This window comes from Mucilaginibacter aquatilis (genome assembly GCF_009755275.1).
Lineage (GTDB): Bacteria > Bacteroidota > Bacteroidia > Sphingobacteriales > Sphingobacteriaceae > Mucilaginibacter > Mucilaginibacter aquatilis.
In genome coordinates this window covers 230,686-346,028 of sequence record NZ_WQLA01000007.1, presented here as the reverse complement: position 1 = coordinate 346,028, position 115,343 = coordinate 230,686, and the positions used below count along the sequence as shown (strand labels likewise).

The window sequence follows — 115,343 nt, the reverse complement described above, 5'->3', positions numbered from 1 at the left end:
TAATGAGTTTATTAAAGCTTGAGGAAACAGAAGCTAATTCGGCCATTTTAAATATGATGGAACAAGCTGTGCAGGAGCTCGACTTTACCGTGCGTAATATTGTAAAAGCTACCGAAACCCGTACAGATTTTGACCCATTACCCCAAAATTTAAGTTTTTAGTATTGCCATAAGTTCTTCGCCTGTTTGGTATGTTTAACGGCACAATCAAAATGATGGATAATAACAACCAGCACAGGCAGTCACTTTCGGTAATTCAGCGCTTAAAATCAATTATAGGCGGCTCACTCGGTAATTTGGTTGAGTGGTACGACTGGTATGTGTATTCCGCATTTTCATTATACTTTTCATCTTCGTTTTTTCCTGAGAGTGATGATACTGCGCAGTTGCTTAATACTGCCGGTATATTTGCTATAGGATTCTTAATGCGCCCGGTTGGTGGCTGGTTAATGGGCACCTATGCCGACAGGCACGGCAGGAAGAAAGCTTTAACCGCATCCATTTTGTTGATGAGCCTTGGCTCGTTGATAATTACGTTTGTACCTGGCTACAAGCAAATTGGTATTGCTGCCCCAATATTGCTAGTGCTAGCCCGTATAATACAAGGGTTAAGCGTTGGCGGCGAATATGGTACCAGTGCAACTTATTTGAGCGAAATGGCTGCTAAACATAATCGTGGCTTTTATTCAAGTTTTCAGTATGTAACGCTAATAATGGGTCAGTTAATTGCCTTGGGGGTACTGGTACTATTACAGCAATATTTTTTAACCGATGCACAGCTGCACAGCTGGGGCTGGCGTATACCGTTTGGCATAGGGGCAGTTTTAGCAATAACGGTAATGTACCTGCGCAAAAGTTTGCATGAGTCAACCTCGTTTAGTGATAATGATACCGCAAAACAACGCGGTACCATCAGCGCGTTAATGCAACACCCCAGGGCGGTTGCTACGGTTGTTGGGCTTACATTGGGTGGTACGGTTGCATTTTATACGTTTACAACCTACATGCAAAAATTTCTGGTTAACACTGCCGGATTTTCAAAAACACAGGCAACCGGTATTTCAACCTGCACCTTGCTTGCTTTTATGTTACTGCAACCTGCGTTTGGAGCACTGTCAGATAAAATTGGCCGTAAGCCATTGCTTATTGCTTTTGGTATATTAGGTACATTATGCACGCTGCCGGTTTTAAGCAGCTTAAGCACTACGAATAATGCTGTCTCAGCCTTTGTTCTCATCATGGTTGCATTAATTATTGTGAGCGGATACACATCCATAAATGCCGTGGTAAAGGCTGAATTGTTTCCGGCAGAGGTAAGGGCTTTGGGCGTAGGCTTTCCTTATGCAATAGCTGTTTCTATTTTTGGCGGTACTGCCGAGTACATTGCCTTATGGTTTAAGCAAGCCGGGCATGCAACATGGTTTTACTGGTACGTTACGGCTTGTATTGGCATTTCACTGCTTATATACCTGTTTATGAAAGATACGCATAAACACTCAAAAATTGAGGAGCATCATGCTTAGCATTCTTGCTTTTACCTCTACATAAAAATATACATCTTTGCAGCATGAGTAAGCTGTGGCAAAAAACTATCAATGTTAATGAGCTGGTTGAGAACTTTACAGTTGGGCGCGACCGTGAGTTTGACCGCCAAATGGCTGCATTTGATGTGTTAGGCTCTTTAGCCCATACAAAAATGCTGCAAACCATTGGCCTAATGGGCGAAGATGATTTAGCATTGGTACAAGCCGAGCTCAAAAGCATTTACCGTGAAATACAGGACGACGACTTTGAAATTGAGCAAGGCGTAGAAGACGTACATTCACAGGTGGAATTATTGCTTACCCGCCGTATTGGCGAGGCCGGCAAAAAAATTCATAGTGGCCGCTCACGTAACGACCAGGTTTTGGTTGATTTAAAATTGTTTTTCAGGAGCGAATTACAGCAGGTGGTGGAAGAGGTTGAGCAGCTTTTTAACTTGCTTATTAGCCTGAGCAATAAACACAAAGATGTTTTGTTACCAGGCTATACGCACTTGCAGGTAGCTATGCCATCATCATTTGGACTATGGTTTGGTGCTTATGCTGAGAGCCTGGCTGATGATTTAGAGCTTGTTTTAGCTGCTTACAAAATTACCAACAAAAATCCATTAGGTTCAGCAGCCGGTTACGGTTCTTCGTTTCCGCTTAACCGCACTTTAACAACACAGTTATTAGGGTTTGATGCCTTGAACTATAATGTAGTTTATGCGCAAATGGGTAGAGGCAAAACCGAGCGTATAATAGCACAAGCACTATCAGCAGTGGCGGCAACCTTGGCGCGTATGGCAATGGACCAAACTTTGTACCTGAGCCAGAATTTTGCATTTGTAAGCTATCCTGAAAATTTAACAACGGGAAGCAGCATCATGCCACACAAGAAAAACCCCGACGTTTGGGAAATTATGCGTGGAAAATGTAACCGCTTGCAAGCCTTGCCAAATGACGTTGCTATGATGACTACCAACCTGCCATCAGGCTATCACCGCGAAATGCAGTTGCTTAAAGAGCTGTTATTCCCAGCCTTTGCCGAGCTAAAGAGCTGTTTACATATGGCCAACTTTATGTTGCAGCATATAGAGGTAAAATCAAATATATTGGATGATGCCCGCTATGCGTACCTCTTTAGTGTTGAAGAGGTTAACCGCCAGGTTTTAAATGGGGTGCCTTTCCGTGATGCTTACAAACAGGTTGGCTTGGCTATTGAACAAGGAAACTTTAACCCCGATAAAGCGATAAGCCATACTCACGAAGGTAGTATTGGTAACTTAGGTAATCCGCAAATTGAAGCCGCTATGCAGGCAGTGCTGGCTCAATTTAAGTTTGAAAGGACAGCAAATGCGGTTGAGCAACTGGTTAAATAGAAATTAAGACTTAAACTTCGTTAAACGTTGCAATCTTTTGCCTGGCAATGCTCGCCATCAAACTCAGGCTCAAAGGTACTGTGTTGGATATCGAGATGAGCCAGGCGGTGACGTAAGTCGTTTTTGATTTGATTGAAGTTTGCGGCTTCTTCGGCTTTAATCACTATGTGGGCAGTTAGTGCATTTTCTGTAGTGCTTAATGCCCACACGTGCATGTGGTGAATTTCCTTAACGCCATTGGCTTTTAACAGCTCATCTTTAATTGCGCTCAGTTCCATTTGTTTAGGTACACCGTCAATTTCTAAACGTAAGCTATCAACCAGTAGTCCCCACGTACCAGCAAGTATAACCACTACTATAATAATGCTTACCACGCTGTCAATCCAATACCAGCCGGTAAAGTAAATGGCTAAGCCCGATATTACTACGCCTAATGATACCAGTGCGTCAACAGCCATGTGCATGTAGGCACCCTTAACATTAAGGTCTTTCTCCTTGTCTTTCATAAAAAGCCAGGCAGTTACACCGTTTACAGCAATACCCGCAAAGGCTACCCAGGCTACTGTAATACCAGGTATTGGTTGTGGGTGCCCAATTCTAAGTATTGCCTCGTAAGCTATAACACCAACTGCAGCAACCAACAAAACGGCATTAAGTAATGATACCAATATGGTAGACCGCTTGTAGCCGTAAGTGTAAACGTTATTGGCGCGAATTTTTGACAGCTTAAAGGCAAGCAACGCAAGTATTAAACTAGCTACATCACTTAAATTGTGGCCGGCATCAGTAAGCAGCGATAGGGAGCCTTTGGCAAAGCCCACGCCAGCTTCAATAACTACAAATGCAGAATTGAGAATAATGCCTATGATAAAGGCCTTGTTTAAATGATCGAGCTTTGGAGCGTGATCATGATGGTGATGATGTGAATGATCGTGACCCATAAGCAAACTTACCCGTAGTGTTTTCGGCGTTATAACAAATGCCTGAAAAATAAGGCATACAATATAGCGGCAAACAGAATGTACTTAACTACATAATACAAACGCTCATTATAAGCTTTCAGGCGTTTGCCAACCAGCCTTATAGAGTATACATACTTAAAGGCTTTGTTAATATTTCCTGTTTTATCATCGCCCATATTAGGAGATGATGCTGATGCCATAACAAACCAACCAAAGAAGTTGTTCCAGGCACGGCCAAAAATGGTTTTCACCGGGCGCTCAACATCACAAAATAAAATCAAACGGTCAATATTGGTTTGGTTCTCAGCATGATGAATATAAGTTTCATCAAACAGCACATCGTCGCCGTCTTTCCAGGCGTAACTTTGTCCATCTACAACAATGTGGCACTGTTCTGAGTTCGGAGTAATTAATCCTAAATGATACCTTAATGAGCCTGCATATGGGTCGCGGTGTTGCATAAGCTGGCTGCCGGCAGGCAACACCGCAAACATTGCGGCTTTAATGTTGGGGGTATTTTTAAGTAATTCGACAGTTTTAGGGCAGTATTTTTTTGCTGATGGGTGGAAATCTCCGTACCATTTCAGGTAAAAGCGTTTCCAGCCTCGCCTGAAGAACGAATTAAACCCGGCATCATTAAAAGTATCCGATCCCTTAATAAGTTCTTCTCTTTCTAAAAGTATGGCCTCATCACGTATGGTTTGCCAGTTCTCTTTTAAAACAGATAGTTGAGGAAAGTGCGCCGTGCTGATGTAAGGCCGGTTTTCAACTTTAGAAAGGGCGTACATAGGCACATTTATAGGCGCCATAAAGGTTGAATGATCAGCAAATTGCCTGAAAAATTTGTACCTGACGCGGCCGCGGTAATGCACAATTACCGTTGCAATAATAAACGAGAAAAGTATGAAAAACTTAAATGTGAAAAGTTCAGTAACGATTGAATCCATAAGGAGAGATTGATAATACGTCAAAAGTATTTTATAGTATCATTCAATACAATAAATCTGGACTTAACCTGCGAAAAATTACATAGTAATTAACATTGTTCAACATCATCAATCTCTTTCATACACTTACCTTCAATACAGTTTAAAGGCTTAAAAAGCCATATAAACTATTGATGATGATAGGGCTCGCCTTTGATAATGCTGAACGCCCGGTATAGTTGCTCAACAAAAAAAAGCCTTACCATTTGATGGGAAAACGTCATTCGTGAAAGCGCTAACTGCGCATTTGCCCGCTGGTAAACGGTAGCATCAAAACCGTAAGGCCCGCCAATTATAAACACTAATGATTGTGTTGAACCAATAGCTTTTTTGTCAATATAATCGGCAAATTGCACCGAACTGAATTCCATGCCTTTTTCATCAAGCAAAACCACGTGGTCGGTTGTTGATAGCTTTTTTAAAATAAGTTCGGCTTCTTTTGTTTTTTGCTGCTCTTGAGTAAGTGCTTTGGTGTTTTTGAGTTCGGGCAGGTCAACAATTTCCAGTTTAGTATAGTGTTTTAGGCGTTTAACAAACTTTTCAATTCCATCCTTAATGTAGGCGTCCTCGGTTTTGCCAACGGTAAGCAGCACAATTTTCATTTTGCAAATAAACAGCTTAAAAAGCTCAGCTACCAAAAAATGGTTTACTTTGCCAAAAGTACATTCCAATATGAGTTCAACTATACAAGATAATTACAAGCACAATACTCAGCATGCCACGGCCCAAATACAATACTTTAAAAATAAAGTAAATGTGTTTTCTGTAATGCGGTTAATTGTATTTGCCTTGTTACTATTATTGGTTTACTGGAGCGTTAAGCTTGATAGTTTTGCAGTGTTTGCTGCTGGCGCTATAGTGGCAGGAATTGCTTTTAATTGGTTAGTTGCAAAGCAAGCGTACTTTGAAAAGTGCCGCTTGTATTTTGAAAACTTTAAGGCGGTAAATCAAAATGAGTTGGAGAGTATAGATAGCTATGGTAACATATATCCTAACGGCAGCAAGTTTAATGACGATAAGCACTATTACACCAGTGATCTTGATGTTTTTGGAGCGGCATCACTCTACCAGCTTATTAACCGTGCAGCAACCGTAGCTGGGCAAGAAAAGTTAGCTGGTTGGCTTAAAGCACCGGCTGTTAAAACTGTTATTTTAAGCAGGCAGCAGGCGGTACAGGAAATAAGTACTAAAAACCATTGGAAGCTTAAAGTTCAATCACAGTTGTTATTTGCCCTCAAGCATAACAGTAATGAACTGCAGCAGCTTTTTAAGTATTTACACAAACCTTTAAATATACCTGGAGAAGGATGGTTAAAAACCTATGTAAAAGTTGTTGCTTGGATAATGTTGGCCGCAATAGCAGCTTCATATTTTTATCCCGAAGCTAAGTATGTTGCCATCGTTCTCGGTTTGTTTAATTTCTTTTTAACCGGTATTAATAACAAGCATACCGAACAAACGGACCTTATTGCGGGTAAAATTGGAAGTACGCTTAATAGTTACTCTGATGTATTTGATAGTATTGAAAAGGAGGAGTGGAGTACAGCGTATAACAAGAATCTGGCAGACAATGTTAAGCGCAATAACAACAAGAGTATATCAGTAGTTACGCGCCAGCTCTCCAACCTAATCAACAGTCTTAATAACCGCAATAATTTGCTTGTTGGCTTTTTTTTAAATGTGTTAGCCCTTTGGAACATTAGGTACGTTATAGCAATAGAGGATTGGAAACGTAATAACCACGAGAACATTGAAAGCGCATTTGATGTAATTGCCGAGTTTGAAGCGCTCATAAGCCTTTCATCATTACAAATCAATTATCCCGAGTGGTGTATGCCTGCCATTGCCAATGGGGATGAGTTTACCCTGGTTGCAAAGAACGTTTCGCATCCGCATATAAAAGATGGCGTAAGAGTATCTAATAGCTACGAACTGATTAACACCCGGAAGGTAGATATTATTACCGGCTCTAATATGGCCGGAAAAAGCACCTTTTTGCGTACGCTTGGCATTAATACCGTACTGGCGTTATCAGGTGCACCGGTTTGTGCTGATGTTATGGAGGTGTCGGTTGTACAGTTGTTTAGCTATATGCGTATCAAAGACTCGCTTAACGAAAGCACATCAACCTTCAAGGCCGAGCTAGACCGTTTGCAAATGTTGCTGGAGGCAGTAAAGCAACAACCAAACATCCTGTTTTTAATAGATGAAATGTTGCGCGGTACTAATTCTGTTGATAAGTACCTCGGCTCAAAAGCGGTAATTGAAAAACTCATCAGCAGCAATGGGGTAGGCCTGGTTGCTACGCATGACTTGCAGTTAGCCCAACTTGAACAAGCCTATCCAACCTATGTACGTAACTTTTATTTCGATATACAAGTAATTAATGGCGAAATGCTGTTTGACTACAAACTTAAACCCGGCGAGTGTAAAACCTTCAATGCCTCGTTGCTGCTGGAGAGGATTGGGATATTCAGTTAGTAGAGACAAGAGCCGAGAAACAAGAACCAAAAAACTTATAAAAAGAAACCCCCGGTCAATCTGACCGGGGGTTTTATTGAGTGAGCTTTCGTCTTAACTCTTGGCTCTTGTCTCTAAAACGGATTATCTCGGACCGCCGCCTTGGCCGCCGCCGCCGCCCATGCCGCCTTGGTCTCCACCTTGCATTAAGTCGTCGTTTTTAACGCCTTTTTTCTTCTGTTGGCCATAGGTTAACTTACCAAAGTTGTAAGTGAACGATATGCCAAACGATTGTAGGGGATAACGAATTTTAGTAGTTTGATTTATTGTAGGTGAATTTACTTTAGAATCAAGTTTTAAATAAGTTTGGAACGGAGATAAGGCGTTCAAACCTAAAGTGAATTTTTTAGCAATCAATTCTTTTTTCACACCAAAACCGAATAAGTTGAAGGCTGGGTTTTGACCTTGAATGGTACGGCGTGGTGAATTAAATACACCAAAGAACTCTGCAGTCCAGGTTTTAGTAATGGTAGCAGAAGCACTCAGGAATGCATTGTAGTTGAAGTAGGTTTTAATTTCACCCTGGTTTGCCGATTGATTTTGGTTAACGGTTGGCCTGTATGTAAAGGCATTAACACTACCACGAATAGTTAACGGTTTCCATGGAGTTATTGAGCCAAAGAAACTTGCACCAAATGATTTGTTGGTACCAATATTTTGGAAAGTAGTACGGCTGGTTAATCCTCTTGGATTGTTATCACCTGCCAGCTCCGGATCTTCAACAGTTGCGTTGATGCCCTCAATAAGGTTGTTAGTGTATTTGTAGTAGGTAGATAGGTTAATAACCGATGAACCTATAAAGGTATTATAACCTAACTCGACGGTTTGAGTAATCTCGGGAGATAAGGTAGGGTTACCTTCGGTTTGGCTTTGGTTATTTGCCTTATTTATAAAAGGGTTCAGGTATTGTAAGCTAGGGCGTTGTATACGTTTGTTGTAGCTCAATTTGTAAGTTTGAGTACCTTTTACTGTTTTAGATAAAATAAAGCTTGGTACGAAGGTAGTGTAGTTTTGTGTAAACGGCTGCAAGTTAGTTTGCGTAGAGTTGCTTGGCACACCCTCAATTAACGTGTTTTCTACACGTGCACCGGCTTGTAATGAGTAGTTTTTAGGCAGTGTAAAGGTCAACACAGTGTAACCGGCGTAAACATTTTGACTGTAATCATACTTGTTTGATGCGCGATTGCTCAATGTAAACGGACCGGCGTTAGTTACATTTCCGTTTGCATCAAATTGCTGATACACATCATAATTACTACTAATATCCCTGAAGATAGATTTACCACCAGCTTCCAGTTTGAATGATTTGGTTACCGGTAAAGCGTAATCAACCTGTGCTGTATACTCATCATTTACACCGTCATTGTTACCAATTTGGTTAGGGAAATCATTAGGGTCAACATTAAAGTAATAAGCGTTATAGTCAGACCCAAGTTTACTGTGGCTCCATTGGCCTGCTACAGTTAACTCTTCACCCTCTTTTTTAAACTTACGGGTGTAATCGGCATTCCAGTCAAAACCACTGAATTTTACTTTGTTATAGTTAGTACTGGTATACTTTCTTAAATCAAAAGCATTGTCGCCCGAGCCATCAGTTTGAAAACCTCCGCCATTAACACGGAATGTAGTGCTAAGGCTGTTGTAATTATTTACATCATAGCCTGCAGTTACAGAGCCTATAGTACCGTAACGTTTAGTTTCAGCGCGTGAGCTTTGTACAACGGTATTAGTGCGGCCATTCAAGTCGCGAACGCTGTTTAAATCAAATAAAGATGTTTGTGGCCATGCAAAGTTGCTGCCTATATTGCCAGTTAAGCTAAAGCGGTTTTGCTTGTAATTTAGGTTGGCGTTACCGTTGTTTTGACGGGTACCTATACCGCCGCTTACTGAACCGCTTAAGCCCGATACATCTTTAGTTTTAGTAATAATGTTGATGATACCACCAGAACCTTCAGCATCATATTTAGCCGATGGAGAGGTGATAACCTCAATGCTTTTAATTTGATCGGCAGGAATGGTGCGCAGCACATCAGCCAAACTGGTTGATAATGCACCTGATGGTTTACCATTAATCAAAACACGTACGTTTTGGTCGCCGCGTAATGATGGTTTGCCATCTAAGTCAACTGATACCAATGGCACTTTGCGCAACACATCGGTAGCGTTGCCACCAGCCGAAGTGATGTCTTTTTCGGCATTGTAAACAATCTTATCAATTTTGTTTTCAATAACCGGAGCCTGACCGGTTACGGTAACAGCGCCCAGCGTTTTTGCGCCCGGCGAAACAATAATGTTACCCATGTTGATATCAGGTTTTCCAGGGGTGGTTTCAACCGGATCAATAAACTTAGTTGGGTAGCCAATAAAGGTTACGGCCACTTTGTATTTGCCCGGAGCAATGTTGTTAAGTTTAAATGTTCCTTTATCATCGGTTAATGTACCATTTAATACCGCTTTGCCGCCGCTGCGGTAAAGGCTGATGGTAGCATAATCTAAAGGTTTTTTAGAGAGTGAGTCAATCACAGTACCTGATATACGGCCGGTTATACCCGAACCTCCTGCACCAGGAATTTGTGCTTTAGCACACACAAAGGAGGTCAGTAATGCAATGAGTGTAAAAAAACGTTTCATTTATAATGATTTTGGTATTAAGAGTTGATTAGAATTGATTTGTTACAGCAGCAATCTGTCTTTTTTTTAAATAGATAAGCTGTGTGGCTTTTGTATCACCAATGTTGCAAATGCAGCGGTGTTATGCTGGAATTAAGACAAAATAAAACGATATAATACATATGTTCATCGTCACCCACAACAAAAAACAGGGAAGCTTTATTAAGCCTCCCTGTAAATATGTTAAGTTGCTAACTAGGCTTATATTACAATGTTCACAATGCGGCCTTTAACTACAATTACTTTTTTAGGTGTTTTTCCGTCAAGGTATTTTTGCACATCGGGGTTGGCCAATACTAATGCTTCAACTTCTTTAGGCTCCAGTGTTAGCGCCATATTGATGTTAAGGCGTGTTTTGCCGTTTACCGATATAGGGTAGGCAAATTCATCTTCAACTAAGTATGAAGGGTTGAATACCGGGTAAGCAGCATATGAAAGAGTACCAGCATCATTACCTAATAAAGTCCATAACTCCTCACAAATGTGAGGGGCGTAAGGTGAAAGGATAATTACCAACTCCTGCAAAACAGCACGCTTATTACACTTCAAATCGGTAAGCTCATTTACAGCAATCATAAAGCTCGATACTGATGTATTAAATGAGAAACGCTCAATGTCTTCCTCAACCTTGCGTATAATTTTATGCAGCGATTTTAACTCGGCTTTGCTTGGCGCATCATTTGATACCGTAAACTCCCATTGATCATTATGAAACAAACGCCAAAATTTACGCAGGAATTTAAACACGCCCTCAATACCATTGGTATTCCAAGGCTTGCTTTGCTCAAGCGGGCCCAGGAACATTTCGTACATACGCAAAGTGTCTGACCCATAACGTTCAATCAAATCATCGGGATTAACCACGTTGAACTTTGATTTTGACATCTTTTCAATCTCAACATCGCATATATACTTGCTTTCACTTTGTGCATCGTCTGCCGGATAAATTACCGAGCCGTCTTCCAGCACAAAGATAGCCTTATCGTTATCCGGTCTCCAGGTACGGAACGCTGCGATATCCAATGCATCATTGCTTACAATGTTTACATCAACGTGCAACTTGCTAAAGTCCATTTCGCCAATTTCGGCACCTTCAGGTAATAAGTCTTTATAAAATAGGGCTATTTGCTCAATAGTATCAAAGTCACCTTCTTTGTATAGTTCGTAAATGCCTTTTGATACATAAACCTCGGGCTTAACAAAGTTGTCGTCAATACCTAACAACAAAGGATTCAGGCGGTAAGTGAAACTTGAACGGCCTTGTATCATACCCTGGTTAATAAGCTTTTTAAATGGCTCTTCCTCAACGGCTAAACCAATATCTTTTAAAAACTTATTCCAAAAACGGCTGTACAATAAGTGCCCGGTAGCATGTTCTGATCCACCTATGTAAAGGTCAACATCTTTCCAGTATTCTACTGCCTCGTTAGATGCGAAATCAGTTCCGTTTTGTGCATCCATATAACGGTACCAGTACCAGCTGCTGCCCGCCCAACCAGGCATGGTGCTTAGTTCATACTCGTACTCGTTTTGATATTTCCAGTCTTCGGCGCGGCCTAGTGGCGGCTCACCGCTTTCGGTGGGCAGGTATTTGTCAATTTCGGGCAGTATAAGCGGAAGTTCGCTTTCGTTGATTAAATACGGCAAGCCATTTTTGAAATAAACAGGTACCGGCTCTCCCCAGTAACGCTGACGACCGAAGATGGCATCGCGCATTCTGAAATTAACCTTAGCCTTGCCTGCTCCCATTTCTTCCAGTTTGGCAACAATGGCGGCGGTTGCCTCTTTATATTCTAAACCGTTTATAAAGTCGGAGTTAATGTATTTACCTTCTTTGGTTGCATCGGCCTTTTTTTCTGTATTCTGCGTATCTAAAATTGGAATGATAGGCAAATTGAAGTGTTTGGCAAACAGGTAATCACGCTGATCTCCTGACGGTACGGCCATTACAGCACCTGTACCGTAACCTGCCAAAACGTAGTCGGCAATCCACAGCTGAATGCGCTCACCGTTCAATGGGTTAAGTACATAGCTGCCAGTAAACGCACCTGACACGCTTTTGGTGTCGGCCATACGGTCCAGCTCCGATTTCTTTTTGGTTTGAGCAATGTAAGCTTCAACGGCTTCTTTCTGATCAGGTGTGGTTAATGATGCCACCAACTCATGCTCAGGAGCTAACACCACGAACGTAACACCAAAAATAGTGTCAACGCGGGTGGTAAAAACTTCAATACTTTGTTGAGTATTACCTTCAATAGGGAACTTTACACTTGCACCAACGCTTTTACCAATCCAATTACGCTGCATTTCTTTAAGCGGGTCGGGCCAGTCAATGTTATCAAGCCCTTGTAACAGGCGCTCGGCATAGGCAGTAATGCGCATGCTCCATTGCATCATTTTCTTCTGTTCAACCGGGTAACCACCACGCTCGCTTACGCCGTCTTTTACTTCGTCGTTTGCCAGTACCGTGCCTAAGGCAGGGCACCAGTTTACAGTGCTTTCGCGCAGGTAGGTTAAGCGATATTTTAAAAGTTCGGTTTGCTGAGCTTCCTCGCTCATGGCGTTCCATTCAGCAGCTGTAAAGGTTAATATCTCGTCGTCGGCAACGGCGGTAATACCTGCCGATCCATTGGCTGCAAAGTGTTCAACTAATTTTTCAATAGATTCAGCCTTTTCATCAGCCTTATTGTACCATGAGTTAAACAACTGCATGAAAATCCACTGCGTCCACTTGTAATAGTCGGGCGAGCTGGTGCGCACTTCACGGCTCCAGTCAAACGAAAATCCAAGTTGATCTAACTGGCGGCGGTAGGTGGCAATGTTGGCTTCGGTAGTAATGGCCGGATGCTGACCGGTTTGTATAGCATATTGTTCGGCCGGTAAACCAAACGAATCGTACCCCATAGGGTGCAGCACGTTAAAGCCACGCAGGCGTTTGTACCTCGAAAAAATGTCAGAAGCGATGTAACCCAGTGGGTGGCCTACGTGCAAACCCGCACCCGATGGATAGGGGAACATATCGAGCACATAGTACTTGGGTTTAGCCGATTGATTTTCGGCTTTGAAGGTTTGGTTGGCAGCCCAAAATTGTTGCCACTTTTTTTCAATGTCTTTAAACTGATAATCCATTTTTTCGCAGTTTCGCAAGTATAGGCGCGAAACTACGAAAAAAGTTTAAAAGCCGTTACCGGTGAAGCGCGTGTTCAATAACCGAATAAGGCTGTCCGGCAACACGTGTATCAATATCCTGAGTGAATCTTAATTGACTGGCATTCAGGTTTCTTAAATTACATTCGGCGGTAACACCTTGTTGAGTAACTGTGAATTTGGTTAGCGATGTAACTTTATATGTGCCTGTTGAAGTTACATTCTCAAACTTTTTGGGTTCAACCTCTTGCCTTACAACTGCAGTATAAGTACCGTCGCCTTTAAAATCAATGTAGTTTACGTTTACCAGTACCGGTAGTGATGTAGTTTTGATCAGTTTACCGTTTTGGTCGTAGTCTTTTTGAGAGATAGAGTCGTAATACCATTTATCCGCTAATTCTTCTTTTAGCGTTGTAGTATTTTTTTCTTCCTTTTTACAAGAGAAGGCAGAGACAGCTAATAAAATTATAAACAGGTAGCGTAGATTTTTAATCATAATATTAATTTGACAAAATATGCGTAAAAATAGCAAAATAATTGTATTTGATATTTTTATTGGCATTTTTGTAAGAGGCAGATAGTTGTTGCATGCGGCGCGTTATATCTGTTTTTTAGCTACTACACAAACCTAACACCTGTTGTTTTTTATGAGCAGTAATGACGAGAACGGAGCTTCAAACAAAAGTGCCGCTAAAAGAACTTATCCTATATGCCCGGCATGTGGGCGCAGGTTCAAATACAGGTTAAAGCGTAGCTGGGTTATGCGCACTTTGGTGTTTTGGAAACCGCTTAAGCGTTACTACTGTGCCTATTGTAAGTGTAACCGTTATATATCAAAGCCCAATTATATCATAAGCGGTATAACGCTATTGTTCTTATTCAATTATTACCAATCTGTTAACCTTTATTTATAAATCTCATGTGCTGCTTCCGGCAGCGTAATTTACTATGAAACGTATTTTATCTAATCTTACTGTACAGGTGCTTATTGCTATTGCGCTGGGGGTACTGGTAGGTATTTATTTTCCAACTTTTGGTCCGGTTGCACAACGTATAAGTAAAATGTTTATAAGCCTTATCAGTATGCTGATAGCGCCTATCATATTTTTTACCATTGTGCTGGGCATTGCAGGCATGAATGATATGAAAAAGGTTGGCAGGGTAGGAGGTAAAGCACTTTTATACTTTGAAGTAGTAACCACATTTGCCTTGGTTATTGGCGTTGCCGTAGCAAATTTGGTAAAGCCTGGCGTGGGTTTAAATATTCAGCAAAACACTGATGCGGGTAAGGTTGAACAGTACCAAAAGCAAGCCAGTGAAATGAACCTAGGCGATTTCTTAAGCCATATCATCCCCGGTAACTTTGTGGAAGCCTTTGCCAAAGGTGACATACTGCAGGTTTTAGTAATAGCCGTGTTGTTTGGTTACGGACTTAGCCGTATGGGTGGCGCAGCACAATCGTTAATCACAAGCTTCGAAAAAATATCAAAGGTGTTTTTTAACATGCTGCATATGGTAATGAAGCTGGCTCCGTTAGGTGCTTTTGGCGGTATTGCATACACGGTGAGCACACAGGGCATTAAAACCCTTAAGCCGCTAGTTATGCTTATGGGGTCGGTTTATGTAACTATGGCACTATTTATATTTATAGTGTTGAACTTGATTTGTTACCTGTGCAAGGTAAGTCTTTGGAAATACCTTAAATTCATTCGTCAGGAGCTTTTAATTGTTTTTGGTACATCATCTTCAGAGTCGGCCTTACCGGGTATGATGAATAAGCTTGAAAAGCTTGGCTGCGACCGCTCGGTAGTTGGTTTGGTGATACCTACAGGCTATTCATTCAATCTTGATGGTACAACCATTTACCTTTCAATGGCAACCATATTTTTGGCGCAGGTGTTTAAGGTGCCGTTATCACTGGGGCAGGAGCTTACCATTATAGCAATACTTATGCTTACTTCAAAAGGCGCAGCAGGGGTAACCGGCAGCGGCTTTATTGTGCTTACGTCAACACTGGCGGCTATCAAAATAATCCCGGTGGAGGGTGTTGCATTGTTATTAGGTGTTGACAGGTTTATGTCTGAAGCACGTGCTATAACCAACGTTATTGGAAATGGCGTTGCCACAATAGCAATAGCCATTAGCGAAAAGGCCTTTAACCGTAACACTTATGAGGTAGCCGTAAGCCAGCCAATAGATAACCCAGCTGCGTAAACTGAGCATTTAAAATCAAACGTATAAACATTGCATACGGTGAGTGGTTGTAATAGTTAAGTATTACACCATGAAAAACAATCTGCTAAAATCAGGAATTGCAATAGTTTTGATGCTTTTATTGACAAACGTACACAGCGCGCTTGCACAACAATATGTTTCGCCAACAGCGCCTGCAAAAACCGGACGTTCGCCCGGCGTAAAAGTTAAGTTACTTAGCCAAAACGGACCTGTAAAAACTTATGTGCTGGTGTTTGCAAAAAACGATGAAATTATATCGGGCTTAACTGAGTTTGCTCAAGAATATAAGGTTACCTCAGCCCATTTTAAAGGCTTGGGTGATGCCATGCATGCTAAAGTAGGCTGGTATGAAAAAAGTAACAAGATGTTTAAGGTGATCAGCTTGGATGAGCCTGCTGAAATTACCTCGCTTATAGGCAATATCACCATGAACCAGGGAAAACCGGTTGTTCATGCTCATATTAACCTGGCCGATAGTAATGGAATGGTACACGGTGGGCACCTGCTGGAAGGCTTTATTTTTCCGACGCTTGAAGTATTTGTAACTGTTGAACCAAATACCATGTTTAAAAAGATGTATGAAGAGGCTGGCGCGTTTGTAATAGATGCCGACAAATAATTTGTGGTCGGTTGAATTTTCCTGTATCAGATGACAAGGTTCTTCAAAAATTAACGGTGATTTATATAAAGCTTTGTTTTTAGCCAAAAAAAACCATTTCTTAATGCGCATTTCTTGGCTCTTATTTCTTTTTTTATAGCTTTGCCGTACAAAAACTAAAACCATGAGTGTTCTCGTAAATAAAGATTCCAAAGTAATTGTTCAGGGTTTTACCGGCAACGAAGGTACCTATCATGCATCACAAATGATTGAGTACGGAACCCAGGTAGTTGGTGGTGTTACGCCGGGTAAAGGCGGTCAGCAGCATCTTGATCGCCCGGTGTTCAATACTGTTAAAGATGCAGTAGAAAAAACCGGTGCCGATGTATCTATCATATTTGTACCTCCGGCTTTTGCGGCTGATGCAATTATGGAAGCTGCTGAGGGTGGTATCAAAGTAATTGTTTGTATTACTGAAGGTATCCCAACCAAAGACATGATTCAGGTAAAAGAGTATCTTAAAGATAAAGATGCCCGCCTGATTGGTCCAAACTGTCCTGGTGTTATTACTGCCGATGAGGCTAAAATTGGTATCATGCCTGGCTTTATCTTCAAAAAAGGTAACGTTGGTGTTGTATCAAAATCAGGAACTTTAACTTACGAAGCTGTTGACCAAGTGGTTAAAGCCGGTTTAGGTATCACTACTGCTATTGGTATTGGTGGCGACCCAATTATTGGTACTCCAACCAAAGAAGCAGTTGAGTTATTAATGAACGATCCTGACACTCACGGCATCATCATGATTGGTGAGATTGGCGGTGGTATGGAAGCTGAAGCAGCCCGTTGGATTAAAGAAAATGGTACTAAGCCTGTAGTTGGCTTTATTGCCGGCCAAACTGCGCCTCCGGGTCGTCGTATGGGTCACGCTGGTGCCATTGTTGGTGGTGCTGATGATACTGCCGCTGCAAAAATGAAAATTATGGCAGAGTGTGGTATCCGTGTAGTAGAATCGCCTGCTGAAATTGGTGCTGCTATGGCAGAGGAACTTGCTAAATTAGCATAAGTTTAACCTAAATAAATTTAAAGCTTGAGCATAAACTCATGCTTTACCATATAATAAAATCCCGGTCAGTTTGGCCGGGATTTTTTGTTTTATTGGGTAATTATATAATTAATTTATAATTCGATTAGCTGGTTTTTTAATAGCGTATAATACTAATCCTACGCGGCTTTTAATTTGCGCTAATCGTTGTAACCGTCAACGGTGTGCGCACACACGCACACACATACATACACACATTTGATCGGCTATTTACTTGTATGTCATTTCGGTGGATGCAAGGTCTCAAAAAATCAATACTATTATCTTAATATCAGAGATTTCATCTTAAGCCATTTTGCCATATCTACACCATTCATTGCTGCATGATGTTAACGTAAAGTAATATATTATGCGGCCTGGTTTTAGATAAGTTTACGGCAATGCGTTTCAACACTCAGAAATATGATTTTAGCTTTATAAAGAGTGTTACCAGCACCTGTCGAAGGTACGCTTTATCTGAGTAATGGATGTAATTAACTAGTAACAAAAAAGGCTCTCCGCCAGGGAGAGCCTTTAGCTTTGGAAAACTCGAAATTATTTTTTGTTCATTATTTTTATAATATCGTTACCGAAAACAAATACCATAAGAGTAATCAAAATTACAAATCCTACAATTTGAGCACGTTCTAAAAACTTATCGCTCAATGGTTTGCCTTTAATCATTTCAATGATGAGGAATAGTGCGTGTCCGCCATCAAGGGCCGGAATTGGTAAGAGATTCATCAATGCTAACGCCATTGATAATAAACCTACTAAGCTCCAAAAGCGTAACCAGTCAACATGGCTGCCAAATAGGCGGGCAATACCAATGGGACTTGATAACGCTTTATTAGCTTTTACCTGCCCAGTAAACACTTTACCTAAGCCTTTGGCATTATCACTGAAAGTGCCCCAGGCTTTTGAAGCTCCAACAGGTAAAGAACCAAAGAAGCCAAAATTAAGCGTTTTCTCTTGTGGCAGGTCGCGTTTTACTTGTATGCCGTAACGGCCGTCAGCAAAGCCCAAAGTACCATCCTTATTTATTAGGGCTGTTACCGGTACAACTTCATTATTACGTTTGAGAGTTAAGTCTACATTTTTGTTCTTAAACTGTTGAAGCTCTGAAGTAAGCTGGTCGAAAAATTTAATAGGCTTACCATTAACGGCTATAACGCTGTCGCCGTTTTGTATACCGGCTTTTTGCGCATTGCTGCCTGCAATTACCGTATCTATTTTAAAGGTAGTCCGCGGAATGCGGCTTATGAATTCTTCGGTACCCAGGTCAGATACTTCGTTTAATATACTGCCCGGCACTTTTACGCTTAAGCTTTCTGTGCCCCGTAAAACGCTAAGCGTTGAATTACCCATAAGCACTTTTGAGCTAACAACGTCTTCAAAACGCTCAAGTTTCTGGCCGTTTACCGCTAAAATTTTGTCGCCTGGCTTTAACCCTATTTCTTTACCAATTTTGCCCGGAACTATGCCATATTTTGCCTGATCATTTGGAATATAGGTTTCACCGTACTTTATGGTAAGTACCCAAAAAATAAGTATACCTAAAATGATGTTAACAATAATACCACCAAGCATAACAATGAGTCTTTGCCAGGCTGGTTTTGAGCGGAACTCCCAGGGTTGTGGCGGACCGGCCATTTGATCAGTATCCATCGACTCATCAATCATACCGGCAATTTTTACGTAGCCCCCCAACGGAAGCCAGCCAATGCCGTACTCAACGCCTTTGTAATTAAATTTAACCAGGCTTACGTTCCAGGCATCAAAAAACAGGTAAAACTTCTCTACCTTAATACCAAAGGCCCGTGCGGCAATAAAATGCCCTAATTCGTGTAATATTACCAGTATCGATAGGCCTAGTATAAGCTGGCCCACCATAATCACTATATCCATTCTGTGTTTTTACGTTCTAAACAGTCAATGCCTTTAACGGCATTTGCTCAATTAAATTTTGCGCTAAGATGCGTGTTTCTTTATCAGTATTCAAATAATCATCCAAAGTGGGATGTGTGATGGAAGGTATTTTATGCATGCATTGCTCAATCACATCGCTCATGGCTAAAAAGCCAACTTTATCATGTAAGAAACCGGCAACAGCAATTTCGTTTGCAGCATTTACAATGCACGGCATATTGCCCCCGGTTTTTAAGGCATCAAACGCATAAGCTAAATTACGGAATGTACCCATGTCTGGTTTTTCGAAAGTAAGGGTAGGGTAGGCCGTAAAGTCAAAACGTTTGTAATCGTTTTTGATGCGCTCAGGATAGCCTAAGGCATATTGTATAGGCAGCTTCATATCAGGCAAGCCCATTTGAGCTTTCATTGATCCATCCTCAAACTGTACCAGCGAATGTACAATTGACTGCGGATGTACAATTACCTCAATTTGTTCAAGACTAAGGTCAAAAAGCCATTTAGCTTCAATAACCTCCAGGCCTTTATTCATGAGCGATGCTGAATCGATAGTTATTTTTGCGCCCATTACCCAGTTAGGGTGCTTTAATGCCTGATGACGGGTAACGGTAGCTAAAAAATCACTGTCCTTACCCCTGAACGGACCACCCGAAGCAGTTAAAATGATTTTTTCAATCGGGTTTTGATCCTCGCCTGCCAGGCATTGAAAAATGGCGGAATGCTCGGAGTCTACAGGCAGCAGTTTAACGTTGTGCTGTTTAGCTAAATCTGTTATAAGTTCGCCTGCTACTACAAGTGTTTCCTTATTAGCTAAAGCTATATGCTTTCCGGCCTTAACTGCGTTTATGGTTGGCTCCAAACCCGAAAAACCTACCATGGCGGTAAGCACAATATCAATTTCGGGTAAGGTAACTACCTGTTTAACCTCTTCATACCCTGCTAACACTTTTATGCTTGTATGAGCCAGCGCTTCTTTTACCTGGGCATACAAACTTTCGTCGCATATAACGGCGTAAGCCGGTTCAAATTTAAGCGATTGCTCAATCAGTAAATCGGCATTGCGGTTAGCTGTAATTACATAAGCTTTGAAACGGTTAGGGTTTTCGGCTATAACCTCCAGTGTTTGCGTGCCAATACTACCGGTAGAACCAAGTATGGCAATATTTTTTATACCTTGATGAGAGGAGATGTACATTTATTATACTCTTATTTTAAGCAAACCCGCAACGTATAAACTATGCCGGCCGCAAGTTGCCAAACGCATTTGGCGTTTATAAGTTACAATTTGTTAAAACTTTAAAAATACGGCTAAATAACATAGGCTGCAAGTGCATCAGCAATCTTACGGTCGTTTGATAGCCTTGGTACTTTGTTTTGACCACCAAGCTTGCCTTGCGAACGCATGAAGTTTATAAAGCTGTCGGACTTTAGGCTTCTGACTACCAAAGGGCGCAATATGTTACCCTCAATGAGGTCGAAATAGTAAATATTTTTCTTTTGCAGCGCAGCGTCCACTTTTTCAGCAAAGTTCTCAATGTTAGCGGGCGCTTTGCCAAACTCAATAAACCATTCGTGGTAAGGTAAGCCCTCGGCAGGTGTAACCTGTGGGGCCACGGTAAACTCAACTATGTCAAGTCCTTCTTCTTTGGCTACGCTCATTAATGCGTGTTCAACTTCTTCGCCAATTACGTGTTCGCCAAAGGCCGATATGTAATGTTTTATACGTCCGGTAACAACAATTTTGTAAGGATTGAGCGAGGTAAATTTCACTGTATCGCCTATGCTGTAGCCCCACAAACCTGCGCTGGTATTCATTATAAGCGCGTAATTTTTATTAAGCTCAACATTGGCTAAGCTTAAACGTGTAGGGTTAGCGTTAAAATACTCTTCAGATGGGATGAATTCATAAAATATACCAGAGTTAACCAGCAGTAGTAATCCTTTATCTTTTTGAGAGTCTTGAAAGGCAATGAATCCTTCTGAGGCAGGGTAAGTTTCTATAGTATCAATGGCAAAACCTATGCTTTCCTCAATACGCGCACGATAGGGTTCGTAATTAACACCACCATAAACAAAAAGCTTAAAGTTAGGAAATATGTCCTTTATTTTTTTGCCTCCGGATTTAGCCGATAACCTGTCAAAATACATTTGGCACCAGGGCGGTATGCCCGATATAAGGCGCATATCTTTGTTATTGGTCTCGTCAACTATGGCATCAACCTTTTGCTCCCAGTCTTCAATGCAATTGACCTCATAACTGGGTAAACGATTCTTTTGAAGGTAGCCGGGTACGTGATGAGCCACAATGCCCGATAGGCGGCCAACATCAATACCATGTTTTTTACTCATGATGGGGCTGCCTTGTAAAAATATCATCTTACCATCTACAAAATGGGCTTTGCCGGTTTCATGTATATAGCTGAGCAAGGCATTACGAGCAGCCTTAATATGCTCGGGCATGCTCTCTTTAGAGATAGGAATATATTTTACGCCCGACGTAGTGCCCGACGTTTTTGCCAGGTAAGCCGGTTTGCCCGGCCACGTTACATCGGCTTCGCCATTAACAACACGGTCAATGTATGGGCGAAGGTCTTCATAATCACGTACGGGTACGTTACGCTTAAAATCTTCGTAGTTGGTTATGTTTTGGAATTGATGATCAGTACCAAAGGCGGTGTTTTTAGCTTGTGCAACCAGTTGCTGCATGGTTTGATGTTGTAAGGCAACACCATTTTGCCTCATGTAATTAATATCCCGGTTTACCCAGGCTGCAAACCACTTACTTAATACCGATTTTAGCCCCATGTTACTTATAAAGTTTCCGAAACATCATCATCAATGTCTTTGTGGCTGTATACCAGTTTACGGTACGATGTCATGATCATTACCTGTACTGTTGGAAAAGATATGGCAAACCAGCAAATAGCCGCTATTTTGAAAATATAACTGTCGTTATCAACATCAAACAAGCTGGTGATAAAAAGGTTGATGATAATAAGCAGCAAAGCTACAAAGCCTACCACTAAAAGTATTAAGCCAAGCAGCCTAAAAAAATGACCTCTTGTTATAGAAAAGCTTTGCCTTAATGATTCGAACGGGCCCGAATCCTCATCAACAATAAAGCACAGGCAGTAAATTGATCTTACAAGTAAATAGGCTACACCTAAAATTTCAATCTTATCAAGCACATCATGCACAAAGGTTGAATCGCCCAGTTGAAGATTAATGAAAATTATGGTGGCAATAAGTACCGTATACAAAACTCCTATGGTAACAAACGATAATGCCATACGGAACGATGGAAGTATATCACTGAATTCGAACTCGTAATACTCCTTATCCATCAAAGTGAGTATGAGTTTGTAAAAGCTGAGTACCAGGTATGATTGCACCAGCATCATGAAAAAAACAAAGGCTACTTGGCTGTACTGGTTATCATAAACAACTATAAATCCTGTTAAAAAGCTGATAACTTCATAAAATATAAGCGAAATAACAGAATAAACTATAAGCGATACGTAATTCTTTTTTATAACATCCCACGCTGCCTTAATAGTATCGGAGATGGTAAAAGGGTGGTACATAGATGTTTTACGGTTGTTTTAAAATAATACGCTTCCAAAAATCCTGCATAAAGCCCAGTCCGTAAGCTATGAGTTGAATGAATGCGGCGCCTATGCTCAAAAATGCAACTTTTAATGATTTGTTTTTAATCAGCGAGTGAAAAAATATCAACAAAATAAATATTATTAATACCGAGTTAGCTAGCCAGGCAATACGCCAACCTAAAACGTTGAAAATAAGTGTAAATATTAAGCCGAGGGTAAAAACCGCAGGAAAAAAATGCACAAGTTTAAGCTCCTGAGGAAAGAATTTGGAGATATTGATACGCGCCCTGCCAAAAAAGTGCAATTGCTTGTAAAACTGTAAATAGCTGGTGCGGCGTTTATGGTATACCTTAGCTTCAGGTATTAATCCAATTTTAAAGCCCGAGCTATGTATACGGATGCTGTACTCAATATCTTCGCCCAGGCGCGTTATAATAAAGCCACCTACAGTTTCCCAAACCTCGCGAGATACGCCCATGTTAAAACTGCGTGGGTGAAATTGCCCTATGCCTTTTTTATTGCCACGAATTCCACCTGTGGTGAAGGGTGAGGTCATGCTGTAGCTGATTGCTTTTTGCATAGCCGTGAAAGATGAATGTGCATCATCAGGGCCGCCATAGGCATCAAGGTAGTCGTTGCTGAGGCGGTGATAAACCACTTCCAGGTAATCGGGCGGTATCAGGCAATCTGAATCGAAAATGATAAAGTAACTACCTTTGGCCCTTTCAAAACCAAAGTTGCGGCTAAACCCTTGTCCTTCATTGGGTTTATAAAAGTAATGAAGATCTAAGCGGTTGGCAAAAGCGGCAACTATGTCTTTAGCATCATTTTTACTACCATCCTCAATAACCAAAACTTCAAACTGCAAATACGTTTGCTTAGTGAGGCTTTCCAGAAGTTCTTTTATCTCCTGCGGACGGTTGTATAAGGGTATAATGATAGAAAAAAACATTTATTAGCGTTCGGAGTTCGGATGTTCGATTTCGGATTTTGTGAAGATGGTTAATATAGCTTAGACTATCATTTCGCGCAACAGAAAATTTAGTTTAAGCAAGAGGCTTTGCTTAATTAAAAACCTTCTCACTATTGTCTTACATGATAAGCTGGATTTAATTATACCCTGTCCTCAATTTGGTAATTATTCCTGTCTGGTGAATTACGTGATACTAATTCAGCTACAAAGCCTGTTAAGAAAAGTTGAAAACCTACCACTATGGCAACTAAAGCCAAGTAAAACAATGGTTGATCTGTTGCATCACGATATCTTTCATTGTTTGATATGTGAATGAGCTTTTCTGCCAATATCCAAATGGCCAATATCATACCTATAAAAAAACTAAGTACGCCCATGGAGCCAAAGAAGTGCATGGGACGTTTGCCAAATTTTCCTACAAAGAATATAGAAAGTAAATCAAGAAAACCGTTGATAAACCGGCTCATGCCAAACTTGGTTTTACCATATTTGCGGGCGCGGTGTTCAACAACCTGTTCGCCAATTTTGGTAAAACCTGCCCATTTAGCTAAAACAGGAATGTAGCGATGCATTTCGCCGTACACTTCAATATTTTTGACTACCGCCTTACGATAGGCTTTTAAACCGCAGTTAAAATCATGTAAATTATCAATACCCGACATTTTCCGGGTAGCGGCATTAAAAAGCTTAGTTGGAATGGTTTTGCTTAACGGATCATAGCGTTTGGCTTTCCAGCCCGAAATGAGATCATATTTTTCCTCGGCTATGCGTTTGTACAATGCAGGTATCTCATCAGGACTGTCCTGCAAATCGGCATCCATAGTAATAATTACATCGCCTTGTGCTGCTTCAAAGCCTACATTCAGCGCAGCCGATTTACCGTAATTACGCCTGAACTTAACACCCTTAACAGCCGTATTACCCAGGTTCAGCCTGCATATTTCCTCCCACGAACCATCGCGGCTGCCATCATCAACCAAAAGTATCTCGTAGGTAAAACGGTTTTCGTCCATTACCCGTGCTATCCATGCGGTAAGTTCGGGTAACGATTCTACTTCGTTATATAAAGGTACAACAACTGAAATATCCATGCTTGAGCTTGAAAGCCTCTGTTAAAAGCGTTATTAGAAGCAGGCAAAAATAGGAAAAAAAACAAAGCCGGGAGCCATTAATCAAGCGTAAAGGCGTAAGAACAAAATGCCTTTGTATAAGTATCAAAAAAAGATAGGCCCAACATGTTGGGCCTATCTTTTAAAGTAATCAATTCTTTATTAGTTCTGCAAAAAGCCGTTCTGCATCGGCTCTTTTAAATAGCTCGGGTCCGGCGTTCATGGTGGCTGCACTACCACAGGCTATTCCCATACGCACCATCTGGCGCAGGTCAAGACCTTTTTCTGCGGCGTATACCATGCCTGCAACCATGCTGTCGCCCGCACCAACGGTGCTGCGCTTCTCTATATCAGGTGCTGCAATATGCTCGTTATACCCGCGGCTGGCTATGTAAGCACCCTGTGCACCTAATGACACCACAACTACCTCACATTTACCTTTGTCTATAATTTTACGCGCAGCCTCTTCAGCTGTGTTTTTATCTTTTACTTCAATATCGGTGAGCTTACTGAGCTCGGCCTGGTTAGGTTTAAGTAAGTAAACACCCTCTTCAACGGCGTTTTTCAACGCCTCGCCCGATGTATCTACTATTAGCTTGGCTCCGTCCTGCTGAGCAATGCGTGCTACCTTAGCCAAAAAATCCTCACTCGAACCTGGAGGCATGCTGCCGCTTACCACCATGAATTTTGGTTTTGGGGAGAGATTTTTAATTACCCTTAATATTTCTAACTCTTCTTTCGGTAACAATTCAACAGCAGGCATACCAAATCGGTATTCTTCGTGTACCTCGCGGTTAACTACAATGAAGTTTTCGCGGGTGAGCTTTTCAGTGAGCACAGGTACCTGGTTAATGTGCTCGGCCTTTAATAAATCCTGTAAATGCTGGCCGGTTAGCCCTCCTGACGGGAAAATGGCTACTGAATTTACGTTTAAGCGTTTCAACCCACGCGATACGTTGATGCCGCCACCGCCGGGTTCAAAACGCGGTTCGTCGCAAGGCAGCTTCTGGTCGGCCACAATGCGGTCAACCGTGGTGCTTTTGTCAACCACCGGGCTAAGGGTTAGGGTGATGATATGTTTCATGATATTATGCCAGGTCTATTTCCTTAGCAAGGTACACATCCTGTATACTGTTTAAAAATTTAATTCCATCTTCAAACGGGCGCTGAAACGCACGGCGACCCAAAATTAACCCGCTGCCCCCGGCACGTTTATTTATAACGGCATTCATTACCGAGTTGGCTAAATCACCTTCGCCTTTTGATTCGCCGCCAGAGTTTATTAGTCCGGCGCGGCCCATGTAGCAGTTGGCAACCTGGTAACGGCAAAGGTCAATAGGGTGATCGCTTGCCATTTGGCTGTACATCAATGGGTCAGACTTTGAAAAGTTGATAGTAGTGAAACCTCCGTTTACATCAGGCATTTTTTGCTTAATGATATCGGCCTGTATGGTTACACCTATGTGGTTGGCCTGGCCGGTAATATCGGCAGCGGTTTCATAATTAATACCGTCCTTTTTAAAGTCGTTGTTGCGGGTATAACACCAAAGTACGGTTGCCATACCAAGTTCATGGGCGCGTTCAAACGCTTTTGATACCTCAATAATTTGTCGACCCGATTCTTCGGAGCCGAAGTAAATAGTAGCTCCAACAGCTGCCGCACCTAAATTCCAGGCATCATCAACCGAACCAAACATGATTTGATTGTACTTGGTAGGATAAGTAAGCAGTTCGTTGTGATTTATTTTGACCAGGAAAGGAATTTTGTGTGCATACTTACGGGCAACCATACCCAGGTTGCCAAAAGTGGTTGCTACAGCGCTGCATCCGCCCTCAATAGCTAAACGAACTATGTTTTCCGGATCAAAATACATTGGGTTTTTAGCAAACGAAGCTCCGGCCGTATGCTCAATGTCCTGATCAATTGGGAGTATGGAAATATAACCTGTTCCGGCTAAACGGCCGTGATTGTACAAAGCCGACAAATTACGCAGTACCTGCGGATTGCGGTTCGTTTGCACAAATATTTTATCTACAAAATCGGGCGATGGGGTATGCAGCAAACCTTTATCAAATGTTTTACTTTGATGGTTCAGCAAGTAATCGGCCTTATCGCCCAATAGTTCCTGTATTTTTTCAAAAGCCATAACAGTATGTTTTTAGTTTTGAAGTAACAGCAACCAATGGGCTTTGTTGAATAAATATTGGTTTGTTAATATTTATGACATTTAAGTTATCTGCCAACGGAAAGCCGTTGAAAGTATAACTAACCTGTTTGCTTATACGTGGCCTATCATGGCATATATCCTGAAAAATATAGCCATGCCGTAAATGATGAGCATTACGGAGTTTACAATGAGCAAGAGATTTAAATCGCCCTGATTAAACTTTTTTACAGCTGCAGTTATGAAAAGCCCAATAAAGCTAAGTATTAATACCAGCGGGAATATTAGTTGCCATTGCAATTTAATGTAGCCCGCATTGTGCAGCTTGCTCTGGTTTTGAATAAGCAGGTAGCCAACAAATAATAGTAATATAAATACCAGCCTGGTAATGAATTTGGCTAAAAATTTAAGGGTTTTCATAGCGTTTAATGGTCTTGCAAAAGGTCAATGCACTTGTTCCTCATAGGTTTCAACCGTTCATTGATGCTACTAATTGCAGCCTCTTTGTTTACAGAACGGTAAAGTTGTTTGATGAGCGCAAGGTTTTCATCATACGGATCGCAGGCTTGAACTTTTTCTAAATGCGGAATAATTTTGTTTACCAAAGCAGTGAAGGCAGCTTTGTTTGTAAGCTGTAATTGCTTGGCTTTGCCTAAATAAATGTGCCCTAGTGCCAGGTGTACTACATAGTAATCAGGTTCGGCGGCAACTACCCTTTCATATAAGGGTAGTGCTTTATCAAATTGCTTACGGTCTTCATACTGTTTGCCTAAAGTGTACTGGAATGCCGTGCGTGTTTTTGCCGGCAGCTTATCCATTTCAGGAAGAAGTTTTTCACCAAGTTCAAAGGCTTTGTCAGATTTGCCTTCAAAAATGGCCAGGTTGTACTCTGTGTATCTATTATAAGCATCTTCGGTGGTTTGCGCAAACAGCATGTGTGCCGGGCAGCAAAACGCCAGTATCAAGAAAAGTTTTTTATTAAAAAAATTCATAGCGGTTTAGTGTATTTAAGGTTGAGGCCAATTATAAGGTTAAACGCTTCAATTTCAATTGTCATATCCAATGCCCCAAATCTAAACCTAAAAAACTATCTTTGCCCATGCCTGAAAAAATTCTAATTCTCGATTTCGGCTCACAGTTTACCCAGCTTATAGCACGCCGCGTACGGGAGCTCAATATTTATTGCGAGATACATCCATTTAATAATTTTCCTGAAGTTGACAGCACCGTTAAAGGTATAATCCTTTCGGGTAGTCCGTACTCAGTACGCCAGGAAGATGCGCCACAGTTCGATTTTGCACCATATCACGGCAAAATGCCAATTTTGGGTGTTTGCTATGGCGCACAGTATTTAGCTCAACACAATGGAGGTGAAGTATCGGCATCAAATACGCGCGAGTACGGCAGGGCAAATCTGCAATACATTAACCAGGGCAGCAAGTTGTTTAAAGACATTCCTGCAAATTCACAGGTTTGGATGTCGCACGGTGATACCATTAACGCCGTTGCCGATAGCTTTGAAATTATTGCCAGTACCGATAGCGTAAAAGTTGCGGCATACCATATAAAAGATACTGACACTTACGCTATACAATTCCACCCTGAGGTTACCCATAGCTTAGATGGTAAGCAATTACTTAAGAACTTTTTGGTTGACATTTGCGGCTGTCACCAGGAGTGGACTTCAGAATCATTTATTGAGACTACTGTTGCTGCACTTAAAGAGAAGTTAGGCGATGATAAAGTAGTTTTGGGTCTTTCGGGCGGTGTTGATTCATCGGTTGCGGCAGTATTACTGCACCAGGCCATAGGCAAAAACCTGTACTGTATTTTTGTTGATAACGGCTTATTACGCAAAGACGAGTTTGAATCGGTATTGGATTCATACAAGCATATGGGCTTAAACGTAACCGGTGTTGATGCCAAGCAACGCTTTTATGATGCACTGGAAGGCCTGTCAGATCCTGAAAAGAAACGTAAAGCCATTGGCCGTGTGTTTATAGAGGTGTTTGACGATGAAGCACACAAAGTACAAGATGTTAAATGGTTAGGGCAGGGTACTATCTATCCTGATGTTATTGAATCGGTATCTGTCAAAGGGCCTTCGGCTACCATTAAATCGCATCATAACGTGGGCGGTTTACCCGACTTTATGAAACTTAAGGTAGTTGAACCGCTAAATACCTTGTTTAAAGATGAGGTGCGTCGTGTGGGTAAATCTTTAGGTATTGATCCAAATATTTTAGGTCGCCATCCATTCCCAGGTCCTGGTTTGGCTATCAGGATATTAGGCGAGGTTACGCCCGAGAAAGTGGCCATTTTACAACAGGCTGATGCAATTTACATCAACAATTTGCGCTCAGCCGGTGTTTATGATAAAGTTTGGCAGGCAGGCGCCATTTACTTACCGGTACAATCGGTAGGGGTAATGGGCGATGAGCGCACTTACGAAAATGTAGTTTGCTTACGTGCTGTAGAATCATTAGATGGTATGACTGCCGATTGGTGTCACCTGCCTTATGAACTGCTTGCAAAAATCTCAAACGAGATAATCAATAACGTAAAAGGAATTAACCGGGTTGTATATGACATCAGCTCAAAACCACCCGCTACCATTGAGTGGGAATAAAATAAAACTTTGGCTGCTGGCGCTTATTCTCATAAGCGCCTGCTCGCCAAAGGTGCAGCCTGTTGGTAAAACACGCCCGTCGCAACCGTCAACATCAACGGTGCCGGCTAAAGACAAGAAAACGCCTGCCAGCACTGATAAAACTGTGGTAAAACCGCAAGCCACCAAAGTTTCAAGCTTTGCGTTGCTTCTGCCTTTTAGTTTGGATAACCTAAACTCGGTAAAAGGGTATAGTGCTGCTCAGCTCAAGAGCGCTAACATTGCGGTTGATTATTACCAGGGTTTCCGCTTAGCGCTCGACTCCCTTACAGCGCAGGGTTACAATTACAAGCTGCAGGTTTTTGATACTAAAGATGACGCCGGCGCCACGCATGGACTTTCGCTTAACCCGGCGGTTAACAGCAGTAATTTAATCGTAGGTCCTGTATTTCCGCAAGGAATAAAAACCTTCATTGGTAAGCCTCAAAAGTTAAAAAGACCATTGTTGTCGCCCCTGGCACCAGCAGCCCCCGAAGAATTTGCCGATGCTAATTTAATTACCATAAATCCGCCGCTTGAGTATCATGCAATTGCCGCGGCACGTTTTGTTAAAGGTCGTATTAAGCCGGTTAAAATATTCATTTTGTCATCGGGTTATAGCGACGATAAAAAGTTTGCTTCGCCATTTAAAATGGCTATTGATACGTTAAGCAAACGCAAAATACAGGTTGTATATACAACCATATCAAAAGGAAACCTTACGCCGTTAAGGCCACACCTTAATAACAAGGTTGAGAACGTGTTTATTATTCCATCAATCAATCAACAGTTTTTGTCGGTTACCTTGCGGTCGTTAGATACGCTCTCGCGCAAGTACCCTGTTACCGTTATAGGGCATCCAAGTTGGGAAAAACTTTCGTTTTTAAAAGCCGACATACTGCAACGCATAAAAGCCCATATAACATCGGCCGAGCGTTTGAACTACCGTGCAGCTGCAACAGTACATTTTATCAGAGCTTACCGCAAGGCTTACAATAGTGAGCCATCAAGCTATGCATATAAAGGGTTTGACCAGGCTATGTACTTTGGCAACGTAATGGCGCAGGATGGTAACGAACTTGATCACCTCGACAAACACCGTTACAAGGCATTGCATAATGAGTTTAACTTTATTAAACGGCCTGGTTTAGGCTGGATAAACACCCATGTTGGTATATATAAATATGCTAACTTTGAGTTAAAGCAGGTAGAATGAAGGCTTTAAATCAGCTTAAAACATTTCAGCGTATACTGGCCGAGTTTCCGGGCAATGTACAACTGAGCAAATTTTTACCTGGCTTCTTCAGGCAAAATAAGCAAATGGGCTCTACCGACAGGAGAGTAGCAAGCAGACTTATTTATAACTACTTCAGGCTGGGTAATGCGCTGCCGAATTTGCCGCCCGAAGATAAATTGATGGTTGCTGAGTTTTTGTGCAATACGCAAACTAATTCTTTTCTGCAGCATTTTAAGCCTGAATGGGCGGCCTGTATAGCTTTTACGCTTAATGAAAAGCTTGAAATGGTTAAAGTCGCGTACCCCCATTTTGACCTGCACGACGTTTATCCGCTATATTCCAGGCTTTCGGCCGGAATAGATACGCCCGAGTTTTTAAGATCATTCTTTATTCAACCCGATCTTTTTATAAGAGTACGCAAAGGTTTTGAGCAGCAAGTAAAAGCCACGCTTGCAAAAGCCGAGGTTACGTTTAAGGATGAAGGTAATAATTGCCTTTCATTACCAAACGGTACCAGGCTTGAAACCCTGTTCCCGAATCAGCATTGGTTTGAAGTGCAGGATTATTCATCACAGCAAACAGCTCACTACTTCAAACCACAGCGCTGGGAAAACTGGTGGGATGCTTGTGCAGCATCTGGAGGGAAATCTTTGCTTTTGCATGAACAAGAGCCTGATCTTAAGCTGGTGGTGTCAGATATCCGCGAATCTATTTTAGCTAATCTTGATGAACGTTTCCGGCAGGCAGGGTTAATGAAATATCAAAAAAAGATTCTCGATCTTACCCAAAACCCTGACTTCATCATGCATAATTATGCCTTTGACGGTATAATCCTTGATGCGCCCTGCACGGGCTCGGGAACCTGGGGGCGTACACCTGAACTCATTACCCAGTTTGGCGAGCATCGTATAGAATTTTTTCAGCGCCTTCAGCAAAGCATTGTGCGTAATGTGGTTAAATACCTCAAACCCGGAAAGCCGCTCATTTACATCACCTGTTCTGCATTTAAAGCTGAAAACGAAGATGCTGTTGACTTTATGGTAAAAGAATTAGGCCTTCAGCTTGAAGAGATGAAAGTGCTGAAAGGTTACACGCACAGAGCCGATACCATGTTTGTGGCAAGAATGATTTTGGGAGAGACTACAGAATCAAGAGTACAGAGTACAGAATCTCAATAGATTATTTCTACGCTTCTCATTTCAAGTGATAACGACAAATCCAATAATTATGTAAGGCTAAGTCGCTCAACTAAGATTTCTCACAAGGTCGAAACGACATTGTATATGATTCTTTATCTGAAATCTATACTCCTGATTCTTTCCACAAATTACTTCAGCTCATCCAGCACCTTAAACAATTTTTGTCTCATTACAGTTGTTGAACCGTTATAGTTATTGATAATTACAGAAAAGCACAGTTTTTGACCGGCGTGAGTTTGGTAGCCTGCATAGGCAACCACATCAGCAATGGTTCCACTTTTCATATGCATGTTATTGTAAACCGGTAAACTTTCATAAAACGGACTATACCAGGGCTTATTTACGGCAGTTTGTAATATGCGTGCAATTGAGCGGGTGGTGATACGGTCGCCCGGAGAAAGACCGCTGCCATCATACAGGTTTAATGAGTTGCCATCAATACCTTTAGCTTTCCAATAGTTCCGTAATTCTTCCACGCCATTTTTTGTTGAAACCTGCTTGCCTGCTTTTGAGGCTATAGTTTTAATCAACTGTTCGGCATAAAGGTTAATGCTTTCGCGGTTAAGCCAATAAATTATCCGGTTAAAATCGGGAGATGTAATGGTAACCAATTCTTTTGCAATTGGTGGTACAACCTCTGTTTTGGTGTTCAGTGTAGTTGTTGATTCCGGTTCTTTACCAGCTGCAATTCCCAAGCGTTTAAGGGTATCTGTTAAACGCCATGCAGCATCATAAGCCGGATCGGGCATGGCAACACTGATGCTTTTTTTTGCCTTATCAATGGCATAAGCACCCCTGATATACATTTGTTTGTTGCCCACCGGCAAGTAGGCGTATGATTTATCGCCCGTGCCTGCGCCAGACGTAGCAACTTCACTTTTAAAATTGAAGTAAGGCATTGCTGGGGCTGTACGCAAAATTTTTACGGGGTTGCCTATTTCACCTGTTTCGTATTTGATATCAAAAGTATTTTCGCGCCAGCATAAGCCTGATGTGCCTGCACCGTAATAATTACCTAAATCCTGCCATATCCACCCGTCAGGAACAGATTGCGTATCAAAGGCAGAATCATCGCCAATAATGCGGCCGTTTATTTGTTTAATACCGGCCTGTTGCAAGGCGGTAACAAACCTGTTAACTATCTTGCTTTCTCTTGTTTCTGCCCAACGCCAACTGCCAAGGGTGGGGTCACCGCCACCTTTTATAATAACGTCTCCGTTCAATACGCCGTTTGCATCAACTGTGCCGGTGTATCCGAGGCGGGTATTAAATGTAAAATCCTGTCCAAGTAAATTATAAGCTGTTATTGAGGTTACCGTTTTTAAGGTAGATGCAGGTGCAAGACCCATATCAGGATTATGGGTAAAAACAGTGGCGCCGGTACCGGCATCAAGCACTGTTAATGATATGGATGCATAGTTGCACTGGCCATCTTTACTTAGCCGGTTAATAGCTGTTTGAAGTTTTTGTGCAAGGCCGCCTGTTGTTTTCTTTTGCGCCTGCGCTGTACTAAAAAATAATAAACTAATGATCAGAAAGTACGGTATCCTCATGCTTTACGTTGCGTTGTGATATAAAATATATAGGGATGCCGATGAGTACAATAATGAGGCCAGGCCAAGTGTAGTCGCTTTTATAACGCAACAACAAACCGCAAAATGCTAAACCCATTATGATGTAAATAGCTGGCAAAACCGGGTAGCCAAAAGCTTTGTAAGGTCGCGGAGCATTAGGGCGTTTAATGCGTAATATATAGATGCCAGCAATGGTAAGCATATAGAATATTACCACAACAAATGAAATCATGTCAAGCAAATCGCCGTAGCGGCCGCTTAGGCAAAGCACGCTGGCTACTGCACATTGTATCCATAAGCCAAACTCAGGTACGGCATTCTCATTAAGTGTGCCGGTTTTTTTGAAGAAGAGACCGTCTTTAGCCATGGTGTAATACACACGTGCACCAGCCAATATAAGGCCATTGTTGCAGCCAAAGGTTGATACCATAATCATTAATGCAATTACTACAGTACCTATATTGCCAAAAATTACAGTTGATGCTGCTACAGCCACGCGGTCTTTTTCGGCCGAGGCAATTTCATTTAATGGTAGTACAGCGGTATACATAACGTTAGCTGAAACATAAATAACCGTAACTATTAAGGTGCCCAAAAACAAGCTCAGACCTATGTTGCGTTGCGGGTTTTTCATTTCGCCGGCAATAAAGGTTACATTGTTCCAGGCATCGCTGCTGAAAATGGAGCCCACCATTGACGCAGCAATAGCACCCAAAGCGGCAGCCATGGTGTATGACGTTAAGCTACCATCTTTTGCCAGCCCGCGCATATCCCAGGCGTTAGTCCAGTTAGCTGTCCAAACATCGCCTTTGAGCATAATAAAGCCGAAAGCAATTAAACCAAACAAGCTGATAAGCTTGGTTAACGTAAATGTGGTTTGTATAAGTTTGCCGCCTTTAACACCCTTGGTATTAATATAAGTAAGCAGAATAATGATGAGTATTGATACCACCTGCGCGGCGCTTATGGTTAAGGTGAACATGCCGCCAAAAGGAATGCTTAACAAAATATTTTCTTCGCTTACAGCCGGAATAAGGTATGCTGCAAATTTTGAAAACGCCACCCCAACTGCCGCAATGGTACCCGTTTGTATTACGGCAAAAAAGCTCCAGCCGTATAAAAAAGCTACAAACTTATTGTAAGCTTCTTTCAAGTAAACATACTGCCCGCCGGCTTTTGGAAACATGGCACTCAACTCGCCATAGCTTACCGCTGCGGTAAGGGTCATAAACCCGGTAATGAGCCAAACGGCAATTAACCACCCCGATGAGCCAACGTTGCGTATAATGTCGGCACTCACAATAAAAATACCCGAGCCAATCATCGATCCGGCTACCAGCATAGTACCATCAAGCAGGCCTAATTCACTCTTTAATTTTGTTTGTGATGAGGGTTGTTCCATCAATAGTTGTGTTTAAAGCCCTAATCTATTTAAAAAACTTCAAATTAGTGGTGCCTGGCTGCAAATTGGCGTTACAGGCAGGCTGTATAACCAAGGCATTTTAATATTGCTGCAACAAAATAACCGCATAGCAAAAGATATTGAATAATTTAGCGGCCAGCTAAATGACGGTAACTGCAATAACACTTATTATACTAGCTGGTGCATACGTGGCCGGCCTTCTGGGATCATTAACAGGCCTGGGCGGAGGTGTTGTAATTATTCCGCTGCTTACATTGCTGCTTAACGTAAACATTCATTATGCCATTGGCGCATCACTTGTGTCGGTAATTGCTACGTCATCGGGCTCGGCAGCAGCCTATGTTAAAGAGGGGATTACCAATGTAAGGCTGGGTATGTTTTTAGAGATAGCCACAACTATTGGCGCCATGATTGGCGCAGTACTGGCACTTTATATGCAAACCAATGTAATTGCGGTAATATTCGGGTTGATACTCATCTTTTCGGCATTAATGTCGCTCAAAAATAAAAGGGAGCAAATTGAAACCAAACCCAACCATTGGTCTGAAAAACTAAAATTAAACAGTTCCTTTCCGTCCGGAAACGGAGTAGTAAGCTATAATGTAAAAAATGTGGGCGGCGGATTTTTTATGATGCTGTTTGCCGGCATTATATCAGGGCTGCTGGGTATAGGTTCGGGAGCATTAAAGGTAGTTGCCATGGATGGTATTATGCGCATCCCGTTTAAGGTATCAACCACCACCAGTAATTTTATGATTGGCGTTACCGCTGCTGCTAGTGCTGTTGTATACCTGCAACGCGGCTACATTGACCCGGGATTATCTATGCCTGTTGTTATTGGTGTTTTATTGGGAGCACTTACAGGTTCAAAAATATTAGTGCATACATCGTCGGCCGGTTGGCTGCGCTGGGTGTTTGCTGTAATTGTAACCTTTTTAGCTGTGCAAATGATTTATAACGGCTTAAACCACAACATATGATTATGATGCAGCCTAAGTTACATGATACCGAAATTCAGCGGATTATAGGCTGGATATTGCGTGTAGGCGTAATACTGTCAATGCTTATTGTGTTTATTGGTGGCTGCGTATATTTGTACAGGCACGGAGCCGAAACGGTACATTACAAAGAATTTATTGGCGTTCCGGGTTTTGTTCATTCAGCGTCGGGCATATGGCATGGCATACTTACTTTCAGAGGACGGGCCATTATACAGGCCGGCATTATTTTATTGATTGCTACACCTGTTGTGCGCGTCATGTTTTCGGCCATTGGCTTTGCGCTTGAAAGAGATTGGTTATATACTGCTATTACGCTGGTAGTACTTGTTATAATAGCTGCCAGTGCACTAACCGGCCATGCAGGTTGAGATGTGCAACGGAGCTTTGACCAATTGAAATATTAAAACATAAATCAAGCAATCTTGATGAACAGATTGCGTTTTGTTAAATACTAATGAAAAAATTACTTTTTATACTGGCGTTGATATTAAGCTTGCCTCAGGTATATGCCCAGGCTGCCGAGCCGGGAATTTACCGCATTGCATTAAGTAAGTTTACGCTTTACTATAACCGCAATCAGCCCGATAGCATCTTCAACATGTTTGCAGCAGACGTAAAAAAAGATCTACCCATGCTTAAAAACCGTGAAATGATCAGTGAGCTGCAGGTGCGTTCGGGGCGGTTACAGCGTGCAACCTTCACTACACTTAACGAGGGCATAGCCATCTACCGTGCCGATTTTCAGCGCGCTGTATTATCCATGCAGATAAGCATAAACGGCGCAGGTAAAATTGGCGGATTGTTGTTTGATAACTATCGTGGCCAAAATATGGTTAAACCTGTTGATGACCCGTATACCACTGAAACTCCGCTTGAATTAAAAACATTATCGGGTGCTATACGTGGCACACTAGCCATGCCCAAGCAGGCAAGCGGTAAGGTGCCGGTGGTTTTAATTATACCATCATCAGGACCTACAGACCGCGATGGTAACAAACCAAAACTTAACCAACAGCCTGACACCTACAAGTTGATAGCCTTTGCGTTAGCCAAAAACGGCATTGCCTCATTGCGTTATGATAAGCGTTTAACAGGTGAGGTTATTACACCGGCTAAAGAAACACAACTGCGTTTTGATGATTACATTGATGATGCGGTGATGCTGGCAGGTGCATTACGAGAGGATGAGCGGTTTTCAAAGGTGGTGTTGCTTGGCCACAGCGAAGGATCATTGGTAGGTATGCTTGCCGCGGTAAGCCAGCCTGTAAACGGATTTATATCTGTTGAAGGTGAAAGCTTGCCTGGAGACAAGCTGATGTCTGAACAGCTGAAAAATCAGCCCGATTACATTACAAAAGGCTTTAAGCAAATTACTGATAGCTTACGCCGTGGAAAAACGTATGATAAGGTAGATCCTTCACTTTACAGTATTGCACGTGTAAGCGTTCAGCCGTATTTAATGACCTGGATGCGCTTTGACCCTGTAAAAGAAATTAAAAAAGTTAAAGCACCAACACTAATTATACAAGGCACAACTGACCTGCAGGTAAGTGCTGCCGATGCAGAACGTTTGAAAAAGGGAAAATCGGACGCTAAAGTTGTGATGATACCCGGTATGAACTATGTGCTTAAAGAAGCCCCTGCGGCTCAGGCTGCTAATCTTGCCACTTACAATCAGTCGGCATTACCAGTAAAGCCCGAATTGGTGAGTGCTATAACCGACTTCGTAAAATCAATAAAGTAGTTAAGGTTTGAAGCCTGAATTACTTTATTAATTTGTAACACTTGCAGTAATTGCTATTGCTTAAGGTATTCCTGTGGACTTATGCAATGAGCATTCGGGCCGCAAATAATATTAAGATTGAGTTTAGTGCGGGTGTCATTAAAGCGGAATGAGTATGGCTGTGTTGATTGAAGCATTGCCCCTTTAACAAGGTTGTCCTCATTTGTAACAGTAGCATTGCTTTCTTTGGTATAAGGTATTATATCATAAAGCTCAAGCCCGTTCTCACCAACAATCCGGTATTTTGAAATTTGCTTAGAGTTGTAGCTTTTTATAGCTCCTGTATTTTCGTCAATATAATAATTGGTAAATGCAGCCATATTCTTTGGGCCAAAAACTACCCGCACCCTAGCACCCGCTACCGAGCTGATATTATTAACAGCAATCCAGGTGCCTTCAAGCTCTTTTTGACTTTTAGAAGCTTTACTTTCTTTTTTACAGGATGCTACGGCAATACTTAGCAGTAAAACGAGGATAGCAATAAACTTTGTTTTCATGTGTGATACTTGGTTTATTGCTGTACGTTAATATATGCCCAAGTGCTACAGCTAAGCTATAATTTATAATACCTCAACTAAATCGCTGAACTTGTCAATTACCGCTAACGGCTGCCCGTTATTTACCTTACCAAATCCGTATGTAGCAAATATTATTGGCACGCCTGCTTTAGTGGCACTGTCATAATCGCCTTGGGTGTCACCTATGTAAACTGGTGCTTTAAGATCGTAGTCGTTCACTACGTCAATAATATTTTGGAACTTGGGTTGACCCTTGGTTCCGTAGCATTGATGACCCACAAAAACATGCTCTAGCTGGTTAAGCTTTAAAAACGTTTCAATGTAACCACACTGGCAATTGCTCACAACAAACAGCTTGTATTTATTTTGCAGGTAGTTTAATGTGCTTTTTAATTCAGGGTACAGTTCTCCGCCTTTGGTATTAAGTACTTCCAATTCGTATTTTGCACATTTGCGTTTAAACTCCTCGCGCACATCAGGCTCAAGGTAAGGAAACAGTTTTTCAAAAATTGCATCGTAAGCCATGCCGGTAATTGACCGCACAGTTTGCTGCGTTATATCATCTTTTATATAATCAACTTCCAGTTTTGCCGTTTGCCATGCAGTTGCCACATTAGCTGTTGAGTCCCAAAGCGTTCCGTCAAGGTCAAAAATAATGCTGTCGTATCGTTCTTTTAAATTGTTATTCATAGCGGTAGTAAAAGTAAAAGTTTAACTCGGCCGGCGTTGCGTTTGCCTGGATAAACTTACATAGTACAAACATAACCGGCTTATTTTGCATTGTATGCCATGTAAAGTACTTGTATTTTACGCTGCTTATTACTTCTAACTTATGCGTCACGGATTTTTACAGTTTTCACTGTTTTTGGCCACAGCCAGTATTTTGCTGGATATATATGTATACAACGGATTTAAGCCATTGCTTAATAAGTGGAGTAAAACCGCCCGGCTAACTTTATTATATATTTACTTTGGAATAAATATAGGCGTAGCTGTAGCGCTGCTGCTCAGTTTAACCAATGCCGGCAAACCGCCCGGTATGACGGTTATGCACCAGTGGCTGTTAAGCATATTTATTACGTTGCTGGTTACAAAAGTCATATTTGCACTTGTACTGCTGTTTAATGATGCATACCGGCTAATAGTTGCACTTACTACTAAAAAGGAAGATAAAATAAACGGAGAGGGCTTTTTGCCTCAACGCAGAAAACTTGTGAGCAAGGCGGCTATCACAGCGGCTGCTATTCCATTTGCATCTTTTTGGTATGCAATGCTTAAGGGTAAATATGATTACAAGGTGCACAAACACACCCTTTACTTTGATGATTTGCCCGAGGCATTTGATGGCTTTACCATAACGCAAGTATCTGATATACATTCCGGTAGTTTTGATAATGCAGCGGCTGTTCAAAGAGGTATCGATTTAGCCAATGCCCAAAAGTCAGACCTGTTTGTATTTACCGGAGATTTGGTGAACAATGTATCGTCGGAAATTGAACCATACATACACCGTTTCAAGCAGCTTAAGGCACCGTATGGCCAATTTTCAATTTTAGGTAATCATGATTATGGCGATTATGTACAATGGCCTAATGATGAAGCTAAAAAAGCTAACCTAATGAAGTTACATCAGCACCATCGTGCAATGGGCTTCAGGTTAATGCTCGATGAAAATATAAAGCTTGAAAAAAATGGACAAGCCATTTCATTAATTGGTGTACAAAACTGGGGCAGGGGCTTTATACAGGTTGGTAACCTTGATAACGCCTTAAAAGGTGTAAACACCAATGATTTCAAGATACTGCTATCGCATGACCCTACACATTGGGAGGAGATTGTTCGTTATCATCCGGCGCACGTACACCTCACACTGTCGGGGCATACGCATGGTGCACAGTTTGGGGTAGAAACTGATAAATTCAGGTGGAGCCCTGTAAAGTATCGCTACCTTGATTGGGCCGGTTTAATGGTTGAAAAGGGCAGGCATCTTTACGTTAACCGCGGCTTTGGCTTCCTTGCATTTTCAGGCAGGCTAGGTATATGGCCGGAGATTACCGTATTAGAACTAAAAAAAGGTAAACCTGCCTAACGTTAATTTACCATTGGTTAAACGTACCCTTTTTCTACAACTTTTTTTGTTGTCTTGCGTAAACGTAATGGTTTGCTATTGCATTGCAGTTTTTAAAATGATACAAGGCTAAATTGCCTGTTTGAGTTATTTAAAAACATTTACAAAATAAGTGTACTCATTTTGTAAAAAATGCTTGCAATTTCAAAAAATGATTATATTTATGCAATCATTACTATTACAACACTTTTAAACATGGGAGATTTTGACAACAGAGAGAGGGATGAAGTTTTCTCGAAAAAGGTAAGGGCCGGCAAGAGAACTTATTTTTTTGATGTAAAGGCAACACGTTCAAACGACTATTACATCACTATAACTGAGAGTAAAAAGCGTTTGGAAGATGGAGCTTTTGTGAAACACAAGATCTTTCTTTACAAAGAGGATTTCGAAAAATTTGCCGAGGGTTTAAAAGATACGGTTGACTACATTAAAGCCAACCAGGAAGTAGTAGAAAAACGCTACGAATTCAGCGAACTAAATGAAATTACCAAAGCTGCAGGCGTAGCCGGTGCAACTGAGGAAGACTTTTCTTTTTAAGGGACTTTTATACTAACCAAATCAAAAAAGCCCGTGATGCACATCACGGGCTTTTGTATTTTACTGCCTTTTGCTATTGCCTGAAAGCAGAGTAGGTGCTCATGCCTATAATTCCGGCTATAAAAACTAACGCGTATATTGATAGAACTACAATAGTAACTATACCAATAAATTTAAAGCACGATTTTAGTTTACCAAAGGCTTCGGCAAGCTCAGCGCTATTTGCAAATAATATTGCTTTCTTAGCTTTACTACTGAACTGAAACAGGTACAGAGTTGGGAAAAAGTAGAAAATGGCAATTAGTACGTACATAACAGTCATAGCCCCCTGTACCGAGCCAACCATCGGGTTGCCTCCCATTGCACTAAGGCTTGACATAATTGATGATATAAATGAACCAAGCAAAAGGAGCAAGGCGCACATAATAAAACCAATAATGCTTAAAAAATTGCCCCATTTGGCAATTATCTGAATGTAATACTGCGCCTCATCGGTTAAAAACATTTTGTGTTCCGGCTCGGGCATGGGTGAGAAGGTTTCAATAGGTTTGTCTTCCATTTTATTGTGTTTAGTGTTTTAGAGTGATGCTGATAAAACTATAAAACAATAAGTTATAAAACAATACTATTAAAGCCGGCCAATTAAATATTCATGATAGATACAGCGATGGTGAAGTAAATGATTAAACCGGTAACGTCAACCAGCGTTGCAACAAAAGGAGCGGAGGATGTTGCAGGGTCTAACCCCAGTTTTTTAAGTAATAAAGGTAACATTGATCCAGCCAGTGATCCCCATAACACAATACCAACCAGGGCAAAGGCTACAGTAAAGCCAACCGCCATCCAGTGAGGTCCGTATATGTTGCTAAAAAGTGTCCAAACAAAAATCCGTATAAAGCCAATTAATCCCAGCGTAATACCTAAAAGTAAGCCTGATACTATTTCGCGACGCATAACCCTCCACCAATCGGCCACGGTAACCTCACCAAGGGCCATAGCCTGTATTATGAGCGTTGATGCTTGAGAACCACTGTTTCCGCCACTTGAAATAATAAGAGGTACAAACAAGGCCAGTACAACAGCTTTGGCTATCTGACCTTCAAAATAGCCCATTGCCGTAGCCGTAAGCATTTCGCCTAAAAAAAGAATGATAAGCCAGCCTACACGTTTTTTTACGAGTTTAAGCAGTGGCATATCCAGGTAAGGCTCATCAAGCGCTTCGGTACCACCAATTTTTTGAATATCTTCGGTGTACTCTTCGTTGGCAATCCACAAAATATCATCAACGGTAACAATACCCAGCAGTATATTATTATCATCAGTAACAGGTAACGCCACCCTGTTATTCATCCTGAATATGTTTATGGCTTCCTCCTGCGGGTCATTCACATTAAGGGCAATAAGGCGATCGTCAACAAGATCGCTTACCTTGGTGGCAGGGTCAACCAATAATATTTCCCTTATACGTATATCATCCAGTAATACACCGTTATCATTAATAACGTAAATTACATCAATGGTTTCGGAGTTTTTACCGTAACGGCGTATGTGCGAAAGCACCTGAACTACATCCCAGTTTTTTTTAACGGCAATGTAGTCGGGCGTCATCAGGCGGCCAACGCTATCCTCTTCATACCCAAGTAAAACCAAGGCTTCTTTCCGGTCGTCTGGTGGGAGATGTAATATCAGTGCCTTTACCGTATCTGCGTGCAGTTCGCCAAATAAAGCGGTGCGGTCGTCAGGTGGCAATTCGTTTATAAGTTCTGCAGTTTTGGTGCCGGGCAGTTTTTTGAGTAAGCGCTCCTGTACCGGAAAATCAAGTATCCTGAAAACGTTTACTGCGCGGTTAAGAGATAAGAGCTGAACAAAGCGGTGTGCATGTTCGGGGAGTTCACCAATCAATTCTTCAACTTCCGATATGTTCAGATTGTTCAAATAGTCGGTTAGCTGTTGTTCATTATTTTGTTGCAGTAACAGTTCTACTTGTTCAACCATTTCTTCCATACTCGGCCCCCGTGTTTACATTTTTATATTAAAATACAGTTTTGTTTAACGCCCGCAAAAGTCGTTTATTTTTTCAAATTTTAAGGGTGTTTTTATATTATCTTTGCGCAAAATTTTTTGTTGGTTGAGTGGTTGATTAAAGTAAGCGGTTAAACAGCTAAATGCGCGTTATTAACTATTTACCAATCAACACTTCAGCTCAACTAACTACTTAACAAAAACTAAACTAATGGGTTTACAATGTGGTATAGTTGGTTTACCAAACGTGGGCAAATCAACACTTTTTAACTGTTTATCAAACGCAAAGGCACAGGCGGCAAACTTTCCGTTTTGTACTATTGAGCCAAACGTGGGTGTTATTACTGTGCCCGACGAGCGCCTTACCAAACTTACCGAGCTGGTAAACCCGCAACGCGTTGTACCCAACGTTATTGAAATTGTTGACATTGCCGGCCTAGTAAAAGGAGCAAGCAAAGGTGAAGGTTTAGGTAACCAGTTTTTGGGTAACATACGTGCAACAAATGCTATAATTCACGTTTTGCGTTGTTTTGATAACGATAACGTAATTCACGTTGATGGTTCTGTTGATCCTATTCGTGACAAAGAGATTATTGATACCGAGCTGCAGTTAAAAGACCTTGATTCGGTTGAAAAAAAGCTGCAAAAGGTTGAAAAGGCCGCTAAAACTGGTGGCGATAAGGATGCTAAGAAGGCATTTGAAGTATTAGGCATTTACAAAGAACATTTACTTAGTGGTAAATCGGCCCGTACGGCTGCTGTTTCAGAAGAAGATCAGGAGCATATAGCCGATTTATGGTTGTTAACCGCTAAACCGGTAATGTACGTATGTAATGTTGGCGAAAGCGAAGTTAACACCGGTAACGCATACGTTGAAAAAGTACGCGAAGCTGTTAAAGAAGAGAACGCCGAAGTGTTGATTATTTCGGCTCAAATTGAATCAGAAATAGCCCAGCTGGAGACTTTTGAAGAACGCCAGATGTTTTTGGATGATTTGGGTTTAGAGCAATCGGGCGTTACCAAACTTATAAAAGCTGCATACAAGCTACTTAACCTAAGTACCTATTTTACTGCGGGAGTACAGGAAGTACGCGCCTGGACTATTACCAAAGGTTTTACCGCACCACAGGCAGCAGGTGTAATACATACTGATTTTGAAAAAGGCTTTATACGTGCCGAGGTAATCAAATACGACGATTACGTTAAATACGGATCAGAAAATGCCTGTAAGGAAGCTGGTAAATTAAGTGTTGAAGGCAAAACTTATATTGTTGAAGACGGTGATATTATGCACTTCAGGTTTAATGTTTAAAGCGTAATACCAAGAAATAAAATACAAGCTGATTATATAGCAAATACGAAAGGCCATCCGTTAAGGATGGCCTTTTTCTTTTTGGCCTTATTTAAAATGTAAACAAGCATTTTTTTATGAATGTTGGCCTTTGTAAAAACTGGTTTTAAAGCTATATTAGGCCTTTAATCAACTCTCAATGAAATTTAAACATTTGATTATCAGCTGCTGGCTAAGTTTTGCCGGTGTGGCTGTTATGGCCCAGTCGCAGTTTGAATGGAAAACTGCAACAGCCAACGGTTATCCGTACAAGTACGTAACCGGCGACCCAACCCACTCACGCTTTTATACACTTAAAAACGGTTTAACCGTTATTTTGAGCGCTACGCCAAAACAGCCTCGTATACAAACGTTTATAGCCGTTAAAGCCGGTAGCAAAACTGACCCTGCTACCAACACTGGTTTGGCTCACTACCTGGAGCACATGATGTTTAAAGGTACTGATAAGTTTGGTACACTTGATTGGGCTAAAGAAAAGCCTCTATTAGATAAAATTGACGGTTTGTACGAGCAGTACAACTCAACCAAAGATGAGGCTAAGCGCAACGAAATTTACAAGCAAATTGACCAAACCTCAGGAGAGGCAGCTAAGTATGCTATTGCCAACGAGTATGATAAGGCAATGGCTGCAATGGGTGCGCAAGGCAGTAACGCCTTTACATCTTTTGAGCAAACTGTTTACACTGAAGATATTCCAAGTTCTTCAGTAGATAAGTTTTTAACCTTACAGGCCGAGCGTTTCCGTAAACCGGTATTACGCATATTCCATACGGAACTGGAAGCTGTGTACGAAGAAAAAAACCGCGGACTTGATAATGACAGCCGTAAGGTTTTTGAAACCATGTTTGCTGCCCTGTTCCCCAACAACAACTACGGTAAACAAACTACTATCGGTACTATTGAGCATCTGAAAAACCCTTCATTAAAAAAAATAAGGGACTATTATAACAGCTACTACGTGCCTAACAACATGGGCATTATCATGTCGGGTGATTTTAACCCTGATGTAATGATCAAAAAAGTTGACCAGTACTTTAGCTACATGGTGCGCAAACCTGTACCTGCTTATACTTTTGGTGCCGAACAGCCAATTACCAGCCCGGTTAAGCGCGATGTATATGGCCCAACGCCTGAAAATCTTACTGTAGCTTTCCGTTTTCCGGGCGCCAGCACCCGCGATGCGCAAATGCTTAGCCTGGTAAGCGATATTTTAACCAATGGTAAAGCAGGTTTATTTGACCTTGACCTGGTTAAAAAGCAAAAGCTGCTTAGTGCCGGAGCTTTTTCGTACGTACTTAAAGACTATAGCGCTTTAGTATTGCAAGGTAACCCCGTTAAAGGTCAAACCCTTGATGATGTGCGCGGCTTGATGCTTGACGAGATAACAAAATTGAAAAAAGGCGAATTTGCTGATGATCTGATTCCGTCAATTGTAAACAATTACAAAAAAACGGTTATTCAGCAAAATGAAGAGTATGGCTCTCGTGCTAATAACCTGATGGATGCATTTACATCTGGTGTTGACTGGAAAACAAACGTTTCTACAGTAAGCGAGCTTTCAAAAATTACCAAGGCTCAAATTGTAGCGTTTGCCAACAAGTATCTGAATGATAACAATTACGTAATAGTTTACAAGCACCAGGGAGAAGACAAAGACCTTGTTAAGGTTGATAAACCAACCATTACCCCGGTAAGTGTAAACCGTGAGGCGCAATCACCGTTCCTTAAATTGGTAAATGGGATGCCTGCAAACGCAGTGCAACCTGTATGGCTTGATTACAATCGCGATATTCAACGCGCTAAAGCCGGTCAGTTAGATGTTCTATCTGTTCAAAATAAAGACAATAGCTTGTTCCGTTTATTTTACCGCTACGATATGGGTAGCTGGAACAATAAGCTGCTGCCGGTTGCTGCGCAGTACCTGCAATTTTTAGGTACCGACAAAATGAGCGCTGAAGATTTCAGTAAAGCTTTTTACAAACTTGCAGCATCATTCAATTTAACTGCTAATACCGAAATTACCACTGTAAGCATTAACGGATTGCAGGAAAACTTTGGCAAAGCAGTTACCTTGTATGAAGACCTTATTGCCAACTGTAAACCAGATGCTAAAGCGCTTGAAGGACTTAAAGTCCGCTTGAAAAAAGCGCGTGAAAATGCCAAGCTCAACAAAACCGCAATTATGCAAGGTTTATTAAGCTATGCTCAGTACGGTGCTCAAAATCCATTTAATAATGTATTGAGTAACGAAGAACTTGACGCTATCAAAGCTGAAGATTTAGTTGCTTTACTTCACAGCCTTGCAACATACAAGCATACTGTGGTATATTATGGCCCGCAAACAGCAACTGCCTTAGCAGCTTCGCTAACGCCGTTACATAAAACGCCGGCACAATTTACTGAGTACCCGACTGCAAAGCAATTTAACCGTGTGGCATCAGATAAAAACAAAGTGTTGTTTGCCAATTTTGATATGGTGCAGGCTGAAATTAACTGGATACGTAACGAAACGTCTTACGATGCTGCTAAAACGCCAACTGTTGAATTATACAACAACTATTTTGGTGGTGGTATGAGCAGTATTGTTTTCCAAACCATTCGTGAATCAAAAGCTCTAGCTTACTCAACTTATGCAACATACGCTGAGCCTGCTAAAAAGGATGACAATAGTGTATTTGTTGCCTACGTAGGTACGCAGGCCGATAAATTCAACGAAGCCATTAAGGGTATGAATGAGTTACTAAATGATTTACCTGAATCAGAAAAAGCTTTAAGCGTAGCCCGTGATAATATCCGTAAATCTTTGGAGACTGATCGTGTGACTCAGGACGGTATCATTTTCAACTACCTGGCTGCAAAACGCCGCGGGCTTGATTTTGACCAGCGTAAAACAACGTATGATAGTTTAAACAAATTAAATTATGCTGATGTTAAAGCGTTCCACAACAATGAAGTGAAAGACAAACCATACACTTACTGTGTTGTGGCTTCAGAAAAACGCCTTACTGACGATGATTTGAAAAAGTATGGTGAGCTTACCAAGCTTAACCTTAACCAGGTGTTTGGTTACTAGTTAATACTCATTCAAAAAGGCCTTCTTGCTTAGCAGGAAGGCCTTTTTTATTTTAATCACTAAAACGCGTTAGTTACCTTTGAATAAGGTTGAAAAAACTATATTTGCTGCCACAAAAAGCTCCCGTAGTTCAATGGATAGAATTATGGTTTCCGGTACCATCGATAGGGGTTCGAATCCCTTCGGGAGCACATAAAAGGCCACTTAAATTAATTAAGTGGCCTTTTTTATTTTTTGTGCGGAATTTGTGCAGGTTATTTTGAGCATGTTTATTAACCAAATAAGGGTTATCATTATAAATTTGAGTATACGTTGATTATAGCTATAAAATGAAATTTTAAAGCTGTTAAAGCGTGGTTGATAAGTACTGTTAAAAAACTTATAAAAATGAAATTGTTTTTGATCCTTTTTATATCTGTTTTTGTATCTCACGCTTGTTTAGCGCAATCAAACGCTGATTCAATTGAAATAAAAAAGATTGAACTTAAAGGCGACGCATTTAAAAACGCGCTAGAGAAGTTTATAGAAGATAAAACTGCAGATAATTCGTCATTTAGCAAGGGGCGCGGATTTGTAATAGTTAGGCCTACGTCATCGTATCCAAAACTGCCGCCTAATACTTCTGCCATATTTTATGTAAACGTAGACTATTACGAGCTCGATAATGCAGAAAACGATCGTATGTATCCCTCTTCGTATGCAATTAGTAGTAGCGGAAGGTTAATAATGATGTACGAGAAATGGGTTTCCCGCGAAAGACAAGTCAAATACACTGCTGACAGTAAGGCAAAGTTAAGGGCGGAATTGGAACCTTTCCTTCCAAAGTATAAAATGATACCTGCATTTAATGATTCAACCAAGCTAGTCAAATTCCGAGAAGAAAATTCTATGCAGCTACATGGCGGAAAATACTTCTTTGTTCTTAATGACGGTAGCGTTGTTGTTAAAGATGCAAGATCTTATTGAAATAAGTGATGATATCTAATACAAACCTGATAAGTTTGGGATAAGCTGTATTAGCCGGATGACCGCTTTTGTATAAAGCTTTAATGTTATTTTGTTGTGAATAATTGGTAATTCAAGAATCGATAAAGCATTACCAAACTTCTATTTTCCACCCGATGTAATTGCTTTACTCACTTCACTAATTTCTTTTATAAGTAGTGGAAAGGCAGGCTGAGCCATTCCGCCATGGTCGAAGCCTTGCAACTCGTACAAGCGCGTTTGTTTATTGCCTGCCAGCTTCATCATGCGTAATAAATACGCATTTTCTTCATACCGGCCAAGTAATTCTAATTCACGGTCGCCGGTAATTAGCAACATAGGGGGCGCATCAGCTCTAACATGGTAAAGTGGGGCATACTCGTCAATAATTGGCTGAACATCTTTTATGCCTCTTTCCTGGCGTACGGTAAAATGCGTTATGGCTTGTCCGCTAAATGGTATAAGTGCGGCAATGCTGTTAGCATCAATATTATACTTTTTAAGGTATTGTTTGTTTAAGGTGGCCATCATGCCAAGGTACCCGCCAGCCGAGTGTCCTGAAACAAAGATTAACTTGTTGCTACCGCCATATTTAGCAATATTATTAAATGCCCAGGCAATTGCGGCAGCGGCGTCTTCAATATATGCCGGTGCTTTAACTTTAGGCGACAAACGGTAGCCAACACCTATTACAGCAATTCCTTTTTGAGTAAGCGCAGCAGGAATTTCTTTACTGCCGCCTGTTATACCTCCACCATGAAACCACAATACCGTAGAAAAATCTTTCTTATTTTTTGGGTAGTATATGTCTAACCTGCATTGTGACGTTTTATAAGCATCACCATTGCCATCTGCATAGTACGAAATATTACGCTGGGTATCATATTCCTGAGCTACTGCTGCGCTACTGATAAAAAACAAGATGATAAGTAAACGTTTCATAACGGCAAGGTATAAAATTTAATTAATACGCTTTACAGATGTTGCCTCTCAACTACAGGGCACTTGCGCAGGTGTGAACCGTTAAACGGCATTTTCCTTTTCAAACCGGATGTTATTAAACTCACGTTTTTTGGTGCCGTTTTGTTTGTACTTGTAGGGGCTGCATAAATAACATGAACAAGGCTTACCTGTTGATTTATAAACATGATTATCTGTCGTAATGCCAAGTATCTTTTGTAATCTTTTAAACCTGTGTATGCCTTTTAATTTGCGTTGCTGTTTATTCATTCGTATGTAGCAAAGTGTTAAATTCTGTTAAGTATTGAGCATTAATATATTGTGTGATATACCTTAGTTCTAAACTTAACTCTCATGTTTCAAAATTACGTTAAAATTGCTTGGCGAAATATCTGTAAAAATCCATTTGTGGCCTTGATAAACATCTTTGGGCTATCAATTGCTATTGCTTTCATTTACATTATTGGCATTTATGTATGGCAGGAAACCAACGTTAACCATAAGCTTAAGAACTCAGCAAATCAGTTCATTATTCAAAGCAAATGGAAAGATGGCAATATGAGCATAGAAACTACAACTATTGCTCAACTACCCGTTGCGCTTAAAAATCAATATCCGAATTTAGTTGCCAACTATTACCGTTGGGATGGCGTAACCGCAATCACCTCTAAAGATGATTTGCACTCGCGCGAGGTTATTGCCATTGGCGATAGTACAGCATTTGGCATGTATGGATTTGAGTTTGCATATGGCGGTTCAAAACAAAATTTAGCCGTTCCGGATGGTATGGTTATTAGTGAAGAAAAAGCGGTTAAGTATTTTGGTAAAGTTGATGCCGTTGGAAAAACACTCACCTTAGAAAATTTTGCCGGCAAGAAGCAGGATTTTATTGTTAAAGGTGTGTTGAAAAAAATGCCTTTTAACTCGGTTACTCAACTTAACAATGGCGAGACCTTAGGAATATTTTTACCTGTTAGTGCCGCTAAGTTCTTTGACAGGACAATGGAAGGCTGGGCGAACTTCTATATAATGGGCTTTGTTGAGTTACAGCCTGGCGCAAGTATATCAAGCCTAAATACAGCCATGAATCAACTTATTCAAAAAAATGCAGCCGGCACCATAAGCAGCAATTTAACGGCTTACGCTTTACCATTAACCAAGTATTATTTAAGTAGTACGGTTACTAAAATGCTGTACACATTATCATTTACTGCGCTGTTTATTTTGACTATGGCAGTGGTGAACTTTGTGAATATAAGCGTTAGCAATTCTGTCCGCAGATTAAGAGAAATGGGATTGCGAAAAGTATTGGGCAGTATGCGCAGACAGTTGGTAGGGCAATTTCTGGTCGAATCGGTATTAACCGTTTTGATGGCAAATTTTATTGCGCTGATTATTTACTTGTTGGCAAGGCCATATTTTGGAAATCTTTTGAATACTGAACTTGCCAGGTTTTCGGCTATTCCTTTGTCTTTTTATGGGATATCAATTTTATTTGCTGTTATAATCGGGCTTATTGCGGGAGCTTATCCGGCTATATATCTTTCGTCCCTCAACTCTATCGATTCACTAAAAGGCAAGGTAAAACAGGCCGGCGACAAGATTTTATTCCGGAAAATTCTGGTAGTATTTCAATTTAGCGTGGCGGCAACTGTACTAATTGCCGCGGTGTTAATATCAAAGCAAGTCAACCTGTTTTTTGGCGAAGGTTTAGGTTACGATAAGGAGCAAGTGATATATACACAAGTGCCAAGAGATTGGACAAATGAGGGTGTAGATAAGATGGAAACTGTACGTAACGAGATAGCGGCCCTTCCACAAGTTAGCAACGTAACACTATCTTACTCCATACCTGACGGTAATTTTGGTAGTTACATGCAGGCTTACAAAGCCGCTGCCGATTCTACACAGGCATTTTCATCAGTTATGTTGCCCGCCGATAAAAACTTTGCGGCCACTTACAATATTCCGTTGATAGCCGGAGAATTTTTCAAAACTCAATATGTAAAAAACAATGTGCTACCGGTAGTCATTAATGAAGCGCATGCAAAAAAGTTAGGGTTTAAAAATGCTTACCAGGCTATTGAGCAAAACTTTAAAGCGCAGGATATGCCGCTGATGAATATTTGCGGAGTAGTAAAGGATTTTCAGTTTGGAACCATGCATGATAAAATCAGCCCGTCGGTGTTTGTGAATGTTAAGGATGTGAATTATTACAGATACTTTTCCATAAAACTTAAACGCGGTCCGATTGAAAGTAGCCTGAATGCGATTAAAAATAAGTGGGCACAATTGATGCCTGATGCTCCATTTGAAAGCAACTTTGTTGATGCTGCTTTAGAAAGAATGTATTCAAAGGAACTTCAGCTAAAAAAAGCATCTTATGTAGCTACAGCATTTACCGTGATTATTGTTTTGCTGGGTGTATTAGCGCTAGTTTCAGACAGTTTGTACAAAAGGACAAAAGAAGTGGGCGTCCGAAAAGTGCTTGGGGCATCAATATTCAATATTACCCAGCTGTTTCTAAAGGATTTCTTCTCTACGGTTTTAATTGCTTGCGTTATTGCATGTCCGGTGGCTTATATTTTAATAAATAAATGGTTAAATGACTATGCTTACAAAATAGTCATCACTATAACACCGTTCGTCTTTACAATAGCAGCACTTACAATGTTAACCGCATTGGTAATTAGCATCCAAACTTTAAAGGCAGCGGCTGTAAATCCGGTTAAAAGCCTGAGACAGGATTAACGCAAATTTCAATTCAACTAAATGCTATCAGGGCCTAAACGAATATCTTTTTAGGATCAACCGCATTCGTAGAGTGTTAAGCTTGAATTATTTAAACAGCGAGTTAGCCTTTGTTAAAACTTTATCCAAATTTATGCCCTTGCCCAATACAGGCTTAAATAAATCGCCTTGTTCTTTAAGGCGTTTAACGGTGTTGTGAATAGTAAAGTCCTTCATGGTAAGTCCGGCTTTAACTTCATCCCAGTGTAGTGGCATTGAAACGGTTGCGCCGGGTTTAGGTCTTAATGAGTAGGGGCAGGCAATAGTAGCTCCCGGGCGGTTTTGTAAAAAATCCAGATACATTTTACCGCCGCGGTTGGCAATTATACGTTCAATACTTGTAAACTCAGGTAATTGCTCGTTTACAATATGTACCAGTTTTCGAGCAAAATCCTGTGATTCATCGTAGGTGTATTTGGCAGCAAGTGGTATGTAAATGTGTAATCCTGTTGAGCCAGACGTTTTCGGATATGATGGCACACCAATAGCCTCAAGTACTTCATGCACTTTTTGGGCTGCTTCAATAACCTGGTTGAAAGTATTTTTATCCGGATCCAGGTCAATCACGCAATAATCAGGATGGTCGGGTGCCGCAGTGCGACTAAACCATGGATTCATTTCAATGCACCCCGAGGTTGCTGCCCAAAGTAAGGTATCCTCATTGTTGCCAACCAAAAACTCCTTGTGCTTACCATCACTGGTGGTGTAAGGGTAAGTTATGGCCCACTCCGGCGCTTTGTCCTTCACATTTTTTTGGTAAAAGTTTGGTCCGTTAATACCACCTGGAAAGCGGTTGAGCGACAGCGGTCGATCTTTAAGATAAGGTAAAATGTATTCGGCAATCTGATAATAATAATTGAGCATGTCGCGCTTGCTTATATTATCTTCCGGCCAGTATAGCTTTTTTAAGTTGTTGAATTTGATATTATGCCCGCAAACAGGGCGTACCTGGCTTGCTTCGTTAGGGTTAAGCAATGTGTTACGGTCTCTAACCTCCGGGGCTTTAAGCGCTTTAGCAAATGCTTCGCTTGCAGATTGAGTTTTGGTAACAGCATCAGTGTGCTCTGTAATTTCCCGTACTACATCTTTGGCTTTTTTGTCGGGCCGCAAACCCTTAAATGATGGCTGCCTGAATACGCCATCAGATGTAATTTCGCTAAATTCAATTTCGCCAACCAGTTTGGGGCTTAACCAGGTGGCAACAGCTTTAGGCGGGTCGGGACGAAAGCGGGATGGTTTGTTAATATCAGGAATGGTTTTAAAAGCACTTTTCTCAACAATGTAAGGTTGAAATGCATCCATTAGCTCCTGCTGCATCTTCTTATTAAATCCTGTTCCAACCTTGCCGGTAAATTGCAGTTCACCATTTTCATACACACCTAATAATAGGGAGCTGAAAAGTTTGCTGGTACCCTCATTAACGGTGTAACCTGAGATAATAACCTCCTGGCGCTGGTGTACTTTTATTTTAAGCCAGTCTTTCGAACGGAGATCGGGAGTATAAGTGCTGTTTCTTTTTTTAGCAATAATGCCTTCCAAGCCTAGCTTTTCAGCATCTTTAAAAAAGGATTTTCCATTGGTAGTGAATACCTGACCAATCCGTACCCGGTCGTCGTTAGCTGGCAAAATAGATTTTAAAATTGTTTGGCGCTCAACTAAGGTAAGCTGTGTAATATCTTTGCCATCGTACCACAAAAGGTCGAAAACATAGTACACCAATGCGCCATCAGCTTCGCTTCTCCAATTTTGTAGTTCGCCAAACTTTGATACTCCTTTTTTATTGAGTACAAGTATCTCACCATCAAGCACAGCGTCCAGCTTCCAGGTTTCAAGCAAATGATGTATAGGGTAAAACTTTTCAGTAAAGCTTTTATTATTGCGCGATAGGAGGCTAACTTCACCTTCGTTTAAAACCGCCAACGTGCGGAAGCCATCCCACTTAACTTCAAATTGCCAGTTTTCATCATCAAAAGGCTCATCTACAAGGGTAGCCAGCATGGGCTTCACTTGTATAGGTATAGCACCTTTTGGTGCCTTTTTAAGCAAAGCCGAAATATTTGTTTTATCCACATTGTTGTTGGCAGCTTTTTGGGCAAGCTTGTCAAGTGTTTTGGCTTTATCGTTTTGCATATAAAAGGCTTTATTAGATATACACCTACTAGCTCTATAAGTTTTGAGGTTGAAATTACAGCAACTTGTAAAACGCTGTAAATTAAAAACCTTAAAGCCCAAGCATGACACTACAGGATAGTAAATGCTGAAATATTATTTACGTTAGTTGCACCAATTGCTAATCTGTTTTTTATAGCCAATTTTTCATTTGTTATTAAGCAGTATGTTTCCTTAAATGCGCTTGTATTACCATACAGGGCTGGTTTTTTTGGTTTTTTGATTTTTAATAAAGTTGACTTTTTAACTGAATAGTTTTTACAGAAAAATGCCCAACGTACAAAGCCTGAATGATGTAGAGTTACTGGAGCTGATAAAGGCAGACCACGAGCAAGCCTTTAAGGAAATCTATGACCGTTACTGGAAGCAGCTTTACTCGTTTGCGTATAAGCGGGTTAAAAGCCGAGAGGTGGCAGAAGAAATAGTACAGGAGTTTTTAACTAACTTTTGGGCAAACCGTAACAAACTGAAAATACAAACATCGTTTGAAGGATATATTTACACTTCAGTTAAGCATTTAGTGTTGAATTACTTTGCCCGCGAAAGCCGTAAGAGCATTGTGTTTGAAAACATATCATTGACCACCTCACACGCCGATTATTCAACCGAGCAGATTATAAGGTTACACGAGCTGAATACCGTAATAGCAAAAGAGGTAAGCATTTTGCCCGAGAAGTGCCGTTCGGTTTTTGAACTGAGCCGTATGCAAAATAAAACCAATAAGGAAATTGCTAGCACCCTTGGCATTTCAGAGAAAACGGTAGAAGGTCATTTGAGTAAAGCCATTAAGCGTTTGAAAGTAAGCGTAACACTTATGGTTGCATTACTTTCATGTATGCTATATTAATCTTCAGCTTTTTCTCGCTCTACATTTATCCGAAAAAAATTTAGCGGGCATGCAAGGGTAAGGCAGGGTTTAGTTGTCATATACTATATAAACCAATTAAACTAAGCTTCTTAACCTGTAATTGCACGCTATGGTATGAAAATTACCCCTCAACTTATTCGTAAATATTTAAATAACACTTGTACACCGGAGGAGAAGGAGTTTGTAGATGAGTGGTACAATAGTTTTGACGAACATCCTGACCCGCTTCGATTTTTAGATGAAGTTGAGCAGGAAGGTTTGAAGCGTTCAATGTACAATCGTTTTACGCAAAGCGTTGAACAAAAGCGTGAAAAGGGGGGCGGCAGCTTTTTTAGTGGTAAGTTGTACGCTGTTTTTTGTGCAGCAGCAGGAATTGCCGCCTTGTTATTACTAATAGTAAAAATTGCCGATACCAGGTCAACAACAATTGATGCTCAACCAACAAATTTAAAAGCCAATGTTACTTTTAAAAACACCGGCTCAAGTATATTAAAACGAATTCTTCCCGACCGCAGCATAGTTTGGCTGAACCCCGAAAGTGCAATTACCTATCCCGACAAATTTGATGACCATACACGTGAGGTTAAGTTAACCGGCGAAGCTTTTTTTGAAGTAACTAAAGATAAAGCTCATCCCTTTATAATAAACAGCGGCGAGCTGATTACGCGCGTTTGGGGTACCAGTTTCAGGGTTAAAGCATTAAAAAATGCTCCTGCCGAGGTTTCGGTTGTGACCGGAAAAGTATCGGTTACGCAAAGTGAAAAAGGGCAGGAGGTTATGCTTGTAGCCAACCAAAGGGTAACGCTGCTTAATCACAATAAAATGGTTAAGCATGAAGGCAAACAAATTGAAAATGAAATGCGGATTTGGAAAAAGGTGTCCCTGTCGTTTGAAGATGCCCCATTGAGCAAAGTGTTTGCAGCACTTAATCAGCGTTTTGGTATTCGTATTTACACTAAGGAAGCAAATCTTAATGCGTTGACGTTTACTGCCGACTTTACCGATCAAAGTTTGCCTGCTATACTTGAAATGATCAAAGAATCAGTTAATGCCGCTTACCTGGTTGACGACGATAAAACCTTTGTATTTAAATCAAATACCACATTATAAAATGCATAATTCACTAAATATCAATGAATAAAAGAGAAGACGATTTGAAAACCTGATGTCGGTTAGTTATGCAGGGGAACACCCGGTAATTAAGTACAAGCCGATTATTTATTTAAAAACAACCAATTTAATGTATGCAATATCATTTACTAACTCCAACTAACTGCCTGAAGATTATGAGGATAACTTTGAGCCAGTTATTTATTGCATTAATACTCTCAACAGTGGCCTATGCCAAGAGTAGCAATGCGCAAATCCTTGATAAAATAGTAAGTGTTACTATTAATGAACCAAATTTAGAAAGCGCAATTAAAGCGCTGGGAGAAAAAACAGGCGTAAAGTTTGTTTACAGCAAAAGTATTATTCAAAACAACGCTAAAATCAGCTACACAGCTACAGGGCAAAGGCTTGATGCCGTTTTGAACAATATTTTACCCGATCAAATTAGCTATCAACTAATCAACGACCGTATTGTATTGGCAAAAAAGCAATCGGTTGCAGCTGCCGAAACATCTGTAAGTACTCCGGTATCGGCCCAGCAGCCCCCCGTACAAATCAAAGGTAAAGTTACCAGCGATAAAGGTGAAGAATTGGTGGGCGTAAGTGTAACCATCAAAGGTTCAACCACCGGTACTATAACTGATGTAAACGGTAACTTCTCTATCACTGTGCCTGATGCAAATACTGTATTAGTGGTTAAATACGTTGGCTTCACAACACAAGAAGTAACTGTTGGAACCCAAACTAACCTTGATATAAAACTAATTACCCAGGCCAGTAACCTGAGCGAGGTAGTTGTTGTAGGTTACAACGTGGTAAAACGTTCAGATGTAACGTCATCTGTAGTAAGTATAAACGCACAGGAAATTCGCTCAAGGCCGGTAGCTAACGCATTAGAAGCTTTACAAGGTAAGGCTTCGGGTGTTGATATCAGATCGGCTGAAAGGCCAGGCACCTTAGGTCAGGTACGTATACGTGGTGTACGTTCAATTACCGCTACAAGTGATCCGTTGTATGTTGTAGATGGTATTCCACTAAATGGCTCTATAGAAAATATTAATCCTAATGATATTGAAAATATCGACGTTTTAAAAGATGCATCAGCAACGGCGGTATATGGCTCGCGCGGTGCAAATGGTGTCATATTAGTAACTACCAAGCGAGGAAAGGCAGGTAGGTTATCTTTAGATTATGTTGGGACAGCTACCATCGAGACATTGCATAACGCACAGGAGATGATGAATTCTGCTCAGTATATTGAGTTTAGAAGAGATGCTTACCGTAGAGTGGGATATTTGAACCCGGCAGCTAATGCTAACTCAACTTATCCTTTAACACCCACTTTAGCTGATGACAGAAGGATTTTTGGCCAGGATGCTGTAGCTTTTGCAAACATAGAAAAAGGTTGGGCTAACGGAACGTTTGATGGTAGCCTTGTGCCAACCACCAACTGGGGTGACATGGTTAAAAAAACAGGCGTAACTCATGATCACATATTAAGCGCAAGTGGTGGTACAGATAAAATGACTGCATATGGTTCTTTTGGCTACCTGCGTCAGGATGGTACGCAAGTAGGACAAAACTATACTCGTTACAGCTCAAAAGTAAGTGTTGATATAACGCCTACCAAGTGGTTTAAAATGGGTGCCAGTATAAACGCAACTTTCAGTGCGCAGAATTATGGATTCCAAACCTCCAACGCTACCGGACCAGGCCAACTGTATTCTGCTGCATTAGGAATGTTACCATACGCGGTACCTTTTGACGCCAACGGTAACCGTATAAATTTACCTGGCGGAGATGTTAATATTCAAAATCCTATCGGTGAAGAGAAATACAATATTGACCTGCGTAAAACTACACGTGCTTTAGGCTCATTTTATGCTGAGTTAAGCATTTTGCCGGGTTTAAAATACCGTTTGCAGTTTGGTCCTGATCTAAGTAATTATAATAACGGACGCTATCAGGATGCCTTATCTATTAACCGTGGCGCCGGCCAGGCAGGTTCTACTAACCAGGCTCAACTTGCTCAGGGTAATAGAATGACATGGACACTTGACCACCTTCTTTATTACAATAAGTCGGTTGGTAAGCATGACTTCGGCCTTACTTTGTTACAAAGTTCGCAATCAAACCGTGAGGAAAGCTCAGCAATGACTGCAACTAAACTTCCTTACACCAAACAATTGTGGTACCAGTTAAATTCGGTTTCGGCTCTTGATGCATTTAGCTCAAACCTTGTTGATTCGAGACTAAATTCATACATGGTACGTGGTAATTATACGTTTGACAATAAGTACATACTTACTGCATTTGTACGCTGGGATGGATCATCGGTATTGCAGCCAGGCATGAAGTGGGATTCTTTCCCATCGGTTTCAGCGGGCTGGCGTTTAGATCAGGAAGATTTTATCAAACAGTTTAGCTGGATTGATGCATTAAAGGTACGTGTTGGAGTTGGTACAGTTGGAAACGCTGCAGTAAGACCTTATACAACTATTGGTGCTTTACAAACGCTTTACTACACGTTTGGTCCAAATGTAAGCCCGGGTTATGTATCGTCTGACGCATCACTGGCCAATCCAATTTCACTTCCAAATCCAATTGGTTGGGAAAAAACAACGCAATATAACTTAGGAATTGAATTTGGTGTTTTAAAGAACAGGATTAATGGTGCTATTGATTTGTACACTACCAGTACCTCAGACCTGTTATTAAACAGAGGTATTTCGCCTATAAATGGTTATCCTTCTGCTTTTGATAACATAGGCAGAACTTCTAATAGAGGTATTGAGATTACCGTAAATACAGTTAACGTAAAAACTAAAGATTTTACCTGGACAACAGGCCTAAATTTCTCTGCTACCAGAGAGAAAATTGAAGAACTTTCTTTAGGAAAGGTTAACGATGTATCAAACGGATGGTTTATAGGTCAGCGTGTTCAAACTTTTTATGATTACGAGAAAATTGGTATCTGGCAAGATACTGAGGACGATCAGCGTGAAATGTTGAAATATCAACAAGCTTCAAGCACTCCAACGCGCCGTGTATTTTATCCGGGTGATATTAAAATCAAAGATCAAAACGGTGATTACCGTATTGATGCAAATAATGACCGCGTATTCAGAGGAAGCCGTAGCCCGAACTGGAACGGTGGTATGACAAATACTTTCAATTACAAAGGCTTTGAATTATCTGCATTTGTATTTGCCCGCTGGGGGTATATAATTGATGCAGGAGCAGAGTCACTACAAGGCCGGTTTGCGCAACGCGTGCTTGACTATTGGACACCAACAAACCCAACAAATGCTTACCCATCGCCAAATTATAATAGCGCAGCTGGAGACGTTTACCGTACGTCAATGAACTATCAGGATGGTTCATTCATAAAAATACGTAATATTTCTTTGGGATATTTTTTGCCTACCAAGCTTACCCAAAAGCTCAATCTATCACGCGTAAAGGTATATGCTCAGGCACTTAACCCGGGTTATATTCATAAGTCAGTTGATTTTATTGATCCGGATACTCAAAGCGCAATTTTTAACAGAGGCTTTGTATTTGGTGTAAACGTAGGATTTTAATTGCAAACACAAATCATGAAGAAATTAGCTAAATTAATATACGGCGCCGCAGCAGTCACCACACTTATGGTGATGCCTACAAGCTGCAAAAAAAGCTTTTTAGATGAAAATCAATTAACAGCTTTAAATACTGAAGATTTTAAGACAACCTTTGGTTTAGACGGGTTATCAGTTGGTATGTATCAGAGTTTACGTTTCCATTTCAATTATGAATGGGCTTATTCAACTACAAACTATGGCACCGATGAGTTTGCCGTTGGGGGCGACCGCACCATGCAAATGTGGAACTCTTATGATGCTAACCTTAACAGTTTCATCGGTGATGCTGCAACCGTTTGGAGCAATATGTACGGCAACATAAACTCTGCAAACATTATGATACAAAATGTGCCGCAGTATTATGAGGGAGCAAATAAAAATACGCGTTTAGGCGAAGGCTATTTTATGCGTGCCTTTGACTACTTTAAATTGGTTAAACAATTTGGTGGTGTGCCGCTTAAGCTAACTACATCGTTAACTATTGAAGAAGAATTTCCACGTAATACAGCGCAGCAGGTATATGATCAGATAATAGCCGACTTTACACAAGCCTACAGTTTATTGCCTGCAACTCCAGCCGAAAGGGGCAGAATAACCAAATGGGCAGCTGCTCACTTTTTGGCAAAAGCTTATCTTTTTAGAGCAAGTGAAATCAATAGTGATTGGAATGCAAGCACTAAAGAAGCAGACTTGAATAAAGCTATACAGCTTTGTGATGAAGTAATTAATACAAGCGGTAAAAGCCTTGCAAATAATTTTAGTGATTTATGGAATTTCACAACTCCTGACGGACCTAATGAAACACTTTCAGAAGTTATTTTAGCAGCGGAATTCTCAAATAATACTGCAACGCAAGGCCGATATGGTAATCAAATACATTTGTACTATCCGTCAATATACCAGAATTTGCCTGGTATGGTGCGTGATTTAGCGGGCGGTCGTGAATTTCAACGTTTGCGCTCAACTGATTACGCAATGGATGTATACGATCGTGTAAACGATTCACGTTTTTGGAAAAGCTTTAAAACGCGATATATTGCCAATAATGCAAGTGCCAGCAGTTATCCTAAATGGCCTGCAGGTCATCCTCAGGCAGGTCAAAATAAATTCTCAATAGGCCAGGAAGGAATTCTCTACATAGTTAATAATGCTGGCGATGCCCGTTATACAGCTGCTAACATTACATTGCGTGCACCGCACATGTTTGTAAGATACTTTGCAGGTCAGGCTGAAAACTTCCAGGGTAATCATGGCAATTACGAGGCAAGCCGTTACGTAGCGTTATCGAAATTTATGGATGGCTCGCGTAATGCTGTGGCATCACAATTTGGTACACGTGATGGTATTTTAGCTCGTTTGGCTGAAACATATTTGATTGCTGCAGAAGCTTATGGACGCCTGGGCAACTATGGTGCTGCTTTGCCTTACATTAATAAAGTGCGTGACCGTGCCGCTTATAAAGATGGCGAAGATCGTTCGTTTTATGTTGACGGGGGAGTTTCTTATAAAACCAATCCTGCTGTTAGCCCTACTGCACCAAGTTCTTATTCTGATCGTAACACTTATTACGAATCAAACAATATTGCAACGCCTGTTACTACAAATACTCTTAACAGCATGCATATAAATAGCGTAGGTGATATTTTAAATTCCAACCGCGAATTTTACACTCGTATTGGCGCTGCCTCAGATGCAGATAAGTTTATGGCATTCTTACTGAATGAGCGTTCGCGCGAATTAATGGGTGAGTTAATGCGTTGGGAAGATTTAGCTCGTACACGTACTTTAATCGCTCGCGCAAATGCGTTCAATGACGAAGCACGTCCTGTTGCTCCAAAGCATTTATTAAGACCAATACCTCAGGCTGTTCACCTTGATTTAATCAAGAAAAATGGTCAACCGCTAACATCAGCAGAAAAAGCTGCGGAGCAAAATCCGGGTTGGTAATAACTTTTTGGTTTACATAGTAAAACCCCGTTCTGATTAATTTCAGGCGGGGTTTCTTTTTAAGAATTATGAAGATTGCTCGACAAACACCTTATCATTAACACCAATGTTGCCACCTTGCAGTATCCTGGCTGTGATACCCCCATGTCCTCGCATGGCATTGTAACCTCCGGGGCCAAGTATGTCCTCCATACGCGAGCATGGGTGGCAATCGCCAGTATACTCCAGCAATACATTTCCAACCCAAAAGTGCCGGTCTTTAAGTGAATGCAAGTTAATGCCTTCAACCACAATGTTGCGGCGCAGCATATCCGGCGTTAAGTGCGCTAACTGCATTACCGATGCTACCAGATCTATATGTTCTTGTTGTATAAGGGTAACTTGTCGCTTGCTTTTTTCCGAACCTGAAAAGTGATCGCCTGCAAGTCCTTTAAGAGTAATTGCCTCCACATTTTGTACTGAAAGCAGAGGCGCTCCTCGCTGAGGCCTTACGCCAATCCAGGTTACCAAGCCCTGTTGGGGTAGGGTGTCCATCAATTTTTGCAGTGGCGAATTTGGCGATAGCTTCATTTTTTTGGTTATAACGCTAAACTTTCATGTAACCTCAATAACGTTTTCGCCGGATCGGTACAAAAACCAGGATGAACTTTGGAGGACTGAACTACAGTGCTACGTGTTGCTGTTAGCCACCTGAATCTTGATGCAGCATCAAGTTTTCCAATAGCTCCAGCAAAAGCTCCACCATTACATATTTTTTCAAATGCGCCCAGGTTTGCAGCTACATCTTCAACATCAACCATTTTGCAAAAAGATTGAAGTCTCTCAATGTCTACATGATACCGGCACTGCAAAAATCTTAGTTTGGCGCAGTACAATATCACCCCAACGTTTATAAACTCTTCGCGCTCCACCCTTGGCATAACGCGTATAACCGCATACTCAAATAAGTGTTGCTCTGGCATTTTGTGCTTCTTTAATAAATACGGAGGATGCGGCAAGGCGCGTAGTTAAAAACTTATAATAAACTTCACGTCGTTCAGAGGGCGATTGATCAGATGATGAATCTGATAGCCAATCATCTGGTATGAGGTTGGTTATGGCTTTTATGCTTTCAGGCGTTAATATGGTTTTGAACTCCTGGTCTGCCTCATTAAGTTGAGTAGCCCATTGCAGCAAAACATGATCTTTAATTTGAGCAAAAGGACGTTTAGCCTGCTCTTCCCAATTATGCCATGAATGATGGAAATATAATGATGCTCCATGATCTATAAGCCAAAGCTCTTTGTGCCACATCAACATATTGGTGTTACGTGGGGTGCGGTCAACATTGGTGAGTAAGCAATCAAGCCACACAATTTGCGAACATAGTTTAGCATCAAGTTGCGTTAAAACCGGATCATAAGTAATAGCGCCTGAAAGGTAATGTAGTGCCAGGTTAAGGCCGGTACTTGCCTTAAGTAAATCTTGAATTTCTTCATCAGGCTCTGTACGGCCAAAAGCTGTATCAAGGTTTGCAAACACTATCTCAGGAATTTTAAAGCCTAGTAAGCGTGCAATTTCGCCACCAATAAGCTCGGCGATTAAGGCCTTTACACCTTGTCCGGCACCTCGGAATTTTAATACATACAAAAAATTATCGTCTGCCTCGGCAATGGCCGGGAGGGAGCCGCCTTCGCGTAAAGGCGTTACATATCTTGTTACGTTTACCGAGCGTAACTTGCGCATATCGTCGTTTTCCATTAGCGATGTGATATCGGCAAAGATATGATTTAGCATTTAATCACTTATCAATTGGATTTTAGGTCACATGCTTATTGCTGTCCATAATGAAAGCTTGATTTAAATAGTTGTCGTTAATTGAAAAAAGCCTTTTTCAGCTTATACAATCTTATGCTATAGATTAAAACCACATTTTGCTATTCTAATTAAATTCTAACATTTTAATTAAAATGCTTAACCTTAATTGATAATATTTTACAAACATTAGGGAAAATTTCATAATAAGAAAAGGTGCTAACACCTACTTTTGATGAGCAATCCCGAACGTTTTTGCAGCTCCCCGATTAACCTGACAATCAATATTTTATTTATTGTTTTTCAAATGTGGTATCTGATACCGCGTGAGTGTATTGGGTATAGGTGAAGAATGTAGGCTCGTTTGGCTCATTGAAAAATTTATTACTATGAAAAAACTTTATTTAATGTGTTTACTGCTCATTGCAGTAATGGGCGTTCAAGCTCAAACGCGCACGTTTAGCGGTCGGGTTTTGGACGCCGGTAACAGCGATCCGCTAATAGGTGCGGCTGTTACTCTGCAGGGTTCAACTACTGGCTCAATTACTGATGTTAACGGCAAGTTTTCACTTAATGTTCCGGCTGGTAATGTTACGCTTGTAGTTAAATACGTAGGCTATGCAGACCAAACCGTAACCTTTACCGCAAACGATCAGGATGTGACCGTTAAACTGGCTGTACAGCAAAATGCGCTTGAAGATGTGGTAGTGGTTGGTTTTGGTACCATTAAACGTCGTGATCTTACCGGTGCTGTTGCCTCAGTTAAGGCATCAGACATTGTAAGAGCGCCAACGCATAACCCGCTTGAAGCCATACAGGGGCGTGCGTCGGGTGTTGATATTACGCGTAGCTCTGGAGCAGCAGGTGCTGGTGTAAACGTTCAAATTCGTGGTACCCGCTCTATTCCTAATGCTTTGAATACAGCAAACGGAATTAACCCTAACGCACCATTGCTGGTTGTGGATGGAGTTCAAAACGGTGGCAATATTAATAACATTAACCCTAATGATATAGAAAGTATTGAAGTATTGCAAGATGCATCTTCAACAGCTATTTATGGTTCGCAGGGTGCCAACGGTGTAATTATTGTAACTACTAAAAAAGGTATTTCCGGCAAAGCCAAAGTATCTTATAATGGTTATTATGGCGTTAACGGCTGGACTCAGTTTCCACAACCGCGCCAAGGCGAATCATATATCAATTTGCGTCGTGAATCTTTCCGTTTGCCTGATGGCACTATACCTAATGATGCCACTGTTTTTCCAAACGCGGGAGAATTACAAGCAATTCAGGCTGGTCAAACTGTGAACTGGATGGATTTAAGTACCCGTAATGGCCAGCAGCAAAGCCATACGGTTTCGGTGAGGGGTGGTAATGATAACACTAAAGCATTCTTCTCATTGGGTTATTTTAACGAGCAAGGGCAGTTACGTAATCAAGATTATAACCGCTATAATTTCAGGTATAATATAGATCAAAAAATTAATAACTGGATTAAAGCAGGTATAGTTGGTCAGTTAGCTTTCACTAAAACTAATGCCCGTCGCGATCCGCTTTCAAATGCGCTGACAGCTTTCCCGTTTGGTGTTCCATTTAATGCTGATGGCTCAGTTAAAACTAATCCATTAACTGACGCTTCAGGAAATCCAGTAACTGGATTCTTGAGTCCTTTAACTGATGAACGTGCTTTTGCAGCTGTTGACGAAGCGGTTGCCAATGAAATAAATGCAACTGCATTTGTAGAGTTGAACCCAATAAAAGGATTAACCTTCCGTTCAAATCTCGGCACAGTACTAGGTAATAGTCGCCGTGGTGTATTTAATGATGCACAATCGCTTACTCAAGCCAACCCAAGATATTCTGAAGCTTATATTCAAAATAATAATACCCGTTATTACAACTGGGACAATGTTTTGACTTACACTCGTGATATTAAGAAGCATGGCTTTACAGCAACAGTTCTGTCAAGTTACATTCACAGCGACGGAGAATCAGTTGAAGCTAGAGGCCGTAACCAAACTATTAATGCCCAAACTTTTTACGGTTTACTAGGCACTGACCCAACTACGCGTACTATAAGTGCTCCTTATACCCGTTTTGATCTATTGGCATATGCAGGCAGGTTTAACTACAGCTATGATGGTAAGTACCTTTTACAAGCTACCATGCGCTGGGATGGTGCATCGCGTTTGGCACCTGGAAACAAGTGGGATTCTTTCCCATCTGTATCGGCAGGCTGGGTGTTAAGCCGCGAAGACTTTATGAAAAATGTTAGCCAGCTAAATAATCTAAAACTGCGTGCAAGCTATGGCATCAGCGGTAACTCAACTATTCCGCCGTATGGTACGCAAAGCTTATTAGTGCCTATACAAATGGGTTTTGGTAACGTTGGTGTTCCTGCCTATGCTTTTGGAGGCGATATTGTCTCACCGAACCTGGGTTGGGAAAAATCAAAAACTATTGATATTGGACTGGATGTAACTGCATTTAACAGCCGGGTTACTGCCGCTATAGACTGGTATTTGACAAAAACATCAGATTTGCTTTTCCGTCGTTCATTACCGCAATCAACCGGTCAGCAGTTTATTTACCAAAATATTGCATCAACCCAAAATTCAGGTATTAACATCACATTAACCACGGTAAATATTCAAACCAAAGATTTTAAATGGTCAAGTACAGCAACTTTTTCACACAATGCTGAAAAGATAACAGGTTTGATTGATGGCCGTAATATATTGAGTACTACTAATCCTGAGCGTGAATCATTATTCATAGGTTCGCAGGTACAATCATTTTATACTTATCGTAAAACAGGTATTTGGCAGCTAGGCGAAACCGGGACCCGCTTTGGTAGCACAACTGGTACTCAATACCAGCCTGGTGACATTAAAGTGCAGGATTTAAATAATGATGGTGTGATTGATGCCACAAATGATCGCACTGTAATTGGACATGCACAGCCAAGATGGTTTGGCGGCTTTCAAAACACATTTACCTACAAAAACTTTGATTTGAATGTGTTTATGGTTGCACGTTACGGACAAACAGTGTATGGAGAGTTTTTGGGACGTTATGATCCGTCAGGAGCACAAAACGGACCGGACAATTTTGATTACTGGACGCCAACTAATCCAACCAACGATTTCCCTAAACCTGGACGCGGCAACCTATCTAATCTTTATAATAATAACTACCAGTCATTGTTATTTATAGATGGTTCTTTCCTGAAAATCAAAAACGTTTCTTTAGGTTATACATTTCCAAAAAGCCTGACTGATAGAATTAAGATAGGTACGCTAAGGGCGTATGCTACCGCATCAAACATGTTCACGTTCACCAAAAATAAACTGTTAAGAGACTACGATCCTGAAAGAGGCGGAGCGGAGTCATCACCGTTGAGCCGCCAGTTAGTGTTTGGTGTTAATGTTGATTTTTAAAATAATTACCATGAAAAACAAGATATATAAGGTAGCCGGTTATTGCATGCTAACAGCAGCAATGCTTTCGTGTAATAACAGGCTCGAAGAATACAACCCATCCGGTGCTACTGCCGAGGCAGCATGGACTACTCCACAAGGTTTTCTTACAAATGTAAACGGCGCCTACCAGGAGCAGCGTGCCTATTATGGTAAAGAGGACGGCGCGCTATTGGCCGAAAGCGGAACAGATTTATGGTTTACAGCAAACAAATCTACTTACGCAGGGCAAATTACCCGATACACTTCTTTAAACGGTTCAAACCCTGGTAATCCAACAACTTCAATATTCAGGTTATTTTACAGAGCTATAAATATATGCAATGCGGGAATTAACCGTATTGATAATGCTGGCTTTCCTAATGTTGACGAAAAGAACCGCCGCTTGGCTGAACTGCGTTTTTTACGTGCGTTTTATTACTGGCATATAGTTGAGCAATTTGGTGGCATAGTGTTACGCACAACCGAAACTACCGACTTACAGCTTACAGCAAGCCGCAGTTCCGTTAGCGCATTTTATGATCTTATTTTAAGCGATCTGAAATTTGCTGCTGACAATTTACCTATTGACTGGGGGCAGGAGTATAGTCGTGCATCAAAAAAATCTGCTTTGGGCATGTTGGCTAGGGCTTACCTGTCGAGAGCTTACTATGCTCCCGCAGGCAGTGCCGAGCGTACCGAGTACCTTACAATGGCACGTAACACCGCTAACGATGTAATAACACGTGCCTCGGAACTCAATACCGCGCTGGCAACGTCACCAGCCGATTTATGGAATCCAGCGAATAATAAAACTGATGTAGTACGCAAAGAAGCGTTATACATTATCAGTAATTCAACTACCGTTAACCTTAACTATGATGGAAACGGAAATCGTTTGCATGGCTGGTATCTAACTACTTACAGCGGCAGGCCGGGGCTTATACGCAGTATTCAGTACGGCTTTGATAATGAAAAACGTTTGCAGCCCACCCTGCATCTTTTGGATTTATTTAATGAGCAAATGGACGGACGCTATGCCGCATCGTTTCAAGAAACCTGGAATGCAAATACATCCTACACCTGGACAACCGCATCAGCTGCTTCATTTGGTAAAAGCACTACCATAGCAGGAACTCAATTGGTGCCAAATACAAGCCTGGCCTTACAAATTACAAAACAGGTAGTGCCCGACAAGGCTACCAAGCCTTGGGTGATTTATGATAGGAATGATTTGTATAATACCAGCGATGGTACAATAAAATCGCTTACCGATTTCGTGCCAATGAAAAAGTTCCTGGATTACACACGCACGTCACCCGATACCCGTGCCGGCTTTAATGACATTATGGTTATACGTTTAGCTGAGATGTATTTGATATCGGCCGAGGCGGAGGTTGGTTTAAATAATTTTGCTGCAGCTGCCGATAAACTGAATGTATTGCGTGTGCGTGCAGCTATTAAAACTCCTGTAAATTATTCAGAGGCAATGAAGTTAACAGCTGCGCAGGTTGGCGATGCAACTACCGGAAGGCTAAACCTCATTCTTGATGAACGTGCCAGGGAACTTTGCGGAGAACACCTGAGATGGTACGATTTGAAACGCATATTAAACGAAGATAATTTTGCCAGCTATATCAAAAATCGAAACAGAGATATAACTACGGTTGAAAATTATCACCGTTTACGTCCGGTACCATTGACAGAGCTAAACGCCTTGCAAAACGGAGCTGAATTCGGGCAAAATCCTGGTTACTCAAACTAGCGTTAGAGAAATCAAAGTCAAAAAAATGCAGGCGAACAATTCGCCTGCATTTTTTTTGCGAGAAAAATAAGTTAGTACCATAAATTTATCAAAGAATAGATTACGCTTAACAAAAAAAAGCAGATCAACCCGACCTGCTTTTCCTACTACTGTTAAACATTTTATAAAGAACAACGGATTGACTTACTCAACCGCAGCGCGGAGCATAAGAGCGCCTACGGTAACATTGGTGCGGCTATCAATAATGATGGCCCCGCCGTTTGCTTTATTGTTTTGATAAACGTCAAAAGCCAGCGGATCGGCCGTTTTGATAATGATACGGCCTATATCGTTCAATTTAAATTCTTCCTCGTACACCTTATCTAAGGTATTAATATTGAACTTGTACAATACCTCCTGTATACGGCAGCGGGTAACCTTACTGTTATGCTGAATAAGGTAAGTAAGCGACGTATCCAGCACACGGGTGTCCATCCAGCATAGGTCGGCTTCAATTAATTGAGATACCTCCGGTTTGGCTAAACTGTTCACTAAAACATCTCCACGGCTAATGTCTATCTCGTCTTGTAAATGTATGGTAACTGATTGCCCTGCAAAGGCTTCGTTAAACTCCTTGTCCAGTAATTCAATTTTGGTAATGGTAGAGCTAAAGCCCGATGGCAATACGGTAACCTGGTCGTTCACTTTGAATGCACCGCTCGATATACGGCCGGCATAGCCACGGTAATCGTGCAGTTCTTCGGTTTGGGGTCTAACCACCCACTGTACGGGGAAACGGGCATGCGCCGCGCTGTCATCCACTGGTATTTCGGCAGTTTCGAGGTGCTCCAACAAGTTTTTACCATCATACCAGGTCATGTTGGCCGATTGGTTAACAATGTTATCGCCCTTTAGAGCACTCACCGGAATGTAGGTTACATTTTGCAGGTTAAGCTTAGCGGCAAGCACTTTATACTGATCAACAATTTGGTTAAAGGTAGCCTCATCATAGTCAACCATATCCATTTTGTTTATGCAAACCACTACTTGTGGCAATGCCAGTAATGATACCAGGAAAGAGTGGCGGTTGGTTTGCTCCACCACACCCTTACGCGCATCAATCAAAATAATTGCCAGGTTAGCGTTAGATGCGCCGGTAACCATATTACGGGTATACTGAATATGACCAGGGGCATCAGCTATGATAAACTTACGTTTTTCCGTTTGAAAGTATTTGTAAGCCACATCAATCGTAATGCCCTGTTCGCGCTCGGCTTTAAGGCCATCGGTTAAAATGGCAAGGTCAATGCTGCCGTCGTCGTTTTTACGGTTTGAACGGTGCAGGGCTTCCAACTGGTCGGCCAAAATAGCATCGGTATCATATAACAGGCGACCAATGAGGGTACTCTTACCATCATCAACACTACCTGCGGTTATAAATTTTAATATCTCCATTACTCTAAATGAGTTGTATTTATTCTTTTGTTTTTTCTCCCTCCCCTTCAGGGGAGGGCCGGGGTGGGGTTTAAAAATATCCACCCTTCTTGCGGTCTTCCATAGCCGCTTCCGACACCTTGTCGTCCATCCGGGCACCACGTTCGCTTATTTTGGAAGCGCTGATTTCGTCAATGATGTCGTCAATCAGGTAAGCATCCGATTCAACAGCGGCAGTACAAGTCATATCGCCCACGGTACGGAAACGCACGTTGCGGCGGGTAATCACGTCTTCCTCATCCATATTCAGGAACTCGGCGGCAGCCATTAGCTGGCCGTTGCGGGTAATGCAATCGCGCTCATGGGCAAAATAGATGCTCGGCAGGGCTATGTTTTCGCGGCGGATATAGTTCCACACGTCAAGTTCGGTCCAGTTACTTATAGGGAACACGCGCACGTTCTCACCTTTATGTATTTTGCCATTGTAGATGTTCCAAAGCTCCGGGCGCTGACGTTTTGGGTCCCACTGGCCAAATTCATCACGTACCGAAAATATTCGTTCTTTGGCACGGGCTTTTTCCTCATCGCGGCGGGCACCACCTATACAGGCATCAAACTGGTGCTGGGCAATGGTATCTAACAGGGTAACGGTTTGCAAGGCGTTACGACTGGCGTTTTTGCCTTTTTGCTCAATAGCCTTACCCTGATCAATAGAATCCTGAACATGACCGATGATGAGCTTTTCACCTAAGCGGGCAACCATCTCATCGCGGTATTGAATAGTTTCAGGGAAGTTGTGGCCGGTATCAATATGTACCAGCGGAAACGGAAATTTACCCGGCCGAAAAGCCTTTTCGGCCAAACGCACCAGGGTAATTGAATCTTTACCACCCGAAAACAACAGGGCAGGTTTTTCGAACTGACCGGCTACCTCGCGCAAAATATGTATGGCTTCTGCTTCCAGTTCGTCCAGGTAATCCAGGTTATGCTTACTCATGTTTATTCACGAAAATTATTTACTCACTGCATGCAATCCGCATTCTTTTTTCGATTGATCTTCCCACCACCAGCGGCCAGCCCTAAAATCCTCGCCAGGTTGTACGGCGCGGGTGCAGGGGGCACAGCCAATGCTTGGGAAGCCACGGTCGTGCAGTGTATTATACGGTATGTTATTATTTTTAATATAGGTTTTTACCTCATCCAAAGTCCAATCGAAAATAGGGTGGAACTTGGTTAGTTGGTTGCCTTCGTCCCATTCTACATTGTGCATGTCGAGGCGGTTGGCCGATTGTTCGGCACGTATGCCGGTTATCCAGCATTGGTTGCCAGCAAGCGCACGTCTCAACGGCTCAATCTTACGTATTCCACAACATTCCTTACGGTTTTCAACCGATTCATAGAAGCTACTCGGGCCTTTGGTATTCACCATTTGCTCGAGTGCCTCATGCTGCGGGTAATAAGCATGAATGGGTTTTTCGTACATTTCCATCGTACGATTCCATACGTAATACGTTTCGGGAAACAGGCGGCCGGTCTCAAGTGTAAAGACTTTAATGGGCAGGTTATTGGCAAATATCATGTGACTAATTACCTGATCTTCCCAACCAAAACTGGTTGAAAACACCACCTGACCCGGAAAGACATCAGCCAGCCAGGCCAGCGCCTCAACTGGCGACAAACCCAATGTATGTTCTTTTATATGTTGAACGATGCTGTTCATTTACAAAACTTTTGAAGCGAAGCCATAAATACTTCTAAGGCTTACCAATATAACAATAATGCCCACGGCCACCATAATTACCTTTACCGATATCCGGTTTGATATTCGGGCTGCGATTGGCGCTGCCAAAGCACTGCCAATTATTAAACCGGCAATAGCACTCCATGGAGCACTGTTAAGCATAATTAAGAAGGTGAGCGAGCCTATCATGGCAATAAAAAACCTTGTAAGCTTAACGGTGCCTAATGAAAAACGCGGATGACGGCCACCGGCAATCAACGATGAAAGCACGATAGATCCCCAGCCGCCACCACCAACAGCGTCAATAAAACCGCCGCCTAAACCCAGTAACGATATACGTTTGATTTTTTTATCGCCTGCTTTACGTTTACCGGCCTTGAATGCTTTGGATAGAATTACCGAACCTAATATTAGTGTGTATACTGATACCAGAGGCTTGGTATACATACTGTAATGCTCTAACGACGACACTAAATAAGCACCGGTTAAAGCTCCTAATATGCCAGGAATGATGAGCAATTTGAATAATTTCCAGTTTACGTTACCCATGCGGTAATGCATCCAACCGGCAATGCCGTTACTCATAATCTCTGATAAGTGCACCGCCATACTTGCCGATGCAGGCGTAATACCCATAGACAATGAGAATGCTGTTGATGTAACCCCGTACGACATACCAATGGCACCATCAACCATGGCAAATACAAAGCCTGCTGCCAGGAAGTAGTAAAATATATGGTCGATGCCGGCTACATAAGATTGAAATGCAGGCTCGTTAAACCAAAGGGCAGTAACCGCAATACCCAGCGATACCACGATGGTAAGCCAAATGAGCCATTTGAAATTTTTCTTTTTAACAGGCTTAGGTTCAACCAGCGAGGCTGTAGCTTTATTGAGCGCTATTACTTTGCTGGCAAAATCGCCACTCAGCGTGTTACGCAGGGCACTCATTTGCTGTAGCGTTGTATCCAGCTCAGCAGGTAGGGCCTCGTTCAAAACTTCTTTTAAACGCTTAGCTACCGTGGGCGATTTGCCGTTGGTAGAGATAGCCACTTTTAAATCACCTTTTTTAACAATAGAACCTAGGTAGAAGTCGCATAGCTCAGGCTTATCGGCTACGTTTACGAGTAGTTTACGGTCGTGTGCAGCCCGGCGGATACGCTCGTTCAGAATGTTATCTGCAGTAGCGGCAACTACCACCTGCGCTTCATTCAAATCATCAGCCTCAAAGCTTTTTTGGTTGATGGTTACCTGTTGATATTTTGATACAAAATCAATTACTTCGGGCAATACGGTTTGAGCCACAATGGTCACCTTTGCCAACGGACTGTTATTAAGCAAAGCCGTAAGTTTTTCTAAACCTACATTGCCTGCGCCAATAAGCACCGTGTGCAAATGGTTAAGCTTTAAAAAAACAGGAAAAAGCTGGTTGCCTTGTCCGGTTTCTTGCGCTTCCAAAGGGGCTATATCGTTATTCCTGGGCAACGAGCTCATAAAATTCACGGATAGGAGAAAACTTTGGATGTAACGATACTACATTACCAAACACCATCATAGCCGGGGCTTTAACTTTGTTTTCCTGAGCCAGTTCAACAATGGTATCAACAACGCCAATTACCACTTTCTCGTTCTTGGTTGAACCGCTTTGTATAAGCGCTACCGGTAAACGGTGCTTTCCTTCTGCCTTAAAAATCTCGGCAATTTCGGCCAGCTTATGTAAACCCATCAATATTACTACAGTAGCTTTACTACGGGCTGCATCATATAAATCGTTTGAAATTTCCTGACTGGCGGTTGTTGCGGTAACCACCCAAAAGCTCTCGCTTAAGCCGCGGTGGGTTACCGGTATTTGCTGTAAGCCGGGTACGCCAATTGAACTTGATATACCGGGAATAACAACGGTAGGAATACTGTAAGAAGCGGCGAAGTCCAACTCTTCATAACCACGGCCAAATACGAAAGGGTCGCCGCCTTTTAAGCGTACTACATGGCCGTAATTAATGGCATAATCGATCATTAGTTTATTTACGGCATCCTGTGAGTAGCTGTGGTCGCCTGAGCGTTTGCCTACGTAAACCTTATGCGCTGTTTCAGGAGCAAAGCTTAGCAACTCTTCGTTTGCCAAAGCATCGTACAACACCACGTCCGCAGTTTGTAGGGCCTTCATACCTTTAATAGTAATCAAATCGGCGTCACCGGGACCGGCACCTACCAAGGTGATTTTCGGTTCTTTTACAGCTGTTTTATTTTGAGTGGTTATGATCATGATAATTTTAGCGCCTCTCTGTTCGCTTTCATCTCGTTTAAAAATTCTTCGGCGCTTTGTTGGTAAGCTGAAGCAAATGCTTCTGAAGGTTCATTTTGATTAATTTGCAACACCAGATCGTTAAATGACACGGGCAGTATTACCAAACCGGTATCAACAAAGTGTGCATCAAACTCTTTTATTACAGTTGCCTGGGTGCTGCAGTTAACACCTTTATCTAGCAAAAGGGCCTTAGCCGAACTTAATAAAGTGTTGTAGCTATGGTAAATGGCATCGGCCCACCGGCTCTCCGCAAAAGCCTCTTTGCCCCAGCCCAATTTTTCTTCGGCCTCAAACAATAGTGTTGCAACCAGGTCAACCATTACGCCGGCACACTCGCCCACACCAATGGCAGTGGCAAAGGTTTCTTCGTGGCCCCAGTCTACAAATTCTTCTTCGGTAAGGGTATTCAAATCGGCCAGTGGTTTAAGTAACTGGTAGAAGTAATCCTTGCCTTTGGCATCGTAATAATTATGGAAAGTCTCTTCGCTAACTGCATTGGCCTTGTAATCATTCAAAACCGAACGCAATACGTGTGTGGCCCGTTTAGCAGGAACCTTAATTACTTTATCGGCTGCACGGCCAATACCATCACCAACTGTACCGCCGCCCAATAGCACCTGTACCGATGGTAGCACGCGTTTATCAGCTTTTAGTGAGCTTCCGTGGAAACCAATGTGTGCCAAACCATGTTGACCGCATGAGTTCATACAGCCGCTAATTTTTATCTTAATGTCGCGGTTATAAATCAGGTCTTCGTATTCGTTGTAAATAACGTCTTCCAATACTTTTGAAAGCGTCATGCTGTTTGATATGCCTAAGTTACACGTGTCAGTACCGGGGCAAGTAGTTACATCAGCCACGCTGTCAAAACCTGGTTCGGCCAGTTGCAACGCATTTAAGGCGTTGAACAATGCCGGTAACGATTCTTTACGTGCGTACTTTAATAATAAGCCCTGGTTTTGGGTAACTCTTATTTCATCAGCTACCAGGCCGCGTATGCCGTCAACAAGTTTACGGGCTTCAGGTGTATGAATATCCCCAACGGGTACTTTCACAAATACGCCGTAAAAGCCGGTTTGCTTTTGCTCAAATACGTTTGTAGCTAGCCATTGCTCGTATTTTAAAGTGTTTTCAATGGTTACTTCTATGGTGTTAACTGCTTCCGGTGCCTCCGGTTGAGGTACAGCATCGAGGTTTACCTTAAAGGTTTTTACTTTATTGGCGATTTTTTCAAGTTCGGCTAAGCGTACAATTTCATCAATACCAATTTTACCAACCAGGAATTTTAAACGCGCCTTGTTACGGTTATTGCGTTCGCCATAACGGTCAAACACGCGAATGACTGATTCAGTATAAGGAATCAATTCATCCTCGGGCAAAAATTCTTTTACTAAATGTGCTAATGAAGGTTGCGCACCTAAACCGCCTCCTAGCATTACCTTAAAGCCACGCTCTTCGCCTTGAAGTTTAGGAATAAAACCTAAATCGTGTATATAACTAAAACCGGTATCGGCCTCGCTTGATGAAAATGAGATTTTGAACTTACGACCCATTTCCTGACAGATAGGGTTACGTAAGAAGTATTCAAACACGGCATGCGCATAAGGCGATACGTCGAACGGCTCTTGCGGGTCAATACCTGAGGTAGGAGAGGCGGTTACATTACGTACGGTGTTACCGCAGGCTTCGCGCAGGGTAATGTCATCCTGTTCCAGTTTTGCCCAAAGCTCGGGCGTACGGTCTAAACTAACGTAGTGTATTTGTATGTCCTGGCGGGTGGTTAAGTGCAGATTGCCGCTGCCATACTCGTCGGCAATATCGGCAATGCGCAGCAGTTGCTTAAAAGTAACCTTGCCAAACGGTAGCTTAATGCGCACCATTTGTACGCCGGGTTGACGCTGACCATATACGCCACGCGCCAGGCGCAGACTCCTGAACTTTTCGTCATGAATTTTGCCTTCACGAAAAGCCCTGATCTTTTTCTCAAGGTCAATAATATCCTTTTCAACTACCGGGTTCTCCAGTTCAGTCCTGAAACTTTGCATGTTTAACAGTATTCAAAAAAGCCTCTTTCAGTTATTACCGGAAGAGGCTTTGTATAGATTAATCACTTAAAAAAACGGTTCTATAAAAGCCTTCTTACGTTGCTGTGTTACAGCAGCAAATGCAAATACAGCAAGTGGTAAAAATGTTGGTGGCTTTCATTATAACTTCAAATATATATAAAGTATATAGAAGTAGTAGGGTTTTTGTTTAAAATTTTTGTAAATGACATTGCGATCAGAATTTGCTTTACCATAGTGTTTCGGTCTAATTGCAACTCTGAATATTTAAATCATATAGCAGTTATAAGACCGCCCGCATTAGGATGGAGATATAATTATAACTATGCAGTAAGCAAAAAAGCCGCCTGATTGTAATCAGGCGGCTTTTATTATTGTGGAAATCTTCTGCGTAATACCGCGTAGAATTTATCTACCGTTGATGGTTTTTCCGTCCAGTGATTTTTGGTCACGTAATTCATCTTTAGGAATTTATCAGCTTCTTCAAAATTTTTGCAACGGTTTAGTATTTCAATGGCTTCATTGTATGCCATTCCGTAGCCGTTGAATAATTCTTTTACAAACAGCATACGATCATTAAGATTAATGGCCGATTTTACGTCGGTTACAGCGGATTGCTGCTGTGCCGGCTGCGGCTGAGTGGAAGCGTTACTTACCGACTCGCCACGAAGCTGTGCTGCAAGGCGCTCATGTAGTGATAGCGGTTGTGCTTCCGGTTCTCTGTGGTTTGCAGCAGGTGTTTGAGTATGGAACGTTTTCGGTTCCTCAGTATGCTGTTGGGTATTGTCCTGCAACACTGATGCTTTTTCTTCTGCAATAGGTACAGTCACCTCACGCTCGGCAAAGGTATTGGCTGTTTCCTCTTCAAACTTTGAAGTTTGGTGACTGGAGGCTTCAGGCTGTTCAGCGTGATTAAATTCTTCCGGAGATTGATAATTTGAATCAACATTAGTCGACGCCGATTCAACCGGCTGCGAACTTAAAGGCTGACCGTATTTTTCTAGTATCGATTCATAAGTTTCAGGTATACGTTGTTCTTCTCTGGCTTTCTCTGCATGCGTTTCATCATCGACCGCAGTGAGGTCAACATGAGGTGGTGCCGTTGTTTCTTCAGTTGAGTAACTGCTCTGCAATTCAAATGCGTGCGGTTCTTCGCTTACCTGTGGTTGATTACGCACAAAGCTAAATTCGTTATGCTCATAAGCCGGTTCAATAGCTATATTATGTTCATCGTTATGTTCGGTTGAGGCAGGTAATATAATTGGTTGCTCAACTGAGGCATTATCTGCATATTCCTCGGGCTGCTTGTCACTCACTGCTTTGTCATCGTTCATAAAATAAAACGGTTCGCTTTCCACCTCATGAGTTGTGGATTCATTGGCATTATGCTCATGATGTAAGGTTTCAATTTCAACCTCATCTTGATGCGGTTGATCATCTGCATTATCATCCTGGTAGGTTACGGCATCTTCAAAAAGCGGAGGTAAAATATTCGTTTCGGTAACGGACGAAGCAGCTTCTTGAGGCATATTGTTGTCAAAATTAAGCTGCGCTGGCTCCTGATGTTCTGGCAGGGCAGGGATAACATTAAGATACTGGGCGTTGATTTTTCTTAATATCTCGTTATGGTCTGTCAGGAACTTGGCATTAGCCGCAAAAAGTTCAAGTTCAAGATCATTTATATGAGCTTCCTGGGCTTGTAAGTATTCATATTGCTCGTTCAGCTCTTTAAGGATATTGCCTATCTTTTTTAATATTTCCTGTTGTTTCATGTACGGATGTGTTGAAAATGTAGCTAATCAAAAGTAAGATATAATTCTGATATTAGCCCGCTGTAAAAGATTTGGAATGTTGTTTAGTGAAGATGTTTTTAGAAGGAAAAGTGAGCATGGCGGGAGTATTGAAGTGGTATGCGGATCAATGTTTTCGGGTAAAACCGAGGAGTTGATACGCCGGCTACGTCGTGCCCAGATTGCCCGTTTACATGTAGAAATATTTAAGCCAAACACTGATACCCGTTATGCCGAAGCAGAGGTGGTATCGCATAATCAAACCAGTATTCCTTGCTCGCCTGTCGAAAACTCCTCATCCATCTTATTACTAGGCAGCAATGTACAGGTAGTAGGCATTGATGAAGCTCAGTTTTTTGATGAAGAATTGCCCAACGTTTGTAATACTTTAGCAAATCGTGGTGTTAGGGTTATTGTAGCCGGTCTTGATATGGACTATAAAGGCAAACCGTTTGGCCCTATGCCTGCAATTATGGCCATGGCCGAATCTGTTACCAAGGTTCATGCGGTTTGTGTTAAATGCGGTAACCCGGCGCTATATTCTTACCGGCTTGTGCCCGATGATAACCGCGTTTTATTGGGCGAGAAGGAAAGCTATGAGCCCAGGTGCCGGTCATGCTATCAACTGCCATAGCGTACCGTTGAGTAAAGCGAACATTTTATAGTTAAGGTTGGTTATACATATATAATAACCACCAATTATGAGTACCAAAGTTATAGCTATGCTGCATTGTACCGCCGATGCAGAAGAGCCTTTTGAAATGGAGCTTAAACGCCTTGTTGAAGCTTCGCTGCTTGATGAAGGTTGCATTAAATATGAGCTTTTTCAATACGAGCATGAAGACTGCCATTATGTAATTATTGAGGAATGGCAAGATGATAATGCTTTGAAGAAGCACCAGGATTCACCCCACTACAAACATTTTTTGCGCATATCGCCGGTGTTGCTCAAAAATCCGGCGGAGGTTAAGATACTTAAACGGCTTGTTTAAAAAGTGTTGCTTTTTGCTTAAAATAAATGCTTTGCCGGCAAACAAAAAACGTAATTAATAATTATAAATGCGTAGAGGAACAAACGGTAGCTTATTGGCCCAAATGTGCCTCTGCGCTTTATTATCATAATTCCGTTACATACCATGGCTAAGAAAGTACTACTTATTGAAGACGATAAAGACATCCGCGATACCATTGTTTATGCTTTAAAAGAGCATGATTATGAAGTTGTAGATTCAGAAGACGCCAAAATTTTAAAAAACGTAGCTGAAATTAAACCTGATCTTATTTTACTTGATAACTGGTTAACCGACTGGAAAAGCGATGCCAATGGTCAGCAATTAAGTAAAGAACTTAAAAGCCATCCTGTTACCAGCCATATACCAATAGTTATTGTATCGGCGGTAAGTAATATCAAAGAAGTGGCTGAAGCCGGTATGGCCGATGGTTACCTAAAAAAGCCGTTTGAGCTAAGCGACTTATTTGCTATTGTTGAAAAGCATATATCGTAAAATAAATACAAGCTATACGCTGCAAAACAAAAAAGCCACTTATTTAAGTGGCTTTTTTGTTTAAGCAAACGGTTAAATAAATTAACCGTTTAACTCAATTATGAGTGATTACTTTTTTGCGTATTTGAAGTTCTTACCAATGAATTTTGCGTTAGCGCCTAATTCTTCTTCAATACGTAGTAACTGATTGTATTTTGCAATCCGGTCTGAACGAGATGCCGAACCGGTTTTGATTTGACCACAGTTTAAGGCAACGGCTAAATCTGCAATAGTAGCATCCTCGGTTTCGCCCGAACGGTGACTCATTACCGAAGTATAACCGTTAGTTTGTGCTAATGATACTGCATTGATAGTTTCGGTTAATGAACCAATTTGGTTTACTTTAACCAGTATTGAGTTACCAATATGCTGATCAATACCTTGTTGTAAACGGGTTACATTGGTTACAAATAAATCGTCACCTACTAATTGTACCTTATCGCCAATTTTCTCGGTTAAAATTTTCCAGCCATCCCAATCGTCTTCGGCCATACCGTCTTCAATTGAAATAATTGGGTATTTCGCAGCTAAATCGGCTAAGTATTGGGCTTGCTCTTCGCTGCTACGTATAGCACCTTTTTCGCCTTCAAACTTGGTGTAGTCGTATTTACCATCTACATAAAATTCAGAAGCAGCACAATCGAACGCTAAGCAAATTTCCTCACCTGGTTTGTAACCGGCTTTTTCAATAGCTTGTAAAATGGTTTCAACACCATCTTCGGTACCGCTAAAGGTTGGAGCAAAGCCACCTTCGTCACCTACAGCAGTAGATAGGCCACGATCATGAAGGATTTTTTTAAGGTTGTGGAATACTTCAGTACCCCAACGTAAAGCCTCAGAGAATGATGGTGCGCCAACCGGCATAATCATAAACTCCTGGAATGCGATAGGAGCATCAGAGTGTGAACCGCCGTTAACAATATTCATCATTGGTATTGGCAAGGTGTTAGCGTTTACACCACCAATGTAGCGGTATAATGGCTGGCGGCTTTCTTGTGCAGCTGCCTTAGCTACTGCTAATGATACACCTAAGATGGCGTTGGCACCTAATTTACCTTTATTATGAGTACCGTCAAGATCAATCATAATCTTGTCAATACTGTTTTGCTCAAATACATCTAAACCTACCAGTTCTTTGGCAATTATATCATTTACATTAGCAACGGCTTGCAAAACGCCTTTACCCATGTATTTGCTTTTATCGTTATCGCGTAATTCAACGGCTTCGTGGGCACCGGTTGAAGCTCCAGACGGAACAGCCGCGCGGCCTAAAGCACCGTTTTCGGTTAATACTTCTACTTCAACTGTAGGGTTACCACGCGAGTCGAGTATCTGGCGGGCATGTACATCAATTATTAAGCTCATATTGCTATCAAGTTTTTTGGTAAGTGTATGGTTATACAATTAATTGCGCGCTAAGATAAGCGCAAAAACATGACAATCAAAAAGTAAATGTGAATACTTAGTGTTGGCTTTACAATATCTTAATATGAAGCTTAAAGCGCTATTGAAATTTGATACAAGGAAGTCTTATTTGGATGCTTTACGTTGAATGTTGTAAATGGCATTCAGGTGTAAATAATATTTACGGTTACTGTTGGCCGAGCTATTAAACTGATGCAAAATGCCTGCGGTAATTCCAAAGGGCTTGGTTATCTGGTAGCCAAGTAAACCGGCAAAACGGCTCCGCTCAAAATGAGGTTCTTTGTTGTTGAAAAAAAGTTCGGCGTAAACAATGCCGTACAATGCCCCCGGCTCAACTTTGGGTTTGTTAATGGGGGTAATGGCGCTAAACCTATACCTGAACCGGTTACGATAGCCGGTATTAAACCAACGCTGTTCAATACGGTAACGATGCTCAAATCTTATACGGCTTAAATATTGGTTTGATGTGAATTGCTGCCAAAACCTAAATTCCTCCAATTGTGGCCCGTCGTCAATATCTTCAAAATCGTAGGTTACATAACGGCCAATACCAAGCAAGGCGGTATTGTTTTTATCAAAGTTGTAGCTAACCCCGCCTTTAACCTCATAATAATAAAAAGTATTGGTAACGCCATAGTTACGGTTTTGCGCCTCCATGTAGCCGCCCCAGCGGTGCTCAGTGCTACCGGGTAAATTCACGGTTATTACATTCCAGCCACCTAAGCCGTTATATTGTGCTACTGCCGATTTGCAGATTGCTGTGATAAAAAGAATAATTACAAGCTTGCGAAACATATAACGCCTTTGTTAAGAATAGATTAACAAAGGCGCAAATATATACTAATATGAATTTATTGTTAAGAAAATATTATTCCCATTTAAAGGTTTTTATAGCTACTGCATAAATGCCAATTCCCCATAGTAGTAGTATTAGTAATTGATGTGTAACATCGCCCAAGGCGGCTCCTTCAAAAGCTATTTTACGCATGGCATTATTTAAATGTGTAAGTGGCAGTGCGTTACTAACAGGCTGCAACCATGACGGAAAAGCTGCAGTTGAGAAAAACGTACCCGAAAGTAAAAATTGCGGTAAGGTAATAATGTTAGATAGCGGTGGAATGCTGGTTTCATTTTTAGCAATACCTGATATGATGAAGCCAAAACCCATAAATATAATTAAACCTGCAAAGGAGAGCAGCAACATGTTCAACACGGTTACTATGCCATTTACTAAGGTGAAGCCAAAAGCAAAATGGCCAACGCTTATTATAACAATTGCTCCTAAGAGGGCAAAGCTTACCCGTGCCAGCATTTCGCCCGTTATAATGCTGTACCGTTTCACGGGTGTAGCAAAGAAGCGCTTAATAACCAATGTTTGGCGCAGGCTTAAAAATACGAATGCAGTACCAAATACACCTATATTAAGTAACGAAAACCCTAACTGACCCGGCAAAATAAAGTCAATGTACTTATACTCGCGGCCTTTAATAGTTGTTTCGGTCATGGTGGCAACCTTTGGCGCATTGTTAGGCGTAGCTTGGGTATTAAATTGGTATAGTAAACTTTTGAGCATTGAGCGCAGCATATTTCCTTTTTCCTGAGATGCAGCTGTGTACTTTACATCAATAGTAAATGCAGGTAAGCCATTGCGCTTTTGTATATCGATAATGGCATCAAGGCTACCTTTATCAAGGTTTTTATTCATCTCGGCCTGGCTTTGCTTGGTTGTAATGCGAACCACCTTGTAGTTTTTAAGTACTTGGTATATTGGATTAAGCGTGTCTGAGCTTTTGGCGAGCCCTACATCAACCGATACCGCTCCGCCACCAATATTGGCAAAAATGACAATGAATATCAATGGAAACAGTAGGCTGAACACCACTGCCGAAGGGCTGCGGAATATTGAACGTAAACTGGCTTTAGCAATGGCAAGAGTTGCGCGGGTATTATTGTAAGAGGTCATTGGTTTAAGGTTGATAGAATTAAAGAATGTTAAGTTGATGGAGTGATTGCATTGGTGCTACTTGCTTACAAGGGTGCTACTCCCGCCATTCTTTCCCCGTAAGGTTAATAAATACATCCTCAAGATTAGCCTGCTTTACCTGTTTTTTGCGTTCAAACCCGGCTGCTACCAGTTCATCAATAAAACTATCCGGACTGTTGATGCCCACTATGCGACCGCCATCCACAAAGGCAACACGGTCGCACAGTTCTTCGGCTTCATCCATATAATGAGTGGTAATAACCACGGTGGTTCCCGCACTTCGTATCTCGCGTATCAGTTCCCAAAGGTTGCGGCGTGCCTGCGGGTCCAGTCCGGTGGTGGGCTCATCTAAAAAGATGATGCGAGGATTGTTGATTAAGGTTGTGGCGATTGAAAAGCGCTGTTTCTGTCCGCCTGATAAGGTTTTATATTGAGCTTTGGCTTTATCAGTTAATGCAACCTTAGCGAGCATATCCAGAGGGTTAATGCGTACACCATACAACCCCGAGAATAAATTGAGCAGCTCTATAAGGTTTAGACCCGGGTAATAACCGGCAGCCTGTAACTGAACACCTATACGCTGTTTAATTTGGTTGGCCTGTGTATCTATCGAAAAGCCATCAACCGTAACCTCACCCGAGGTTTTGATGCGGAGGGTTTCAATAATTTCGAGGGTAGTGGTTTTGCCTGCACCGTTTGGACCAAGCAAGCCAAAAATTTCGCCCTCGTATACCTCAAAGCTAATGCCTTTTACTGCGGTAAAATCGGCATATTGCTTTACCAGATTGTTAACAGTGATAATAGGTTGTTTTGCCATGATGTAAAAGTACTATCACATCATGTTTTTATAAAGAACTTTTCGGCGAACGGTTGCTTTTTAACGGTGAACAGTGGGAGAAGGGATGTAAGAAAACAAAAAGGAAATACTACATTTAGCATCTCCTTTTTTATAACTATCAAAAGTGATTTAAAAATCTAACGGACCCAAACGTTTCATATTTTGCATAATTAAATACCGCCTGTGCCTTATGAATTTAGTTGGATTAGTTGCTGAACGTTTTAACGGGCTTGGAAATATGGCCGCAATAGCCGCTGCTTCGCGGCGGGAGAGGTTGGCTGCCGGCTTGTGAAAATAAGCTTGTGCTGCCGCCTCGGCACCATAAATGCCATTGCCCATTTCTATTACATTAAGATATACCTCCATAATACGCTGCTTACTCCAGAATATTTCAATCAGTAAGGTAAAGTAAGCCTCAAACCCTTTACGCACCCACGAGCGACCGGGCCACAAGAAAACATTTTTGGCGGTTTGCTGCGAGATGGTACTGCCACCAATTACTTTTTTACTTTTAGCATTTTTCTTAATGGCACGTTCAATGGCTTTAAAATCAAAACCGTTATGCTCTAAAAACGCCTGATCTTCACCAGCCACCGCAGCTTTCTTCATGTTAATTGATATCTCATCAAAATCTTTCCATGTTTTATCAATTTTCCAGGTTTTGCCGTCGGCCTTGCGCTCAAAGCCACGGGTAATCATAAGCCAGGTAACAGGAGGATTAACCACTTTATAAAGCAATACCCAAAGTATAGTAATGCCAAAAAAGGCTATCAAAAATATTTTAACAAAATACCAGATGAGTTTTTTTATTCCAGTGAGTACCATGGTGTTCTTTCCCAAACATCTCTTAAGAGAAAGGTTTAAGTGATTTTTAATTTTTTGCTAAAATAACAAAGCCCTCTCCATGCGGAAAGGGCTTTTATTAATATTTTCTTTCAAGTTCGAAATTGGAATTCCGAAGTGTGAAATCAAAATTACTCAGCTACAACTTCAAAAGGAACCTGTACTTTAACCTCTTTGTGAAGGTTTAGTGTTGCGGTATATTCACCAACAAATTTAGGATCCTCATTGAAAGTGATGCGACGACGGTCAACATCAAAGCCTTGGTTTTTCAAAGCATCAGCTACCTGAATAGTGTTAACAGCACCAAATATTTTACCGCTTTCGCCGGCTTTAGCACCAATTGTTAATTTAACACCTTCTAAACGGGCAGCAACTTCATCAGCATCCTTACGGATTTTGTCTTGTTTAAACTGAGCTTGTTTCAAGTTTTCAGCTAAAACTTTGCGTGCCGATTCGGTAGCCAGGATACCATAACCTTGAGGAATTAAAAAGTTACGACCGTAACCGGCTTTAACTTTAACTACTTCGTCTTTCTCGCCGAGGTTTTTAACGTCTTGTTTTAAAATAATGTCCATTTTGTTAATCCTCCTTTATTATTTTAACGAGTCGGTTACGTAAGGTAATAAACCAATGTGACGGGCACGTTTAACAGCCTGAGCCACTTTACGCTGGAATTTTAATGAAGTACCGGTTAAACGACGTGGTAATACTTTACCTTGGTCATTAACAAACTTTAATAAAAAGTTAGCGTCTTTGTAATCAATGTACTTGATACCGTTCTTTTTAAAACGGCAGTATTTTTTGCGGTTATCGTCCACTTTAGGAGCGGTAACGTATTGAATTTGATCGTTTGCCATAATTAAGCTGCAGCCTCCTCTGTTTTAGGTTTTTTGTTGAAAGCGCCGCTACGTTTTTTCTCGTTGTAAGCAATGGCGTTTTTGTCTAAAGCAATGGTCAGGAAACGCATAACACGCTCATCGCGTTTAAATTCAATCTCCAGTTTATTGATTAATTCACCCGGAGCGCGGAATTCGGTGAGGTGGTAGTACCCGGTTGATTTTTTTTGAATCGGGTACGCTAATTTTCTCAAACCCCAATTGTCCTCTTGAACAATTTCGGCTCCGTTATCGGTAAGGATCTTGCTAAATTTGGCAATTGCCTCTTTAGCAGCCTCGTCTGATAACAACGGGGTTAGAATGATTACGGTTTCGTACTGTTGCATTTTAATACGTTTTGTTAATTAATTCCCGTGCAAAACGGGGACGCAAATGTAAGAATAAATCATTTGATATGCAAGGCTTTTAAATGTAATTCATTGACTGAATGCATAGAGCGTGGGTGGATTGCTCACTCTACAACACAAACTAATATGATATACTTATATTAGTAGGCTTAATATTTCTAAAGCTTATCACATGAAAACTTTTTCACTTGCCGCCTTATTATTTCTTTTCGCTGCTTTTAACGTTAATGCACAAACCAAAACCCCTGGCCCGGTTGAGCAAAAATTGCTTGATAGTTTGTGTATTGGTTTGGCAAAAATAGACTTAACCAAAATAAGCACCAAACAAGAGGCAAATGATGCATTTATGGAATGTTTTACAAGCTATGCCTTTTTGCTGATGGATGTAGCCAAAGAGCGCGGTGTTGAGTTTGGGGATGATGCCGCAATGCATCAAATAGGAACTGATATTGGTGCAAGTTTACTTAAAAATAAGTGTACAGCTTTTATGAAACTGGCTACACTTATGGCCGGTTCAGATAGTAAATTAAATAGCGGCAGCGGCGTAACGCAAGGCAAATTAAAACGCATAGATAATAAAGGCTTTAACTATTTTGTAATTACAGATGCTGCAGGCAAAGAACAGTCTTTTATTTGGCTAAGGCAATTTGCCGGTTATGAGAAATTTACAGGTTCACCAGTTACTTACGCCGGAAAAAAATTAAAGATAAGATGGCAGGAAATGGAAGTGTACCTTCCCGGTGCTAAAGGGTATTACAAGGTTAAGGAAATTAGCCAAATAGAGATTTTGAAGTAGAAATAGGTGCGTATCTAATATAGCTTGTAAAATGTAAAAGCAAGCTTAAAAGAGCATCACTTATCTTGACTTAGTTTTAAAAGATGCAGATAACCATTTAACCAAATTTCAGGGCTTTTGGTAGAAGTTTCGATTTCCGACGTTAAGGCGTTATTTCTTTTCTTTAAAAAGTTACGTTGGGTAGCAAATTTTTGTGGACTAAAATTACCGTAATTATCTATAAAATTCTCAATCGTATTGCCGCTGGTATAATGCTGTATTTGTATATTTTGCTTTAGCTCGGCAAGTTGCTTTTGCAATATTTTGTTGTAGCGTTTCAACATGGCATCGGCAATATTGGTAGCCTCGGTTTCATTGTCATCCAGGTACTTAATCTGTAACTTCAATAGCGTAAAAAAGTCTTTTTCCTGGTATGCTTTGGTAACTTCTTTTACAATCTCGGTATTTTGGTTCTGCTTGTCTTCATCACGTTCCAAATCGGGATGGAACTTTTTTATTAACCGCATGTATACGCTTCGGGCATCACTATGCAGCAGTTTATTATCTGCTTCTTTTCTTGCGGCGGTTTTATTGTCTTCACTCCAATCCTGCACTAGTTCGCTTTCAATAACAGCAGTTGCTTGGGTTTGCCCGGCTTTTGTGAAGTGATGCCTGTTTTCGGTAAAGTAGTTTTCCTCACCTTTTTCAACCATCTCTTTGAAGTTGATATTAAAGCCATAAACCTGGCTAAATTTTGCCGATGTAAACTGCTCTTCGTAATGTCTGACAACATCGTCTGCATTGATATTGCCATATTTAAACAGCAGAGCCGCAAGTTGCGTATCCTGGTAGCCAAACCTTTTAAGTAAAAACCTTGATGTCTCAGCCATATAAACATCCAGCAACTCCTTGTTGTGTTTGCCTACAACTGATTTATTAGCAGCGGCATCAATAGCAATTAACAGTTTACGTAGCAGCGCATAATACCGCTTTGTTAGTGGCTCCAGCTCAGCAGTCACTTTGGCTTGCACAGTTTGTAAGCTGCTTTGCAAGTTGTTATTGTATTGCTGCTGTTCTTGTAACTGGCTTAACAGTTTTTCATATTTTACTTCTGCTGTTGATCGGTTATGTTTTGCATTATTTCTGCGGATTATGGGTTTCATAATATGCGCAATTTGGGTAAAATGTGCTTAAACCACAAACGGTTAAAGTTTAAAGCTCACTAGTAACACAAGTAGTTTCGCTGCTTTAGCCTGCCGGTTTTTGGCCAATCACTGTTCAGCATTCCCTTCTCCCTATTTTCCCTTTCGGCAAATTTGCCTAACTTAGTGGCTGTGGATAATTTTATTGTTTCGGCCCGTAAATACCGTCCTGTTACTTTTGAAAGCGTTGTAGGTCAGCAACATGTGACCAACACTCTAAAAAACGCAATCAAGAATAATCAGCTGGCGCAGGCATTTTTGTTCTGCGGGCCGCGTGGGGTGGGTAAAACAACTTGTGCACGAATTTTAGCTAAAACCATTAACTGCACCAACTTGCAGCCTAATGGTGAGGCTTGCGGCGAATGTGATTCGTGCCGTGCATTTCAAAACGGTAATTCTTTTAACGTACATGAGCTTGATGCGGCATCAAACAACTCGGTTGATGATATACGCAGCCTGATAGAACAGGTACGCATACCGCCCCAAGCCGGTCGTTATAAAGTGTATATTATTGATGAGGTTCACATGCTATCACAGGCAGCGTTCAATGCCTTCCTGAAAACGCTGGAAGAACCGCCTAATTATGCCATATTTATATTAGCCACAACCGAAAAGCATAAAATACTCCCAACTATACTTTCGCGTTGTCAAATATTTGATTTTAACCGCATTAGGGTAGAGGATATGGCCAACCACCTGGCCTCCATAGCTCAAAAAGAAAGCATAGGTTTCGAAAATGACGGTTTACACATTATTGCCCAAAAGGCCGATGGCGGCTTGCGCGATGCGTTGTCAATGTTTGATCAGATTGTAAGCTTTTCGGGCGGCCAGGTTACCTATCGTTCGGTAATTGAAAACCTTAATATTCTTGATTACGATTATTACTTTAACTTAACCGATAGCCTGCTTAAAGAAGATACCACCAATACGCTATTGCTGTTCGATGAAATTCTTACAAATGGTTTTGATGGCAGTCACTTCATTACTGGTTTAAGCGGCCACCTGCGTAACCTGTTGGTAGCTAAAGATGGTTCCACTTTAAAGTTGCTTGAAGTAAGCGAAGGCATTAGGCAAAAATATTTACAGCAATCACAGCAGGCCAGCACATCGTTCCTGCTATCGGCCATGAATATTGCCAACCAATGTGATTTAAACTATCGTTTAAGTAAGAATCAGCGTTTGCAGGTTGAGCTTGCCTTACTTAAAATATGTCATCTGCAAGCAGCTTTTACTGCAGCCAGTATGCCAGCCGTTAACGGTCAGGACTTAAAAAAAAACTCTGAACCAAACGTAAACGCGCCGCAAATTGCACCAAAACCACCGATAACCGAGCCTGTTGCAACAAATACGGCTCCGGTACAACCGGTGTCAGCATCAGCGCAGTTGCAGGAGCCTAAGCAAACTTATCAGGCTACGCCATCTTTAAGTGCTACTCCTTCAATAACGGCTACACCTTCACTGTCAGGTGCTGTTGGTAGTAACCAGCCAAAATCAGCTCCGGTGCATCAAACCGAGTCGTTGCCATCTGCTTCGCCTCAACCTGAGGCTGAAAAGGCAGCTGCACCAATTCGTCCCTTAGCTTCATCATTATTAAGCACACCCTCTTTAAGTCCATCTTTAAAGGGAGGTGTTGCGGGTGGCGCCGTAATTGAAGAAGAGGAAGATCCATATGTATACGGTACTGATAAGGAAAACTTTAATATTGACGACTTTTTGAAGTGCTGGAATGATTATGTAGCAAAGGTTAAGGCCGAAGGTAAATCAACCCTTGTGGCCATACTTACTACAAGTGCGCCCGTTATGACGCAGCCTTATGTTTTTGAGTTGATTATAAGTAACCGTACACAAGAGGCCGTATTTAGGGATGAGAAGCCCGGGTTGATGAATCACTTACGTACAACACTGCGCAATTTTGATATTGAGGTAAACACCAAAGTGGATGAACTGGTTGTAGTGAGAAAGCCTTACACCGCTATAGAGAAATTTCAGCATATGGCCGCCAAAAACCCGCAGCTTCTTGCGCTAAGAAAAACCTTTGGTCTTGACTTTGATTAATAAAGCCTTTAAATGGAAAAGAGGTATAAGGTAAATTGATTATGCTTTACTGCAACCTCGATTTACTTTATACCTCTATCAGGATCTTTTTAGAAACTTCTATTTTAAAAAGTCATCATCTTCGTCCTCACCACTAATATCGCTGTCGGTTTTTTCGGCACCTTCAGCAAGGTCGGCATCATTTTTCGGGTAACCTTCTTCATCAAGGTCTTCGCGGTCGTCTTCCGGTGTACGGGCCAGAGTTTCATCAACCGGATCCAGTTCTACAATCCTTCCGCTGTCAATATGCATACCTAAGCCTTCGGCATCGGTTTCTAATGAACGGTTTTTATCATACTCACCCTGTGTGTCATAAGGGTTGGCTTCGTCATAGCTCGAATCAAAATCGCTGCCACCCGGGGCTGCTGTATCAAATAATTGAGGCGGATCATAATCCGGGTCATCACTTTCAACAGCAATTTCGTAGCTGTCGGTATCCGGGTCGTATTTCAAATCATGGGCTGAAGTTTCTTCACCCAATTCGTCTTTCATTTTTTTGTCTCTGTCCAGGTTTTCATCATTAAAACCAGGATAGAAGGTATCGTCGTTTTTCATACAGGTTTAACTTTGTTGTAATGAATTAACATCAATAATCCATCCAAAGTTTTAAACCGTAAAACTTAAGTTTGCCTGTATTACTGGCGTATAGGCTTACGATAGGAAGTAAAGCCACCAATAGCAAAGCGCATTCCTACCACAAACTGCGAATAAACATCCTTGCGTATACCTGCTTTAATGCCGTCTAACTGGTCGCCCAAAACGTAATTTAGTTGATAGCCTAAATCAACCTTTATAAACGGCTCATCGTAGCTGTTAAAAACTTTAAACTCATATCCGGCTTTTAAGGGTATGAAAAATTCACTGCTTGAATTACGGCCTGATGATGTATAATCGGGAATATAAAGTGAAGACCGGTTAATTTCAGACATATTGTTATAAATAACACCCACGCCACCGCTAACATATATGTTGCGCAGTGCATTCATTATAACAGTGTTATCATAACGCAGCAATTCGCCAGCCTGAACTTGGGCCCTGAAACTAACTGCGGTATAATTATTTTTAAACTCGCGCCCCGATAGCGTTCTCACCGAATCTCCGCCGGCTAAGCGGCCAAACTGAACTTCGGCAATATAATTCAAAAAGGGGGTATGATTATATGCAAAAACCAAATGTGCTGCGGGCGTACCTTTAACCGTTTCAGCATCTGTATAAGCATAATTCAAGGCTGCTGCAAATCCTAAATCATATTGCCCGTACATATAGCCCAGCTGCGCTTTAGCTAACAGGGTAGCAAAGCATATACATAGCGTAAGTAGTATTTTTTTCAAAACTATGGTAAGCGGTTATAGGTGTAGTAATTAATTATAGTTACAGATGAGCCTGCTTCGTTGGTATTAATAGTTTCAACAAGCTCCATTTGTGTGATAGAAAGTGCCGTAACATTATACCTTATAAGCAAATCGCCGCTTTTAAATGCCAGCGTTGATGCAGCTGTATTGGCAGAGTAATAGCCTTGAAACAGTTTTTGGTAAACAGTTGATGATAGTGTAGCCCGGTTATCGGCCTCAAAAATAAAATAATCATTAGCGGTGCCAATCAGCGGACTGGAGTCGGGCTCTTTGTCGCCATCAATGTATTTTTCTGATTGCATGAAGGCTAAATTCCACTTACCAAGTAATTGCGTATTTCGCAGGTTTGCAGGTAAAACTGGCGGGTCTTGCTTGCAACCCGTGTTTATTACAATAAGGGCAAGCAATAAAAAACCGTAAATCTTTTTCATCCGTTTCTATATCCGCCTTAAAATTAACATTTTATTTAAATGTGGCCAATTTTTGATGATAAGCTGCAGGCAAAAACTTTAACTTATAAAGTGGCAGGGCAATAGTCAAAATGTATATATTTGGACGTTTTTTAAATACAACTACAACAAAAACCCGATATGTCAAAAATTAAAGTAGAAAATCCGGTAGTTGAACTGGATGGCGATGAGATGACCCGCATCATCTGGCAGTTTATTAAGGATAAATTGATTCTTCCTTACCTGGATGTTGATTTGAAGTATTACGATTTAGGTATTGAATACCGCGACGAGACTAACGATCAGGTTACTATTGATGCAGCTAACGCCATTAAACAGTACGGTGTAGGTATTAAATGTGCTACCATTACTCCGGATGAGGAGCGTGTTAAAGAGTTTGGTTTAAAGCAAATGTGGAAATCACCAAACGGTACTATCCGTAACATATTGGATGGTACAGTTTTTCGTGAGCCTATTGTAATGAGCAATGTGCCACGTTTAGTTCCAAACTGGACTGCTCCAATTTGTATTGGCCGTCATGCTTTTGGCGATCAGTACCGCGCTACCGATTTTGTTACTAAAGGCAAAGGTAAATTAACCGTAACCTTTACTCCTGAAGATGGCGGCGAAGTTCAATCATACGAAGTGTTCAACTTTAAAGGTGATGGTGTTGCTTTATCAATGTACAACACTGATGAATCAATCAAAGGATTTGCGCACGCATGTTTTAACCAGGCTTTAATGAAAGGCTGGCCTTTATACTTATCAACTAAAAACACCATCCTTAAAAAATACGACGGTCGTTTTAAAGATATTTTTGAAGAGATTTATCAAAACGATTACAAAGCTAAATTTGCCGAAAAAGGCATTGTATACGAGCACCGTTTAATTGACGACATGGTTGCATCGGCCCTTAAATGGAACGGTAACTTTGTATGGGCTTGTAAAAACTATGATGGCGACGTACAATCTGATACCGTAGCACAAGGTTTTGGTTCATTAGGTTTAATGACCTCTACTTTGGTTACGCCAGATGGCACCGTAATGGAAGCCGAAGCTGCACACGGTACCGTAACCCGTCACTACCGCGAGCATCAAAAAGGTAACCCAACTTCAACTAACCCAATCGCTTCAATCTTTGCCTGGACCCGCGGTCTGGAGTTTCGTGGTAAACTGGACGGTAACCAGGAGCTGATTGATTTTTGCCATACTTTAGAGCAGGTTTGTATTGAAACTGTTGAAAGCGGCAAAATGACCAAAGATTTGGCTATTACCATTAAACCTAAGGTTGAACATGGTACTGATTACCTGTACACCGAAGAGTTTTTAGAAGCTATTGACGAAAACCTGAAAGCTAAATTAGGTAAGTAATTATTCTTAGTTGTGATATTAAATGCCTCGCTAAAAAGCGGGGCATTTATGTTTATATTCAGAAGATAACCTTTGCATACACCTGTCTAAATATGAAGTTCTCTCTATCTATTCTCATTGCAATGTGTAGCGCATTGTTGTCGTTCGGTCAACATCAAAAGTTATTTGATGTTGAAGAAGTAATACTTACTGATACAATTGAACAAAAAAAGATAGCAAATTTGCTTAAAGAAAAACCTGTGCTATTTGAAGATGAGAAATATGTGGTTAGAAGAACATGTAGCGGCGAATGGGGAGGATCAGTATATTTTAGGAACAAGATTACAAAGGTTGAAAGGTCGTGCAGTGCTACGTGTGCAGTAACCATACTTAAAGCTGAAAATAAATATTTAGTAGTAAATAGTCTCGCACACATGAGCGGCTTCACAAGCGTAGTTGAAGTAAAGAATCCGGAATTACTAACTGTGTTCAAACTTCCGTCACCACGTAGTAAAAATGGAAAAAAGCAGATAAGATATGTAGGTGATGATGAATCAAAATCTTTAAAGGGAACAAAAACATTAGTAGATACCATCGGCATAACAACGCTTGCGGCATTTGCTTATCAAAAGCAACCATTTTATATTATATCGGGAAATGAAGGGACGTACGTTGCGAAAATAGAAAATAAGCATTTTGTTAATATTGATAAAATTTCTGATAAGCGTATCTGGACATACGAAACTATGTTAACAAAACCTAATGGGAACTTTCAAGCTCTTTTTACCGGATTTAAGTCTGGTGGCTATATTGATGTAGCAAAAAATCACATAAAGATAGTTTATTTTAAATAGCTGCTGTAACTGAAAATATGTATAGTTAATTGATTTGTATTTCAAACTCATTTCAGACCGTTTTGTATTTCAATATATTACTTTAGCAAAAAAAATCAATCAACTATGTCAACACTCTATCCTTTAAAATTTAAAACCATTTACAAAGACAAGATATGGGGCGGTCAAAAGATCAAGACCTATTTGCATAAAGATTTTGGCGATTTGCCTAATTGCGGCGAAACCTGGGAAATATCGGGCGTAAAATCAGACGTTTCGGTGGTTGAAAATGGTGCATTGCAAGGCCAGTCATTAGCTGCGCTTTTAGAAGAACACAAAGACGCACTGGTAGGTAAATCCGTTTACGAGCGTTTTGGTAACGAGTTTCCGTTATTGGTAAAGTTTATCGACGCTAACGAAGATCTGTCGATACAAGTACACCCTGATGATGAACTGGCCCGCAAACGTCATAACTCATTTGGTAAAACCGAAATGTGGTATGTTATTGAAGCCGATCCGGGTTCGAGCCTTATTGCAGGTTTTAGCGAGGAAGTAGATGAGAAAACCTACGTTGAAAAATTAAACAGCGGTAATCTTACCGATATTTTAAACCGCGAGGACGTTAAAGCGGGTGATGTGTTCTTTTTACCTGCAGGCCGTGTACATACCATTGGCAAAGGACTGCTTATTGCCGAAATTCAGCAAACTTCAGATATTACCTACCGCATATACGATTTTGACCGTGTAGATGATAAAGGAAATAAACGTGAGCTGCATACCGAGGAGGCTTTAGCAGCTATCGATTATAAGAAGTATCCTAATTACCGTACCGATTATACTCCTGTAAAGAACGAGGATGTGCACCTGGTAAGCTGCCCATATTTCACAACTAACGTAATGGATTATACGGAGAACGTTAGCAAAGACTATTCAGCCTTTGATTCGTTTGTAATACACGTTTGTTTGGAAGGTAGTTACGAGTTGCAATACAACGGCGAAAGTTATGCAGTAAAAATGGGTGAGTGCCTGCTGTTACCTAACACCGTAGACAAGGTGGAATTAAAAACCAGCCAGGGCTTTAAAATATTGGAAAGCTACATAGCATAACAATCTTGCCGCATGGCCACAACATTCAGATCAAAGATTGGGTTGGAATTGGTGATACCTTTAGGTATTGTCTTTATTGCCACATCTGTACCCATGGTTATGGATGGCCTTTGGTCGGGCTTTATTGTTATAGGTGTTGTTGCTTTATTTACTGCGCACATGTTGTACAGCACATACTACGTGGTAAATAACTCTATAGTAAATATCAGATGCGGATTTCTGGTTAATCAAAATGTGGATATCAATACTATTAAAAGCATCAAGGAGACTAACAATGCGCTAAGCTCACCAGCGTCATCGTTAGACCGGTTAGAAATTGCTTACAATAAGTATGATTCGGTAATGATTTCGCCCAAAGATAAAGCCGCTTTTATAGCTTTAATACAAAGCGTGAAGCCTGATATTGAAGTGACCTTGAAAGCAAAATAACCAAAATACTTCCTGGTATATACCAGGAGGTATTTTTTATGCTGTTAATAAGCTGCCAAAGAGCTGTACATGCCAGCTGTTTTGCAATGGCACTTCCCATTTGGTTTGCAGCTCTTCTAATGTTTGTACCAGGTTATTGTATACAATGGTGCCTGCGTTGATTTTACCGGCTTTAATTAAAGCTTCAAACTCCTCACGTGGTAGTGATAATATTTCGTCGCCCTCGCGGTAAGCCAGGTTGAAACGGTCGAATAAATTGATGTTATACTGCTGCTCCAGCTCCTTCATAACCCGCACCGATTTATCAATAGAACATCCGCTTGCACCTGCCTGGCTTTCATCAACCACTAAAATAAGAAAGCGGTTATATTTTACTACAGCACCGGCCTTAAGCTGATTGTTATGCGCCGTCCAGCTGTGTGTGAAGCTATTAAGCTGTTCTTGTATTTGCTGGGCCTGGCTATCACTTAATTCCTTATCGGCCTGGTAAATCCAAACTCGCGAATTTTTTGAAAATTGCATATGGCAAAGGTATCAAATTTATGGTTCAGGTATAAAGTGATGGTGGTCATGAATGCGTTAAATTTGCTGGCGCGATAGGGAGTTTAATACCTGAAAATTCAGCTTGCCTGTAGTTTTGAGTAATTGTAAAGACCGTAAGCAAACAAAAAAGCCAGCTTGTAAAAAGATTGATTAATTTATTTGGCTTTGTATCAATTACATAACACTTGGTGAGTAATTATTTTCAAAATAAATTTTTAGAAATAAAAAAAGAAGCTACATTTGCAGTCCCAAAAGGGCGGTACCATAGCTCAGATGGTAGAGCAAAGGACTGAAAATCCTTGTGTCACTGGTTCGATCCCAGTTGGTACCACAAAAGTTCGCAAGTTTAACACTTGCGAACTTTTTTCGTTTTATACCTTCTTGATATTTACACTACACCTAATAGCAAGTTGGACGCTTCAACCATCTCAGGATTATTTGATAACCCCAGATAAAGTTTTTGCCAGCCATTCAGGATTCTCCAGTTGAAACAAGTGTCCTATACCTTCAGTCCATACAACATGTGTTGAAGCCGGAAGGTTGGGGATGGTTTCATCCGTTGTCATCTGTTGCGTAATTGCAGGGTCGTCTTTTGATACAATCAGCGTTACTGGAATCTTAAGGTCTTTGGCATGTGTGGCAATCGATTCGTTCATTCCGTCATTAATCCACCAGTTCCACGTGGTAGGGTCTGCCTGTAATTGCGTTGCTATAGCTGTTTCAAGTATTGCTCCCTCTAGTTTAATAACCGTGCCGTTAGCAACTGTTGTTACTGCTTCATTATAGTTTGGATGTATAAGCATCCGTTGCTTTTCGGCATCGGGCATTTTTTCTATTGTTGGGGGAGAAGGGGCCAGCAGTATTAACTGCTGAACCCTTTTATCTGTACTTTTAGATAGGTACGCAACCTCCATTGCTATTTTACCACCCATTGAATGCCCTGCAAGTATGTACGAGTCGGTATCAACATGTTGATTAACGTAATCAATAACAAAACTTGCCATGTTACTTAGGTTTGGAGCTGATAAGGCTGCTGCACCGCCAAAGCCAGGTAAGTTAATGGCAACGCAGTTATACTCGCTGCCAATACCCTTAATAAGCCACTGCCAGCTTGCAGCTGCACCACCAAAATAATGCAGCAATACTAATGTGGGTTTAACAGGCGGCGTTGTTTCCATGTCTTAAACTACTTTTAAAATTTGAGTTAAAAGGCCGATTCAACTGCGCCTCCATCAACCCTGTAGTTGCTGCCGTTAACGTAGCTGCATAAATCTGAAGATAAGAAGGCTATTACAGCCGCTACTTCTTCAGGCTTACCACGTCGGCCAACTGCAATGTGCGGACGCTTATTGGCCAAAAACCATTTAACTGCCTCTTCGCGATCGGTGCCACGTTCTTCGGCCAGTTCATCCATCATGGCGTTCGTCATGGGCGATTCAACGTATGCCGGCGATACACAGTTGAATAACAAGCCATCATTAGAGTAAGAACGCGAAAGACACTTACTTAAGTTTATGATGCCTGCTTTACAGGCGTTATACGGGCTTTCCTCTTCGTAAGGCTGGTAAGCATTCTCTGAGGCTACCAAAACCACCCGGCCCCAGCCACGCTCTTGTAATTGGGGTATAAAGGCCCTGCAAAGGCGTACCGCGCCCATAAGGTCGGTGTTGATGGTGTTTTGCCAGTCTTCATCCGTTAGTGTCAAAAAGTCTCCGGCAGCCCCTCTGGCTCCGGCGCAATTAATAAGTATGTGCGCACCGCCATACGTGCTTTTTACCTTGTTGGCAAATGCAACAACACTTTCGTTATTATCCAAATCGCATGATAGTGCAAGCACATCGGCCTCCGGATATTCATTTTGAAGCTTTTCTGCAGCTTCTGCCACACTGTCTTGTTCTTTATCGGCTAAAACAATGGTGGCGCCCTCATTAGCCAGCAGGCGGGCAGTAGCAAAGCCAATACCCGAATCTCCGCCGGTAATTACAGCAACCTTTTTTTGAATGTTGAATTTCATAAGTTAAATATTAGACTGCTATGCAACCATGTACTTAACTACATTGTTTGTGCTGCAACTTGTTACGCTTACAACATTTTAATTTAAAAGCACAATAACAACTAAGGGTTTTGTGATTTAATTGATTAAGCATCGAAAGCAAAGTTTGTCCTTTCTAAAATCGATTGCACACTAATGTCTTACTTGTATCATCAAAAAAATTTTTGATCCACGTTGCGCCAACTTTATAGCATGATTATTGTTGAGGGTGATTTATAAAGGTGCTTTTAAAGCTCCTTTTACCGATTGATTATGATGGAGAAGCATATTTTAATTATAGAGGATGATGCTGATATTAAAGATGTCCTTACCGCAATTTTGAGTGAGGAGGGGTATCAAATTACAGCTATTTTGGAGGCGGATGATATAATAAAAACCGTGTTTGAAATTAAGCCAGATATAATAATTACCGACTACATATTACATGGCATCAATGGCGGTGAGTATTGTAGTCAAATTAAAAACCATGCCGAAACGTCACATTTGCCCGTCATAATACTTTCAGGGTACGGGAAGGTGCTGGAGTCTCTTGGTCATTACGGTGCCGATATGATAATTAATAAGCCATTTGAAAATGAAGAGCTCTGCAATAATGTTGCGAGTTTATTGAACGGACAGTCGGCCGCTATGGGTAAGCAGTAGGGGTTAATCCTGAATGTTTATAATTGAATAGTTTAGGTTGTATCAAAGAGTTACCGGTGCCATATAATATTTAGTACAAAATTGTAAATTTGCTTGAGTGAACAACCTTTCAAACAGTAAGGTAAATTGATTTAGCTATTGTTTGATTTTTGTCAGCTTTTTTTACAATTTTTGATACGAATTATAAGCGTTGTATCAATTATCAGAATTGTTAACAGCAAATATGCCATAACAATACTCAACGCCTTTCTCCTGTATTGCAGCCCCAATGAAAAAGAAAATTTCAATCAATGATATTGCTCAGCAACTTGGCGTATCAATTACAACGGTATCATTTATACTAAACGGAAGGGCGCAGGAGAAGCGAATAAGTGAAAAGCTGGTAAAAAAGGTTTTAGATTTTGTGCAGGAAGTTAATTACAAACCCAGCTCCTTGGCGCGCAGCTTACGCACCGGTAAAACCAACATTATAGGCTTAATGGTAGAGGATATATCCGATCCGTTCTTTTCGGCCATAGCCAGGGCTATTGAAGCCATTGCTTACCAAAGCGGCTACAAAATAATATACTGCAGTACCGAAAACGCAACCGAAAAAACGCGTGAGCTAATTGCCATGTATAATGAAAGGCATGTTGATGGCTATATTATAGTTCCGCCGGAAGGGGTAGAACAGGATATAAAACTACTGCTTGACACTGGAAAGCCTGTTGTACTAATTGACCGTTACTTGCCTGCCATTGATACTGATTTTGTGGTCGTTGATAACGAAAAGAGTGCTTATGATGCCACCTGTCATTTGATTGCCAACGGATACAAAAACATTGCCTTTGTAACTATCGATTCTTTGCAGCCGCAAATGCTTGACCGTTTATCGGGGTACGAGAAGGCTATGCAGGCAAATGGTTTACCACAGTTAGTTAAAGAAATAGCCTATAAAAGCAGCGAGCAAGCCATGCAGCACATTGCAGCATTTATAGACAGAAAAAAAGAAGTTGACGCTATATTTTTTGCTACAAACTACCTATGTGTAAGCGGACTTAAAGCAACTGCAGGTAAAGGAATAAACATACCGCAAAGTATTGGCGTTGTAAGCTTCGACGATTATGAGTTATTTGAACTATACTCACCATCAATAACCACCGTATCGCAACCAACCGATAAGATAGCTGAACATGCAATCAATTTGCTTATCTCCAGGCTAAAAAAGGCAGTTTCCGATAAAAAATTTCAAAAAATTATCCTCCCTACATCTTTGATTGTAAGAAAGTCATCTGTTCGATAAAAGTTACTGTAAATCAGTTGTTTGCAACATAATTTTATATTATTTTACATATATTTTTGATTTTGCTAAAACGTTTTACATATTTGCTCCCGTTATCTTTTTTATAAACCTATAATTACTACTTAATGAGTTCAAGCCTATCTGATGGTATATCTATTGGGGTAGATATTGGTGGCTCGCATATTACTGCGGCACAAGTATCGCAAGAGGGGAGTACAATTATACCCGGAACCAAGGTGCGGCTTAAGGTTGATCCGCATGCCGAAGCTGAAAGTGTGATAAACCGCTGGGCAGAAGCTATCAGCGTTTTATGCAATGGCAACAATAACAGCGCTATTAAGGTTGGAATAGCAATGCCCGGACCTTTTGATTATACCAGGGGAATATCTCTTATTAAAGGAATGAATAAATACGAGGCGCTTTACGGCCTTGATGTCCGCACCCTGCTGTCAGATGCTTTGGGTATAAAACCAGAGAACATCTTATTCAGAAATGATGCTGAAGCTTTTTTGCATGGTGAAGTAATGCATTGTAAATTGCCGCCAACTGCCAGGGTCATTGGTGTTACCTTAGGCACAGGCTTAGGGTCAGCAAGAAGTGCAGAAGGAGTTACTTCTGACGTTTTTAGAGCTATAAACCCTATGCATGATGGTATTGCCGAAGATTATATATCAACCCGCTGGTTTCAAAAGCGTTGTTTTGAACTAACATCAAAAGAATTATCAAATGTGGAAGCATTGTTGAATCATGACGACGTTATACTTAAAGACACATTATTTAATGAGTTTGGCGATAACCTGGGGCGTTTTTTAAATGCTTTTGCAACCGATGAACAGGCTGATACTATTATTATAGGTGGTAACATTGCAAAAAGTATGCATGTGTTTATTAACTATGTTACAGAGCAGCTTAACAATAAAAATATTACGCTTAAGCAAAGCGTGTTATGGGAAGATGCCGCTTTAATAGGAGCAGCATGCAGTTGGCCACTTGTTGATACAGCAAAAGGCCTTGACGATGAACTTGTTACCAGCTATTAATGGGTAACGAGTATTATATTGATACCAATTTTATAAACTCTAAAACCATCTCTTTTGAAACGACGGATTTTTATTAAACAAGCTGGCATTATAGGCTCGGCAAGCATGTTGAGCAGCAATCTGGCACATGCAATTGCTCCTGATTTTAAAGTGGTACGCGTGGCGCCTTCTAAAAGGCATTTTAAAAGTAATGCAGTTGAAAGTGCTATTACAGAGTTTAGCAAAAATGTTAAGAATAAGGAATTGGCCTGGTTATTTAATAACTGCTTTCCTAATACGTTAGATACCACCGTTACCTACTCAAACAACGCAGGGCGGCCGGATACTTATGTTATAACCGGCGATATTGATGCCATGTGGCTAAGAGACAGTACTGCCCAGGTTTGGCCATACCTACCTTTCATGAGCAAGGATACTAAGCTGAAAGACCTTATAGCTGGTGTAATTAACAGGCAGGTAAAATGTATATTAAAAGACCCTTATGCAAATGCCTTTTACGGGGATGATAACAAGGTAGGTGAATGGGCGCACGATTTAACTAAGATGCAGCCCGGCCTTCATGAGCGTAAATGGGAGATAGATTCATTATGCTATCCGGTACGCCTGGCTTACCATTACTGGAAAAATACAGGTGATACTAAACCGTTTGATAACAACTGGCAACAAGCTGTAAAAGCAATACTTAAAACGTTTAAAGAGCAACAACGCAAAGAAAACGACGGTCCTTATTCTTTCCAGCGTAGAACAGCATGGGCAACAGATGGCGTACCAATGGAAGGCTTTGGATACCCGGTTAAACCGGTAGGCCTTATTTGTTCATCATTCAGGCCAAGTGATGATGCTACTGTGTTCTCATTCCTCATTCCATCAAACTTCTTTGCGGTAACCAGTTTAAAGCAAGCCTCAGAAATGATGGCTGTTGTAGCTAAAGATCAAGCCACCTCCAAAGAGCTTAGTGATTTAGCCATCGAAGTAGAAAATGCTTTAAAGGAACATGCCATAGTTACTCATCCAAAGTATGGTAAAGTGTATGCTTACGAAGTAAATGGCTTTGGAAGCTACAACCTTATGGATGATGCCAATATACCGAGCTTACTGGCTATGCCATACTTAGGCTCAGTTGATGTAAACGATAGTATTTATCAAAATACACGTAAGCTTTTGTTATCTACAGATAATCCTTTTTATTACAAGGGTACAGCTGCTGAAGGTATTGGTGGTCCGCACATAGGCAAAAACATGATATGGCCTATGAGTATAATTGCCCGCGGCTTAACCAGCAGTAACGACGAGGAAATCAGGTACTGTATTAAAACGTTGCAAAACACACATGCGGGTACCGGTTTTATGCATGAATCTTTCCATAAAGATAACCCTGAAAAGTTCACACGTAGCTGGTTTGCGTGGACAAATACAATTTTTGGTGAGTTTTTATGGAAAACCTATCAAACCAAACCAAACCTGTTAAGCTAAAACATAACACCAATACTGAAACCGATTATGATCAATTATAAAAGCGCTCTTGTAGTATTTGTTTCCCTATTAGCATTTGGTAGTACACAGGCTCAAACGTCTGTTTACAGAAGTCATGTTAAAGATATTTACAACGCTATTAATAAAAACTTAAAAGATCCAAAGTCAACGCTGTATTACGAGACAACAGATCCGGCAAAGAATGAGCACCCGCACTCATACCTGTGGCCGCTATGCGCATATATACAGGCAGCCAATGAGATGGAAGTTATCGAGCCCGGTAAAAAATACATGTTACCGGTTGAAAATGCTATTGCTAAGTATTACAGGGCAACACCTCCATTTCCGGCCTATCAGGACTATGTAGTTGCTGAAAAGACTACTACACTTTACTATGATGATAATCAGTGGATTGCCATTGCATACATGGATGCCTATAAACGCAATCATCAAAAAAAGTATCTTGATACAACAAAGATGATCTATCGCTTTATGTTAGGTGGACTTGACTCTGTAGGTGGTGGCGGTATATATTGGCGCGAAAAAGATTTTACAACCAAAAATACCTGTTCGAATGGTCCGGGTGTTTTGGTAGCATTACAATTGTATAAAGCAACCAAAAATAAGGAATACCTCAAAACAGCAATTGATATATACGATTGGACAAAAAAGCACCTGCAAGCTCCTGAAGGCGTGTATTATGATAACATTAAGCTGCCATCAATGGAAATAGCTAAGGCAACTTACACCTACAACACAGGTACCATGCTGCAATCAGCTGCTATACTTTACACCATTACCAAAGATAAGAAATACCTCGCAGAGGCGCAGCGAGTTGCTAAAGCCGGTAAAACTCATTTCTTTAAAAACGGACGCTTGCCAAATGAGTACTGGTTTAATGCCGTAATGCTTCGCGGTTATGTCGAGCTTTATAAAATCGACAAGAACAGGGAGTGGATAACTTTCTTTGAGCAAGATGCCGATGCCATATGGGAGAAAGAGCGCGATGCAAATAACTTAGTTGGAAACAAGAAAGAGAAGAGGCTGATTGATCAGGGAGCAATGATTGAAATTTATGCTACGCTTGAACAATTACGTAGCAAGAAATAATCCTGCATAAGATTTACCATTAACAATTTATAAAACTAAATATTTGTAACCTGGTGTTGCCAGCTATACCCTTGTCATGACTATAAAGCCATCTTTCACCGATAAAAAATTCCTGATCACACTTATTTTTGTTACATCGCTTTTTGCGTTCTGGGGTATAGCCATTTCCTTGGGTGATGTGCTTAACAGGCATTTCCAGCAAGTGCTGCATGTATCAAAAGCAGAATCAGGGTTGGTGCAATTTTCAATATTTGGTGCGTATTTTATAATGGGTATACCTGCCGGATTGTTCATGAAGCGTTTCGGTTACAAAAATGGCGTTTTGCTTGGTCTTGCCTTGTTTGCAATAGGTTCATTCTTATTTGTTCCGGCGGCAAACGCACAGTCGTTTGGCTTTTTTAGGATAGCATTATTTGTATTAGGTTGTGGTTTGTCAACGCTTGAAACTGTTGCTCACCCGTTTGTTGCCTCTTTAGGCCATCAGGATACCAGTGACCAGCGTATCAACTTCGCGCAAAGCTTTAACGCCCTTGGTACCATTATTGGCCCGCTAATAGGTTCTCAATTTATTTTTAAAGGAACAGAAGAAGTTGGTACCGAGGGGTTAGATAAAATAAAGTTGTTATACATTATAATCGGCGCTGTAATAGGTTTAACAGCCCTATTGTTTGCCACAGTAAAAGTACCTGCCACGGTTGACCCGCATGGCGATGTTAATAGCGGAATTGAGGGCGACGTTGCGCAGGTGCCTTCAAAAAAGCTTTTTCAGAATACACACTTTGTTTGGGCGGTAATTGCACAGCTATTTAATGTTGCAGCCCAAGCCGGTACCTGGGCCTTCTTCATCAACTACGGTCATGATAAAATGGGTCTTACTGACTCTGCAGCAAGCGGTTACATGATTGTATTTATGATTATGATGCTGGCCGGCCGTTTCATTGGCACTTATTTAATGCGCTTTATAGCACCTAATAAATTATTGGCTGCATTTGCTTTAGGTAATATATTAATGTGCCTTATAGTGGCTCAAAGTTTGGGTTGGATATCATTCGCAGCACTATTCATGATCAACTTCTTTTTTAGTATCATGTTCCCTACAATTTTTAGCTTGGGTATTAAAAACCTGGGTTCGCAAACCCAGCAGGCATCCTCTTTTATATCAATGGCTGTAGTAGGGGGGGCAATTTTCCCAATATTGATGGGTAAAATTGCTGATTACGACGTGGCCAAGGCTTATTACCTACCAATCGTTTGTTACGCCGTTATTTTCTTGTTTGCCGCTAAGTTTTCTAAGGTTAAATAGGTAGTAAAATCAGGCTTAAAAGCGCAATAATATTGATTATTGGTAATGTTAAACGCAACTTTTTGTAATACCGTAAAGTTGATAGGTATTTCATATAAAATTTTGTAAATATTACAAATCCATATTTGCTAAATCATTTTAGTTATTATATTTGAATCGATTTATGAGATTACCCAGATCTTAGTAATAAACCATTAAAAACCAATTGTATGAGAATTTTTTACCTGCATGTTGCTATGCGTTCTGCTGGCGTACGGAATATATTGTATGAGCATTATCAACCCGGTGATGTATCAACGTAAACTAAAAATATCTACGGATATCTCTAATAAGAAAACACACAAACACAATTTAACTCAATAAAATCTAATTATGAGGATATTTACTTATCAGATAAATTTCTCCAGATCATCCTTACTTCGATGTGCCAGAACAACCGGATTGCTTTTAGCTTTCCTTTTTTGCGCGTTGCTAAATGCATTTGCGCAAACAACCCGTGTTGAAGGTACTGTAGTTGATGAAAAAGGTGAGGCTTTACCAGGTGTTAACGTAAAAGTGAAAGACGCACAGATAGGCGCTGCAACAGATGTAAACGGTCGTTTCGTACTTAATCTGAATTCATCATCGGGCACGTTAGTGTTCAGCCTTATTGGCTATACTACACAAGAGCAAGCTTATACAGCAGGTGCTAAACTGAGCGTTAAGTTGGTGCCTAACCAAAGTGCTTTAAGTGATGTAGTGGTAGTAGGTTATGGTACCCAACGCAGGGCGTCCATAACCAGTGCTGTTGATCAGGTAACTTCTGCTGCAATACAAGGTAAGCCTGCCGTGAATGTAACCCAGGCTTTACAAGGTACATCGCCAAGTTTAATAATACAACAACGTAATAATGAGCCTGGAGCAGGAATAAACATCAATATTCGTGGTATAAGCACCTTGAATAATAATTCACCTTTGGTAGTTGTCGACGGTATAGTAGGTGGGGATATAAACTTACTTAATCCTGCCGATATTGAAAGCGTATCGGTGTTGAAGGATGCAGGTTCGGCTGCAATTTACGGATCGCGATCATCAAACGGTGTAATTTTGATTACAACTAAGCAGGGAAAGAAGAATGCCCGTACTCAACTTAATTATAATGGTTTAGTTGGCATTCAAACCCCAAAGGTGTTTTACAAACCGGTTCACGGATTTGAAAATGCTATTTTACGTAACCAGGCCAATGTGAATGCTGGCCAGCAACCGATTTTTAGTGCCGATCAAATACGCACATTCCAACAACAAGGCGACACTGAATTTTTCCTTGATGCAATATTGAAGAACGCCTTACAGCAAAATCATAATTTGAGCTTAACAGGCGGCAGCGAAAAATCAAGCTATCTGGTTTCAGCTGGCTTTGTTGATCAGCGTAACAACCTTGTAGGACCGGGTTTAGGATTACGCCGCTATAATTACCGTTTAAACATGACCAATGAGTACGGTAAGCTTAAGCTGAATACAATCTTAGCTTATGCTCATTCTGATATTAAAGATCACTCATCAAACACATCAACGCTTATTGTTGATGCAAGTCGTGTACCACTTTACTATCAGTTAAAAGATGATCAGGGACGGTACCTTACTAATGCAGTGTTAAGCGAGTTTAACCCACTAGGCGTACTTGAACAGGGAGGTTACCGTAAATACAACAATGACAACATTTTTGGAAGTTTAAACGCAGAATTTGCCGTAACAGATTTCTTGAAGCTGCGTGGCGTTTTTGGTGGAACACTTAATGCTAATCACCAATACGCGAGAACTTTGCAGGTAAATTATTTCCCAGGTGGCGTATCAGGTGCTGACAGGAATAATAATGATGAGAACTATAAAGACTTGTTGCTGAATACACAGTTTTTAGCAGAATTTAACAAAGTATTTAATAAAAAACATTCTACTACTTTGTTGCTTGGTGTTTCGAATGAATCATTTAACAGTGAACGGGTAAACTTATACCGGAAGTTTACAGATCCGGAATTAGGAACACCAATCACTGAAACGGTTATCGATCCTAATTCGATTAATAGTAATCAGGGCACAATTGAAACTAGTTTAAATTCTTTATTTGGTCGTGCTAATTACTCTTTCAGTGATAAGTATTACGGAGAGTTTAGCTTCCGTGTTGATGCGTCATCAAAGTTTAACAAACAAAACAGGTCAGCATTCTTCCCTTCATTTTCTGCCGGTTACCGCATTACGCAGGAAAGATTTATGGAGAAATATCGTAGTAATGTTGGTGATATAAAACTACGTGGTTCTTATGGTATTTTAGGTAATCAAAGCGTAAGGGACTATCAATATCAAACTACTTATTCTTCCTTCCAAAATGCTTACGGGTTTAATAATGTATCAGTAAGTGGTACTGGTTTTAATTTTGCAAATCCTGATATAAGGTGGGAGCGTGCAGCTACGTTAAACTTAGGTGCTGATGCAACTTTCTTTAAAAACTCACTTAATGTTTCGTTAGACTATTTTGATAAACATACTCGTGATATCTTAATTCCGCCTGCTGTGCCAGGGGTATTCGGATCGGGCTTGCCTGATTACAATGCCGGGGAGGTACAAAACCGCGGATGGGAAATCAACATCAATTACCGCTTGAACGGCCGCAACCTGCGTCATTCGTTTAACCTAAATATAGGTGATAACAAAAATAAGGTGCTATACTACGAAGGTGGAACCCGCTTATTAAAGTATGACGAAGCGCAGGTTATTCTTCAGCCGGGCTTGCCTTTTCAATCATATGTTGGTTTGAAACGTGATGGATACTTTCAAACACTTGAAGAAATTGCCTCTGGCCCAAAACCTGCCGGTTTAGCTTTATCACCAGGTGATATAAGGTATGTTGACGTTAATAAGGATGGTGTAATAAATGATAGAGATAACTTTGTATTAGGTAATCCTTTCCCGCGTTACAACTTTGGTTTCACTTACAATGTAGCCTACAAACAATTTGATCTAAGCGTATTTATTCAAGGTGTTGGCCGTCGCAGTACCTTTGTACGTGGTGAGTTAGTTGAACCGTTCCATTTTAATTATGGACAAACCATGTATCAACATCAACTTGATTTTTGGACTCCAACCAATCCTAACGCTGAGTACCCTCGTTTAGCAGCCAGCGGAAGTGCATCAATTGAAAATAACTTCCGTCGTGGCTCTGACCTTTACATATATAACGCAGCCTACGCACGTTTAAAAAACGTACAAATCGGTTATTCGCTTCCTAAAAAGGCTGCTAATAAATTGGGCATGCAAAACTTGCGTGCCTATTTATCAGGCCAAAACTTGTACACACTGTCAAAATTGAAGTTTTTAGATCCTGAGGCCAGTGAATTTAACAATAGCCTTGGAGCATCAGGTGCCAATAGTGGACGTACTTACCCTACGCCGGTATATGTAGGTTTTGGATTAGATGTAACATTTTAAATATTACGAAAATGAGAAATATAAAAAGCAAAGGTTTAATACTGGTGCTGCTCATACTAGGCGTTTCGTGTAAGAAGCTTGACCTGGCACCCGTGGACCGCTTTACAGATTTAAATTACTGGACAACAACTGAAAAGGCCAAAACCGTTTTGAACACTGCATACTCGCAAATGTTCAACAATAACTATTTTTTCTACAACGAAGCTTTATCAGATAATGCGTACAACAGCAGGGGCGATAACGAAGGCGTGGCAACAATTGCGGCGGGTAATCAGGATCCTTCGCTTGGTCGTTTCAATGGCGAATGGGATAATCACTACTCGTGCATCAAAACCTGTAACGTTTTTTTAGAAAATGTTGATAAAGTTGCGAACATGGATCCCGCTTTACGTGAGCGTATGAAAAGTGAAATTCGTTTCATTCGTGCTTTCCAATATTTTCAATTATATACCTGGTTTGGCGATGTGCCGCTGTTTGAAAAAGACATCACTATTGATGAGGCAAAAACTATAAGCCGTTCACCACGCGCGCAGGTAGTTGACTTTGTTTTAAAAGAGTTAGATGCTGCTACCGCAGTTCTACCATTAAACACAGCTTATGCTGCTGCTGATAAAGGTCGTATCACAAAAGGCGCTGCAATAGCATTGAAAACTCGTGCATTATTGTACGAGGGAAGATGGCAAGATGTGGTAACCGGATGTGAGCAGCTTATGTCAGGTGCTAATGGTTCTTACAGCCTGTTCTCATCTTATGAGGGTTTATTCTTGCCTCAAAATGAATACAACAGCGAAGTAATATTAGATATGCAATATGTGCCACTATTACGTACTTACAATAATTTCTTTGATTTTGCCCCTATATCTGTGGGTGCAAGACTGAATAACTTTGCACCAACCCAGGAACTGGTAGACAGTTACTTAATGACAAACGGGTTGGCCATAAACCAAGCCGGTTCGGGTTATGATGAGAACAATCCATATGTTAACCGTGACCCTCGTCTTACTGCAACTATAGTTTATCATAACTATCAATGGAAAAAGCCGGACGGTACTACAAAAACAATCTACACTAAACCAGGCACCGATCCTGATCAAAGCCGGGTAGATGAGTATGCACCGGGTTCTGTTTCGTCGTCAACAGGTTATTATCTGCGTAAGTACTACGATCCAACATCAGCAGCAAATTTCCAATCAGGTCTTAACTTAATACTAATTCGCTACGCCGATGTTTTGCTGATGTATGCAGAGGCTAAGAATGAGTTAGGCCAAATGACAAATGATGTTTGGGACCGTACTATTCGTGCGTTACGGTCACGTGCCGGATTCACCAGCGCTACTGCACTTAATTACAATGCAGCCGCCGGACAAGATGGCTTACGTAGTATCATTCGTAATGAGCGCCGTACCGAATTGGCTATGGAAGGCTTAAGAATATTTGATATTCGCAGATGGCGCACGGCCGAAACTGTTTTAAACGGTTGGGCTCATGGTGCAAAATTTGGTCCTCCGTCAATTGATAATGGCTACATAAGGGCAAACCAGCGTGTGTTTGACCCGGCAAGGCATTATCTGTGGCCAATTCCACGCGAGGAGAGAAACCTCAACCCGAATTTGACTCAAAACCCAGGATGGTAAATAATTGAACAACTCGATAAGAAATTAAAAATGAAAAACTTAGCATATAAATTAAATGTGTTGACCCTTGCTCTATTTGTTTGCGTGGGTGTTGGTTGCAAAAAAGACAAAGAACTTAGTAATACGAATGTATCGGCAGTTACAAATTTCTACGGTCCTACTGATAATAAATTTATTAAGCTTGATCCTAAAGCGGGCACTCAAACTTTTGAGTGGGAGCAATCTCGCGCCGAGGATGGCGGACTTGTGCTTTATGAAGTAGTTTTTGACAAGGCTACTGGCGACTTTTCACAACCTTTATATTCTGTTCCATCAGACGAGAAGGGTATGAGAACAAAGCTTACCATCAGTGATGCAGATTTGAATAGGATTGCTAACATGGCGGGTATCCAATCATTAGCAACCGGAAAACTAAAATGGACAATTTGGGCTTCAAAAGGCATCAACCTGCAAAAATCGACAACTTCAAGACTTATTGAAGTTGAGCGCCCTGCTGGTTTTGCAGAGGTACCTGCCGACTTGTATTTAACAGGTAGCGCCACCGAAGCTGGTGCCGATTTAACTAAAGCACTACGCTTTAAAAAGCTCGGACAAGGTAGCTTTGAAATGTATACATCACTAAAAGCCGGTACTTACCATTTTGCAGCAGGTACTAATGCTTCAGCAAAGACCTATTCAAATAATGGCACAACCTTAGTTGAAGGTGGAGATATAACTGTTGCCGGTGGTACTAAGGTTTACCGTATTGCAGTTAAATTTGAAGAAACCAGCACTACATTAACAGAAATAACCTCTGTTGGATTATGGTTCTCGCCAGAAAATAAGATTTTACATACGCTTAACTATACCTCAAACGGCGTTTGGACTATTACCAACGCGCCTATAGTATTCCGTCAGGAAACATGGGGCAGAGATGAGCGTTACAAATTCCGCATGGGAGTTAAAGATGCTGCGGGTGTAGCTACAAACGAATGGTATGGCAGCAGCAACCGCGACAATAACCGTCCGGATGCCAATACTGCTCCGGCTTACTTCAACTTAACCAAGGTTGACGGTAACCAATATGATAATTCATATAAGTTCAATTCAGCTGCTGATAACAAAAACGTAGATATCACAGTGAACTTCAATGCTGCCTCTACAGCTTATAATCACACCATTACTGTTAAATAATTTATCTGCTGCTGCCATTAATTAAAGTGGCAGCAGCGGTTTTAAATAAACACAATATGAAATTTAATAGCATAAAAGCTTTCAGCATATCAGGTGCAATTTTGCTGGTAACCGCAGCAAGCTCATGCCTGAAGGATAAAGCCGTGCCTTTATATAATGATGAGCAGGTAGCGGCGGTAAATTACTCGTGGGCTGCAACTGCCGATTCGGTACAAGACAGGCTTTACTCAAGTTACTTATCGGCAAACGGAAAGTATTTCAAAGAAAACAACGCAGATAAGACCACCTTCCACTACTGGCCAAATGCTCACGCGCTTGATGTTATGGTTGATGCTTACATCAGAACCAAAAATGATGTATACAAGCAACGTATGTTAAGCTTGCTTAATGGCATCAAGGAGAGTAACGGCAACAGGTTCCAGAATAATTTTTATGATGATATGGAGTGGCTTGCCTTGTCGGCCCTACGTAGCTATGAGGTTACTAACGACAATGCTTACCTGGATGCAGTAAACATTTTATGGACTGACATTAAAACCGGCCGGAACGATATCCAAGGCGGTGGCATAGGCTGGACTAAAGATCGTAATTATTTTAAAAATACGCCTGCAAATGCACCGGCAATAATTTTTGCTACACGTTTATATCGCGTGCAAAAAAATGCTGCCGACTTGCAAATTGCCCGCGAATTATATACATGGCTTAAAGGCAAGCTTGTTGACCCGGCCAACGGAATATTATGGGACGGCGTGAACTACAACAACGACGGCGTAATCACTAAAAATAAATATACCTATAACCAGGGCGTATTTATTGGCGCGGGATTAGAGCTTTATAAAACAACCAATGAGGTGGCTTATCTTAATGATGCCATTCGCACCGCTAAAGCTACTATTCAAGATTTGGAGTTATCTCCGGGAGGAATTTTGAAAGATGAAGGCCAGGGTGACGGAGGTTTATTTAAAGGCATCTTAATAAGATACTTAACTTTGCTTGTTCAAGAGCCTGCAGTACCAAAAGCTGATAAAGACGCAATGATCAGTTTCCTTAACTTTAATGCAACCACCCTTTATACTCAAGGTATAAGCCGTCCGCAATTGCTTATCAATTCAAACTGGAAAAGCAAACCGGGTGCAACTATTGATTTAACCACTCAATTAAGCGGTATGATGCTTCTAGAAGCTGCCGCTACATTAAGTAAACAAGGTTTAATTAAGTAATACCTTATCACAATGCAAAAGCGCCCGGCCAAAACCAGGCGCTTTTGTTTTTAACAATTATTACAAGCCCTTTTTTAAATAAGTCTTTTATACATGGTTCGCGCACTAAAAATCTATCTATGCTTTTCAATACTAACGGTTGTTTTGACTTTAAAACTTCAGGCACAACAGGTTAAAATCAAAGAATCAGGCATGGTTGGTAAATCAATTGCAAAATTCAGCCCTCTTGGTTTTAGCGCTTATAAAACCCCACCTCTAATATTAAAGTCAGAAATGGCTATTAAGTCGCCGGTACCGGCCACATGGAAAATTAAGCCGGTGTTTTTTCTTCGGGATGGAAAGGCAGGAGCAAGTATTGATTTAACCGGAAATATTAGTGTTTACGGAGGAGGGGAAGTGACAGGTCCACTGCTTCGAAATGGGCAAACCATAAAACTATGGAATACTGATAGCGGCGCTTACGGTGCAGATGGCGGCTCGAGGCTTTACCAAACCCACCCGTGGGTAATGGGTGTGCGTGAAAACGGAACTGCCTTCGGAATTATCTTTGATAGTTCATGGAAAGCAGAACTTACCACCAATTCAGACAAAATTAAATACAGAAGTGAGGGGGCATTATTCAATGTTTATGTAATTGACCGGCAATCGCCGCAGGAGGTTTTGAAAGGCCTTGCCCAACTTACCGGAACAATTGATTTACCGCCATTGTGGGCGTTGGGTTATCACCAATGCCGTTTCTCATATGCCAGCGAAGATAAGGTGCGTACAATTGCAAACACCTTCCGTCAAAAAGACATTCCCTGCGATGTTATTTGGATGGACATTGATTATATGGAAGGTTACCGGGTGTTTACTTTCAATAAAAAGAACTTTCCTGATCCGGCAAACTTAAATAAAGACCTGCACACAAAAGGGTTCAAAGCAATTTACATGATAGACCCAGGCGTAAAGGTCGATACTGGTTATGCTGTGTACAAGTCAGGATCTGCTAACGATGTTTGGGTGAAACAGCCTGATGGTAGGGAGTATCATGGCAAAGTATGGCCCGGCGATTGTGTCTTTCCTGACTTTACCATGCCTCGCGCACGTACATGGTGGGCTAATCTTTACAAAGATTTTATGGGTACAGGTATTGACGGTATATGGAATGATATGAATGAGCCGGCGATAAATGATAACCATTTTTCAACTGACCTGAGGTTGGGAACAATGCCTTATAACACACCACATAGGGGCGGAGACAAGCTACCGGCCGGAACGCATTTGCTTTATCATAATGCCTACGGCCGATTTATGGTTGAGGCATCGCGCAAAGGTATCTTAGCTGCTAACCCGCAAAAGCGTCCGTTTGTATTAACGCGGGCAAACTTGCTTGGAGGCCAAAGGTTTGCAGCAACCTGGACCGGTGACAACCTTGCCGACCCTAAGTTTATGAAACTATCAGTACCTATGTCGCTTACGTTAGGACTATCGGGACAACCATTTAGTGGCCCTGATATTGGCGGCTTCCTGGAAAATACAAGCGGAGAATTGTGGGCTCAATGGATTGGGTTTGGAAACTTACTCCCCTTTGCCCGTGGACACGCCTGTGCCGGAACAAATGACAAAGAACCATGGGCTTTTGGCCCCGCTATTGAGAGAACTTCGCGCATTGCATTGGAGCGTAGGTACCGTTTACTGCCTTATATGTATACGTTATTTCAGCAGGCACATAAAACCGGTATACCTGTTATGTTGCCCGTATTCTTTGACGACGTAAAAGATCCAAAACTAAGAAATGAAGAACAGGCATTTTTACTGGGTGAGCGGCTTTTAGTTATACCGTCGTTTGCTAAAAACCCGGCGCTACCTAAGGGTATATGGGAAAACCTTAAATTGATTGATGGTGAAGAGGATGATGAGTATCAAGCCAAACTATTAATTAAAGGCGGTAGCATTATACCGGCTGGCAAAGTAGTACAAAATACAACACAACCCTCGCTTAAGCCTCTAACGCTTTATGTATGCCTCGACAAAAAAAATCAAGCATCAGGAACATTGTATTGGGATGCCGGTGAAGGATGGGGCTTTAAAGAAGGGAAGTATAGCTTACTGAATTTTGGAGCTAAAACAGTTAACAATAAAGTACAGGTAAAGCTTATTTCGAAAGTTGGCGGCTACAATATGACCAGTGTAACCAGCAATGTTAAAGTGGTGGTTGTAAAAGACGGCAAAACTTATGAAGCAACTGGTGATGCAGTAAAAGGCATTTCTGTTAATTTACTTTAAGTACAATAAAATTTATAGCAAAAAAGGAGGGTTGACTGAATCAACCCTCCTTTTTTTAGCTCTTTTTAGATGAGTTCTTTACACAATTCGGAACAGTTTTACCGTTTTTTTTCTTTGTTCCCTCTTTTTTGTAACCAGACCAACATGAGTCTTTTTTTCCTTTAGTTGCCATAATTATTTAAGATAGATGTATGATTCAAATTACAACTACCATACCACTCCCTCTGGCTCTTGGCTTTAAGTATTAAATACTAGGCAGACAGCGCAACTGTATCATTCCCTTTACGCCTTTGCATGAGTTTGCTTATTATCGTATTCAGTTTATTCCTGTAATCTTCCTTAAGCCAGTCTGTGTAGTTTTTGGTTACCTTGCCCAGACATTTCGAATATTGCTTTACCCTCCAATCAATCTCTTTACTTAGCTCGGCGGCAAGCGCCAAACCTTCTGAAATTGATTCGGCATTTTCTATGCACATAATGGCATGCTGCCTAATAGAATCGCGCATCACAAT

The 115,343-nt window shown here is 41.1% G+C and carries 95 protein-coding genes and 2 tRNA genes (2 of these 97 only partly in view); 47 read left to right on the top strand and 50 right to left on the bottom strand.

Annotation, left to right across the window (positions count from 1 at the left end):
- The 3 genes in view from GO816_RS17405 to argH are tightly spaced (at most 44 nt apart) and all read left to right on the top strand, a layout consistent with a single transcriptional unit that may run on beyond the window.
- Positions 1–161, top strand: partial view of a PAS domain S-box protein gene (locus tag GO816_RS17405; protein ID WP_198171558.1) — the final stretch only. The gene continues 937 nt to the left of window position 1, outside the view; only the last 161 of its 1,098 coding nucleotides appear in the window; its start codon lies beyond the left edge, outside the window; its stop codon occupies positions 159–161.
- 29 nt (positions 162–190) lie between these two features.
- Positions 191–1,522, top strand: a complete 1,332-nt coding sequence (locus tag GO816_RS17400) for an MFS transporter (protein ID WP_157543221.1) — start codon at positions 191–193, stop codon at positions 1,520–1,522.
- A gap of 44 nt (positions 1,523–1,566) precedes the next feature.
- Complete coding sequence (gene argH / locus GO816_RS17395) at positions 1,567–2,901, top strand: argininosuccinate lyase (protein ID WP_157543220.1); 1,335 nt, start codon at positions 1,567–1,569, stop codon at positions 2,899–2,901.
- Positions 2,902–2,921: 20 nt separating this feature from the next.
- Here argH and GO816_RS17390 read toward each other — a convergent pair whose 3' ends face one another.
- The 3 genes from GO816_RS17390 to rlmH all read right to left on the bottom strand — a co-directional run bounded on the left by GO816_RS17390 (position 2,922) and on the right by rlmH (position 5,451).
- Positions 2,922–3,842 (bottom strand): cation diffusion facilitator family transporter, encoded by a 921-nt coding sequence (locus GO816_RS17390; RefSeq protein ID WP_157543219.1) that lies wholly within the window; start codon positions 3,840–3,842, stop codon positions 2,922–2,924.
- A 29-nt stretch (positions 3,843–3,871) separates the two neighbouring features.
- Positions 3,872–4,810: an aspartyl/asparaginyl beta-hydroxylase domain-containing protein gene (locus GO816_RS17385; protein ID WP_157543218.1), complete on the bottom strand. Its 939-nt coding sequence runs from the start codon at positions 4,808–4,810 to the stop codon at positions 3,872–3,874.
- A 167-nt stretch (positions 4,811–4,977) separates the two neighbouring features.
- A complete protein-coding gene (gene rlmH / locus GO816_RS17380) occupies positions 4,978–5,451 on the bottom strand; it encodes a 23S rRNA (pseudouridine(1915)-N(3))-methyltransferase RlmH (protein ID WP_157543217.1) in 474 nt (157 codons plus the stop codon).
- Positions 5,452–5,521: 70 nt separating this feature from the next.
- On the opposite strand from rlmH, the gene GO816_RS17375 reads away from it, so the two are divergent.
- A complete protein-coding gene (locus GO816_RS17375) occupies positions 5,522–7,330 on the top strand; it encodes a MutS-related protein (RefSeq protein WP_157543216.1) in 1,809 nt (602 codons plus the stop codon).
- 123 nt (positions 7,331–7,453) lie between these two features.
- Here the strand turns inward: GO816_RS17375 and GO816_RS17370 are convergent, their stop codons facing one another.
- From GO816_RS17370 to GO816_RS17360, 3 genes are all read right to left on the bottom strand, one after another.
- Entirely contained in the window at positions 7,454–10,000 is a 2,547-nt protein-coding gene (locus GO816_RS17370; protein WP_157543215.1) for a TonB-dependent receptor domain-containing protein, read from the bottom strand.
- 240 nt (positions 10,001–10,240) lie between these two features.
- Positions 10,241–13,168 (bottom strand): leucine--tRNA ligase, encoded by a 2,928-nt coding sequence (locus GO816_RS17365; protein WP_157543214.1) that lies wholly within the window; start codon positions 13,166–13,168, stop codon positions 10,241–10,243.
- Between the two features lie 55 nt (positions 13,169–13,223).
- Entirely contained in the window at positions 13,224–13,682 is a 459-nt protein-coding gene (locus GO816_RS17360) for a hypothetical protein (protein ID WP_157543213.1), read from the bottom strand.
- A gap of 452 nt (positions 13,683–14,134) precedes the next feature.
- On the opposite strand from GO816_RS17360, the gene dctA reads away from it, so the two are divergent.
- From dctA to sucD, 3 genes are all read left to right on the top strand, one after another.
- Positions 14,135–15,400 (top strand): C4-dicarboxylate transporter DctA, encoded by a 1,266-nt coding sequence (dctA, locus tag GO816_RS17355; protein ID WP_157543212.1) that lies wholly within the window; start codon positions 14,135–14,137, stop codon positions 15,398–15,400.
- A gap of 70 nt (positions 15,401–15,470) precedes the next feature.
- The gene (locus GO816_RS17350) at positions 15,471–16,040 is read left to right on the top strand and encodes a PPC domain-containing DNA-binding protein (RefSeq protein ID WP_157543211.1); all 570 of its coding nucleotides are present in this window, start codon (positions 15,471–15,473) and stop codon (positions 16,038–16,040) included.
- A gap of 163 nt (positions 16,041–16,203) precedes the next feature.
- Positions 16,204–17,082, top strand: a complete 879-nt coding sequence (gene sucD, locus GO816_RS17345) for a succinate--CoA ligase subunit alpha (protein WP_157543210.1) — start codon at positions 16,204–16,206, stop codon at positions 17,080–17,082.
- Positions 17,083–17,655: 573 nt separating this feature from the next.
- On the opposite strand, the gene rseP is transcribed toward sucD, so the two are convergent.
- From rseP to GO816_RS17295, 10 genes are all read right to left on the bottom strand, one after another.
- Positions 17,656–19,008 (bottom strand): RIP metalloprotease RseP, encoded by a 1,353-nt coding sequence (gene rseP, locus GO816_RS17340; RefSeq protein ID WP_157543209.1) that lies wholly within the window; start codon positions 19,006–19,008, stop codon positions 17,656–17,658.
- Between the two features lie 16 nt (positions 19,009–19,024).
- On the bottom strand, positions 19,025–20,224 hold the full coding sequence (locus tag GO816_RS17335; RefSeq protein ID WP_157543208.1) for a 1-deoxy-D-xylulose-5-phosphate reductoisomerase: 1,200 nt from the start codon (positions 20,222–20,224) through the stop codon (positions 19,025–19,027).
- 113 nt (positions 20,225–20,337) lie between these two features.
- Positions 20,338–21,834, bottom strand: a complete 1,497-nt coding sequence (locus GO816_RS17330) for a GH3 auxin-responsive promoter family protein (RefSeq protein WP_157543207.1) — start codon at positions 21,832–21,834, stop codon at positions 20,338–20,340.
- Between the two features lie 5 nt (positions 21,835–21,839).
- Positions 21,840–22,613, bottom strand: a complete 774-nt coding sequence (locus GO816_RS17325; protein WP_157543206.1) for a glycerophosphoryl diester phosphodiesterase membrane domain-containing protein — start codon at positions 22,611–22,613, stop codon at positions 21,840–21,842.
- Between the two features lie 7 nt (positions 22,614–22,620).
- Positions 22,621–23,589: a glycosyltransferase gene (locus tag GO816_RS17320; protein ID WP_157543205.1), complete on the bottom strand. Its 969-nt coding sequence runs from the start codon at positions 23,587–23,589 to the stop codon at positions 22,621–22,623.
- A gap of 161 nt (positions 23,590–23,750) precedes the next feature.
- Positions 23,751–24,701, bottom strand: a complete 951-nt coding sequence (locus GO816_RS17315; protein ID WP_157543204.1) for a glycosyltransferase family 2 protein — start codon at positions 24,699–24,701, stop codon at positions 23,751–23,753.
- A 169-nt stretch (positions 24,702–24,870) separates the two neighbouring features.
- Positions 24,871–25,803, bottom strand: coding sequence for a 1-phosphofructokinase family hexose kinase (locus GO816_RS17310; protein ID WP_157543203.1), 933 nt, complete (start codon positions 25,801–25,803; stop codon positions 24,871–24,873).
- A 4-nt stretch (positions 25,804–25,807) separates the two neighbouring features.
- On the bottom strand, positions 25,808–26,866 hold the full coding sequence (locus GO816_RS17305) for a class I fructose-bisphosphate aldolase (protein WP_157543202.1): 1,059 nt from the start codon (positions 26,864–26,866) through the stop codon (positions 25,808–25,810).
- A 132-nt stretch (positions 26,867–26,998) separates the two neighbouring features.
- Positions 26,999–27,304 carry a hypothetical protein gene (locus tag GO816_RS17300; RefSeq protein ID WP_157543201.1) on the bottom strand — a complete coding sequence of 102 codons (306 nt, stop codon included), beginning with the start codon at positions 27,302–27,304 and terminating at the stop codon, positions 26,999–27,001.
- A gap of 5 nt (positions 27,305–27,309) precedes the next feature.
- Entirely contained in the window at positions 27,310–27,876 is a 567-nt protein-coding gene (locus GO816_RS17295) for a tetratricopeptide repeat protein (RefSeq protein WP_157543200.1), read from the bottom strand.
- Between the two features lie 107 nt (positions 27,877–27,983).
- Here GO816_RS17295 and guaA point away from each other — a divergent pair, with 107 nt between their 5' ends.
- The 3 genes from guaA to GO816_RS17280 are packed head-to-tail and all read left to right on the top strand — an operon-like array spanning position 27,984 to position 31,946.
- Complete coding sequence (gene guaA / locus GO816_RS17290; protein ID WP_157543199.1) at positions 27,984–29,513, top strand: glutamine-hydrolyzing GMP synthase; 1,530 nt, start codon at positions 27,984–27,986, stop codon at positions 29,511–29,513.
- On the top strand, positions 29,470–30,747 hold the full coding sequence (locus GO816_RS17285; RefSeq protein ID WP_157543198.1) for an ABC transporter substrate-binding protein: 1,278 nt from the start codon (positions 29,470–29,472) through the stop codon (positions 30,745–30,747). Before guaA ends, GO816_RS17285 begins: the two co-directional genes overlap by 44 nt.
- The gene (locus GO816_RS17280; RefSeq protein WP_157543197.1) at positions 30,744–31,946 is read left to right on the top strand and encodes an RsmB/NOP family class I SAM-dependent RNA methyltransferase; all 1,203 of its coding nucleotides are present in this window, start codon (positions 30,744–30,746) and stop codon (positions 31,944–31,946) included. The genes GO816_RS17285 and GO816_RS17280 overlap by 4 nt, the downstream gene beginning before the upstream one ends.
- A gap of 149 nt (positions 31,947–32,095) precedes the next feature.
- Here the strand turns inward: GO816_RS17280 and dacB are convergent, their stop codons facing one another.
- Positions 32,096–33,520, bottom strand: coding sequence for a D-alanyl-D-alanine carboxypeptidase/D-alanyl-D-alanine endopeptidase (dacB, locus tag GO816_RS17275; RefSeq protein ID WP_157543196.1), 1,425 nt, complete (start codon positions 33,518–33,520; stop codon positions 32,096–32,098).
- Complete coding sequence (locus GO816_RS17270; protein ID WP_157543195.1) at positions 33,492–34,943, bottom strand: APC family permease; 1,452 nt, start codon at positions 34,941–34,943, stop codon at positions 33,492–33,494. Before GO816_RS17270 ends, dacB begins: the two co-directional genes overlap by 29 nt.
- A gap of 164 nt (positions 34,944–35,107) precedes the next feature.
- Here GO816_RS17270 and GO816_RS17265 point away from each other — a divergent pair, with 164 nt between their 5' ends.
- From GO816_RS17265 to GO816_RS17255, 3 genes are all read left to right on the top strand, one after another.
- Positions 35,108–35,944 (top strand): sulfite exporter TauE/SafE family protein, encoded by an 837-nt coding sequence (locus GO816_RS17265; RefSeq protein ID WP_157543194.1) that lies wholly within the window; start codon positions 35,108–35,110, stop codon positions 35,942–35,944.
- 2 nt (positions 35,945–35,946) lie between these two features.
- Positions 35,947–36,333, top strand: a complete 387-nt coding sequence (locus tag GO816_RS17260; protein ID WP_157543193.1) for a DUF1634 domain-containing protein — start codon at positions 35,947–35,949, stop codon at positions 36,331–36,333.
- An 86-nt stretch (positions 36,334–36,419) separates the two neighbouring features.
- The gene (locus tag GO816_RS17255; RefSeq protein ID WP_157543192.1) at positions 36,420–37,709 is read left to right on the top strand and encodes an alpha/beta fold hydrolase; all 1,290 of its coding nucleotides are present in this window, start codon (positions 36,420–36,422) and stop codon (positions 37,707–37,709) included.
- Between the two features lie 53 nt (positions 37,710–37,762).
- Here GO816_RS17255 and GO816_RS17250 read toward each other — a convergent pair whose 3' ends face one another.
- On the bottom strand, positions 37,763–38,245 hold the full coding sequence (locus tag GO816_RS17250) for a hypothetical protein (RefSeq protein WP_157543191.1): 483 nt from the start codon (positions 38,243–38,245) through the stop codon (positions 37,763–37,765).
- A gap of 63 nt (positions 38,246–38,308) precedes the next feature.
- Positions 38,309–38,956 carry an HAD family hydrolase gene (locus tag GO816_RS17245; RefSeq protein WP_157543190.1) on the bottom strand — a complete coding sequence of 216 codons (648 nt, stop codon included), beginning with the start codon at positions 38,954–38,956 and terminating at the stop codon, positions 38,309–38,311.
- Between the two features lie 142 nt (positions 38,957–39,098).
- On the opposite strand from GO816_RS17245, the gene GO816_RS17240 reads away from it, so the two are divergent.
- Together GO816_RS17240 and GO816_RS17235 are read left to right on the top strand one after the other, a co-directional pair.
- Positions 39,099–40,355 carry a metallophosphoesterase gene (locus GO816_RS17240; RefSeq protein WP_157543189.1) on the top strand — a complete coding sequence of 419 codons (1,257 nt, stop codon included), beginning with the start codon at positions 39,099–39,101 and terminating at the stop codon, positions 40,353–40,355.
- 234 nt (positions 40,356–40,589) lie between these two features.
- On the top strand, positions 40,590–40,931 hold the full coding sequence (locus GO816_RS17235; RefSeq protein ID WP_157543188.1) for a DUF3276 family protein: 342 nt from the start codon (positions 40,590–40,592) through the stop codon (positions 40,929–40,931).
- Positions 40,932–41,004: 73 nt separating this feature from the next.
- Here GO816_RS17235 and GO816_RS17230 read toward each other — a convergent pair whose 3' ends face one another.
- Positions 41,005–41,490: a DUF5362 family protein gene (locus GO816_RS17230; RefSeq protein ID WP_157543187.1), complete on the bottom strand. Its 486-nt coding sequence runs from the start codon at positions 41,488–41,490 to the stop codon at positions 41,005–41,007.
- 83 nt (positions 41,491–41,573) lie between these two features.
- Positions 41,574–42,935, bottom strand: coding sequence for a magnesium transporter (mgtE, locus tag GO816_RS17225; RefSeq protein WP_157543186.1), 1,362 nt, complete (start codon positions 42,933–42,935; stop codon positions 41,574–41,576).
- Between the two features lie 229 nt (positions 42,936–43,164).
- On the opposite strand from mgtE, the gene ychF reads away from it, so the two are divergent.
- The 4 genes from ychF (at position 43,165) to GO816_RS17205 (ending at position 48,343) form a co-directional block, all read left to right on the top strand.
- Positions 43,165–44,265, top strand: coding sequence for a redox-regulated ATPase YchF (gene ychF, locus GO816_RS17220; protein ID WP_157543185.1), 1,101 nt, complete (start codon positions 43,165–43,167; stop codon positions 44,263–44,265).
- Positions 44,266–44,443: 178 nt separating this feature from the next.
- Positions 44,444–47,377: a M16 family metallopeptidase gene (locus tag GO816_RS17215; RefSeq protein ID WP_157543184.1), complete on the top strand. Its 2,934-nt coding sequence runs from the start codon at positions 44,444–44,446 to the stop codon at positions 47,375–47,377.
- Positions 47,378–47,496: 119 nt separating this feature from the next.
- Positions 47,497–47,568, top strand: a tRNA-Arg gene (locus tag GO816_RS17210).
- 196 nt (positions 47,569–47,764) lie between these two features.
- Positions 47,765–48,343, top strand: coding sequence for a hypothetical protein (locus tag GO816_RS17205; protein WP_157543183.1), 579 nt, complete (start codon positions 47,765–47,767; stop codon positions 48,341–48,343).
- A gap of 141 nt (positions 48,344–48,484) precedes the next feature.
- On the opposite strand, the gene GO816_RS17200 is transcribed toward GO816_RS17205, so the two are convergent.
- Complete coding sequence (locus GO816_RS17200; protein ID WP_157543182.1) at positions 48,485–49,303, bottom strand: alpha/beta hydrolase; 819 nt, start codon at positions 49,301–49,303, stop codon at positions 48,485–48,487.
- Positions 49,304–49,675: 372 nt separating this feature from the next.
- Between GO816_RS17200 and GO816_RS17195 the strand changes: the two genes are divergently transcribed.
- On the top strand, positions 49,676–52,072 hold the full coding sequence (locus GO816_RS17195) for an ABC transporter permease (RefSeq protein ID WP_157543181.1): 2,397 nt from the start codon (positions 49,676–49,678) through the stop codon (positions 52,070–52,072).
- Positions 52,073–52,159: 87 nt separating this feature from the next.
- Here GO816_RS17195 and ligD read toward each other — a convergent pair whose 3' ends face one another.
- Positions 52,160–54,241: a DNA ligase D gene (gene ligD, locus GO816_RS17190; protein WP_157543180.1), complete on the bottom strand. Its 2,082-nt coding sequence runs from the start codon at positions 54,239–54,241 to the stop codon at positions 52,160–52,162.
- Positions 54,242–54,548: 307 nt separating this feature from the next.
- On the opposite strand from ligD, the gene GO816_RS17185 reads away from it, so the two are divergent.
- The 4 genes from GO816_RS17185 to GO816_RS17170 all read left to right on the top strand — a co-directional run bounded on the left by GO816_RS17185 (position 54,549) and on the right by GO816_RS17170 (position 61,828).
- The gene (locus tag GO816_RS17185) at positions 54,549–55,127 is read left to right on the top strand and encodes an RNA polymerase sigma-70 factor (protein WP_157543179.1); all 579 of its coding nucleotides are present in this window, start codon (positions 54,549–54,551) and stop codon (positions 55,125–55,127) included.
- Between the two features lie 135 nt (positions 55,128–55,262).
- Positions 55,263–56,258: a FecR family protein gene (locus GO816_RS17180; RefSeq protein WP_157543178.1), complete on the top strand. Its 996-nt coding sequence runs from the start codon at positions 55,263–55,265 to the stop codon at positions 56,256–56,258.
- A gap of 176 nt (positions 56,259–56,434) precedes the next feature.
- A complete protein-coding gene (locus GO816_RS17175) occupies positions 56,435–59,842 on the top strand; it encodes a SusC/RagA family TonB-linked outer membrane protein (protein ID WP_198171557.1) in 3,408 nt (1,135 codons plus the stop codon).
- 15 nt (positions 59,843–59,857) lie between these two features.
- A complete protein-coding gene (locus tag GO816_RS17170; protein WP_157543176.1) occupies positions 59,858–61,828 on the top strand; it encodes a RagB/SusD family nutrient uptake outer membrane protein in 1,971 nt (656 codons plus the stop codon).
- A gap of 66 nt (positions 61,829–61,894) precedes the next feature.
- On the opposite strand, the gene GO816_RS17165 is transcribed toward GO816_RS17170, so the two are convergent.
- Genes GO816_RS17165 through GO816_RS17155 form a run of 3 tightly spaced genes read right to left on the bottom strand, consistent with a single transcriptional unit; the run spans position 61,895 to position 63,604 of the window.
- Complete coding sequence (locus GO816_RS17165) at positions 61,895–62,398, bottom strand: MOSC domain-containing protein (RefSeq protein WP_157543175.1); 504 nt, start codon at positions 62,396–62,398, stop codon at positions 61,895–61,897.
- A gap of 8 nt (positions 62,399–62,406) precedes the next feature.
- Positions 62,407–62,790, bottom strand: a complete 384-nt coding sequence (locus GO816_RS17160; RefSeq protein ID WP_157543174.1) for a DUF3037 domain-containing protein — start codon at positions 62,788–62,790, stop codon at positions 62,407–62,409.
- On the bottom strand, positions 62,768–63,604 hold the full coding sequence (locus tag GO816_RS17155) for a HipA family kinase (RefSeq protein WP_232336609.1): 837 nt from the start codon (positions 63,602–63,604) through the stop codon (positions 62,768–62,770). Before GO816_RS17155 ends, GO816_RS17160 begins: the two co-directional genes overlap by 23 nt.
- A 407-nt stretch (positions 63,605–64,011) precedes the next feature.
- On the opposite strand from GO816_RS17155, the gene GO816_RS17150 reads away from it, so the two are divergent.
- Both GO816_RS17150 and GO816_RS17145 read left to right on the top strand, forming a co-directional pair.
- Complete coding sequence (locus GO816_RS17150) at positions 64,012–67,062, top strand: SusC/RagA family TonB-linked outer membrane protein (RefSeq protein ID WP_157543173.1); 3,051 nt, start codon at positions 64,012–64,014, stop codon at positions 67,060–67,062.
- A 10-nt stretch (positions 67,063–67,072) separates the two neighbouring features.
- Positions 67,073–68,845, top strand: coding sequence for a RagB/SusD family nutrient uptake outer membrane protein (locus GO816_RS17145; RefSeq protein ID WP_198171556.1), 1,773 nt, complete (start codon positions 67,073–67,075; stop codon positions 68,843–68,845).
- Between the two features lie 183 nt (positions 68,846–69,028).
- Here GO816_RS17145 and GO816_RS17140 read toward each other — a convergent pair whose 3' ends face one another.
- The 7 genes from GO816_RS17140 to GO816_RS17110 form a co-directional block, all read right to left on the bottom strand.
- Positions 69,029–70,279, bottom strand: coding sequence for a sulfate adenylyltransferase subunit 1 (locus tag GO816_RS17140; protein WP_198171555.1), 1,251 nt, complete (start codon positions 70,277–70,279; stop codon positions 69,029–69,031).
- 70 nt (positions 70,280–70,349) lie between these two features.
- Positions 70,350–71,255, bottom strand: a complete 906-nt coding sequence (cysD, locus tag GO816_RS17135; protein WP_198171554.1) for a sulfate adenylyltransferase subunit CysD — start codon at positions 71,253–71,255, stop codon at positions 70,350–70,352.
- Between the two features lie 15 nt (positions 71,256–71,270).
- Positions 71,271–71,978 carry a phosphoadenylyl-sulfate reductase gene (locus GO816_RS17130; protein WP_157543171.1) on the bottom strand — a complete coding sequence of 236 codons (708 nt, stop codon included), beginning with the start codon at positions 71,976–71,978 and terminating at the stop codon, positions 71,271–71,273.
- Positions 71,979–73,457 carry a TSUP family transporter gene (locus GO816_RS17125; RefSeq protein WP_317163663.1) on the bottom strand — a complete coding sequence of 493 codons (1,479 nt, stop codon included), beginning with the start codon at positions 73,455–73,457 and terminating at the stop codon, positions 71,979–71,981.
- Positions 73,458–73,470: 13 nt separating this feature from the next.
- Positions 73,471–74,265, bottom strand: a complete 795-nt coding sequence (cobA, locus tag GO816_RS17120; RefSeq protein WP_157543169.1) for a uroporphyrinogen-III C-methyltransferase — start codon at positions 74,263–74,265, stop codon at positions 73,471–73,473.
- Positions 74,262–76,352, bottom strand: coding sequence for a nitrite/sulfite reductase (locus tag GO816_RS17115; protein WP_157543168.1), 2,091 nt, complete (start codon positions 76,350–76,352; stop codon positions 74,262–74,264). The genes cobA and GO816_RS17115 overlap by 4 nt, the downstream gene beginning before the upstream one ends.
- A 389-nt stretch (positions 76,353–76,741) precedes the next feature.
- Positions 76,742–78,142 (bottom strand): hypothetical protein, encoded by a 1,401-nt coding sequence (locus GO816_RS17110; protein ID WP_157543167.1) that lies wholly within the window; start codon positions 78,140–78,142, stop codon positions 76,742–76,744.
- Between the two features lie 76 nt (positions 78,143–78,218).
- On the opposite strand from GO816_RS17110, the gene GO816_RS17105 reads away from it, so the two are divergent.
- The 3 genes from GO816_RS17105 (at position 78,219) to GO816_RS17095 (ending at position 79,665) form a co-directional block, all read left to right on the top strand.
- Positions 78,219–78,794, top strand: a complete 576-nt coding sequence (locus tag GO816_RS17105) for a thymidine kinase (RefSeq protein WP_157543166.1) — start codon at positions 78,219–78,221, stop codon at positions 78,792–78,794.
- Positions 78,795–78,861: 67 nt separating this feature from the next.
- Positions 78,862–79,152, top strand: coding sequence for a putative quinol monooxygenase (locus GO816_RS17100; RefSeq protein ID WP_157543165.1), 291 nt, complete (start codon positions 78,862–78,864; stop codon positions 79,150–79,152).
- 144 nt (positions 79,153–79,296) lie between these two features.
- Positions 79,297–79,665 carry a response regulator gene (locus GO816_RS17095; RefSeq protein WP_157543164.1) on the top strand — a complete coding sequence of 123 codons (369 nt, stop codon included), beginning with the start codon at positions 79,297–79,299 and terminating at the stop codon, positions 79,663–79,665.
- A 108-nt stretch (positions 79,666–79,773) separates the two neighbouring features.
- Here GO816_RS17095 and eno read toward each other — a convergent pair whose 3' ends face one another.
- From eno to rpsF, 8 genes are all read right to left on the bottom strand, one after another.
- Positions 79,774–81,069 (bottom strand): phosphopyruvate hydratase, encoded by a 1,296-nt coding sequence (gene eno, locus GO816_RS17090; RefSeq protein WP_157543163.1) that lies wholly within the window; start codon positions 81,067–81,069, stop codon positions 79,774–79,776.
- 165 nt (positions 81,070–81,234) lie between these two features.
- Positions 81,235–81,924 (bottom strand): DUF2490 domain-containing protein, encoded by a 690-nt coding sequence (locus GO816_RS17085; protein WP_157543162.1) that lies wholly within the window; start codon positions 81,922–81,924, stop codon positions 81,235–81,237.
- Positions 81,925–81,997: 73 nt separating this feature from the next.
- A complete protein-coding gene (locus tag GO816_RS17080; protein ID WP_157543161.1) occupies positions 81,998–83,092 on the bottom strand; it encodes an ABC transporter permease in 1,095 nt (364 codons plus the stop codon).
- A 76-nt stretch (positions 83,093–83,168) separates the two neighbouring features.
- Complete coding sequence (locus GO816_RS17075; RefSeq protein ID WP_157543160.1) at positions 83,169–83,930, bottom strand: ABC transporter ATP-binding protein; 762 nt, start codon at positions 83,928–83,930, stop codon at positions 83,169–83,171.
- 150 nt (positions 83,931–84,080) lie between these two features.
- Positions 84,081–84,776 (bottom strand): monofunctional biosynthetic peptidoglycan transglycosylase, encoded by a 696-nt coding sequence (gene mtgA / locus GO816_RS17070; protein WP_157543159.1) that lies wholly within the window; start codon positions 84,774–84,776, stop codon positions 84,081–84,083.
- Between the two features lie 149 nt (positions 84,777–84,925).
- Positions 84,926–85,369, bottom strand: a complete 444-nt coding sequence (gene rplI, locus GO816_RS17065) for a 50S ribosomal protein L9 (RefSeq protein WP_157543158.1) — start codon at positions 85,367–85,369, stop codon at positions 84,926–84,928.
- Positions 85,370–85,387: 18 nt separating this feature from the next.
- Complete coding sequence (rpsR, locus tag GO816_RS17060; RefSeq protein ID WP_107831271.1) at positions 85,388–85,651, bottom strand: 30S ribosomal protein S18; 264 nt, start codon at positions 85,649–85,651, stop codon at positions 85,388–85,390.
- A gap of 2 nt (positions 85,652–85,653) precedes the next feature.
- Positions 85,654–86,016, bottom strand: coding sequence for a 30S ribosomal protein S6 (gene rpsF / locus GO816_RS17055; RefSeq protein ID WP_157543157.1), 363 nt, complete (start codon positions 86,014–86,016; stop codon positions 85,654–85,656).
- Between the two features lie 193 nt (positions 86,017–86,209).
- Here rpsF and GO816_RS17050 point away from each other — a divergent pair, with 193 nt between their 5' ends.
- Positions 86,210–86,833: a hypothetical protein gene (locus GO816_RS17050; protein ID WP_157543156.1), complete on the top strand. Its 624-nt coding sequence runs from the start codon at positions 86,210–86,212 to the stop codon at positions 86,831–86,833.
- A 56-nt stretch (positions 86,834–86,889) separates the two neighbouring features.
- Here the strand turns inward: GO816_RS17050 and GO816_RS17045 are convergent, their stop codons facing one another.
- Positions 86,890–87,975, bottom strand: coding sequence for a hypothetical protein (locus GO816_RS17045; RefSeq protein WP_157543155.1), 1,086 nt, complete (start codon positions 87,973–87,975; stop codon positions 86,890–86,892).
- Positions 87,976–88,146: 171 nt separating this feature from the next.
- Between GO816_RS17045 and GO816_RS17040 the strand changes: the two genes are divergently transcribed.
- A complete protein-coding gene (locus GO816_RS17040) occupies positions 88,147–90,069 on the top strand; it encodes a DNA polymerase III subunit gamma/tau (protein ID WP_317163662.1) in 1,923 nt (640 codons plus the stop codon).
- A gap of 99 nt (positions 90,070–90,168) precedes the next feature.
- On the opposite strand, the gene GO816_RS17035 is transcribed toward GO816_RS17040, so the two are convergent.
- From GO816_RS17035 to GO816_RS17025, 3 genes are all read right to left on the bottom strand, one after another.
- Positions 90,169–90,663, bottom strand: coding sequence for a hypothetical protein (locus GO816_RS17035; RefSeq protein WP_198171553.1), 495 nt, complete (start codon positions 90,661–90,663; stop codon positions 90,169–90,171).
- Between the two features lie 80 nt (positions 90,664–90,743).
- A complete protein-coding gene (locus tag GO816_RS17030) occupies positions 90,744–91,439 on the bottom strand; it encodes a hypothetical protein (RefSeq protein ID WP_157543153.1) in 696 nt (231 codons plus the stop codon).
- A gap of 2 nt (positions 91,440–91,441) precedes the next feature.
- Positions 91,442–91,891 (bottom strand): hypothetical protein, encoded by a 450-nt coding sequence (locus tag GO816_RS17025; protein ID WP_157543152.1) that lies wholly within the window; start codon positions 91,889–91,891, stop codon positions 91,442–91,444.
- A gap of 159 nt (positions 91,892–92,050) precedes the next feature.
- On the opposite strand from GO816_RS17025, the gene GO816_RS17020 reads away from it, so the two are divergent.
- The 4 genes from GO816_RS17020 (at position 92,051) to GO816_RS17005 (ending at position 95,628) form a co-directional block, all read left to right on the top strand.
- On the top strand, positions 92,051–93,280 hold the full coding sequence (locus GO816_RS17020) for an NADP-dependent isocitrate dehydrogenase (RefSeq protein ID WP_157543151.1): 1,230 nt from the start codon (positions 92,051–92,053) through the stop codon (positions 93,278–93,280).
- 92 nt (positions 93,281–93,372) lie between these two features.
- The gene (locus GO816_RS17015; RefSeq protein WP_157543150.1) at positions 93,373–94,113 is read left to right on the top strand and encodes a hypothetical protein; all 741 of its coding nucleotides are present in this window, start codon (positions 93,373–93,375) and stop codon (positions 94,111–94,113) included.
- Positions 94,114–94,218: 105 nt separating this feature from the next.
- Positions 94,219–95,199, top strand: coding sequence for a type I phosphomannose isomerase catalytic subunit (locus GO816_RS17010; protein ID WP_157543149.1), 981 nt, complete (start codon positions 94,219–94,221; stop codon positions 95,197–95,199).
- Positions 95,200–95,211: 12 nt separating this feature from the next.
- Complete coding sequence (locus tag GO816_RS17005; protein ID WP_157543148.1) at positions 95,212–95,628, top strand: PH domain-containing protein; 417 nt, start codon at positions 95,212–95,214, stop codon at positions 95,626–95,628.
- A gap of 36 nt (positions 95,629–95,664) precedes the next feature.
- Here GO816_RS17005 and GO816_RS17000 read toward each other — a convergent pair whose 3' ends face one another.
- Positions 95,665–96,150, bottom strand: a complete 486-nt coding sequence (locus GO816_RS17000; RefSeq protein ID WP_157543147.1) for an ABC transporter ATPase — start codon at positions 96,148–96,150, stop codon at positions 95,665–95,667.
- Positions 96,151–96,429: 279 nt separating this feature from the next.
- Between GO816_RS17000 and GO816_RS16995 the strand changes: the two genes are divergently transcribed.
- Positions 96,430–96,502 (top strand) — tRNA-Phe (locus tag GO816_RS16995).
- Between the two features lie 103 nt (positions 96,503–96,605).
- On the opposite strand, the gene GO816_RS16990 is transcribed toward GO816_RS16995, so the two are convergent.
- Complete coding sequence (locus tag GO816_RS16990; protein ID WP_157543146.1) at positions 96,606–97,349, bottom strand: alpha/beta fold hydrolase; 744 nt, start codon at positions 97,347–97,349, stop codon at positions 96,606–96,608.
- A gap of 26 nt (positions 97,350–97,375) precedes the next feature.
- A complete protein-coding gene (locus tag GO816_RS16985; protein WP_157543145.1) occupies positions 97,376–98,185 on the bottom strand; it encodes an SDR family NAD(P)-dependent oxidoreductase in 810 nt (269 codons plus the stop codon).
- Positions 98,186–98,476: 291 nt separating this feature from the next.
- Here GO816_RS16985 and GO816_RS16980 point away from each other — a divergent pair, with 291 nt between their 5' ends.
- From GO816_RS16980 to GO816_RS16930, 11 genes are all read left to right on the top strand, one after another.
- Entirely contained in the window at positions 98,477–98,866 is a 390-nt protein-coding gene (locus GO816_RS16980) for a response regulator (RefSeq protein WP_157543144.1), read from the top strand.
- A 268-nt stretch (positions 98,867–99,134) separates the two neighbouring features.
- On the top strand, positions 99,135–100,148 hold the full coding sequence (locus GO816_RS16975) for a LacI family DNA-binding transcriptional regulator (RefSeq protein ID WP_157543143.1): 1,014 nt from the start codon (positions 99,135–99,137) through the stop codon (positions 100,146–100,148).
- A gap of 125 nt (positions 100,149–100,273) precedes the next feature.
- Complete coding sequence (locus tag GO816_RS16970) at positions 100,274–101,188, top strand: ROK family protein (RefSeq protein WP_157543142.1); 915 nt, start codon at positions 100,274–100,276, stop codon at positions 101,186–101,188.
- Between the two features lie 54 nt (positions 101,189–101,242).
- The gene (locus GO816_RS16965; protein ID WP_157543141.1) at positions 101,243–102,661 is read left to right on the top strand and encodes a glycoside hydrolase family 125 protein; all 1,419 of its coding nucleotides are present in this window, start codon (positions 101,243–101,245) and stop codon (positions 102,659–102,661) included.
- A gap of 27 nt (positions 102,662–102,688) precedes the next feature.
- Positions 102,689–103,771, top strand: coding sequence for a glycoside hydrolase family 76 protein (locus GO816_RS16960; protein WP_157543140.1), 1,083 nt, complete (start codon positions 102,689–102,691; stop codon positions 103,769–103,771).
- A 76-nt stretch (positions 103,772–103,847) separates the two neighbouring features.
- Positions 103,848–105,074, top strand: a complete 1,227-nt coding sequence (gene fucP, locus GO816_RS16955) for an L-fucose:H+ symporter permease (RefSeq protein WP_157543139.1) — start codon at positions 103,848–103,850, stop codon at positions 105,072–105,074.
- A 372-nt stretch (positions 105,075–105,446) separates the two neighbouring features.
- Positions 105,447–108,536, top strand: coding sequence for a SusC/RagA family TonB-linked outer membrane protein (locus GO816_RS16950; RefSeq protein WP_157543138.1), 3,090 nt, complete (start codon positions 105,447–105,449; stop codon positions 108,534–108,536).
- Positions 108,537–108,547: 11 nt separating this feature from the next.
- Positions 108,548–110,170: a RagB/SusD family nutrient uptake outer membrane protein gene (locus GO816_RS16945; RefSeq protein WP_157543137.1), complete on the top strand. Its 1,623-nt coding sequence runs from the start codon at positions 108,548–108,550 to the stop codon at positions 110,168–110,170.
- A 30-nt stretch (positions 110,171–110,200) separates the two neighbouring features.
- Positions 110,201–111,343: a SusE domain-containing protein gene (locus tag GO816_RS16940; protein WP_157543136.1), complete on the top strand. Its 1,143-nt coding sequence runs from the start codon at positions 110,201–110,203 to the stop codon at positions 111,341–111,343.
- A gap of 56 nt (positions 111,344–111,399) precedes the next feature.
- On the top strand, positions 111,400–112,563 hold the full coding sequence (locus tag GO816_RS16935) for a glycoside hydrolase family 76 protein (RefSeq protein WP_157543135.1): 1,164 nt from the start codon (positions 111,400–111,402) through the stop codon (positions 112,561–112,563).
- A gap of 144 nt (positions 112,564–112,707) precedes the next feature.
- Positions 112,708–114,831, top strand: a complete 2,124-nt coding sequence (locus GO816_RS16930; RefSeq protein ID WP_232336608.1) for a TIM-barrel domain-containing protein — start codon at positions 112,708–112,710, stop codon at positions 114,829–114,831.
- A gap of 251 nt (positions 114,832–115,082) precedes the next feature.
- Here GO816_RS16930 and GO816_RS16925 read toward each other — a convergent pair whose 3' ends face one another.
- On the bottom strand, positions 115,083–115,343 hold the end of the coding sequence (locus GO816_RS16925) for a DEAD/DEAH box helicase (RefSeq protein WP_157543134.1). The gene runs 1,284 nt beyond the window's last position; 261 of the gene's 1,545 nt are visible here — the last part of the coding sequence; its start codon lies beyond the right edge, outside the window; it ends in the stop codon at positions 115,083–115,085.

Excerpts from the sequence above, each read along its gene's own strand:
- GO816_RS17085 (WP_157543162.1), bottom strand. The coding sequence starts at position 81,924 with ATGTTTCGCAAGCTTGTAATTATTCTTTTTATCACAGCAATCTGCAAA.
- GO816_RS17200 (WP_157543182.1), bottom strand. The coding sequence starts at position 49,303 with ATGAAACGTTTACTTATCATCTTGTTTTTTATCAGTAGCGCAGCAGTA.
- GO816_RS17260 (WP_157543193.1), top strand. The coding sequence starts at position 35,947 with ATGATGCAGCCTAAGTTACATGATACCGAAATTCAGCGGATTATAGGC.
- GO816_RS17160 (WP_157543174.1), bottom strand. The coding sequence starts at position 62,790 with ATGCCAGAGCAACACTTATTTGAGTATGCGGTTATACGCGTTATGCCA.
- GO816_RS17170 (WP_157543176.1), top strand. The coding sequence starts at position 59,858 with ATGAAGAAATTAGCTAAATTAATATACGGCGCCGCAGCAGTCACCACA.
- GO816_RS16975 (WP_157543143.1), top strand. The coding sequence starts at position 99,135 with ATGAAAAAGAAAATTTCAATCAATGATATTGCTCAGCAACTTGGCGTA.
- GO816_RS17315 (WP_157543204.1), bottom strand. The coding sequence starts at position 24,701 with ATGGATATTTCAGTTGTTGTACCTTTATATAACGAAGTAGAATCGTTA.
- GO816_RS17285 (WP_157543198.1), top strand. The coding sequence starts at position 29,470 with ATGACATCAGCTCAAAACCACCCGCTACCATTGAGTGGGAATAAAATA.
- GO816_RS17250 (WP_157543191.1), bottom strand. The coding sequence starts at position 38,245 with ATGAAAACAAAGTTTATTGCTATCCTCGTTTTACTGCTAAGTATTGCC.
- GO816_RS17375 (WP_157543216.1), top strand. The coding sequence starts at position 5,522 with ATGAGTTCAACTATACAAGATAATTACAAGCACAATACTCAGCATGCC.
- GO816_RS17075 (WP_157543160.1), bottom strand. The coding sequence starts at position 83,930 with ATGGCAAAACAACCTATTATCACTGTTAACAATCTGGTAAAGCAATAT.
- GO816_RS17400 (WP_157543221.1), top strand. The coding sequence starts at position 191 with ATGTTTAACGGCACAATCAAAATGATGGATAATAACAACCAGCACAGG.
- mgtE (WP_157543186.1), bottom strand. The coding sequence starts at position 42,935 with ATGGAAGAAATGGTTGAACAAGTAGAACTGTTACTGCAACAAAATAAT.
- GO816_RS16935 (WP_157543135.1), top strand. The coding sequence starts at position 111,400 with ATGAAATTTAATAGCATAAAAGCTTTCAGCATATCAGGTGCAATTTTG.
- GO816_RS17240 (WP_157543189.1), top strand. The coding sequence starts at position 39,099 with ATGCGTCACGGATTTTTACAGTTTTCACTGTTTTTGGCCACAGCCAGT.
- GO816_RS17215 (WP_157543184.1), top strand. The coding sequence starts at position 44,444 with ATGAAATTTAAACATTTGATTATCAGCTGCTGGCTAAGTTTTGCCGGT.
- GO816_RS17050 (WP_157543156.1), top strand. The coding sequence starts at position 86,210 with ATGAAAACTTTTTCACTTGCCGCCTTATTATTTCTTTTCGCTGCTTTT.
- GO816_RS17140 (WP_198171555.1), bottom strand. The coding sequence starts at position 70,279 with ATGGAGATATTAAAATTTATAACCGCAGGTAGTGTTGATGATGGTAAG.
- rpsF (WP_157543157.1), bottom strand. The coding sequence starts at position 86,016 with ATGCAACAGTACGAAACCGTAATCATTCTAACCCCGTTGTTATCAGAC.
- argH (WP_157543220.1), top strand. The coding sequence starts at position 1,567 with ATGAGTAAGCTGTGGCAAAAAACTATCAATGTTAATGAGCTGGTTGAG.
- GO816_RS17255 (WP_157543192.1), top strand. The coding sequence starts at position 36,420 with ATGAAAAAATTACTTTTTATACTGGCGTTGATATTAAGCTTGCCTCAG.
- GO816_RS17100 (WP_157543165.1), top strand. The coding sequence starts at position 78,862 with ATGAGTACCAAAGTTATAGCTATGCTGCATTGTACCGCCGATGCAGAA.
- cysD (WP_198171554.1), bottom strand. The coding sequence starts at position 71,255 with ATGAGTAAGCATAACCTGGATTACCTGGACGAACTGGAAGCAGAAGCC.
- dctA (WP_157543212.1), top strand. The coding sequence starts at position 14,135 with ATGAAACGTATTTTATCTAATCTTACTGTACAGGTGCTTATTGCTATT.
- GO816_RS17265 (WP_157543194.1), top strand. The coding sequence starts at position 35,108 with ATGACGGTAACTGCAATAACACTTATTATACTAGCTGGTGCATACGTG.
- ychF (WP_157543185.1), top strand. The coding sequence starts at position 43,165 with ATGGGTTTACAATGTGGTATAGTTGGTTTACCAAACGTGGGCAAATCA.
- mtgA (WP_157543159.1), bottom strand. The coding sequence starts at position 84,776 with ATGGTACTCACTGGAATAAAAAAACTCATCTGGTATTTTGTTAAAATA.
- GO816_RS17175 (WP_198171557.1), top strand. The coding sequence starts at position 56,435 with ATGAGGATAACTTTGAGCCAGTTATTTATTGCATTAATACTCTCAACA.
- GO816_RS17110 (WP_157543167.1), bottom strand. The coding sequence starts at position 78,142 with ATGAAACAACAGGAAATATTAAAAAAGATAGGCAATATCCTTAAAGAG.
- GO816_RS17080 (WP_157543161.1), bottom strand. The coding sequence starts at position 83,092 with ATGACCTCTTACAATAATACCCGCGCAACTCTTGCCATTGCTAAAGCC.
- GO816_RS16970 (WP_157543142.1), top strand. The coding sequence starts at position 100,274 with ATGAGTTCAAGCCTATCTGATGGTATATCTATTGGGGTAGATATTGGT.
- GO816_RS17390 (WP_157543219.1), bottom strand. The coding sequence starts at position 3,842 with ATGGGTCACGATCATTCACATCATCACCATCATGATCACGCTCCAAAG.
- GO816_RS17015 (WP_157543150.1), top strand. The coding sequence starts at position 93,373 with ATGAAGTTCTCTCTATCTATTCTCATTGCAATGTGTAGCGCATTGTTG.
- GO816_RS17270 (WP_157543195.1), bottom strand. The coding sequence starts at position 34,943 with ATGGAACAACCCTCATCACAAACAAAATTAAAGAGTGAATTAGGCCTG.
- eno (WP_157543163.1), bottom strand. The coding sequence starts at position 81,069 with ATGAGCTTAATAATTGATGTACATGCCCGCCAGATACTCGACTCGCGT.
- GO816_RS17095 (WP_157543164.1), top strand. The coding sequence starts at position 79,297 with ATGGCTAAGAAAGTACTACTTATTGAAGACGATAAAGACATCCGCGAT.
- GO816_RS17295 (WP_157543200.1), bottom strand. The coding sequence starts at position 27,876 with ATGAATTTTTTTAATAAAAAACTTTTCTTGATACTGGCGTTTTGCTGC.
- rlmH (WP_157543217.1), bottom strand. The coding sequence starts at position 5,451 with ATGAAAATTGTGCTGCTTACCGTTGGCAAAACCGAGGACGCCTACATT.
- GO816_RS17370 (WP_157543215.1), bottom strand. The coding sequence starts at position 10,000 with ATGAAACGTTTTTTTACACTCATTGCATTACTGACCTCCTTTGTGTGT.
- guaA (WP_157543199.1), top strand. The coding sequence starts at position 27,984 with ATGCCTGAAAAAATTCTAATTCTCGATTTCGGCTCACAGTTTACCCAG.
- GO816_RS16985 (WP_157543145.1), bottom strand. The coding sequence starts at position 98,185 with ATGAAATTCAACATTCAAAAAAAGGTTGCTGTAATTACCGGCGGAGAT.
- GO816_RS16950 (WP_157543138.1), top strand. The coding sequence starts at position 105,447 with ATGAGGATATTTACTTATCAGATAAATTTCTCCAGATCATCCTTACTT.
- GO816_RS17335 (WP_157543208.1), bottom strand. The coding sequence starts at position 20,224 with ATGTACATCTCCTCTCATCAAGGTATAAAAAATATTGCCATACTTGGT.
- GO816_RS17185 (WP_157543179.1), top strand. The coding sequence starts at position 54,549 with ATGCCCAACGTACAAAGCCTGAATGATGTAGAGTTACTGGAGCTGATA.
- GO816_RS16945 (WP_157543137.1), top strand. The coding sequence starts at position 108,548 with ATGAGAAATATAAAAAGCAAAGGTTTAATACTGGTGCTGCTCATACTA.
- GO816_RS17300 (WP_157543201.1), bottom strand. The coding sequence starts at position 27,304 with ATGAAAACCCTTAAATTTTTAGCCAAATTCATTACCAGGCTGGTATTT.
- GO816_RS17145 (WP_198171556.1), top strand. The coding sequence starts at position 67,073 with ATGAAAAACAAGATATATAAGGTAGCCGGTTATTGCATGCTAACAGCA.
- GO816_RS17005 (WP_157543148.1), top strand. The coding sequence starts at position 95,212 with ATGGCCACAACATTCAGATCAAAGATTGGGTTGGAATTGGTGATACCT.
- cobA (WP_157543169.1), bottom strand. The coding sequence starts at position 74,265 with ATGATCATAACCACTCAAAATAAAACAGCTGTAAAAGAACCGAAAATC.
- GO816_RS17045 (WP_157543155.1), bottom strand. The coding sequence starts at position 87,975 with ATGAAACCCATAATCCGCAGAAATAATGCAAAACATAACCGATCAACA.
- GO816_RS17130 (WP_157543171.1), bottom strand. The coding sequence starts at position 71,978 with ATGAACAGCATCGTTCAACATATAAAAGAACATACATTGGGTTTGTCG.
- GO816_RS17025 (WP_157543152.1), bottom strand. The coding sequence starts at position 91,891 with ATGAAAAAGATTTACGGTTTTTTATTGCTTGCCCTTATTGTAATAAAC.
- rseP (WP_157543209.1), bottom strand. The coding sequence starts at position 19,008 with ATGGATATAGTGATTATGGTGGGCCAGCTTATACTAGGCCTATCGATA.
- GO816_RS17115 (WP_157543168.1), bottom strand. The coding sequence starts at position 76,352 with ATGCAAAGTTTCAGGACTGAACTGGAGAACCCGGTAGTTGAAAAGGAT.
- GO816_RS17230 (WP_157543187.1), bottom strand. The coding sequence starts at position 41,490 with ATGGAAGACAAACCTATTGAAACCTTCTCACCCATGCCCGAGCCGGAA.
- rpsR (WP_107831271.1), bottom strand. The coding sequence starts at position 85,651 with ATGGCAAACGATCAAATTCAATACGTTACCGCTCCTAAAGTGGACGAT.
- GO816_RS17180 (WP_157543178.1), top strand. The coding sequence starts at position 55,263 with ATGAAAATTACCCCTCAACTTATTCGTAAATATTTAAATAACACTTGT.
- GO816_RS17310 (WP_157543203.1), bottom strand. The coding sequence starts at position 25,803 with ATGAAACATATCATCACCCTAACCCTTAGCCCGGTGGTTGACAAAAGC.
- GO816_RS16940 (WP_157543136.1), top strand. The coding sequence starts at position 110,201 with ATGAAAAACTTAGCATATAAATTAAATGTGTTGACCCTTGCTCTATTT.
- GO816_RS17205 (WP_157543183.1), top strand. The coding sequence starts at position 47,765 with ATGAAATTGTTTTTGATCCTTTTTATATCTGTTTTTGTATCTCACGCT.
- GO816_RS17280 (WP_157543197.1), top strand. The coding sequence starts at position 30,744 with ATGAAGGCTTTAAATCAGCTTAAAACATTTCAGCGTATACTGGCCGAG.
- GO816_RS17385 (WP_157543218.1), bottom strand. The coding sequence starts at position 4,810 with ATGGATTCAATCGTTACTGAACTTTTCACATTTAAGTTTTTCATACTT.
- GO816_RS17105 (WP_157543166.1), top strand. The coding sequence starts at position 78,219 with ATGTTGTTTAGTGAAGATGTTTTTAGAAGGAAAAGTGAGCATGGCGGG.
- GO816_RS16980 (WP_157543144.1), top strand. The coding sequence starts at position 98,477 with ATGATGGAGAAGCATATTTTAATTATAGAGGATGATGCTGATATTAAA.
- fucP (WP_157543139.1), top strand. The coding sequence starts at position 103,848 with ATGACTATAAAGCCATCTTTCACCGATAAAAAATTCCTGATCACACTT.
- GO816_RS16960 (WP_157543140.1), top strand. The coding sequence starts at position 102,689 with ATGATCAATTATAAAAGCGCTCTTGTAGTATTTGTTTCCCTATTAGCA.
- GO816_RS17305 (WP_157543202.1), bottom strand. The coding sequence starts at position 26,866 with ATGGCTTTTGAAAAAATACAGGAACTATTGGGCGATAAGGCCGATTAC.
- GO816_RS17195 (WP_157543181.1), top strand. The coding sequence starts at position 49,676 with ATGTTTCAAAATTACGTTAAAATTGCTTGGCGAAATATCTGTAAAAAT.
- GO816_RS17010 (WP_157543149.1), top strand. The coding sequence starts at position 94,219 with ATGTCAACACTCTATCCTTTAAAATTTAAAACCATTTACAAAGACAAG.
- GO816_RS17235 (WP_157543188.1), top strand. The coding sequence starts at position 40,590 with ATGGGAGATTTTGACAACAGAGAGAGGGATGAAGTTTTCTCGAAAAAG.
- GO816_RS17000 (WP_157543147.1), bottom strand. The coding sequence starts at position 96,150 with ATGCAATTTTCAAAAAATTCGCGAGTTTGGATTTACCAGGCCGATAAG.
- GO816_RS17350 (WP_157543211.1), top strand. The coding sequence starts at position 15,471 with ATGAAAAACAATCTGCTAAAATCAGGAATTGCAATAGTTTTGATGCTT.
- dacB (WP_157543196.1), bottom strand. The coding sequence starts at position 33,520 with ATGAGGATACCGTACTTTCTGATCATTAGTTTATTATTTTTTAGTACA.
- GO816_RS16990 (WP_157543146.1), bottom strand. The coding sequence starts at position 97,349 with ATGGAAACAACGCCGCCTGTTAAACCCACATTAGTATTGCTGCATTAT.
- GO816_RS17150 (WP_157543173.1), top strand. The coding sequence starts at position 64,012 with ATGAAAAAACTTTATTTAATGTGTTTACTGCTCATTGCAGTAATGGGC.
- GO816_RS17330 (WP_157543207.1), bottom strand. The coding sequence starts at position 21,834 with ATGGGGCTAAAATCGGTATTAAGTAAGTGGTTTGCAGCCTGGGTAAAC.
- ligD (WP_157543180.1), bottom strand. The coding sequence starts at position 54,241 with ATGCAAAACGATAAAGCCAAAACACTTGACAAGCTTGCCCAAAAAGCT.
- GO816_RS17165 (WP_157543175.1), bottom strand. The coding sequence starts at position 62,398 with ATGAAGCTATCGCCAAATTCGCCACTGCAAAAATTGATGGACACCCTA.
- GO816_RS17020 (WP_157543151.1), top strand. The coding sequence starts at position 92,051 with ATGTCAAAAATTAAAGTAGAAAATCCGGTAGTTGAACTGGATGGCGAT.
- GO816_RS17035 (WP_198171553.1), bottom strand. The coding sequence starts at position 90,663 with ATGAAAAACGACGATACCTTCTATCCTGGTTTTAATGATGAAAACCTG.
- GO816_RS17245 (WP_157543190.1), bottom strand. The coding sequence starts at position 38,956 with ATGAATAACAATTTAAAAGAACGATACGACAGCATTATTTTTGACCTT.
- GO816_RS17320 (WP_157543205.1), bottom strand. The coding sequence starts at position 23,589 with ATGTTTTTTTCTATCATTATACCCTTATACAACCGTCCGCAGGAGATA.
- sucD (WP_157543210.1), top strand. The coding sequence starts at position 16,204 with ATGAGTGTTCTCGTAAATAAAGATTCCAAAGTAATTGTTCAGGGTTTT.
- GO816_RS17365 (WP_157543214.1), bottom strand. The coding sequence starts at position 13,168 with ATGGATTATCAGTTTAAAGACATTGAAAAAAAGTGGCAACAATTTTGG.
- rplI (WP_157543158.1), bottom strand. The coding sequence starts at position 85,369 with ATGGACATTATTTTAAAACAAGACGTTAAAAACCTCGGCGAGAAAGAC.
- GO816_RS17325 (WP_157543206.1), bottom strand. The coding sequence starts at position 22,613 with ATGTACCACCCTTTTACCATCTCCGATACTATTAAGGCAGCGTGGGAT.
- GO816_RS17155 (WP_232336609.1), bottom strand. The coding sequence starts at position 63,604 with ATGCTAAATCATATCTTTGCCGATATCACATCGCTAATGGAAAACGAC.
- GO816_RS17360 (WP_157543213.1), bottom strand. The coding sequence starts at position 13,682 with ATGATTAAAAATCTACGCTACCTGTTTATAATTTTATTAGCTGTCTCT.